Raw genomic sequence first — 115,343 nt, 5'->3', positions numbered from 1 at the left:
GCTAGTGGACTAGCGGAAGAGAGATTCCGGGAACGGGTGGAATATGCCGATCCCGATCCAAGATCTATAGCGGGTGCCATCGAACGTGCTGGAGAGCGTGAAAGCGTTGAGCAACTCCAATTGTTCATCTCAGAATTTGATTGGAAACGGATAGCGGAGGATTATGCGGATGCGCTCAAAAGCATAAAATAGGTCGCCAGCAACACCTGAATATATGCGCGATATCGTTTTAGTAACAGTTGACTCGTTACGCGCCGATCACGTCGGCTGGCACGGCTACGATCGGAATACAACGCCAAATCTTGACCAGCGCGCGGCATCAGCCCAGACGTTCACGTCCGCCTTTTCCCATGCATGTTCAACACGACCTTCGTTTCCGTCTATTATGACTTCGTCGTACGCTCTTGAGTACGGAGGATTCGAACGACTCTCCTCGAAACGAACCACAATTGCCGAACTTTTAGAAGAGGCCGGGTACGAGACTGCTGGCTTCCACTCGAACCTCTATCTCTCTGCTGATTTTGGCTACGATAGAGGATTCAATCGGTTCTTTGATTCGAAATCGGACCCAGGGACACTCGCTAAACTTCGACAGGAGGTCAAAACACACCTTGACTCCGATGGCCATCTCTACGGTTTTCTTCAGCAGGCGTTCAACGCAACGGAGAAACGAGCAGGTATTGAACTCGGTTCTGCCTACATCGACGCTGAGGAAATCACCGATCGTGCGCTCTCTTGGGCGTCTTCAACGAGTAGCAATCCCCGCTTCCTTTGGGTGCACTACATGGATGTCCACCATCCGTACGTCCCACCAGCGGAGCATCAGCGGCGATTCCGCGATGAACCGGTCAACGACCGTGACGCTGTTCAGCTTCGGAGGAAAATGTTGGAATCACCGGAGAAGATAACTGATCAGGAGTTTAACACGCTCATTGATCTTTATGACTCCGAAATATCCTATGTCGACGCACAGGTTGAACGCCTAATAGAAACACTTCAGGCAGAATGGGACAATAATCCCGTAATCGCATTCACCGCCGATCACGGAGAGGAGTTCCTCGATCACGGTGGGTTCAGTCACAGTGCTACCTTCTACGACGAAGTAATTCATGTGCCGCTGTTCGTTGACACTGGAGAAGATGAGACAGTAGAAAACGACAATCTCGTTGGCTTGATGGATCTAGCACCCACTCTCGCTGATAAAGCGGATGTCGATCGACCGGAGACCTATCGGGGTCAACCGCTGAGTCAGGTCGAGGACCAGTGGAACCGGTCAGAAGTCATCGCCGAATGGGCCGACACCGACACAGATGATCGTCGGTTTGCCGTTCGGACCACGAACTGGAAGTATATCCGCGAGGAAAACGGAGCTGAGCAACTTTACGACCTTACCGCTGATCCGGAGGAGATGAACGATCTTGCTACTGGGAATCCCAACGTATTATCGGACCTCCGCGAAACGCTTGAGGATCATCTGGCGACGTTAGACGAAAGCCGCGAGGACCTCGGTGATGTCGAGATGGACGAGGAGGTGCGCCAGCGACTTCGCGACCTCGGATATCAGGAGTAGCGCAGGTTCGACCGCTGACTATGTATCGAGTACTCGTTCCCAGACATCGACGTGACCAGCGGCGCACTCCTCGTTGTACGTTGCCATCTTCTTACCGCTTTGGGTCGCGAGTGACTCGCGGTGGTCGTCGTCGGTGATGAGGCGTTCGAGTGCATCGCGGATGCCGCCAGGTGTCGGGGGACAGACCTCACCGGCGTCCCCGACGGCTTCCGGAACTCCCATGGCGTCACCGCCGATAACGGGGAGGCCGGCGGCCTGTGCTTCCAGTACTACGGTCCCGTAAGAGTCGAGAAAGCTCACGTAGACGAATGCGTTGGCGCTGGCGAACTCGCCTTCGACGGCCTCGACGAACCCGAGGACGGTCACGCGGTCGGCGTATTCGTAGTCACCGAGATACTTGCGGAGCGCATCCAGATACTGTCCGCCGCCGGCGACTCTGTATTGGAGTGTCGGATACTCTTCGAACAGCGGTTGGAGGGCGCGCAACACAGTCAGGACGCCATCGTACTTCTCTTCATAGCGCAGGTTCGTGACGGTGAGGAGGTCGAACGTCTCTCGGTCACTTGCCCGGCCGGTACCGTACCGGTCGGTGTCGACGGGCCGGCCAATGACAGAGTACTGGGTAACTGGATACTGCTCGCGAAATGTCTCACTAGTGGTGTCGCTGATGAATATCACCTCAGACGTCTGGTGGAGGGCGAGACGGGTTCGGGCGCGAATGCTGGCGTCCTTGAGCCAGCCGTACTGTCCATGGGCGTTCGTGTAGTCGGCCCATCCGCGAATCGCGACAACGAGCGGGATGTCGTAGATCACCGACGCACCGGCAGCGAGCATTCCGTTGGCTATCAGCTCGTCCGTTTGAATGACGTCGTACTCGCGCGCGAGGATGGCCCGAAGGCGTTCCGGAACAGGGACGCGAGAGACGACGTCGACATCATAAGACGGATACTCGGTCGAGACATAGTCAGTACCTCACAAAGCATCCTCGGCTAGCTGTTTCTGCGGCCTGAGTTCTGTGTCGAAGCGGTTGTACTGACGGTCTCGACGAGAGAATTACGGACGGATCGACGGAGAGCTGTCGCTGTCGGCGGCGGTCAGCCGCCGACGCGACAGCGTCGCCACTCACTCCGCTGGCTTGCTCGGTCGGTGGTTAGCGGTGGAATCGGTCGTCAGGTGGCCGATTCGCGGGGACGGCCCGACGCACCGCGAGGGCCGTCCACGCAGCTCGTCGAATCATATTGACGAACTCCTTGTACGGCCACCACCAGAGGCGACGCCCGCCTCGGCGGGGCGTCGCCACATACTCGTAGTGAAGGTACCGCCAGACGTTCTGTAAGAGGAGACTCACCACCACGTACAGCAGCCGTACCGTTGGATCTCGTGTTGTCGTTGTCGCTATCGCTTGCTCAAACAAGCGATAGCTTGACTCGATACCGAAGCGTTTCGAGTAGTGGTATCGAGCGTCCCGTGGTGAGTCGATGAACGGCGCGTCAGCGGCGTAGCCGTGACGCGCCACACCGTTCTCGTCATACTTCCCATTTAGGTACGTACAGTCGATGTAGACGGGAAAATCGACGGTCCAGCTGTGACCGTCGAGTTTCCCCGTCAGATCATGCTGAATGACGCGACTCCATCCTTCCGAGAGCTCTTGCTGAATCGCCTCACCCCACCGGATGATCGGGATCACGTACGCGTAATTGTGCGCCTGAAGCAGCGTGAGACACTTACTGTCGTAGAATCCGCGATCAAGGTAGACGGCCTTGACCCCGGCGTCAAGGCCGTCGAGGACACCGAAGAACTCAGCGAGGACACTACTTGCGGTATCGCCGTCTTTGAGACGGCGTACCGCCAGCGTGTAGCGTTTGTTCTTCACACGCGCGTAGAGTGTGGCATAGGCGTGGAACGCAGTGGTTCCACGCTTCGCTACCGAGTGATAGAGGCCGTCTGTGTCGTCTTCGTCACCGTAGTAGGGCCGCAGGTGGAGGTCTGCGCAGACCTCCACCTGTTCGGGGAGCAATTCATCGAGATCCTTTCGCAGGAGCGTGTTAGCGACTCGTTCGAGCCGTTCCGGCTCGAACTTCGTCCGAAGATGGTAGAGGACCGTGTTCCCAGCGGGTGAGTTCTGGCTCGACGCACAGAGCGTAGAGACAGAGGTCCCGTCGGCGCAAGCGCCGACGAGGACCTCATAGATGTCTTCAGCAGTGATTTCAGCGTTATTGGCTAACGAGAGCGAAACTTCCTCGTCAAGGCGGTTGACGAGAAAGTTAAGAAGCTGGTCCTCGTGGATCTCACCGTCTGCTTGTTTGGTTTTAGACACACCTTCAGCAAGCAGACGTTCTAACTAAGCGGCTTTGTGAAGTACTGAGTATGCATAAACGGGTGAGGGACCTTATTCAGTGGACAGGGGTTGACAGGTCAGTGTCTCCTGTAATTGGTGTCATTTTAGTTGTCGCACTAACACTAATTATCGCTGCAGCTATTGGTGCGAGTGCGTTTGGGCTGGCCGGTTCATTATCTGAGAGCCCACCACAAGCGACTATCGACGCCGAGCACGAAGATCGAATAATAAATGATGGCGAGGGACATTCGGCGGAGATGACCATTGTCACACTCACCCATGAGGGCGGTGATAATATTGATAAAGATAATATAAATGTGACAATCAACTGCGAGCCAGCATGGGCAACACCTGATCCCCCCGAAGAATACTACGAGTGGGAAGCATATGATTACAATCACATTGTTAATCCGTGGGAAACTACGGAATCAGATCAAATCTCCTCAGGTGATCAAACAGTTATCGCCATCAAGACTAACGAAATAGTGGAGAGTAATAACCCTACTATCGATAGAACGACTTTCAGTTTCGATGATGGCGGAATTAATCTTTGGGAGCCAATCCCGACAGTCACTTACGATCTAAATAAGGTTGAACTGGAGTCGGGCGATACTGTCCGCATGATCTGGGAGTCGGGCGATACGTCGACACCACTAGTTGAGTACGAGATAAAGTAGCGGAGCACGTGTTCGGTCAGTGCGTCGATCTTATATCTAAAATCGTCAGCGCCGAATCCCGGAATCGAACCGTCATTTCACCGCGCCAGACTTCAACATCACTCACGTCACCACTGTTCAGAGACTGGCTCATCGAACTTTGGACTTCTTATATAGACTCCAAAGTTAAGTGGGTCCGGACGGACTATAGTATATAAAGAGTACTCCATCAAATGGCTCAGAATATAGATTCCAAAGTTCGAGCAAAGGTATGGCTCACACTTGACCAAGTCGACGCACTCCGGTCGGCGTGCTACTCAACCGGTGCCGACTACCTGCAGCAGCGTAACGAGGCGATCATCGCGCTCATGTACGATACCGGGCTCCGGGTCGGCGAGTTGGTGGCCATCGACGTCGATATGCTCAGGGAGGGCAACACGGCTCTCTACCTACCGACAGAGATCCAGAAGGACTACCCCAACGACAACGAGCCCGCACCGGCGACGTTGGAGCTCGCCTCAGATGTGACACGGCTGCTGTCGTCGTATCTCAACAGCCGCTGGAAAGACTCACCCGCACTGTTCCCTTCGCGGTCGAGCGACCGGATCACCACTCAGGGCGTCCGGAACGCGGTCTCGAAGGTCGCCGAAGAGGCAGGCGTCGAGCCATACCTTCTCGACGGCACTCGCGGCGAGCCGGGCGACGTGACGCCCCATGCACTCCGCCACAGTGTTGCCTATCGCATGATGAACGCCGAGGATGGTAACACGTTGTACGACGTGAGGAATCGTCTTCGGCACCGCAGCATCCAGACAACTGAGCAAGTGTACGATCACATGATCCGAGTATGACCGACGAGAGCGAAGATATCGACCCAGAGTACCCACGTCCAGCTGGCCATTACCCCCGGTTTTGAGACAATGAATGGCACTACGTCCCCGACGAGCTCGCCCAAACGATCTCGCTTGGTCCTGGTGGTGACGGGGAGGACGGCCAAGATTGGATACTCACGTACACGCCAGAGAAACGTGATCCAGACGACCGCGAAAAGGTGCTCGTCCGGCTGACGCCCCGTGCGCTCCATGAGCTCTATATCGAAGTGAAAGACCTTGACGTCGAGACTCGGCAGATGGGTCATCGCGCTGAGTGTGATCTCTGCGGAGAGATGGTCGATATGGACCGTGCAATCCCGAACCAGCGTGGCGAACCGTGCCACAAGCACTGTTGGGCGGAGTACACAGGTGCGCCTGACTGGTTTTGCCGATCACGTATAGCGGGGCAAGACTTGAGTCGATAGGCTGCATACACCCGTATGCAAATGTCGAAAAGTATCCGGCTCTCTGACGAAGCTTACGAACGCCTGAAAGCCCACAAAGAGGAGGAAGAGACGTTCACAGATGTCGTTCTCCGGCTCGCAGGAGAGCACTCACTCCTCGAATTGGCCGGTATTCTCGATGACGAGGAAGCTGCTAGTATGAAAGATGCTATCGCGGAGCGACGGGAACGTCGCCACAGCGAATTAGAAGGGGTTGCCGACGAGATGCAGGGTGTGTAGAGTGTTGTTAGATACGTCTTTTCTGATCGACCTGATGAATAGCGATGAGGGAGCGATCTCGAAAGCCCGTGAGCTCGAAGAGAACCTCATCCAGCAACGGCTGTCCTCGATGACACTGTTTGAACTCTTTTACGGGATTGCGCGGTCGAACCAGTCGGATGCAGAACGTGAGAAAGTCGAGACTGTGCTTTCCTCAAAACCCGTTCACCCAGCCGATACCGCAGTTATGCGGAAGGCCGGTCGACTGTCGGGACAACTCGTAAATGAAGGGAATACCGTCGATGACGGTGACGTGATCATTGCTGCAACAGCTGACGTAGTTGACGAGCCTGTACTGACCCGTAATCTGAAGGATTTCGAACGGCTAGATGTTGAGACAGAAACCTACTAGAGCGATCAGCTGGGATTGTCTGTGGAATCTAATCGTATTATCGTATAACTCGATTACGGCCCGACATCAATTCGTCTCAACTCCGCCGGTCTGGTCGGGAGCAAACCCCTACTTTGTTTCAGTCCTGTATTGGGTTTTCTGGCCGTCTCGACAACTCAGCAGCTTGCTACCGCCGACGGGTCACAACGTTTCAATTCCATCGTGGATTTTCTGGTTGTCTCGACAACCGGCGGCCGGGCTCGCACACCTTCACCTCGTGGTTTCAATTCCGTCGTGGATTTTCTGGCTGTCTCGACCGAACGCGCGGTTAACGAACTGACCAGCGGGAGTGGGATTCAATTCCGTTGTAGATTTTTTGGGTGCCTCGACAAACTTGACTGGCTCCGCGGTCGGCGGTCTGCTTGTTTTAATCCCATGCTGGGTTTTCTGGTCGCCTCGACGGCCCGCCGGACCGCCTCGACGCTCTCGAATCGATCGTTTCAATCCCGTGCTGGGTTTTCTGAGTGTCTCGACTTCACCGAGCGTTTGGACTAGCTCCGCTGTATTCCGGTTTCAATCCCGTGCTGGGTTTTCTGAGTGTCTCGACGTCCGCGGTCGTCGTCCCACAGCGGCTCGGGCGTCCGTTTCAATCCCGTGCTGGGTTTTCTGAGTGTCTCGACGCCATGACCGCCGAGTTCGATGTGGCGGTGCATGGCGTTTCAATCCCGTGCTGGGTTTTCTGAGTGTCTCGACTTCTGCGTTCGCGTTCAGTCGTCATTGATTATGTCGTGGTTTCAATCCCGTGCTGGGTTTTCTGAGTGTCTCGACTTCACCGAGCGTTTGGACTAGCTCCGCTGTATTCCGGTTTCAATCCCGTGCTGGGTTTTCTGAGTGTCTCGACGTCCGCGGTCGTCGTCCCACAGCGGCTCGGGCGTCCGTTTCAATCCCGTGCTGGGTTTTCTGAGTGTCTCGACGCCATGACCGCCGAGTTCGATGTGGCGGTGCATGGCGTTTCAATCCCGTGCTGGGTTTTCTGAGTGTCTCGACTTCTGCGTTCGCGTTCAGTCGTCATTGATTATGTCGTGGTTTCAATCCCGTGCTGGGTTTTCTGAGTGTCTCGACGTCATACTCGACAGTGACCGCGGCGACGAGATCCCGTTTCAATCCCGTGCTGGGTTTTCTGAGTGTCTCGACCACTCTCTTGGTATTTGTCTTCCCGTTTGACGGAATGTTTCAATCCCGTGCTGGGTTTTCTGAGTGTCTCGACCAGCACCACTGGCTGTAATGACACACACACTTATGTGTTTCAATCCCGTGCTGGGTTTTCTGAGTGTCTCGACCGGTCGGCAGCGCGTCGCTCACGCTCTCGGGGATGGTTTCAATCCCGTGCTGGGTTTTCTGAGTGTCTCGACCCAAGAGTTATCCCCTGTAACAAGCGAACTCCAGGTGTTTCAATCCCGTGCTGGGTTTTCTGAGTGTCTCGACGACAAGCATGGGACACTGGTGCGGATACGTCCGCGTTTCAATCCCGTGCTGGGTTTTCTGAGTGTCTCGACCAGTCTCTCGATCTGGGGCTCGGAAGGTCCCTTGGAGTTTCAATCCCGTGCTGGGTTTTCTGAGTGTCTCGACTTAATGAGAACAGGGCAATCAGCCTATACGAGAACAGTTTCAATCCCGTGCTGGGTTTTCTGAGTGTCTCGACGCACTGCCATAGGTATCCCAGACGCCGACGTCCACGTGTTTCAATCCCGTGCTGGGTTTTCTGAGTGTCTCGACGACTGACGTCCTACGACGGCGGGACAGAGTACTAGTTTCAATCCCGTGCTGGGTTTTCTGAGTGTCTCGACCCGCCCGCTACTCTTGTATCGTATTCGAAAGAACGTTTCAATCCCGTGCTGGGTTTTCTGAGTGTCTCGACGACTGACGTCCTACGACGGCGGGACAGAGTACTAGTTTCAATCCCGTGCTGGGTTTTCTGAGTGTCTCGACGAACACGGGTTGATCTCGCCAGAGTTAGAGATCAGTTTCAATCCCGTGCTGGGTTTTCTGAGTGTCTCGACACAACGCGATCCTCGCAGCGCGGAACCTCGTCATCCCAGGTTTCAATCCCGTGCTGGGTTTTCTGAGTGTCTCGACGTCAACAGCGCTGACGTATCTGAGGTCGAGTACCTCGTTTCAATCCCGTGCTGGGTTTTCTGAGTGTCTCGACCGTGATGAGCGCCTACGGCTACGAGGCCGACGAAATGTTTCAATCCCGTGCTGGGTTTTCTGAGTGTCTCGACACACTGACCGCGACTGTCTCGAACCACAACCAGACCAGTTTCAATCCCGTGCTGGGTTTTCTGAGTGTCTCGACAGACGCTGACCGCAGCCGATGGATGACACAGGACCGAGTTTCAATCCCGTGCTGGGTTTTCTGAGTGTCTCGACGCGGAGTTCGTGTACATCCTGGTCGGTGAATATTGGTTTCAATCCCGTGCTGGGTTTTCTGAGTGTCTCGACCCAAAGAATATTCTACTCGCTGGACCTCAAAAGGTGTTTCAATCCCGTGCTGGGTTTTCTGAGTGTCTCGACATCACAGTATGCTGGCTCGCCCGTCCAAAACGGACAGTTTCAATCCCGTGCTGGGTTTTCTGAGTGTCTCGACCCGCCGGTCGGGTCAGGGGCAAGCCCCTGCTTCGTTTCAATCCCGTGCTGGGTTTTCTGAGTGTCTCGACCGTGAATCCTTCTTGTATCCGGTGACCTGTGCGATATGTTTCAATCCCGTGCTGGGTTTTCTGAGTGTCTCGACATCGCGGTACTTCGGGTTCGTAGCCGATGAGCAGCGGTTTCAATCCCGTGCTGGGTTTTCTGAGTGTCTCGACACCGCTTCGATCCGGATTACGCGGACAAACAGTAGTTTCAATCCCGTGCTGGGTTTTCTGAGTGTCTCGACTTCATCGAACAGTATTCGATTCTCTCCGGCTACAACACGTTTCAATCCCGTGCTGGGTTTTCTGAGTGTCTCGACCGGCGATCAAAGTGGGGGAGTGGCCGCCTACAGTGGTTTCAATCCCGTGCTGGGTTTTCTGAGTGTCTCGACATGACGCTCGGACTCTACAAACTCGTTGAATCGCTGTTTCAATCCCGTGCTGGGTTTTCTGAGTGTCTCGACACCGCAATGTGAATGTGAAGGTAGCCGTTGTTCGGTTTCAATCCCGTGCTGGGTTTTCTGAGTGTCTCGACGTGCGTTCTTGGCGACGAGTGGTCGACGACGATGAAGTTTCAATCCCGTGCTGGGTTTTCTGAGTGTCTCGACATTAGTATCAACAGGCATTTTGATGGTGACGGGCTGTTTCAATCCCGTGCTGGGTTTTCTGAGTGTCTCGACCTGACAGTGTCCGCACTCGTATCGCCCGGCCTTCAGGTTTCAATCCCGTGCTGGGTTTTCTGAGTGTCTCGACCGACTGTGCTAAAACACGACTGTGACCCTTTCTTGGTTTCAATCCCGTGCTGGGTTTTCTGAGTGTCTCGACACAGCGAACCGCTACTTACCGTTCTGTTCCGATCTGGTTTCAATCCCGTGCTGGGTTTTCTGAGTGTCTCGACGCGCTTGAACACCGCGGTCGAGTTCGAACAATTGTTTCAATCCCGTGCTGGGTTTTCTGAGTGTCTCGACGGGGGGTATCCCTTTGAGGGTCCGGATCTGTGGATGTTTCAATCCCGTGCTGGGTTTTCTGAGTGTCTCGACACCTCGAAGCCGTCGAGGGCGACCTCAGCGACTTTGTTTCAATCCCGTGCTGGGTTTTCTGAGTGTCTCGACCGTTCGCCTGTTTCGACGTCCCCGACGCGCGGTTCTGTTTCAATCCCGTGCTGGGTTTTCTGAGTGTCTCGACCACAGGTACAACACCGGGGGTTAACACCGTGGATGTCGTTTCAATCCCGTGCTGGGTTTTCTGAGTGTCTCGACCAGGTATCGAACACCCCGGAGAGGAAACCCCCGACGGAAGTTTCAATCCCGTGCTGGGTTTTCTGAGTGTCTCGACAACAGTGCAGCACAGCACATAGTACCTTGAGGGTAAGTTTCAATCCCGTGCTGGGTTTTCTGAGTGTCTCGACATCTCTTCAATGGTGAGACAATCTGTGTCTGCAAGTTTCAATCCCGTGCTGGGTTTTCTGAGTGTCTCGACCCGCTACTTACTCTTCGTCAACGTGTCGGGTTGCTTGTTTCAATCCCGTGCTGGGTTTTCTGAGTGTCTCGACGTCGTTTAGCGGCGAGACGGGGGTCACGCTGCCCGTTTCAATCCCGTGCTGGGTTTTCTGAGTGTCTCGACCGGGTTCGTGTTCCGCGTAGACGATCCCCTTTGGCGTTTCAATCCCGTGCTGGGTTTTCTGAGTGTCTCGACACCAAAACCACCAACATCGCAGCCCCCTGTGTTAGGTTTCAATCCCGTGCTGGGTTTTCTGAGTGTCTCGACCTGGATAACCCCATTCGGCACTCCCGAAGATTGGTTTCAATCCCGTGCTGGGTTTTCTGAGTGTCTCGACTTTTTTTTGGCTTGTCACCACCCACCCTGTAGCTGCGTTTCAATCCCGTGCTGGGTTTTCTGAGTGTCTCGACCTAACTAACCTATTCCTATAGGTATCCAAAACTGATGTTTCAATCCCGTGCTGGGTTTTCTGAGTGTCTCGACACTTGGACGAGCTCGGTGACTTCGGAACCACGCTGTTTCAATCCCGTGCTGGGTTTTCTGAGTGTCTCGACGTGAGGTTGGCCCCCACTGTCTCACCCTCATGGTTTCAATCCCGTGCTGGGTTTTCTGAGTGTCTCGACGGATTGTTTTAGAAGTGGTTCGGCACTTCAAGCAGGTTTCAATCCCGTGCTGGGTTTTCTGAGTGTCTCGACATCCCAACCGATTCGGCGCAATACATCGACAATATGTTTCAATCCCGTGCTGGGTTTTCTGAGTGTCTCGACACAGCGAACCGCTACTTACCGTTCTGTTCCGATCTGGTTTCAATCCCGTGCTGGGTTTTCTGAGTGTCTCGACAATATCTCCGAGCTCGACGTTCGAGAGGTCGACACGGTTTCAATCCCGTGCTGGGTTTTCTGAGTGTCTCGACGACACTCCCACTCCCGTCACGGAGTCCATCGGACGGTTTCAATCCCGTGCTGGGTTTTCTGAGTGTCTCGACCTCCGAGATCGGTGGGATGGTCTTCGTCCCGGTTTCAATCCCGTGCTGGGTTTTCTGAGTGTCTCGACCTGACAGTGTCCGCACTCGTATCGCCCGGCCTTCAGGTTTCAATCCCGTGCTGGGTTTTCTGAGTGTCTCGACCGACTGTGCTAAAACACGACTGTGACCCTTTCTTGGTTTCAATCCCGTGCTGGGTTTTCTGAGTGTCTCGACACAGCGAACCGCTACTTACCGTTCTGTTCCGATCTGGTTTCAATCCCGTGCTGGGTTTTCTGAGTGTCTCGACGCGCTTGAACACCGCGGTCGAGTTCGAACAATTGTTTCAATCCCGTGCTGGGTTTTCTGAGTGTCTCGACGGGGGGTATCCCTTTGAGGGTCCGGATCTGTGGATGTTTCAATCCCGTGCTGGGTTTTCTGAGTGTCTCGACACCTCGAAGCCGTCGAGGGCGACCTCAGCGACTTTGTTTCAATCCCGTGCTGGGTTTTCTGAGTGTCTCGACCGTTCGCCTGTTTCGACGTCCCCGACGCGCGGTTCTGTTTCAATCCCGTGCTGGGTTTTCTGAGTGTCTCGACCACAGGTACAACACCGGGGGTTAACACCGTGGATGTCGTTTCAATCCCGTGCTGGGTTTTCTGAGTGTCTCGACAACAGTGCAGCACAGCACATAGTACCTTGAGGGTAAGTTTCAATCCCGTGCTGGGTTTTCTGAGTGTCTCGACAGGGGGTGAATATACGGTTATAGGGGTCAAAAGCCTTTCTCAGTGCTCAAAATCTAACCCCCGCTACGTCGACTGGGGCTGTACAGAGACTTAATAAGGGTCGACGTAACCCTGTTCAGAGAACGTTCGATTGTTCGCCGGGGGGATCGGACCCGAGATCGGTTGTATTGTCTTGGCAGGACTGACAGAGCCGATAAATACGAATTCGATCACCGTCCGATGGCTCGATGTGAGATTCGAGTTCATCTTCAAGCTCAACGCGATCTGTCTTAGTCACGTCGACCTCGAAGACACTGTACTGCCGCCATGCCCCATACCTCTGGAGCGTTCGATATACTTGCCTGCGGTTCGAATCCTCACTCACATCGTAGGCTATTGCCAAGCGCATGGTCATTTTGAAAAAGTTAGCGCATGATATTCATCCAACTCGCCAGTGATTGCTTTCCGTAAGAGAATCGCCTGCTGTCGCACTGCCTTACGCCGAGTCACAGTGTACTCAAAGTACGGATGGGTGAACTCCTCTTGCATGAACTCGTCGAACTTTGAGCAGTAGGTCTGAAATGCATCGTCGGCCAAATGATTGTCCTGAGTGAACTCATCGTGGGTGATGACACCGCGATTAACCAACCGTGTCACGAACGCATCACAGAAGATCGGTCTGAACTCCTCCTGGAGATCGAGTGCCAGCGAGGGTCGGCCATGCCGATCCGCATGTAGCACACCCAAGAATGGATCAAGATTGTACTGCCGTAACGCGCTCAGCACTTCGTTTTTCATAAACACGTAGGTCAGTGATAGCAATGAGTTAATGTGGTCCTCTGGCGGTCGCTTGGTCCGCTTCTCGAAGGTCCAGCCATCGGTGAGTGTCTCATCGAGACGGTTGAAGTAGCGCTCGGCGGCTTCTCCTTCAACACCACGGAGGCCGTCCTTCGTAGCTACTGTCGTCGCCCGCACACCGAGATCCTTGAGCAGCTCCGTCCCGTGGACGCCCTTCCGCGAGAGCAGCGTCCGAGCGTTTCGGATCTTGGCGGCGATCATATCTGCCGCGATGTCGATCTCCGCAGTCTCGTCGAGGTCATACTGGGCTCGCCGGACCTCCGCGATGGTGTTCTTTTCAGGTACGAAGCTCCCCCGATACTTTCCATTCTGGGTGAAGTAGTTCAGAATGATCCCGTGACGGTTGGCCTCGGCGACGAACGGTGTCGAGAAGTTCACCCCGCCGAAGACGTTGATCGTATCGAGCTTCTCGGTCGGGAACGAGGCTAACTCACCCTCGTCGCCGTCGACATCCCAGACGGTGATTCGACCGCCCTCGGTGCCAACCTGGCTTCCTTGCTTGGTGACGTAGACCACTGACTCGTCGAACATCCCTTCGGTGGCTTTCATACCTCGCCCTCCCAGCCCGTACCCTGGGCTTTCTCGGGCTCCAGGATGGCTGTCTCCTCGGGCATGCAATACTCCCGTGCTGAGCAGGCTTCACACTTCTTTGGGTTGTCCGTGAGTGGAGGGATTGAGTCGACTGACATTGATCGGATTTTATCGATGATCTTGTGTACCGTTTCTCGATGGCTCTCTGTGATTTGGATCGCGTACCGCTCATCAGTTTCATACAAATAAATATAGCCGACATTAACTGGCTCCTCGATTGCGGCTTCAAGTAACATACAGTAGCCCGCAAGCTGCACCTCGTCACTTGGGAAATACTGTCCGCTTTCGGCACGCTTCCGCTCTACTGGTGTGAGTACATCCCCACCCGATTCGATCAAATCAATTTTTCCGTGGAGATCGAGTTCGGTTGCTCTGAAATATCTCTCGGTGATCCATCCCCCTCTTTGAGACTGCTTTTCGTGTTTTGATCGCCCATCTATAAGCTCGTATGGTGTTCCCATCTCGTCGTGGTAGTGCTGATAATAAAATCGGCGTGGACAGTAGACAAACTCGTTTAATGCGCTCACAGGTACGAGTGTATCACGCTGTCCGATTGTCTGTGGTGTGCTCAAAAATCAAGCACCTCATCAATCGTATTTGATTCGGCCTCGATCCGATCTTGGACGCGACAGTGTAAATACAGGGCATCGTGGCTGAATGCTACTGCTGCATCTCCTTCCGTGTAATACAGTGGATAAATAAATCCAAACGGACCGAGCGAATACTGGTTTTGTATCTGGGAGACGTGGCCCTCCAACGGATAACAAAGAACTTCAGTATCCGAGAGGCCCCCCTTTAGTAAATCGAGACCGCTGACGCTCGGCTCTGTCTCGATTTCGAGTCCAGTGCAGACTTTCGGTGTTCGAATATCCCGTGAGACATCACTTAATAACGAATACAGTTCACCAGTTGCTTTGTAGGTAACCAACCGTCCAGTCAACTGCTCTTCGTCCGTAGTATCTGTTTCGTCTTCATACCCTCCCTGATAGAGACAGTAGCCACTACTGTATGGTTCCAGCCGTGATACCTGGTTATGCAACTGCTCTGGAAGGATAGAAAGAAACTCGTCTTTCGAATGGAACGAGACATCCCCATGACGGAGCAGATGTGGGATACTGTATGTCTGAAGCGTCTGTGACTGGTTGTTATAAACTACTGTCTGTATGCTGTCACCGCGATAAGTTTGGAGCGAATCCAAAAGTGGCGTACCTGCAACACCATATAATCGTTTCAGATCAGCCTCAGTAAGTTCCTTCTCGTGGTTGTGGAAGAAGTGACGTTCAATGCGTTTCCAGCCTGTCTCCCGTATTGCTGGCTGATCATCTGATGGTGCACTCTTTGCTCGTTTTTCGACGTGATCGTAGGCTTCGACAGCCGAGTATCGCCAGTCGAATGATCCGGGTGTCGACGCGTCAATGTATCCCGAACTAACATACTCTTCAAATGTTGCTCTGTCAATCCATTGGCCAGTATATTTGTTGGCCATCGAGTTGAGCGCGTCAAGGAGATACGGTGGGACATATGCATACGCTGCAGACCGGTTCGGGCGAGTTCTGAGTCGACCAAGGCGTTGGAAGAAACTCGCCGCATCGTGACCTGAGAAGATGATTTGCTCTGTATCGAAGTCGACACCGACCTCAACCGCAGAATTACTCACTAACGTCTCGAACGTATCGAGTTTCTCACGCACGTTTTCCCGGTGAAACCCATCGATTCGAACGGCCCCATTGAGGTCTGATTGAGCCAACGAATTATATACTTGATCAACCTCGTGAACCCCATCAAGCATCATCACTGTCCTGCCGTCCCGCAATCGATCATGCAACACGTCTTCCGAGTCAAGGATCGCTGTTGCAGCCTCAAAGGTCGGTGCTGGTGTGATTGTCAGATCAACTGGTGGCAGGACTGCCCGATAGTTCGATGGGAGTTCATTAGGAGCGAATGCAATCACAGACTCCTCAGTATCAGGAACTTCGGGTAGTGGCGTCTCTCGCCAGTTTACTTCACTGACTCGATAATACGGCACACCCATTGCCTCCTCAAACTGGCGTTCGAGTTCTTTCTCAGGAGTTGCACTGAGAAATACGAGATGATTAAGTCGACAGATCGCTTCATTAGTCTCGTACATCTCATCGAGCAGAAAGAGCATCGTGTTTCGCTCTTTTCGTGTTGCTCGATGGAACTCATCAACAACAGCCACCTCAAACCGAGAGATCGCATCGATTCTCTCCCGATAGATTTCTCGACGAAGCAGGACAAATATGTCTGGGTTCGTGAGAAGGATAACCGTCTCACGGCTGTCGAATGCTACTTTGAGGAGGTCTCGAAGCCGTTCACCGTTTGTGTTAGCCGATGGGAACTGCTCGGCGTGTTCGTTCTGGAGCGTTTCACTAGTCACAGCAAGGAGACGGACATTATTTCCTCCCTCAACATCTTCGAGTTTCTCGTCGATATTCCGGACCTGATCTTCAATAAGCGCGTTCGTCGGGTATACTGCTACTGTCTGGAGTCCCTCGGAGACGACGGGAGCGAGCCATGCCAGCGTTTTACCGGCTCCTGTCGGCGCATCGTCTACAAACAGTCCTGGAAGACGGTCTGTGAGTGCATCATGCAGTGCCCACTGATGTTTATGAGGGATAACCTCATCCACAGGGTACTCTCCGGGGTACATTCGCAGACCAAGCCCTGCAAGCTGAAACGAAACTGGATCGTGCTCAGACATCGTTCCGTTTTGTGGCTAAGAATTTTGCATCAGCAGGATAACAGACGCGTGATTGATTTCGGAACGGCGGTTCAATCGCATAATACTCCGTATCGAACTCGGCTTCGAACCAGACTGGCGTCGGCTGCATCTGCTTCATTACAACACCGCCGGTAGGTGTCGTTTCGTGATCGTAGACACTGAGTGGATGTCCTAGCGTGAACTCTCCGGAACGACGCGCTCCGTCGACGATCCGGTAGCGAACATGTCCTTTCCCGCGCTTTTTCCCCAAGCGAATATACGACGGAAGCTGCGATACGACTTCGGTTGCGTCCCGACCATACGGGAACACATAGAACCGAAACACGTTTTCAGGGGCGAGTGCCCGCTCTCGTTCGAACGTGGGAAGATTCTTTTTTGATTTTCCAGTCGGATCATCCGCTGCGGGGTAATTTGGTGTCGCGTACGTGTCACTCCGAGCATTCCGATTCGTCGTGATGTACTCCGTTTTTATCGACTCATTTCGCTCGATACGAGCAGGTGCCGCAGGGCTGACGTATACGTCATTTACTATCTCAGCAGTGTCTTCGATGTATGTTGGCTGATGACTGACGTCGACGTAGCGACCACCAGCAAGATCGAGTGCGTAGTGGAGCGCCGTATTCAGGATACAGGAGTCCGTATCCGTCATTCGGCCGACTTCACGCGAGGCGAAGCCGACTTTCCCGTGTGTGGTAAGCGTTGCTTCGATGACTTGCATGAGGATTATTTAGTTTCCGTCAGTATCGATTGCACCATCGATGAACGCCTCTGAACGTGGCTGTTGTGTTTCGAGAACTGCCTGTAGCTCATCGTCAGCCGCCAGCGACAGCAGTTCGCTGACCGTCTCTTCATCGACTGGCTCTTGTGCAATCTCGTTCTCGCAGGCTGCATCGTAGGCATTTTTGACGTACTCACAGGCGTGCGCAACGTCAAGTGCTGGTGCCTGAACCACATCACTGAGCGTCTGTTCGCCGTCCGCGGCAAACGATGTGATAACGTTGGCCGTCAGTTCTCGGTTTGATGGCCCTTCCTCAGAGCCGGTGTACACTCCGAGAATGTGGTTTTTCACACGGCCAAGTCGCGTTGTTGCGGCTCCGTAGCGCTTGTTTCGTTTCGTGATAGCGGCGACAAACGCGACTTCAGCCGGAGTCGCATCTCGAAGGGTGATTGCACACGGGAACAGCGTTCCAGGTTCGAAGAAGTCCGGCTCACGGATCGTTGAACGTGATCCTTTCGCATACCCCTCACCGGGCGCGTTCTGGAACTTCTCGTCGATACACGCACTAGCATCTCGAACGGTGAACGCCGTATCATACATCACCCGAGAGGTGACGCCAATGTCGACATCGTCGTCACCGCTGGCTGCACTCCCGTAGAGTGCTGATTCAACCGATTTGGGGTTCATATCGTTGACCTCCATCGAATCCGGACGGTCGTACTTCAGTAACTCTCGCTGGATTGCTTTCCCCATCCGCCGGTCGCTTCCGGTCTGTTTCCGCATAAACATGAGTCCCGGCGAGTACTCGATACTCGAATCATCACCAACGACGGATAGCGACGCAATATCCGCGTCCTGTCCGTTCGTCGTAAACACTGCGTGGCTCTCCAATTCACGGAGAACGAGGATCGTTGTATAATTGGTTCCAGGGGTGTTCGTCATTTCGTCCATCGAAACTGTGCCGTCTTCTAGTGCTGCGGTGAGTGTGTCTGAGATCATTGATTGCTCCTATTGTCGTCTGCATCGTCGTCTTGGCTTTCCTCGTCACGTGCGTCGTAGTACTCCGACTCTGCACGGAGTGTCGCACCGAAAAAGCCGTCAGAAAGGTTATTTTCGAGCCGTTTCAGCTGTGATGGTCGACCGTTGGCTATCCCATAGAGTATCTCATCTACGAAGAAGCCAGCATACTCCTCGATACGGTCCTGAAGTGATGTGCCAGCGTTTGAGTCTTCTGCACTCACTGGATACACCGAATCTCCGGCTTGTCTGTCGAGCATTTTCTGGAGTCGTCCCGAGACGAGCATCACGTAATCGTCTCGACTCAACTGGTCGCCTGTTTTCGAGACCGCCTTGATACTCTCACGGAACACGCGTTCGACGCGGTGGGGTTTGCGCCCATGTCCACTTGCGGGACGAATAGCGTCGTATGCGAGGTCTGCGAGCTGTGTAATGCGGCTGTGTGGTGTGTCACTCATGTTTGATCCGAACTGTTTGATACCGGCCTGTTCGTCGAGCGTGACTGCGTACCTCATCAGGGCGGGAATATACGGCCCCTCACTTGAGGACTGGGCAGCACGCTTGAGCAGGTGCGACCCCGGAAGCAGCTCGTTTCGCGTCACCCGAAGGTACTTTGCGAACAGTGAGTCGTTCCGAGAACTACCCTGCAGGGCATGGCCTAACTTGATCAGCGATGCCGCTGCTTGGAGTCGACCCTGTAGTTCTGACAGTGGCACAGTCTCGCCGTAGAAGTTCGAGACCTGTGTGAATCCACTGTCGATCTTTGCGAACTCTTGGAAGTCTCGTGAACGCATCTCCGGAATAGGTGATGCACTCATCGACACACGCATCCCAGTATACGCACTGATAGTCAACGCCAGAAAGCCACCGAAGAACTGGAACTCCGTATCGTTATCCGGATTCTTGAAGTAGCTGACTGTCTGGGCACCGAACTGTTTGTTTTGATCGAATTCTTGTGAAAGTGATTCAATCATTGTCCGTCCATTGCCTTCGGGCTGCGTGAGCTCGTCCATCACCGAGGCAAACTCAGCTGGCGATTCAAGATCATAGATCGCCTCAGCAAGCCGACTAATTCGAACACGGTTCTCACCAGTAAACCGGTTGATAAGCCGTGAGTAGAGCTGCCATGAGAATGGTGTATAAAAATAGTCCGGGACGAGATGGAAAAAAAGCCGTCCATCGCTTCGGCGACGAGCTGCCGTTTCACGAAGTGAGAACTCGATACGGCAGGTCGAACACAAGAGCAAGTTATCACGTTTCGTCCCACCAATCATCTCTCGGTTTGAGAAACCACTCTGCAACGTAGTCAGTGACTTTGATGATTTCATTGGCCCTAAGTTGCCACCCGCAGCAACGCCGCGACTACAGAGTGTGCAGGTTTTCCCTCGGGATTTCTTTACGTATTCGTCGAACGTGTCGACCGTTGATGCTGTCATGGCAATCTCACCAGCACCGACCCGAAGGTTTTCGCCAACAAACGCCTGAACCTCCTGTTTGATCGTTCCTGCGTGCTCGTCTCTGACTACCTGCCACCAGTCGGACTCGTCACCAGCGAGCATTGCTAATTTTGATTCGAGCATCGCAACGATCTCGTCTTCAGCAGCAGGTATCGCGGGACCTGTACCGTACTCCTCCAAGAGTCCATCTGCAATTGCGTACGAGTACTCCCATTTGCCACCGCTTGTAAGCTCCGCCGAAACTTCTTCCGGCAGGTTTGTGAGTTTCTCACCGAGTGTTTCAGGAAGTCCAAACACGTCGACTGTGGCTTGAATCAGGTCTTCAGCTGTCGAATTATTATCGAGAATCGGTTTAACAAAGTCACCTTTTACAGTATTCACGAACCGTGCGAGCCCATACTGTTGCTCAGTCTTGTTGAATGACTGACTAAGAGCAGATTCTAACTGCTCCATTGATTCAAGTGCAGTATCGCTCGGATAACTGTTGGAATCGCCATCAGCAATACCCTTCCTGACAACTGCTCGGAGCATCTTCGTTGCACCAACATAAAAGAAATCTGGTGGATTGAGACTGTACAGTCCTTGAGCACCTACAATTGAGAAATTCGATTGAAGTTGGTCAAGATCTTTGTATGATGGGTGCGATTCGCTAATATTCTTACTGACGCCATCAGTAATGTCCGCAATGAACTCGTCTGTGAGTTCCGGCTGGCTTCCGTCGGTTGGAGCAATATAGACACAGCCGTCTTGATAGATCGTGAGTAGTGTGTATCCGAACTCTTCTTTGAGATAGTCACTCACGGCTGCATTGAGTAGATTCGTGAAGATGCCGCTTACGTGGTCTGTTCTATGATATGTGAGTTCAACATCAACAGCAGGGAAGCACTTACTGAACTGTTCTTGTGCCCGCGAATTGGCCGCCATTTCAGGCGTTGTCGACGACGCCATGCCATCTGCGAGACGGATGAGTGGACGGTAGTCTTTCCATTTGAGGGTGACGTTTGTCGACTTCGCATTATCAGTTGCATGGTGATCAACGGTACACGACCGAAAATCACGTATCGTTAGCTCTGAGTCTTCAACAGACGGTTCTTCACTGAACTCCTGAAGACCGATCTCATCAATGAAAGGCTCCAGTTCTATGAGCGTAATATCAAACCTCTTTACCCTGTTTTCATCTTCCTCTCGGAGTTTGTGATAATCGTGAATAACTGCGAGTGCAATCAAATCACGCAGTTCGTTCGGTGAGATTGGTGGTAGTCCTGCTGTTTCGGCCTGCGTTGCCAAGCGATGAAGGAAGAATACGAGATTCCGCGTGTGGTTGAGCATCGACTGGTCGACTTTCCCGTATTCGATACTCTTGTTCGGCAGGAACAGCCAACCCGCCTCAACAAGTTTACCGTCTATCTCTGATAAATATTCTTTAAATACTTCATTGAGTGCAGCTTGGTCATCTGTCTCAGTTTCATCAGGGGCGAATGCTCCGTCTGGATCTTCAAAGAGTTCCGGCGAGAACGATTCAACGCCTGCTGTCGACTCACTATTCGACTCATTCGTTCCTGTCTCCGCTGATCCGCCACCGAACTCAGTAAGATCCTGCTGTTGATCGTTGTCTTGCTTACTCATTCATTGGTCACCTCTACGTTTACATTCCCGCACCCACGTGCCACTGCACTCCCGACACCCGAATACTCTGCAAACAGCGCAAGCGCGGTCACGGCGTTCTGGACGCTGTCGCTGGCGTTTTTAAATTCGAATGTACAGCTCCCCGAAAACCCTTGTTTAAAAATGGGTTGTTGGTTCCCGTCAGAACTGTCGACCCGATTTATTAGGACACTATGTGTTTGATAACTTCTGGCGTCAGGTTTCTCAATCACTGACGCCGCCAGTGTCTCGCGGTCAACATCCAGTTCCAGTTCGTGAGGAGCTGTATTGTTCCACTTCCCGAGTAGACTCGAAAACACAGCCGTTCGCGTCGGGAACATCGTCGTCACGGAGCCTGCTTCTTCGATGCAGGTCGACGTTCGGAACTCTATCTCAATGGATGGATTATCGAACGTCGACGCCTGCGAGAGCAGTTCCTCGTGTCCAGTATTCTCGCTCTCGAAGGAATCGAGATGGAGGGTGCCGTGAGTCAGTTCGAGTGACTCGTCAGCGAGGACCAGCGAGGAGACGAGAGCCTCAAAGATGGCTTCGTCCTCGGGATCGGTGATTCCTAGTGAGACAGAATATTCGGTGTTCGGCGTGACGAGCTTGTGGTGTGATCGGTCAGAGTTACCGAAGGGACCACGCAGCCCGCTGTTGTGGAGACTGCCAATATTCGAGTCGTGGACACGGGCACTCGTGGTTTCGTCCGACGACTGCAGGAGGGCTAGCAGGGCGCTATAGACCGAGTAACCATCGGACAGCGGCACGGCAAACCGGTGGTCAGCTCGGAGAGACAGCTCAATCTGCCGGAGTCGGGAGTCCGTTTTCGGTTGGGTTTCCATACAGTCGTCACTCTAACTGTTCAAGCAGCCAGTATAAATCCAGCGACCTATCGAATACGGAACAATTCAATGATGATTGCAGAATCGTGCAACACTATACGTAGGCAGTATGTAGCGGTTGGCAGTGCAGACCTATATCTCACCAATCGGATTTAACACGACCAGTGTAACACGAGCACTGATTACTCACGGAATCGGTAGCGATGATGCAGTTGTGCTAGTACGACCAGCTAAGGAGACAGATAACGACCGAGCAGCTGAAGCAGTTGCAGATGTGGAACAACTATTCCAAGAGATCGAGCCGACGATTTCGGTCAGTGTGCAGCGAATTCCACATAATGACTTCGAGACAGCCGTAATGGGATGCAGTGAGTGTATTCAGACTGCGAAGGGCTCAGTTGTGGTGAGTCTCAGCGGTGGTGCCCGAGATGTCTTGCTGCCGCTGACGGTTGCGACAATGGCCCACGATCAAATAATTGGTCGTGTTGCAAAGCGGTCTAGACTTTGCCGCTGGTACTCTCAATTGAGAGGTCACAGTTGATTGCTGTTTTGGTCGAACGTTGGAGCAGTTCGTCGAGGAACGCTTGGTAGTACTCGGGGTCGGCGTACTTCACCAACCGAAGTTGGAGTATCGCTTCCAATCCCTCTGCTGTCCAGCGCATCCACTGGTTCTTGCACCGCTTGCTGACCTCGCCCATCAGTCGTTCGACGGGGTTCGAGGTCCACGGAACCTCGAACCCCTCGACAGCGTGCTCGGCGAACGTCACAATCGACGGCAGCCACCGCCGAAGATACCCTGCAGCCTTTGCTGACCCGAACTGCTCCAGTTGCCACGCTGTCTTCTCTAATCGCTCTCTCGTTCGCGCGATCCGCGAGCGGATCGCCGCGAACTCCTCCGCTGGACGATGCTTCGCCACAGAGTTCTTCAGATGGAACACCTCGTCGATCACCTCCGAAACGATCTCCTTCCGACGGTCCAAGGAGAAGACGCCATCGTCCCAGAGGGTGTAACCCAGCGTTCGGCCGACGTGGACGAGATCGAGCTGGTGGTCACGGTTTTCGTCGGTAAAGGCTGTGACGATGCCGCTATCAGCGTCACTGACGACCGTCGCGTCGTCAGTGACTGCGCCGATATCATCGAGTTCGGCGGCAGTTTCGTCCCAGTCAGCGTTGACCGACAGATCCAGCAGGGAGCGTGACTCTTCGGCGGTGTCTTCGCCGAGCGTTGCTTGGACGGAGTGGGACGAGCGGTCGTCGTCTTGGCTGTGGCACTTTGTCCCGTCAGGAATGACGGCGTCAGCGTCTGTGCCAGCGACACAGTCTGGAAGGAACTGTTTGAGCTTGTGGCCGTATTTCTTGGCACGGCGGTTGATGGTGGTCGGCGACGGCATCGAGACGAAGCTGTCGCCGTGATTGGCAGCGTCTCGATAGCTGAGCGAGGTAGCGAGATCGACGCTTTTGGCGGCGATGTCCTGCTGATAGCGGTTCTGCCCGTCGAAGTCGAGAACGTCTTCGACGGGCCGGAAGTAGCTGGATTCGTCTGGGGAAGCGGCTGTATCTTCGACGTAGTGGAGAGAGAACTCGTGTTCTCCGGCAGTTGTGACAGCTGTGCGGGTGTCGGTGCCGGCGCGTTGGAAGCGCTGGTCACCGTTGCCATGTGCGTGTTTCTCACCACAGAGCGCCTCGACGCTGGCGGCGTCGAGGCTCTCGACCAGCGATTCGAGAAGGACTGCTTCGAGGTTCTGGTCAGTGACGGCCTCGGCAAGCGTGGCGAGCGGTAGCGTTTTGTCGTCGTCGATACTCAGTTCGAACCGCACGTCGATTGTGGCGTGCATGGGGTACCTCGGTTTGGACACCAGAGGCAACCCCGCCTTCACGGGAGTCAGTTACTACTGAACTCTAGAGGACTTTGCGACACGACCAATTTTTTAAATATCTCTGTTGCCTCATATCGGAGAATGATGCCACTTGGAAAGGAGCGCAACCGCTCAGAAATGGTGACATCATACAGTGTTTGCTGAGTGCTATGCGCCGTCGCGGATGTGGAGAGCGAGCTCATTTGTAGCCTCTTTGTTCCCTGTTTGTTTTTCGAGATAGGAACGCTAGCAGGCTAGTTCTAATTTCTTATAAGTGTTCCGGGCGTGAAGGTAGAAATACCGTAGACAGGTACTCAGACCCAGAGACTCAACTAATAATTCTCCGATATCGAAAGGTGGGCGTCCACGAAATCAGACACATAATCGGCACCCTGTATATCGCACATTATTTATTCATCTGATAGAAGTGCCACCACAAGCGACGGCTTGATTGGAGAGTTCTTCCCTCTGGTGATTTGTAAGCAAATTATATACATACGTACTGATGATAAACAGCTATGATCACTGACTTTCTCGAATCTCGCTCTGGTCGTCCCTGGAACTACGATCGGGACGGAGACAATTTTGAATTTTACCAAGGAAATGGGTCGAGTGCATTGGAGGTTGTCGTCGTTGATCACGATGAACGACCGACCAAAGGTTTTCTCCAGAAGACGTACACAGATCGGCGTGGTGGGCGAGTAAACCCCGTTCTCGTTGTTGCGCTTTATGACAATTATGCCGGGCTATGCGGTCCCAGCGGGGAAGAGCCGCCCGTCTATCGGGATGTCGACCGGGGACAAGCAGATCGTGTCTGTGATACCGCTCTTGACGAATCAAACCGACACGCGGCCCAACGGTTCCTCACTGAAATGCTTCCCCAGCTCGACGAGGAACTGACTGGACTTCGGAATCAAGGTCTACTCTCAACGCACGAGCTCAAAGTCGGTGTCCCCGAACGCGACGACTGGGAGGACGCAACCAACCGCGCCCAACAAGCAATTGACGATGACCCGCGTGAGATGATCAAAGGGCTCAACTACGAGATCGAGCACCTCACCGATCAGAGCTCTGTCCTGAAGGACACAAGCGATGGCCACGAGCGAGCTGTGGCGATGTTCCTTCAAGAAGACGAGTCGTTTGACCACACGCAAGAACGCTTTGTAGGTCAGTCACCAGTGGCCTATGCGCTCAATGAAGCCGACAAACGCAATCTCGAATACGTCATCGGAAGCAGTGGCGATACGTTACGACTGTACACAACAAATCCCGATGCAGGGTTTGGCTCACGCGGTCGAACAGACACCTACGTCGAGGTGAACACGAGTCTCCTTGCAGACGAGAAGGCTGCATATCTCTGGCTGCTATTCTCCGCCAATGCACTCCGAGAAGACGGCACGCTCCATGACATTATGGAGCGATCGAAAGACTACGCAGCGGCTCTTGGAGAACGACTCCGTGAACGGATTTACGACGATGTTGTGCCAGATCTGGCGGAAGCGATCGCCCGTGCACGTGATATCGACGATCCGACGAAGGAACAGTTGGACGAGACCTATGAGATGACGTTGGTGCTCCTCTACCGGTTGCTGTTCATCGCTTACGCTGAAGACGAAGAGTTCCTCCCGCGACGGCGTAACGAGCGGTACGACCGGAATTCTCTCAAACAGAAGGCGCACGACCTCCACGACTTCATTGAGGACGACGGTGACTTCGACGCCGGATTCTACGACCACTGGGACGACGTGATGCATCTTTCGCGGGCCGTCCACCGCGGACACGACGAGTTAGGACTTCCCGCTTACGAGGGGACCTTACTCTCTGAAGATCCGGATATCTCTCAAGCCGGTGCGAAGCTGGCGGATATTCGACTTGATAATGCCGATTTCGGACCTGTATTGGCGAACCTCCTGATCGACGAAACAGGGGACGGCTATCAGGGGCCTGTCGACTTCAGGAATATCGGTGTCCGAGATTTCGGGGTCGTATACGAGGGTCTGCTGGAGTCTGAGTTGTCGCTGGCCGAACAGCCGCTTACAATTGACAACGAAGGACACTATGTCCCAGTCGATATAGATGGTCAACAGACACTCGGTGATGATCACGAGGACATAGTTGTTGAAGAAGGAGAGGTCTATCTTCATGGTCAGTCCGGAGAGCGAAAAGCGACGGGGACGTACTATACGAAATCTCGGTTCGTTGAGCATCTTCTTGATCACTCACTGGAACCCGCACTGGATGACCATCTCGAACGTATCGACTGGCTCCGTGAGGAAGAGGGCGAACACGCCGCTGCGGATGCGTTCTTCGACCTTCGGGTGTCGGATATTGCGATGGGATCTGGTCACTTCCTTGTCGGGGCTGTCGACCGCATCGAATCTCGACTCTATGCGTATCTGACCGAGAAACCGCTGTCGCCCGTCGAGGACGAACTCGACAACCTCGAAGACGCGGCATTAGATGCCTTCGAAGACGAAGAGTACGCACCACCGGTCGAACGTGGACAGCTCCTGCGTCGTCAAGTTGCCCGTCGCTGTATCTACGGAGTTGACATAAACCCACTTTCGACCGAACTTGCACGGCTATCGATTTGGGTACATACGTTTGTTCCCGGTCTCCCGTTAACGTTCCTTGATTACAATCTCGTGACTGGCGACTCGCTGGCTGGAATCGGAACGCTCGACGAAGTGACGGATATACTTGATATCGAGCAGTCATCATTAGGGATGTTTGCTGGCGGTCAGAGCATAATGAACGATATTCGAGATGATATTGAACAGTTGGGGAGCTTCGCCGATGCCAGTGCTGAACAGGTACAAGAAGCACGCAAAACTCGTGTAGAAATAGAAAAGAACCTTGGCCAAGTTCGAGCGAGATTTGATATCTTAGCTGCGTCCCGTATAGATGACGAGATAAATACCGACCCAGTGTCTGACACTGGCATCGACGTGAGAGATCACGAGAGCTATGAACGAGCAAAGGACGTTCTGGAGTCTACGAATCCTCTCCATTTCCCCGCATCATTTCCAGAAGTCTTCGATGGTGATGACAGCGGATTCGATGTGATCGTTGGAAATCCGCCTTGGGAACAAGCAAAGATCGAACGTGACGAGTTTTGGCGAAGACACTACCCAGGTCTGAGTGGACTGGACAAAAACGAACGTGAAGAGAAGATAACAGAGCTTGAGACTAAAAGACCAGATCTGGCGCTACAACTGGAGGAAGAACGACGAGCACAACGGCAACGAAGCCAGATTTTAACCAACGGTCCGTATCCTGATATGGGTCGTGGGGATCCAGATCTATATCAGGGCTTCAGTTGGCGCTTTTGGAGACTTATCAGTGATTCTGGTTACCTTGGTGTTGTTCTCCCCCGAGCCGCGTTTATCAGCCCTGGTGCGGAGACATTGAGATATGAGATTCTTGAAAAAGGGAATGTCACAGACCTGACTTTCTTGAAAAACGAACGTGAGTGGGTTTTTGACAACGTTGAACCACGATATACGGTAGCTCTGTTTACTCTTCAAAAAGAACAGATTACTGATGGTGAAGTTCCGATACGTGGTCCCTCATCCGTCTTTAGTTAGGAGATGAATCGCTGTACTGCGGTAGCTTATCGAGGCTTCTTTTCGAGAGGAATGAGGAAGTCGAGTCTGTGTACAACCAGACTTCCTCATCTCGAATTATGCGTCGGCTCACTACACTGTTTCCCTCCGAGTTCCTCGAAGAGCACGCCGAGGAACTCGGCGTGGTCGAACGCGACCGCAAGCTCCAGATTCCCGCTTTCATCTGGGCATTCGTGTTCGGCTTCGCCGCAGGCGAAAGCCGAACACTCGCAGGGTTTCGACGCAGCTACAACTCGACAGCTGACGAGTCGATCTCACCGGGTGGGTTCTATCAGCGGTTGACGCCGACGCTCGCGGAGTACCTCCGCGACCTCGTCGAGCATGGTCTCGACGAGGTCGCTGTTCCCGATGCTGTTGACGCTGATATCAACCGATTCAGGGACGTGATAATCGCCGATGGAACGGTGTTGCGGTTACACGAGTTTCTCTCCGAGAAGTACGAAGCCCGCCACGAGGAGCAGGCTGGAGCGAAGCTCCACCTGCTCCACAATGCTACTGACCAAACGATTGAACGGATCGATGTTACCGACGAGAAAACACACGATAGCACGCTGTTCAAGACAGGGTCGTGGCTTGAGAACCGCCTCGTGTTGTTCGACTTAGCGTACTTCAAGTACCGCCGGTTTGCGCGGATTGACGAGAACGGCGGCTACTTCGTGAGCCGACTCAAACAGAACGCAAATCCGGTGATTACGGCTGAATTACGGGAATGGCGCGGGCGCGCCATTCCCTTAGAGGGCAAGCAGCTCCGAGAGGTTCTCGATGACCTCTCGCGGACGTACATCGATGTGGAGGTCGAAGTCGAGTTCAAGCGTGGGCCGTACAACGGGACGCGGTCGCTAGATACGAAGCGGTTCCGCGTCGTCGGCGTCCGCAACGAGGACGCCGACGACTACCATCTGTACGTGACAAATCTGTCGAGAGAGGAGTTCTTTCCGGCAGACTTAGCGCAGATATACCGGTGTCGGTGGGAAGTTGAGTTGCTGTTCCGTGAGTTGAAGACACAGTACGACCTGGACGAGTTCGACACAAGCAACGAGGACGTAGTGAAGATCTTACTGTACGCAGCGTTGCTGTCACTGCTGGTGAGCCGTGAGCTGTTGGAACTGGTCACTGAGCAGGCTGGCGACGAGATCGTGTTTCCGCCGGAGCGCTGGGCGGCGACCTTCCGGTCGCACGCCCAGCTCATCCTCCACGAACTCGGCGAGTATCTCGGCTACTCGCCACCGCCGCTGTTGGAGCGGCTGATCGAAGACGCACAGAAGATTCACCAGCAACGACCGATATTACAAGAGACGCTCGCTACCGCTACGCAACCGAGGTGTGAGTCTTAGCTAAAGACGAATGAACACATACATATATTATAAGTCAAAATACATGATAAGGAATGGGAAAGGACTACCCCTCTGACTGGAATAGTCGCCGTAAGAAAGTATACAAGCGCGACAATTATCGTTGTCAAAAATGTGGATCAAGAGGGGGTTCACGAGGAAACACCGAACTCCACGCTCATCATAAAAAGCCAAAATCGAAGGGGGGATCACATCGATTCAGTAATCTTACCACCGTTTGTAAATCCTGTCATGAAGATATACATGGTCATGGGGTTGGTGGACGCTCTAATTCCTCTTCTACCAACCAAGCTACTGAGGAACTTAGTCCTGAAGAACTAATCGCTGGTCTAGTCGGTCTATCACTGCTTATTGCGGTCATTATCACTGGATCTGCCATCATGCAGGTTATGCCGGAGGGCCAGACAGTTAGCCAGTCTTATGAGTTAGATTATCATTTGAAAAATGATCCAGATAGCGATATGAAATACTCTCTGAACAACGGAAGACCTCTATATATCCAGCATACAATTGATGATAATAAAATCTCTGAGGGAGGATCGACAAAGATCTCCCTCCGGATAGAGAATCCATCAGACCGGCACTTGCGAGGTCGAATTACAATTAATCGACAAGTGGGATGGCGGGGAAATGAAGAGACGCTGCTCACCATTGATTACAACCTACCGCCCGAGACATATCAAGAAGAAACTGTTACTGTCCAAGCAGAGAATCTATATAACCCAGAGAATTCACTCCCCGCGGAATCAGACCTCTCTTATGAGAACGAGATTTGGACAGACGGGTACTACGCTCTCTCCGCCGGTCAACAGGGTATAGGAGGAGACACAATAACTGTCAGAAAGCACCTGTTTGACCGATTTGGGTTCATATGGCTATGTTTCTTGAGTGTTAATGCTATTGTGGGGTTGGGTCTACGACGGTGGCTTCAGTAGCACTGCCTTTTTGGATTTACAGTTCCGCCCGACGCCACATGACATATCATTCAATTAGACTAGGTAGAAATAAATCGAGGATGCTTGCTCACTCCGCCCTCTATATTCAGCAGGCCGTTTCTGACGCCTGTCCGAGAGATAGGCAACTGCTCCGGTAACGCCTTCACCTGTACTGATCGTTAGATGACTCGATCAATATTGTGGACGATACACGTAAGGGGATACACTCGGGGCATCCGTCTTTAGTTAGGAGATGAATCGCTGTACTGCGGTAGCTTATCGAGGCTTCTTTTCGAGAGGAATGAGGAAGTCGAGTCTGTGTACAACCAGACTTCCTCATCTCGAATTATGCGTCGGCTCACTACACTGTTTCCCTCCGAGTTCCTCGAAGAGCACGCCGAGGAACTCGGCGTGGTCGAACGCGACCGCAAGCTCCAGATTCCCGCTTTCATCTGGGCATTCGTGTTCGGCTTCGCCGCAGGCGAAAGCCGAACACTCGCAGGGTTTCGACGCAGCTACAACTCGACAGCTGACGAGTCGATCTCACCGGGTGGGTTCTATCAGCGGTTGACGCCGACGCTCGCGGAGTACCTCCGCGACCTCGTCGAGCATGGTCTCGACGAGGTCGCTGTTCCCGATGCTGTTGACGCTGATATCAACCGATTCAGGGACGTGATAATCGCCGATGGAACGGTGTTGCGGTTACACGAGTTTCTCTCCGAGAAGTACGAAGCCCGCCACGAGGAGCAGGCTGGAGCGAAGCTCCACCTGCTCCACAATGCTACTGACCAAACGATTGAACGGATCGATGTTACCGACGAGAAAACACACGATAGCACGCTGTTCAAGACAGGGTCGTGGCTTGAGAACCGCCTCGTGTTGTTCGACTTAGCGTACTTCAAGTACCGCCGGTTTGCGCGGATTGACGAGAACGGCGGCTACTTCGTGAGCCGACTCAAACAGAACGCAAATCCGGTGATTACGGCTGAATTACGGGAATGGCGCGGGCGCGCCATTCCCTTAGAGGGCAAGCAGCTCCGAGAGGTTCTCGATGACCTCTCGCGGACGTACATCGATGTGGAGGTCGAAGTCGAGTTCAAGCGTGGGCCGTACAACGGGACGCGGTCGCTAGATACGAAGCGGTTCCGCGTCGTCGGCGTCCGCAACGAGGACGCCGACGACTACCATCTGTACGTGACAAATCTGTCGAGAGAGGAGTTCTTTCCGGCAGACTTAGCGCAGATATACCGGTGTCGGTGGGAAGTTGAGTTGCTGTTCCGTGAGTTGAAGACACAGTACGACCTGGACGAGTTCGACACAAGCAACGAGGACGTAGTGAAGATCTTACTGTACGCAGCGTTGCTGTCACTGCTGGTGAGCCGTGAGCTGTTGGAACTGGTCACTGAGCAGGCTGGCGACGAGATCGTGTTTCCGCCGGAGCGCTGGGCGGCGACCTTCCGGTCGCACGCCCAGCTCATCCTCCACGAACTCGGCGAGTATCTCGGCTACTCGCCACCGCCGCTGTTGGAGCGGCTGATCGAAGACGCACAGAAGATTCACCAGCAACGACCGATATTACAAGAGACGCTCGCTACCGCTACGCAACCGAGGTGTGAGTCTTAGCTAAAGACGAATGGCCGTCAACCCAAACTCGCTCAGAGCCGCCCATCATAGCGTCATCTCACCAGCGGTGGCTCCCGGTGCTGGGTTGAGTTCCTCGGTGAACACCCAGCGGTCCACGCCAAAATTTTGGACCACCTTCATCGTCTTTTGGTGGTGCGACTCTTCCTCTTCTTCAACGTCAACAACAATTTCGTCAAGAGCATCTTCAATTTCTTCACCAGTGGAGATGTCGCTCATAGTGATGTCGCTATTCCACACCGTTTTGTCGTCAGAATCGTTAGATTTGGACTGAGTCATCTACTTTGAGTGGCAGGCAACGGTGTTTAAATCGTTCCGAGGGTTGAGTCTCGAAACCACTAGACTGAGTCGCCACGTACATCCTAACATGTGGCACATTGCTACTTAAACCGTGACTTGAACGATACGTCCCACCAGTGACTACGGCAGGGAACTCGTCAGTCAGTGGCTATTCTGCAGTAGAAACAGCGGGGTGATCTGAGTCCATCCGTTTCAAATACATCTCCCGGTTCTTGCGCACGATTTTTCCTACTCCACTTTTTGAGATTACCTTGACTTTATCCGAGATGTCTCGGTACGACAGCCCCTCTTCCCGTAGGGTGAATACACGCTCAACGGTCGGCCACTCGTCCATGTCCTTGACCAGATACTCACCGTTAGCGTCGAATCTGAGTCCGAACGGTGGGGATCCGTGATGATACCCCTGCTCCCGTCGATGCTCTACCGCTGCCTTTGATTTCTGGATTTCCTTAGCTTTCGTTTCCGTTTCTACGATCCTCTGAATTCTGAACGTGAGTCGATCATCCGGGACATCAGAGACGAATTGGAATTCGCAGTCACCTTGGAGCGCGGCGTACTGAATCACGGAATAGAATTCATCTCGTGCGATTCTGGTATCGTCGTGTGCGATCAGGTAATCCCATTGCCCGGCGCGCAACCCTTCAATCATCTTCTGCACCTCAGGGTGAGAATCCAGACGCTCATCTCCTGGGTCTTTTCTAAACAGGCTAAAGCCCGAGTGATTATTCAGATCTACTGTGTCGATCAAGTCCGCGTCGAGATTCTCAGCCAGCGCCCGTGTTTTTTCCCGCTGCTGCTGGAGTGAGATACTGTCCTCGGTGCCTTGACTTTGCCTGATGACGCGCACCACGTCAGTCATCGTCCACCCGGGTAATTTTGAGAGATTTTCCTGAGTCGACCGACCACTCTACTTTTTCGCCTGCAAGTGACATTGCGTCACCAAGCGATTTGGGGATCCGGATTCTGTAGTACCCATCACTGTCCTGAACGACTGTTGTCTTCGTGGTTTCTGGCATGGTTTCCAATGGGAACAACTCTGTACCCATACTTGGATCTGTTGGGGGTGGCCCCGTGGTGGAGGCCCCGTGGACACATCACCGACTCGCGAACGGCAGATAGTCGGAGATCACGTCACGGTATCACGCAGCACCCAATTCCTAATCCGACCTCAGAACGTATGCGATCACATGACTGACACAGACGAGATCAAGGGCACCGCAACCTTCCAAGCAGTTCTCGACGCCGATCGAGACGACATCCAAGTATTCCGCCGAGAACACGGCGACGACAAGCTCGCGGAAGCTCTCGAAGTGACAATTGATTTTTTGAACGCGGAGATGACGAGGAGAATGGCCGAGACAGAACTCAGAGTAAGCAATTACGCGGGAATCACGATAACAAACGAGATCGAAGAGGTCGTCCGAGAAATGCACGGAGGGGATCCGTGGCTCGATCGGCAGCTCAGGGATGATGTCTTCGAGTGACGCACACTGAAAACATGGGGTGTACCCCCTCCCGGAAACAATACACAGAGCCTCTGAATCGCGGGTTTACACTCGCAAGATGGAGGTCCTTTTAAGACTCAGACCTCGGAAACCCCCGAGTCTGTTGGCAGCCACTACCAACACACGAATATCACTCCACAACGGCTCTGTTGAGATCCTCAGCTGCTGATAGCTTTTTCAGGCCGTGCTGAATAGAGCGCGCGCATCCATCAGTTGACTCTTTTTGTTTCTAACCGTCATATACAGATAGTTAGCCAATATGATGTTAGTATCAGTACCTCACAAAGCATCCTCGGCTAGCTGTTTCTGCGGCCTGAGTTCTGTGTCGAAGCGGTTGTACTGACGGTCTCGACGAGAGAATTACGGACGGATCGACGGAGAGCTGTCGCTGTCGGCGGCGGTCAGCCGCCGACGCGACAGCGTCGCCACTCACTCCGCTGGCTTGCTCGGTCGGTGGTTAGCGGTGGAATCGGTCGTCAGGTGGCCGATTCGCGGGGACGGCCCGACGCACCGCGAGGGCCGTCCACGCAGCTCGTCGAATCATATTGACGAACTCCTTGTACGGCCACCACCAGAGGCGACGCCCGCCTCGGCGGGGCGTCGCCACATACTCGTAGTGAAGGTACCGCCAGACGTTCTGTAAGAGGAGACTCACCACCACGTACAGCAGCCGTACCGTTGGATCTCGTGTTGTCGTTGTCGCTATCGCTTGCTCAAACAAGCGATAGCTTGACTCGATACCGAAGCGTTTCGAGTAGTGGTATCGAGCGTCCCGTGGTGAGTCGATGAACGGCGCGTCAGCGGCGTAGCCGTGACGCGCCACACCGTTCTCGTCATACTTCCCATTTAGGTACGTACAGTCGATGTAGACGGGAAAATCGACGGTCCAGCTGTGACCGTCGAGTTTCCCCGTCAGATCATGCTGAATGACGCGACTCCATCCTTCCGAGAGCTCTTGCTGAATCGCCTCACCCCACCGGATGATCGGGATCACGTACGCGTAATTGTGCGCCTGAAGCAGCGTGAGACACTTACTGTCGTAGAATCCGCGATCAAGGTAGACGGCCTTGACCCCGGCGTCAAGGCCGTCAAGGACACCGAAGAACTCAGCGAGGACACTACTTGCGGTATCGCCGTCTTTGAGACGGCGTACCGCCAGCGTGTAGCGTTTGTTCTTCACACGCGCGTAGAGTGTGGCATAGGCGTGGAACGCAGTGGTTCCACGCTTCGCTACCGAGTGATAGAGGCCGTCTGTGTCGTCTTCGTCACCGTAGTAGGGCCGCAGGTGGAGGTCTGCGCAGACCTCCACCTGTTCGGGGAGCAATTCATCGAGATCCTTTCGCAGGAGCGTGTTAGCGACTCGTTCGAGCCGTTCCGGCTCGAACTTCGTCCGAAGATGGTAGAGGACCGTGTTCCCAGCGGGTGAGTTCTGGCTCGACGCACAGAGCGTAGAGACAGAGGTCCCGTCGGCGCAAGCGCCGACGAGGACCTCATAGATGTCTTCAGCAGTGATTTCAGCGTTATTGGCTAACGAGAGCGAAACTTCCTCGTCAAGGCGGTTGACGAGAAAGTTAAGAAGCTGGTCCTCGTGGATCTCACCGTCTGCTTGTTTGGTTTTAGACACACCTTCAGCAAGCAGACGTTCTAACTAAGCGGCTTTGTGAAGTACTGAGGATACGTTCGGCACCTGCGTCCTCGACGTAGCCTAGGATGCGTCCTTCGAGGGCGTCACACCGCATCTTGGGCGTCATGTGCGCGAAGGAGCTACGATCATCGTCCGCCGCCTCGTTGTACGCCTCGACGTAGTCGTCGGCCTCGTCTTCGGTGATCTGTCGGTACTGGAACCGAATTGTCACCGTCTGCTCGTCAGCGTCCGTCGAAACCGGGTCGCCACGGCCGAGCACAAAGTATCGGCTGTCCCCCTTAACGTTGTCCTGCGGCACATCCGCTTCCTCTAAACGGAACTCGACGGTCCACTCGTTGGCCTCGAACCGGTAATCGGTGAAGTGCTCGCCCGTTTTGACGTAGTACTGGTCGTTGTTCGCCCAGTGGAAGTACGTCTCCTCTCCGTTGTACGGGACGTAGTACTTCGAGTCCTTCGAGGAGATACGGCGCTTGGTGTGAAAGTCTCCGTCCTCGTAGTACCGAGAGAAGAACCGGTATAAGTCGTTGAAGATACGGGATTCCGTCTCCTCAGCGACGGCGACATCTTCCCGCGTCTCATAGAGGTCCTGGTACTCTTCGAGGTCTTTCTGTCCGAGGTTTGTGTACTGGTCCTTCAGCGACCCATCGGGATTGAAGATATCGTCATCCCAGTCCTGACGCAGTTCTGGGGCTTTCTCTTCGAGCTCCTCTTCGATCTCCGCGCGCTTCGCGTCGGCCAGAGACTCGAGACTCTCATCGACGGAGTCGAGGAGATCTTCTTCGATGAACTGTTCAATACGGTCTCGACGCTGGTTCAATATGCGGTAGATACCAAAGTCGAGATCGGCAGCGTCGAACTGGAAGAGATCCCGTAGCAATTCCTGAAGCTGTTCTCGATTTCCGTCTCGTGTAGTTTGCGTAGACATGATTAGGTTCGTGACTGGAGGGATTGATCAAACTGCCATGCATCGAGGACCGCAATCCCACTGTTCTTGTTGGATGGCCGTGCGTCAAATCCGTCTTCCGTATCATATTTGACCATCCGCATGAGGCTATGTCGCGGTCTTTCTGGCCAGCCGTTGTAAAAATTCCCGTTCAGTTCTGGGATGGTCCATCTCATGGTTAGCAGATGAGGAGGAACAGCCAGTAAGGAATGTAACAGAGGTCGACGCCATCCCGTTCCACAACGAGTGACCCGGTTCGAGTCACTTCCTTTGGAAGGCTATCAGCAATGATGAACCGGTAGGGAGCTTCGTAATCGAGATCGAGAAGCTCCTCTTCCCCGGGTACTGGATGCTTCCCGACAGTGGGATCGAATTCTACTGCGATTTCATCGGCATTCCCTGCGTGTGGATGATAGGAGAGAACGAACGGGACAACTACCCCATCCTCATTGTGGAGGATGTAGTCGACTGTCCCCGCCTCAGTCTCGAAGTATTCAACCTGGGGATCCTCATCACCTGAGCCGCCAACCCTCCATGCCAGTCGCTTAGCATGGTCGAACGCGACGGTTCGAGCTAACTTGTACTCGAACTCGTGATTGAGCGATCGCGTCTTCTCGTATGTCTCGAACCCGTGGTGTTCCTGACGTTGGGACAGAAGTACAACGTGGCGCGGATTCCGGAGATAGAGTCGAGTACGGCGGTGGCGTTGAAGTGAGAAGTCGTGGGATTCCGAAACGGAGAGTCCGTCATCCAGCACGGACAGGTACGAATCGACAGTCCGCCGATCGACTTCCAGCTGGTCGCTGATGTCGGTATATCGAAGCTCATTCCCAGCTTGGCTCGCAGCTAATGAAGCGATTCGATGGAGATTCTCAGGTCGTTGAATCGATTCATACTCTGCGAGTTCCTTGTAGAGATACAGGAGGAGATGAGATCGAATGAGTTCGTTTTTGACCGGGGTTTCCGTAGCACGTAGGAAGATTCCCCCTTTCTGCAGGTACTCACGAGCGGCCTCATACAGGCCATCTCGCTCAACGTCGGAGAAGGCTTCAAAGTAAAGCTGATTCAACGACGCGACCGCGTCATCCAAGTTTTCCGATTCAGACAAATTACTCCGGACATCCTTTATCAGGGCCTCACCGTCCATACTCCTCGTTTGATCGGACTCCACACGAAGAGCAAAATCAGGGTCTGTCTCGAGTAACGCAGAGTCATCATATGCCCCTTGCTTGATGGTGTCGATGAACTTCATCGGTAGCATCGCACGAGGATACTTGATTTTGGGCTCGCTCGAAGCCGAGATCCCACTCAAGTCGACCTGGGATTCTACAATTCCGGTCAGCAGTAGATAGGTATCATCATCGACCAAGTCTAGAAGAGCACTCTGTTCATCTTCATCGAGTCGCAGAGCCCCGATATTGTCGAGGATGATGTACTTACGACCTCGACGTGGAGCGACGTGAGAGCGGAAATAGTCGATAACGTTTTCGAGTTTTTCCACAGCACTGCTTGAAGGTTCGAGATGGTAGAGAGAATCCTCAAGAGGGACATAGAGGATCTGGCGTGAATCAACGGAGCCGACGATATCTAAATCACGATGGCTGGGAGAGAAGTCAACGGTGTCTGAATCAAGGATTGCAGCGATGAATTGCTGAAGAAGCGTTGTTTTGCCGATTCCGGTCGGTCCGTAAATGGGATACACGAGACACTCAGTACCGTCTTCTCGCTCGTCATCAATGGACTGCAGTACTTTGAGTAAGTCTGATCTGGGGTCTAGAGAAGCGGTTTGCTCTAACTCAGATAGCGAACCATTGCCTGTATCCCACCATTCGTTATGCCATTCAGCGTCTGCGATGAAATCAGAACCGTCAGATGGGTCTGTCATAGAGGAACTTGACCCCGGCATAGTATAAATATGTAGCATCCTGATGAAGCAAATTTCGGTTTTAGCGTAGCACCAACGTTCTTGTAGGTGGACTGTGAGGACCCTCAATATGATATGTCCCCGATTGCCTAGATTCGTTTTCGACTTACCCTACAAATCAGCAGCAGGCTCTCAGACAAGGAGATACTGGGCCAGCCTCCGATCCACAAAGGAACAACTGGTGGCTGCGGGGGACGATAAGTGTGTCTGAGGTCCAGCATTTCGACGGGACGCTCATTACGGTTCCATTCGGCACTGGAGAGCCCAGGTCAACAGCAACTGAGCAGTATCAGGCCCTTCTCAAGGAATATAATCCAGAAGACATCCTCGTCATCACTGGGTCTCCGACGAGCATGGAGACGTTTCGAGAGGAACTCAAAGACATAGCACCCGGATCAGCTGTCCCACGTGTCACGTCCCTGGTCGTGCAAGCGACCGATGTCGTGAACCAGACCGATAACCGAGCGATTCTCTCAGACGCGATGCGGCGCGAGCTCGTCCATCGGTTCCTCGAAGAGCAAGAGTGGGACAGTGAGCATTTCCAGCGTGCAGCCGAACAACCCTCCTTCCTGAGTGATATCGCCCAGCTCATGGAAACTGCCACGTGGCAGGATGTTTCCTTCGAGAAGACGCCAGAGCTAGTTGAAGTTGCGGAACTCGTCGAAGCGTTCCACGAATGGCTCGACGGCCATAACCACCTAGAACGGGGCCAGCTAATCACTGAGGCGAATGCGGCGCTGTCGGAGACCGAGAAACGAGATGACGTAGTCGATGTCGAGGCAGTCCTCGCCGTCGAGTTTGAGGAGTTCCTGCCGCTTGACCGTCGCTATCTTGCTACCGTGGCGGATGGGTTGGAGCTCGTATGTGTAGCAGAAGAGAACGCGAGTGTTCGGCGGACATGGATCGAGCCGGGACCAATTACTGACTACGTCTCATTTTCGAGGACAGAGTCTACTGCAAGGACAGTACCCCCATCCCGACCGGCTGCGACGGGTGCGTACTTGGCGACTGAAACCGTTCACGAAGATCCCGAAGCGGGGGAGGTGAACGTCATCCCGACAGAGAGCGCCGACGAACAGATCAAGAATGTCGCTGATGAAATCGAGCGGCTTCGAGATAGAGAGAACTGGCTCTGTTGAAATCCTCATCAAGTGACATATTCCGACCCAGTCTCGGTCCGTACAACGCGCTCAACTACTCTCTCATATCAAAACGCAAACGTTCTAACGAAACTAAAATACGAAGCAGAAAGTAGCATATTAGTAATGTAGCTAGAATGATAAGACTCACGGTAGTTCCCAAAGGGACAGCTATCGATATCGCCATCCAAACGGGGACAGCTAACAAAATATGAACTGGTTTGATCCTCATATTGCCTGCTATTTTCTTCGATTTAATGGACATATTATCGATGTAGCATCCTATTCACTTGTACTTTAATGCGAAGATTTGTTGAAATATTCAGCAAGTGATTCATTCTGGGCCGGTCGCGGTCAGTACGGGAAACTCACGCCTCAATCAACACGCAGCTCTCAGCGACCGGCTATTTCAGACGAGAACATATCTGAAGAATAGGATTTCAACAGAGCCTGTAATTTCAAAATCGTTTTGACACCAAAATCATCAGTTATCTATAATATGTCTAAATATCATGGTTCTTCCATGCGGAACTAAATATTAACTTTCAATGCTGGTTCGGGTGCCAGTTCACGCTCACAAATATCACAATCTCGGAGGATAAGATTGATGCGTGCCTTATATTTACTCACCACCCTCATGAATAGATCAGGGCCGTTTCAATTCACAGTATATACCACTCGATAGCACTCCATAGCGGTTTGAAGTAACGACTATACTGGTGCCTCCCGCATAACGAGTTGTGACTCAACACAGCGAACAGTCGGGCCATCGGATCGCCTTCGTCTGCGTCCAGAACGCGGGACGGAGCCAGATGGCCGCCGCGTTTGCCGAGCAGGAACGCGACCGACGCGGCGTGGGTGACCGGATCGAGATCGTCACCGGCGGGACACAGCCCGCGGATCACGTCCACGACATCGTCGTTGAGGCGATGGCAGAAGTGGACATCGACATCAGCGACCGGACGCCCCGAGAGGTGACCCCCGATGAGCTACAAGCGATCGACCTCGTCGTCACCATGGGCTGTTCGGCCTCGGACGTGTGCCCAGCGACGTGGAACGGCGAGAACCGTGACTGGGGGCTCGACGATCCACATGGACGTCCGATCGAGGAGGTCCGCGCTATCCGCGACGAAATTGCGGAACGCGTCGATGCGGTGTTCGATGACGCTGTCCCGGAATCGGTATCCATGGAATGACACCACCGTGAACACACTCAGTCGCCGCCCGGCCGATGACCGTCGCCACTGGGTTCGATCAGTAGCGATCGCCACCGTTTCAGTAGCCGTCTGCTCAACACGTGTGGGAGAGATGAAACACCGTCTCACTAACGAAGTACAGGTAGCGTTCGAGATATATGACTGAGACAGAACATGGTGACAGTCGAACGGACCTCAACGGACTCTCCGTCGAACAGGCAGTAGACATCGTGGTCGACGACAAGGACGATTCCGGAACGGTGCGGGAGACACTCGCGATCGTTTCTCAGGACGGAGTCGTCCGCCGAACGAGTGTCGACGACGCACTTGCCAACGCGTCAAAAGTGGTGACGACCGCGGAGACGCGGGTCGAGCTCGCGGAGAAGAAGCTGGACGACGTGCGCGAGGTGTCCGCATCCGTGCCCGATTTGGATCTTGTTTCAGCCCGTATCGACGATTTTGTGGAACGGCGCGACGTCGTTGAAACCCGATCAGACGAACTCGGGCAGACGGTCCAAGAGATACTCGAAATGAGAGATCACGGTGATCTCTATGAGATCGCACAACGGATCAGACAGCTCACAAACGCTGCTACTGAGGTCCAGCGTGCCGCTGACGACTTACAGTTTGAGCTCGATTCGTTCGAGGCGTGGCTCACCGACGCTGACCGGCGCACCGAAGAGCTCACCACCGATGTCGATGCGGTAGCAGAGTCGGTGGGTGAACTCGATGACGTTGTCGACCGCATCAAGGTCGATGACGGAGCCGCCGAGAATGACGCGGCGCGTACGTGGGCTGCGGCAACCGTTCGCCACCGCGTCGTGTCGCTGATGATCACGGATCTGCGATCCGAGCTGGCGACGCTTCGAACGTGGGCCGAACGCGAAGGTGACACGCCGCCGTCTAACGTCGAGTCCCGGCTCGGCGAGATACGAAACAGACACGAGGCCGTCGGAGGGCGACTTACTGCGCGTGCCGAGCGGGAATGGAGAACACAGTACGGCGATCAGTTGACGGCAGTCGACGAAGTGCTCGAAGAGATGGAACCGCCGGTCTCATGGGCCGAAGTCGAAGCAGCCGTTGAGGAACATCGTCCTAAGGAGTGAAGGGACCTCCCCAACGCTCTCGAATATCGCCGACATCCGCGCATTCAGACCTCGATATTTTCGTCACGAAGTACGGCCATCGCCGCAACATCGGCCATTCTGTGACCGCAACCAGCCACTTGCCGGAAGCTGGAGAGCGTATTTGCTAGGGCAGCCGATGTCGATGTCGATTCGGTCACGTTCCCGTCGTATAACCGACTTTCAACCGCGCTAATAGTCTCTGTTGCACTATCACACCGATTCCTCGCTTGCTGTACGTTCGTCATATCTCCGCTGAGGACGGCGATAGCCGCGTTATCGACTGAGCAGGCGACATCATCCGCTACGGAACAGATGTCCGTGGTCACCCCATTAGCGAGCGGCCCGGACAGTTTCTTCCCGATACTCGAGATCTCGACTGCCCGATCGGTGACCGTTTTGAGGCGAGATGCGATCACGTAGCAGGCGAACAGTTCGGCCCGAGACATGTCTAGCGCGTCGAGTTCAGCGTGTGAGATGAGCGACCGTGAGAAGTGTCGCGTGACCATTTCTGCGGATCGTCGTGCTTCGTCAGCTCGGTCGTGAATTCGCTCATGCGTATCGACGGCATCGACGAAGGCATCGGTCGCGTCGCGGAGGAGGGAAGCAACCGCGTACTGGAGTTGAACGATCGACTGGCGGATCGAGATAGACGACGTGTCTAAGAGGTATTTGATCGTGATCTCCGTGTCAGTCTCGGTAAGAATGTTCGCTCCGATGAGATCTCGAACTGTCGACCGGACCGCCTTCACCATAGGGTCTGAGAACGTCTCTGATTGACGTAGCACTATTGTTTCGAACCCGATCGCGTGAGCCGTGTGAACCGCACGACGGACGGCTTCAGGACCTTCACCAGCAGCTTCGATCGTTGCCTCGTCCAAACAGTTGATGTCTGTATCCGAAGATCGGACGAGAATCGACCCATCACGATGGGTGTACAGCTGTAGTTCCATGCCGACCTCAAAGCCGTTGTTTTCCGCCCATGCTCTCGGAATCGACACCGTGAATGTTCCGCCGCCGACTTCTTGTAGTTTCCTCGTCTCCATACTCAGTAGATCAGTTTGCGATCGCTGTCGTTCGCGTACAGTGTGCGGGCAGCGATATTGACGGCGTGGTCACCGATTCGTTCCAGATCTCGGACCGTGAGTAGCAACCGAGACACATCATCGAGCAGTTGCTCAATTTCCCAGCGATCAGGCTCGCTGGCGACAAGGTCGCGAACGATAGCTTCGCTGGCGGTCTGACACGACGCGTCGAGCTCGTCGTCACGGTCGCTGATTACTCGACACGCCTCGGAATCCGCGTGCATATAGGCCTCGATGGCCATCTGAAGCTGACTGTACGCGGTCTCGCCGATATTTTCGATCCGGATTTTCGAGAAGATCTCTGAACTGCCAGAGAGGGCGTATCTGGCGAGGTTCGTTGCGAGGTCACCGATCCGCTCCAGATCGGTGAGTATCTTGAACGACGCGACGATGAATCGGAGATCTGAGGCGACGGGCTGTTGGAGCGCGATCAGATCGACACAGTCGCCCTCAAGATTGAGGTACTGCTGATTGATGCGGTCGTCGCCGTCGATCACCTCCCGGGCCAGTTCATGGTCATCGCGTTCGAGAGCGTCAAGCGCGCACAGGAGCTGATCCAGGACGTCCTCCGACATCGACTCGATGTCGCTCCGCAACGCATCAAGCGACTCGCGATAGTCCTCCCGAGGCACGGTGATCACCCGAACTTCCCGCTGATGTAATCCTCCACGCGCTGGCTTTCGGGGTTCTCGAATATCTTCTCCGTGTCGTCGTACTCGACGAGCTCGCCGCCGGTCAGGAAGACGGCGGTCTGGTCGGAGACCCTGGCGGCCTGTTGCATGCTATGAGTGACGACGACGACGGTGTAGTCCTGCGCGAGATCTTCGATGAGATCCTCGATCTTCGAGGTGGCGATCGGATCGAGCGCCGAGGCCGGCTCGTCCATGAGGATGACCTCCGGGTCGACGGCCAAACAGCGAGCGATACAGAGTCGCTGTTGTTGACCGCCGGACAGTCCGAGCGCGTTGTCGTCCAGCCGGTTGTTCACCTCCCCCCACAGCGCGGCCCGTTCGAGCGAGCGCTCAACGAGTGCCTCTTCGCGGTCGGGCTCTGCGCGCCCGGTCAAGCGTGCGAGCAGACCCGTCTGGATATCGCCGTGTTTCCGTGGTCCGTACGAGACGTTCTCGCGGATCGACTTGGGGAAGGGGTTGGGACTCTGAAACACCATCCCGACCCGCTTCCGAAGCTCGACGAGATCGACGCCGTCCTGATAGATATCCTCGCCGTCGAGCTCGACCATTCCGTCAACGTTGGCGGCTCGGATACGGTCGTTCATCCGATTGAGACACCGGAGGAACGTCGACTTTCCACAGCCAGACGGGCCGATGAGCGCCGTCACACTCTCTTCAGGGATGTCTATCGAGACACCCTTCAGCGCATGGTCGTCGCCGTAGTGAACGTCGAGGTCCTCGACGGCGAGTTTCGTCTCGCCGCCGGCCTCGTAGTCTGTCCACTCGGAACGTGTCTCCTCGACGGTCTCGCCGGCGGTCGTGGAGACCTCCTGGCCGTCGGTGCGGTTCGCCGTCGTCTCTGCGGTGTCTGTCTGACTCATTGGTGGAGTTTCCGTCTGAAGTAGTAGCGCGTCGTGATACCGATCGCGTAGAAGATCAACACAACGAGCAGCAGCGTCAGTGCCAGCCCCCACGCGTACTCTTGTGGGTTCTGGATGTTTCCACTCAGCCCCGCTGTGATGAGTGCGTACAACTGATACGGTAGCGCACTCGTCGCCTCCAATAGCGCGGGGTTACTAACGAACGGCGGCGACCCGCTCAGCTGGAAGCTACCCAACACGTTGGGGGCAGCCGATTTCGCCGGGAGGACGCCACCGCCCATTGTCAGTAGGATGGGGGCGGTCTCACCGGCGATGCGGCCGACACCGAGGATCACGCCCGTGGTGACTCCCGGAATCGCCGCGGGGAGGACGACGCTTCGGATCGTCTGCCACTTCGAGACGCCGAGTGCCGCGCTGGCGTCGCGGTAATCGTCGGGTACTGAGAGGATCGCTTCCCGGCTCGTGATCAACACCAACGGCAGCAGCATGAACCCGAGCGTCAACATCCCGGCTATCAGCGATTTCTGATTGCCGAAGCGAGGGATCAGGAAGGCGGCGCCGAACAGCCCGAACACGATGCTCGGCGTGCTCCAGAGGCCGTTAGTCGCCACTTCGACGGCTCCCGTGAACCGGCCCTGTTCGGCGTATTCGCTGAGGAACACGGCGGCGCCAACGCCGGTCGGCACGGCGAAGAGGACGGCACCGATGACCAACCAGACCGTCCCGACGAGTGCGGGGAACACACCGGCGATATCGGCCAACAGCCCGGCACCGTTGGTCAGGAACGGCCAGCTGACGAGAGTTGCGCCCCCGACTCCGAACCCGTTGAACAGCCCGGGGAGCCCTTTCACTGTGACGAAAGCGACGAGCCCGATGAGCACGGCCAGTATCGAGCAGACGACGAGATAGATGAGCACGTATGCACCGACGTTACGCCCGCGGGCACCGAACCCGCCGTACGCTTTCGCGGCGCTCCAGCCGCTCACCAGCGAGGCGAACAACACGACCAGAGGAACGACGGTGTCGCCGAACAGCGTCGCATTGTACCCGACGAGCACCTGCTTCCATCCGGGGCCGACGACGCCGGTGATGAGCGAGAGCCCACAGAGGCCGGCGACGGCCCCTGCGGGCACCGTCGATCCGATATCTTCGCGAGGGAGCGCGGTCGTCGCGAACGCGATCCCCCCGAGGACTATCCCGACTCCGAGCCGGCCGCCCGTTCCGAGCCCAACTGCCCCGGACACAATTGCGCCCACGATGAACCAGATCCCCGTGAACGCGGCCGCGGCGACGATCCCCGCGCTGGGCTGGGGTGCCGCGTCAACGTACCCGAATCGTGAGGCGGCCCCGAAGCCCGCTACCGACGTCCCGAGGGCGAGTAGCAGTGCACCGAACACCACCGACAACTCGAGACCAGCAACGGGGGCGTCGATCGCCACAAGGCCCAGCAGCGCCGCCAAGCCGACAGCGAACGTGACTCCGGAGAGTCCGACCGCAGTCCCGGCGGCAGCCTCGTACACCGTGCGGTCGTCCTGGATGAGGGCGGTCTGAGTGGCGCGGCTCATTCGACACCCCCGAGGCGGCGACGCATACGCGCCTCGATGTACTGCGAGCCGAGACTCAGACACAACACGGTCACGAACAGGACGACGCCGGCGGCGAACAGTGCGCTCTCGTGAACGCCGTTTGCGCTACCGTAGCCGCGAGCGATGAGCGAGGTGAGCGTCTCGTAGCCGTAGAAGACGTTCACGAGCGGCTCGCTGATCCGCGGAACGCCGGCCAGCATCACCGTCGCGGCCATCGTCTCACCGATGGCGCGTCCGACACCGAGGAGCACGGCCGCCGAGACGCCCGAGAAGGCCGCGGGAAGCGTAATGGAGGTCATCGACTGCCAGTCGGTCGCCCCGAGGGCGAGCGACCCGTCTTTCATCACGCTCGGGACGCTCGTGAGCGCGTCCTCAGCGACGGAGACGACGGTCGGCAACGCCATTAGCCCGACAACGATGCCAACGAACAGATACGTCGACCCGCCATTGAGTGCGAACGCGCCGCCCGCCCACGGGTTGATCACGGTGAAGCCGATGAAACCGTAAACGATCGAGGGGATGCCCGCCAACACCTCGATCCCCGGCTTGACGAGCTCGCGAACCCGCGGCGGGGCGATCTCGGCGATGAACAGCGCCGCGGCGACGCCGAGCGGGGCCGCCACAAGCGTCGCGATGGTGGTCACCATCACCGTCCCATGGATCATCGGGAGCAGCGAGTAGCGAACGGGCTCCGAGACGGCGTCCCAACGGGCCTGTGTAAACATCCCGAGTCCCGGAACAGAGACGCCGAACACGCTCGCCGTCTCGTACTGAAACGCCGGGATCGATTCGGCGAAGATGAAGACGACGATGAGCCCGAGCGTCACGAGCGTCACCGTCGTCATCGCGAAGGTGACCGCGCGGGCGACGAGCGCCTGATGGCGCGCCCAGCCGTAGCCGGTGGCGATCAGAAATGTCCCGAGCGGGACAGCCGTCCACGGCGACGCCAGCAGGAACCCGACGAAGGCGGCCAGTAGCGACCCCATCGACACGAGGACCACTGCCAGCGCCTCCGGGTCGGTGTCGTCGATGAACTTCTGTGTTCTGGTCAGCCGTCGCTCGATGCTAGCGCGCCAATCGGTTTGGGGGGTAAGTGACATATAATGGGGTCGGGCCGCGAAGCGAGCGTCCGCGCGACCGAAGAATTACGCCTGGTCGGGGAGCTTCTCGCGTTCGGCCTCGATGTCGGAGGTGGGCAGCGTGATGTAGTTGACGTCCTCGACGAACGTCTGCTGGCCGAACTCGGTCAGGAACATGTTGAGGAAGGCGGCCTCACGCATGTCTGTCCCCTCGGGCGTATCCTCGTTGATCCGGGTGTACATGTGGAGGTCCCGGTTCAGCGGGTACTCCGAGTCGAAGATGGTGTTCTCGGCGTCGGCATCCGGCTCGAACAACGTCCCCTCAAACTCGATGCCGATCGCCTGAATCCCCGACCCGGAGAACGCTAGCGCCATGTAGCCGATGGCGTTGTCGTTGTCTTGGAGGACCTGCTGGACCTGCTGGTTCTGTCCGAAGCGACTGTCGACATCCATCGGCGCGTCGGCGTCGCCGAGCATGTTCAGTCGGAACGAGGTGTCCGTACCCGATCCCTCTGCGCGGCCGACAACGAAGATTTCCCGATCCGGGCCGCCGACCTCGCTCCAGTTGGTGATGTCGCCTTGGTAGATTCCGCGGATCTGCTCACCAGTGAGCTGTTCGACGCCGGCGTCGTAGATTGCCTGACTGACGAACACCGGCTGACCGTCGCGGCCGACGACGTGGTCGACGTAGTTCTCGTCGCGCTGCTCTTCGCTGATGTCGAGTTCTGCGGTTATCGGTCCCGAGGAGTTCCCGATGTCGACGAGGCCGTCTCGGACCGCCTCGCAGCCGGTCCCTGAGTGGCTCAGTGCGACGCGAGTGGCGAACGGCGGGTTCGACCGTTCACCGGTCGTTTCGAAGCCGTAGAGGCTCGCGAAGTAGTCGGCGATGTTCTGGTCGGTCTCGATCTGGTCCCAGCCGGCGACCGACGACTCGTCGTTCGAGCCCCAGTACTCGCCGTCGCTCGCCGGCGAGTTCGAGTTCCAGTAGGAACTCCCCCTGTTCGAGATAGGGTACACCGTCGAGGATCCCTCGGCGGTCACCGTCGAAGGCCCCGAGGAGCCAGATTCGATAGAGTTACTGCCCTCGTCGCCTCCGCTGTCGCTTCCGGTGCCTCCGCTATCGCTGTCGCTACACCCGGCAAGGCCCGCCGTCCCGATGGCGGCCGACGTCAGCAGATACTTTCGACGTGATACCGCGCTCGCCTGACGCCCTGAGTCGCGTGACATCAGGTGTGGATACCTCGAAATGGATTAAAGTGGTTTATAATAGGTTGATATATCCGTATATCTAGATACTGGGCCAGCGGTATACCGCAGTGCTGATATTGTGGATATTGATTACTATATAAGATATTGTGGCTCTGTTGAACGTGTTTTTCGTGAGGTAAAACGCAGAACTGCCAGTTTCTAAACTGTTTCAGCAACGCCAAAGCAGAACTTGCAAACGAGTGGCTCAGATCGTTCGCTTTCGAATGGAATCTGCATATCTGAACACTACCTCTCGAGGGGCCGCTACAGCTTTGTGTTCGCTGTATCTCCGGTGGGCCCGCCACGTACTGGACGCATGCCCTCAAGGAACGGCTCATTGACGAGTGACGCTCGACCGAGTGAGGCTCACATCGTACACACAAAAACGGCTAAGTGTGTTGGCTCACAATGTACACATCATGAGCACCGATAAGAAGCGCGTGCAGTTTCGGGCCCCCAATCGGCTCATCGGCCGGGCTGACGCACTGGCCGCAGTCCTCGGGGAGGACCGAACAGACGTCCTCGTGACCGCACTTCGGGAGTACCTCCAAAACGCCGCTCACGACGACGCACTCACTCAGGAGATCGCCGCCGCCTATTACGACGAGGAGATCACCTTCGAGCAGCTCAAAGCGCTCGTCGGGGCCGAGGAGGCGGCAAACCTCCGAGTGTTGAAACAGCAGTTGGACGAGGACTTCGTCGACGAGGTCGCCGACGCATAGATGTCGCGGCTTATCGCAGACGCCTCCGCCCTCGTGAGTCTCGGAATCGTTGCTGACGACAACCCCGACCCACTCGCACTTTGTCTATCCCGGTACGAGGTCGTCGTCCCAACAGCGGTCATCGATGAACTGCGAGAGATTGCCTCGTACGATGATGCCCATGGGCACGCTGCGTCCGCCGTACTCGACCAAGCAAAGTCATTCATGACACAGTCGGTCGACCTCGATGCCGAGTTTCCACTCGATGACGGTGAAAACGCGGCGGTCACGCTCGCGAACGATCTCGATGCTGCGCTCTTCCTCTGTGACGAGTTCAATCAACTTGGTTTGATCCACGCCTCACTCGCTGATACCCGACTCGTCACGACACCGACACTGCTTTCTGTTCTCGTTCGAACTGAGCACCTATCAGCTGCCGATGCGCGGTTGCTCCTCGATGAGATTAGCGACGCCCGTAGCTGGGGCGCGAACAGTTACGTACAGCGAGCTCGCTCCTTGCTCGAAGAGCCCTGACACCGAGGCTGTCGCCGCTCGATCTCGGTCATCTCTGTAAACTACCCTACCCTACTCCCTCGGCATCGAGAGCATTCTCTGGGTTGTTAGCGCCGCGTTTGCCATCTCCACGCTACCGTTTCTCCTGTTTACATCCTACATCTTGCGGCTCGCAACGCTCGCCAGACAGACTCTCTCGATGGGGCCGCCCAAGCTTAGCTAACCAACTACAGATTCAAATTCGTACCACGCAGGCCGCCCACGTCGTCCGTGAAGGGGCTGTCCCAAGGGTTCGACACCGCATCGACAGCATCATCTCGTCATCCTGGTTCGATCGGTCAACACCCCCGCGCTCGAAATCGCGGAGTGGTGGGTGCCGGCACGCACTGGTTATCCTGAATCCGACGAGTGGAACGGTAGATCACGTCGACGACGTTCGCCAGTTCGCGGATGAACGAGAGTATCCGGATCCGCAGTCGCTCACTGTCTGCGTGGGACCAACGTACGGGGGCACGAACCCAGAGTAGTCGCTCTCAGAGCGGGGCGTCGTACAAACGTTAATTCGCCTAGCGGTCGTACGAGACGTATGGCCGAGCTTCCAGACGAACGACAGCTCGTACTCGGAGCGCGTTCCCAGTTGGACCGGTGGACGAAGAGTGCTCGGAGAGAGGCGTACGTTGAACTGTTCGACGGCGACGATCCCGTTCTCTCCCCCGAAGAGATGCAACTGCTCGATGCGCTCGACTCGGAACTGGAGCGACAGGGCGGCGATGGTGTCTGGGGGACCGATCAGTACGGAATTCACACGACGGGGACCTCGAGTTCGAATACCTCACTCGGGGTGGTCTGCGTCTACCATCCACAGATCACCACAGATTCCGTCCTCCGCGGAGGGGACGACCTCGACGACGAGACCGAAGAGCGGCTCAACGCCGCGCTCTGGAAATACAGCGAGCACGTCGCGACACTCATCGAAACACAACTCAACGAGTTCGTTCATCAAAACTAGCGGTACCCCCGATCAGATCGCTTTCAGTGATCGAACGAATCTATCTATCGTAGCGGTCTCTTCGGTGACAGGTGTCACGTGCCTAGAGGTTTTGTTCTCATATTCTTCCGGGGTTAGCACTCTGAACATCAGCGGTACTTTATGATGGGTTCCATCCAATTATTACTGTGTCCCAAGGCGACTACGAAGAAGAATTGACAGCTGATCGAGAAGAGATCGCATCCGTACTAAGCGGTGTGGCAGACGGCATTCGAACAGGCGCCATTCGATTAGGTGATAACACGGATGCTGTGACTGTCGAAACGCCCGACGAACTCACGCTAGAAATCGAGCTTGAAACCGAAGACGGCGAGATGAGTCTCGAACTGGAACTGGAGTGGGCCGTCTCGGGTGAAGCGACTCCTGTTTCGTCCCTCGACATCACTCCCGAAAATGAGGACGAAGAAATCCCGCTTGCGGGAGCCGCTGATGCAGCACAATCACTAGCTCGGTTCGAAGTCTATCAGGCCCGAGATGAGGAATGGCGCTGGCGACTTCGCCACCGCAACGGAAACATCATTGCGACAAGTGGCGAGGGATACACACGAAAACACAACGCCTTGAAAGGACTCCGGAGTGTAATGACGAATTCAGCAAACGCGGAAATAACTGGTGAGTTCACAAACTGATACTCAACCAGTAGCGAAACCACTTCCCGGTGCGCCGCCTTACAGTACCTTATGGACCATTCCGACTCCTACCGGCGTGAGGTCACTGCGAAGGTCGAAACAGGATGGCGGATCGAGGAGGAAACCCAGGATCGAGTCACGCTTGTGCAGCGTGAGTTCGGTGACCCGGGAATTCACCTCCTCATCGCCATCCTGACGATTTGGTGGGCGATGGGCGTTCCGAACCTACTATACGCCGCATACCGCTACTTCACCAGCAGCCAGCGAACCGTCATCTGGAAAGATCGGCCCGAAGCCGACGTGGACGAGCCGGCGACGAGCGCGGAGTGACTCATTCGCCCCCTCCGTACCGGGATACGATGCTCTGTGTGACGCGGCTGTGTATGCGTCTCATCGCTACAAGGAACCGACGGCGAGGGTTAGTTAGCCACAGCGTATCTAACAGACCGGCGGTCAGAAGTGCCAGCACGTCCTGGCGTCGCCGTTCGAGATCCTGACCGAAACCGCTCTCGCAGTCGATTCACAGAACAGATCATGACACACTGGAGGATCATCATCGGTACAGACTACGTCTGCGATCTCAACGAAGGCGTATAACACCCCGAGCGAGGCAAAATAGCACCCCTCAGTGCCCAATAGGCCCCAAATTACTGTCCGGTCGCCTGTTCTGGATCACACATGAACATCTCGGAAATACTCTCGCCGAAGTTCACCGAGTTCGATATCGGAACCCCGCTTTCCAAAGTCGCCGGGGCGTTCGAAAATCAGGAACTCGACGCTGTCGTGGTGACAGACGGTGACGAGTATCGCGGCGTCGTTAGCCGCCGACAGTTGGCCTCGTCGTCCAACCAGCCGTCGGCGAAAGTTGGATCACGGGTACAGCACGTCCCGACGGTTAATCGGACTGCAGACGTCCGAGAGGTCGCCCGGCTCATGATCGGCAGCGGCGCCAAAACGCTTCCCGTGTTGGACGATGATCGCGTCGTCGGTATCGTCACGGGTGACAGCATCCTTGAGGCGGTTCAATCCTTCCTCAGCGCCGTAACGGTCGCGGATGCATACACGGAGAAGCTGATCAGCGCGGCCCCCGACACGACGATCGGTAAAGCCCTCAACACACTTCGAGAAGGTCGGATCGCACACCTCCCGGTCGTCGACGACGGCGAAGCAGTTGGGATGGTGAGCCTGTACGACATCGTCGATTTCACGACGCGGGGCGGGACCAAGAGCCAGGGCGGCTCACCGGGAAACTTTGGGGGCCGTCACGGCGGTGAGCGACACGGTGGCCTCGGAGCGCGTGAGGGAGATTCCGATCGCATGCTCGATCTACCGGTGCGGAACCTGATGTCCGACGTCGTCGTCACGGTTCGACGAAGTGCCCCACTTGACGAGGTCGTCGAAACGATGTTCGAGCGAGAGATCTCCTCGTTGGTGGTTCTCGGAGATCAGAGTAGTGAACCCATTGGCGTAGTCACGAAAACAGACGTCCTCGAGGCGCTCACCTGGGAACAGGAAGACCGGAATGCAGTGCAGGTGTTCGGACTGGACCTGCTGGATGGAATGGACTATGATGGTGTCTCTGCGCTGATCGAAAACATGACCTCAAAGTATGGAGACATGAGTGTGATCAAAGCCAGCATCGAGCTCCATGAACACAAAGAACAGTCTCGAGGTATGCCGCTGGTGCTCGCACGGATTCGGCTGGTGACTGACCGCGGCTATTTCACAGCCGATGGGGAGGGATACGGTGCCTCGCACGCTCTCAGACTGGCCGCGAACAAAGTCGAGCGGCAAATACTCAAGGGGAAAACATACCGGCGGTCGAAAAAGCGTCCTGACAGCCGAGAGCAAGAGACCCTCTATGGGTGGTGGCTCACGGGTGATAGTTTCGATTTTCCGGAAGGAAATGAGTGATTCCAAACCGCGTGCAGATACGGTCTTCAACATCGAGCGAGCCGTGAAAACGTGAAATAACGCCTGCTGGCGATTCACCAACGCCAACGATCGTATTACGAAATACCAGATGTGTCATAACGAAACACCCATTTTTTCGGGACATCCATTCCCGGTATGGCGGTTCCATTTTGGAATTCATCTACGCTTCCCCCAACGAACGTTCTGAAATATTATCTCTACAAATCGACCAAGGCCGTCGAGTTTTACCGCCCAATTATGTATCTCTTTTTTCTCGCACAGGGGCTCACTTTTACGCAGATCGCTATTCTCGAGGCGATATACAATCTGACGACGCTAGTCGGTGAGATCCCGACAGGCTACATCGGCGACCGTGTCGGTCGGCGCAACAGTCTCCTCGTCGGCACGACCCTCATCTCGTTCACACTCGTTGGCATCGGCCTCTCCAGTTCGTTCCAAGCGCTCGCGGTGCTGTACGTCTGCTGGTCAGCAGGGTACAATTTCCGCTCTGGAAGCGAAGACGCGTGGCTGTACGACACCCTCACAGACGGCCGCTCCGAGGACGCATTCGCGAACGTCCGTGGGCGGGGAGAGTCCATCGCACTGGCAATCGGCGCCGCGGCGGCTATCACCGGAGGGTATCTCGGAAGCATCGACCTCTCGTATCCGTGGTTCGTCGCTTCCGCGATGACGGCGGTCGGCGTGCTCGTCCTCCTGACGGTAGATGAGTCGGAGACCTACGAGCGAACCGACACCGATGATTTGAGCCTCCGACGGACGATCTTGATCGTCCGACAGACGCTCTCACAGCGCAACATTCGGGCGTTCGTGCTGTATTATTACGTCCTCTACGCGGCAGTGACATACCTCGTGTTCGTGTTCCTGCAGCCGATCTTCGAGACGGTCGTGCTCGACCTCGGGGTGTCGCAGTCACGCGTGAAATCCCTCCTCGGATGGTTCTACGCAACGTACAGTCTCTTCGGTGCGGGACTGAGCTACTACACTGGTGCGATTCGGGCTCGTCTCGGGCTTCGAACGTGGTTTCTGTGGCTCCCCTTCATCGTCGGCGGCGCGCTGATAGGGATGTATTTCGTTCCGGTGCTCGCGCTTCCGACGTTCCTACTGATTCGGGGACTTTCGGACGTGACGCGGTCGTTCGCCGGACAGTACATCAACGACCGAATCGGGACGATGGGGCGCGCGACCGTACTCAGCGCGATGGCGATGGTGAGTGGTCTCGCCGTCGTTCCGTTTCAACTCGGGAGCGGGATCCTCTCCGACGTCGCTTCGCCACTGTTCGCGCTCGCTGTGGCTGGTGGTGTGCTCGTCGTTGGTGCAACAGGGGTGCTGCTTTGGGAGGCACCGATCGAGCGGTGACGATCGGTACCCCTCAATCCGAGAGAGCGCACACTCGCAACTCTTGTATGAGCCCCCACGAATGCACACGGATGCGAACAAGTTTCAGTATTCCAGATCCGACCGTCGAAGAGTTCGATCAGGTGTGGCAAGACCAGGGACTCGACAATCGGTCGCGGGCAGTTCGCGAAGCAATGCAGGAGTATATCGAGTCCCATTCACGGCTTGAAGAGCTCACTGCAGACGTTGTCGCGCTCGTTGCCTTCGACTATCGTCATCACGAGGTGATCGGGGAGCTCCACGGCGTCCAGCACGAGTACCAGGACGTGATTCTCAACACGAGTCACACGCACCAGGGAGAATGGTGTCTCGAATCCGTATACTGTCAGGGAGGCGGCGAGCGCGTTCGAGAATTAACGTACCGACTCCGTAACTTCGACGGCGTGAACCGGGTCAAAGTCATGATCATCCGAGACAACTGACGCCCCACGCGGTTTCATCGCGGGAATCGGTGAGCTGCGGCGCGGGGGAGAGACAACAGTCAGGAATCTCGTTCGAGAGCGTCTTTGCGCTGTTCGTACTCCTCATCAGTGATGTCACCCCGGGCATATGCGAGTCGGAGTTCCTCAAGGGCTCGATCTGCGTCGCCGGTTCCTGTGATCGCACGGTAGAGCAGGTAAACGGCGGCGACGGCGGCAACGAGGAACAACAGCTGCACCGCCAGTCCGGCGGCGAGCATCCACCACGGCGCTGTTCCACCGCCCCACGCCTGAGAACCCCACATTCCACCCATCATCGGACCGGAGCCGAGCATGCCGAAGCTCATGAACAGTATCGGCACGGCGATCACGGTCGCGAGGACGAGAAGGACGATCGTGACGAGTTGATTGTCGGCTGGATTTGTTGTCATCTGCCCGTCTGCATGTTCGTTCTCCGACGTAATGGCAGTTTTCATTTATAAGTGGGTCGGAGGCTCGGGCGGTATTCCTTCCAGAAGCGCTATTTTGGCCCACCCGGAGACGTGACCGAGAGTCCGGTGAAGTCCTCAAGGATCCGCCCCAGCGTCGCCTGCGAGGCCCCAGTGGCCGCAGCGAGGCTCCGGCGTGTGTGTGACTCGGTGGCCAGCAGTCGCAACACCGCGACCCGGTTCTGCGACCGGGCGAGAAACTCAATCTCCTCAAGCGGGGCCTCCATGCGAGGATGGAGTGGCCGCCCTGATAAACCCGCTTCGTTCCTTCGTTTCGTTAAAGAATTGTTTCGGTACGGAATTTCACGCCGTGATCGATTTCATACCGTGATCGATTTCATACCGTGATCGATTTCATACCGTGATCGATTTCATACCGTGATCGTGTCTCACCGCATACGTCTGTTTCTCTCCACGGAATATTTTACGAATTCCGTTATCCGTCTTCGGGAACTATGCGAATATATGTCTGCTATTTCGGAGAGAATCACGCAAGCGGTCGGATCTGTTTCTGAGGTGTTGCCGTAGCGTGTTCTCGCAGCGAACCGGCGCGTTGTTTCTCGTTTCGGCGGTTCTGTTCGGTGGGACCTTCATCGCAGCGAAGGCCGGATTGGCGTACTTTCCGCCGCTGTTTTTCGTCGCCGTTCGCTTCGACATCGGAGCGGTCGTCCTGGCGGCGTTCGCAGCGACCAGCCTTTCTCGGTCGGAGTTACGGCCGCGGACCGTCGGCGACATCATCGGCATCCTCGCAACGGGCGTGCTCGTCATCGGGCTAACGAACGCGCTGTTGTTCGTCGGTCAACAGGACGTGACCAGCGGTGTGGCCGCGGTCGTCTTCAGCCTGAACCCGATTCTGACGCCGGTGTTCGCCGCCGTCTTGCTTTCGGAAGATCGGCTTTCGGTTCGCGGCTCGGCGGGGATGGTGCTGGGGCTGCTCGGCGTCGGGCTGGTCGCGAATCCCGATTCGACGGCGCTGCTTGGTGGCGGGATCGGGATTCCGCTGCTGTTCGGCGCCGCCGTGACGAGCGCGCTCGGTGCCGTGGTGATTCGTCGCGCTGAGTCGACGATGTCGAGCACGGCGCGGACCGTCTGGGGCGTCCCGCTGGCGGCCGTTCTCTCGCACGGTCTCAGCCTCTCGGCCGGTGAATCCGTCACCGGGCTCTCGGTGCCCCCAGTCGCGCTCGCAGCGCTGCTCTACGTCGGCGTCTTTTCGGGAGCGATCGCGTATCTCGCTTACTTTGCGCTCATCGACGAGACAGATGCGACGCAAGCGAATCTCCTGTTTTATTTCGTCCCGATCGTCTCGGCGGTCGGGGGCTGGGTCCTGCTTGGAGAGACGCTGTCGCTCGTCTCACTGGTCGGGTTTGGAGTCATCTTCGTCGGTTTCCTGCTCGTCAGTGGTCTCCCAACCGGCGTTTCGGGAGTACTCAGGCGTGCCGTCGACGGTCAGTTCGTCGGCAGTAGTTCCTAAAAGCTCCCCAGCAGTGAGGGTAGTTCATCGCGACAGTCAGAGTCGTTCATCGGCCCGCTTAGACTGCAGCCGTCACGCCGCCCGGAGACACTCGATGTTGAAGCGGTGACAGAACTCAACATCATCGGTATCGCCGCCTGCAACGAGTCCAGTAGCTAAGACACAAGCCTGAGATGCAGATCTAAGATGAATATCTATGATATAGACCTAAGACCAAGATCGAAGGTGGAACCTCACGACTTCAGCCGAGATCACTGGCGATCCGAGGAGATCGAGTGACACGAACTGACTCGAGACAGTCGGCACCACACATCTCGCTCCATGACACACCCCTCTATCGATGTGTTCACTCCAGATCAGTGGATCCAATTAGAGACACACACCCCTCTATCGATGTGTTCGACCGATTGGCGTCGACCGGACAACAGTCAGAGGACGGCGACTTGTTGTCGGGTACTCGTGGGTATCAGCCGAGAAGGCGACGTTATACGGTGAATTAAGGGTGAATAGCGTCGAATAGCGCCGAATAGCGCTGAATAATGTAGGTAGAATTTTGGCGCTATCACACCAACAGAATTTGGCGTTAACGAACACATCGAACACATCGATAGAGGGGTGTGTGTGTGTTGTTTGTTGTTAGAAAAGAAGAAGAAGAAGAAGAAGAGGAAGACAGAGAAACGAGGAGGTTCTATCAGACGATGTCTTGCGTGATCTAAGTGGTTTCTCGGCATCTCCCGACGATCCACCCGACCGAGTGGCTCGACTCACCCCCCACCCACCGAAGACATCGAACACATCGATAGAGGGGTGTGTGTGTTTGACCGTGTGTCGGCTAAACACATCGCCGGCGGTTACGTATTTCCATCATTTATTTGCTGACACCGGCTTCACAAAAGCGAACGAGATTCTAAAACGGGAGATCACACTTCGATAGGGGTGGGGAACCTTTTTACTACTAGCCTGTATCGGTCGTTCCATGGGTACTGACGACTCCGATGACCCCTCTACTGAATCGGGGTCTCCGGAGGATGAGACGGGGGCTCAAACCGATCTTTCGAGTGCGACGAAATCTCATACATCACAACACGACTCACCGCCGCACGTGACCGCTACCGACCAATCGTCTGCGAGGGATGCCGAGAGCTCCTCACAGTCGATCGAGGACATGCTCCTTGAGTTTGACGAACAGAAAGGTCTCATCCGAGACCGATCGCTTCTCGATCCAAATTTTGTGGTCGAAGAGGACCGCATCGTGGGACGCGATGCGCAACTTCAAGAGGTCACGAAGATGCTTCGCGTTGCCCTCGGGGACAACCGGCCGCCGAATCTGTTCCTCTATGGACCGTCTGGAACCGGTAAATCCCTCATCACGAAAGCGGTTTGTAACAACATCAGTCGCATCTGTGACTCCCGAGATATCCGGTTCGGCACTATCGAGGTGAATTGCCAGGACTTGGACACGCTCGGCGTTGCGGTGTACGAACTCGCTCAACAAGCCGCGGATGAGGCCGGCGTCGACGTTCAGGTTCCGAAACACGGGGTTGCGACCAAAGAGAAGTGGGACGAACTCTACCGAATCGTGAACCAGCACTTCGACTCGGTCGTGTTCGTCCTCGATGAGTTGGACATGCTCGTTGGACGGCGGGATAAACAGGACCCCGCATTCTCGCGACTCCTGTATCAGCTCTCGCGAGCCGGTGCGAACGACGAACTGAACGCGTACATCTCGGTCGTCGCCATCTCGAACGACACGAAAATGATGGACGCGGTCGGGAGTCGAGCGGTTAGTTCGTTCACCCCCGAAGACGTCCACTTTGACGATTACGACGCGAACCAGCTTCAGGCGATCCTCCGACGGCGCCAAGACGCGTTCCACGACGATGTCGTCGACGACGATGTGATCCCGCTTGCAGCGGCGTTTGCAGCGCAGACGCACGGTGACGCACGCAAAGCGATCGATCTCATGCGAGTCGCTGGAGAGCTTGCTGAACGCGAAGGTGACGCTCGCGTTTGCGAGGGCCACGTTCGAGCCGCACAGGCGAAAGTCGAGAAGAACCGGGTGTTAGAGGTGGTTCGTGGGATCAGCACCCAAAAGAAACTTTGTCTGTACGCAACAGCGGCGGTCGCTTCACAAACGGCTGACGGGACGGCTCGGAGTACGACTGGGTACCGAGTGTATCAGTACCTAACCGATGCGATCGACGCCGATCAGTATCACCAAGAAACGTACGTTAACAAGATGAAAGAGCTCACGACGTACTCGCTTGTCGATTTCGAACGGCGGAGTCACGGCCCCAGCTCTGGTATGTTTCTCGAATTTCAGTTCGGAGAACGGCCTGAAACGATTCTCGAAACACTCCGTGAGGACTCTCGCATCGAGATGGTTTCCGAGAGTGAGGTTCAATCCGTCGTCAAAGCACAGATCCGAAACCAAACGTAGCTGGACCAAAGCTCCGTCCGGAATACGACTCTCCAGCAGACACCCCTCTATCGATGTGTACAGTCAGTCTGTTATCAGCCCATAAATGGTGATTCTGTTATTTTTCTCATCTAACCTGTCTCATCCAAACGAGGAATCTTGACACCCCTCTATCGATGTGTAGAAACCGTCTAGAAGGCTCGAGGTGCCATAATTTGGACGCTATCTCCTCTGGATGTACTTATCCTCGAAATTCCGGACCGATCTCAGCCAACGGATCCCCTACCAGAGACCCCTCTATCGATGTGTTTGAGGGTGTACTCGCACACACCCCTCTATCGATGTGTAACCGAGGACAGTTGCCCTGGGCTCACCCGTTACGGCGACCAGATCCTCCTCAGTCTGCCAGCAATAGAGCCGTTCCTCCTGGTCAAATAGTTCGAAGACACCGTCCTGCATCCAGCCAAACGGGTGCTCCTCGCCCTCATACTCTCGCTTGAGGACGTGAGTTTTCGCGAAGTACTCGGTCGTGCCGACGAGCAATCCCTGTTCGACGAGGAAGTCACTTGGCTCCGTCTCGGCGACACCAACGAGGTACGTCACGATATCGGCGATCAGGCAGAATTTCTGGATGCTGTTGTCCCATTCACCACGGATATCGACCATCCGAAAGGCGTAGGCGTCTTGCCGGCGGTTGAGTCGGTCGACCACTAAGTTCAGCCGTCGGATCGGCTCCCGGTCGTAGTTCCCCAACACGAAATACGATCGGTCGTTCTCGTAGACCGGAGTCAACTCACTCAAGGCATGGAGGATCTCCTCGTTGTCGGCCAGCGTTATTTCTTCCTCGTCAAGTTGGTCTTCCGACCAGTTCCCGTCGATGTACGAACTCGAGGAACTCAATCCCAGCGTGAGCGCAGCCACCGTCTACAAACATATTCGGCTTTGTTGAAATCCTATTGAACTAACACTTTTAGCAGTGACACAGCTGCTACGTAGATGTGGGAATTGGCTGTTTCTTGAGCGATTACTCACTTACAACCCGTTTTTTATAGACTAGATATGCTAATGGAAGCATTAGAACATAGATGACGGTAGTCATGGCTAAAAATAGCTCACTAGAATCTACTGCTAAACTGTAGAATAGACCGAGTCCAACGAGACCATATGCTACAGCAAGTGTCCAAATTACTTTTGACATACATAATGGGTTAATGCCTGATGAGATAACGATTGTGGGACCTTTGCTCTGTACTGATCTTAGAGGGCTCGGTCGATATTGTGGACAAGACATCTAAGAACGAGTTCACGGAACTGTTTCCACCATTGTCGGGAGCGAACGAAGGCACCGTACTTTCGTTTGAGCGTTGAGTTGACCGTCTCTGATTGACTTCTCTGTCCGTAGAGATCAGCGTCTAAGCGTGCGTTCCATGCCTTGTGGAGAGATGTGAACTCACGATGCTTAATCAGTGGCCGAACCTCGTGGTGACGGGCAAGTCGTCTGATCTTCTGGTCGTCGTAGCCTTTGTCACCGAGCAGAATGTCGATGGTCTCGGGGTTGCGTTTGATCAACGATGGAGCGATCTGACTATCGTGTTTTCGTGTCGTCGTCACGTGCAGATCGAGAATTGCGTTCACTTTCGTATCTACCAACAGCGTCACTTTGAGCTGCTGAATCGTGAGTTCAGCCCGTTTCGTGTAATGTTTTGAGGCGTGACTGCGGTCGAACCCTGACGCATCAACTCCAACGATTCCACTCGTCGGAAGTAGCGTCGCTGAGAGAGTCAATACAACACGCCATACAGCCATATCAAGCCGATTGAACGCCTTACAGAGCGTTGATGGCGTAGGTAGTTCAGTTAATCCAAGAGCTTGACGAATGCGTGGCATCTCGATCAGTTCGTCAAGCAGACCACGATAGGTCGTGTTCTTCCGAACTTTGAGACACAGTAGAACAACGTGCTGCGGGAGTGTATAGCGGTGTTTAGAAAACTTCGAGGAGTATCGAGAGACTGCTCGGCGTGCTAGGTGGATCGCCTTCTCAGTAAAACGGAGAATCTGCGACTTCGGGAGGGTCTTCATCTCATGGAATTACACGACAAACATGTAAATCTTCAAGGATTTCAACAGAGCCGTTCAGTCGTAAACCGCTTGATGACCTCGCCCACGGAGTCGGCGTGGAACGTGGTGTAAGTAGTGTGTCCAGTCGACATGACCTGGAACAGCGTTCGACCCTCCTCACCCCGAATCTCACCCATGACAATATAGTCGGGCCGCTGACGGAGTGCAGCCTCCAGCAGGTCGAACTCGTCGACGTCGCCGGTGTCATCCTGTCCGAAGGAGGGACGAGTGACGCTGGCGACCCAGTTTCGCTGGGGCAGTTCGACCTCGCGGGTGTCCTCGATTGAGACGATTTTAGCGTTCGAAGGTATGAACAGAGAGATAGCGTTCAGGCTGGTCGTCTTCCCGGACGCCGTCCCGCCGGCGAAGATGAGCGACTTGTGGTTCTCGATACAGAGCCAGAGGAAAGCCATCTCGTCGAGATTGAACGTGTTCCAGTTGATGAGGTCGATTGGGGTGAAGGGAACGTCCTTGAACTGACGGATGGTGTAATTAGTCCCGTGGTCGGAGACTTCCCGGCCGAGTGTGAGCTGGGCACGCGATCCGTCCGGGAGCGTCGCGTCTACCTGCGGCTGGCGTTTCGAAATGCCCTTGCCGGAGCGTTGCGCGAGTTTGACGACAAAGTCGTCCAGATCCTTCTCGCCGTGCGTGACGTTCGAAATTATCTGTTCGTAGTCTGTATGGTAGACGAACACGCGGCTGTTGTACCCGTCACAGGAGATGTCCTCGACGTTGATATCGTGTTTGACCGGGTCGATGTTGGCGTAACCGATGAAGTTTCGCTTGAGCAGATAGAGGAGTTTCTCGACCTGGTACTCGGTGAGTGTGTCGGGGTCCTCTTCGAGTATAATCGGTTCGGGACGGACTTCGATACCGTCGACTCCGCTCTCTTCGACCTCCGGTTGGACATCGTCCATTCCGAGCATCTCCTTGAGCGAGCCCATCATGCCGCCGCTCTCGGCGGACCCAGTGTCGTCTGTTATCGTCCCGTCGTAGAGTCCATAGCGCTGCAAAAGCCGTTCGGCCTCGCGCTGAATGACCTCTGCGCGGTCGTTCTCGTCGCCCTGGACGATGACGTCGTCTTCGGAGTATTTGATAGCGGTTTTGAGCTTCCGGGAGAGGAAATCCTTCAGTTCGTTCTCGATGTCGTTGAGGTGCGGTTCGATAACGTAGTATTTGCGCTCATTTTCTTTTCGGGAGTGAAAGATGATGACACAGGCGTAGGGCTTGTTCACCCAGTAGCGGTTCTCTTCGACGAAGTGGGTCTTCTTCTCCAACGGAACAGACTTTTCGAGATCGTACCGATTGACGACTGTCGTGTTGCCGTAACGGTCCGAGAAGAATGCGTCCTCGTCGAGTTCCTCGGCGACGTTGACTGTCCGTTCGTCAACGAGATTCTCGAGGTCTGACGTGATCGACTGGGCGTGGCTTAATCGGTCATCGGTTTCGTCGGGGTCGAAGCCGAGATACTGTGCTGCTTCGAACGGTTCTTTTTCCCCGTCGCTCGACCGAGGCGCGTTCCCGTTCTTGTCGTAGTAGTACTCCCGTTTGAAGTGTTCCCAGGAGTACGTGTCCTTTACGACAGGGGTGCGTTCAGGGTCACAGAACTCCTCGAACTGTTCTTGAAGTGTCTTGCCGGCGCTCGCGCCGGCTTCGAGCTTCCGAGGGAGGTCTCTCGGGTCGAAGCCGAGATACGCCGTCCGGTCGAACTGTCCCCCATCGTGTTCTTCACGGCGAAAATCACTCCAGGAGTAGTCCCCGACAGTAGTGGCCGGATCCCTACCAACTCCACCCCCGGAATCAGCCTGTTCATTGCCTCCCCCTGTGTCATCGATTGCCATTACAATTCATCTGCCCTTAGGCGTGAAAAAGCTTTACGCCAGAAACACCGCCGACGGCATACAGTAGCAGATCTGAATTCACGGTCGCCGAACGTCTGGATGGCCAAACACCGGGACAGCAATGGTCAGACGACGAACCGCTCGATACGGGCCATTGCCTCTTTCAACTCGTCGAGTCCCGTCGCGTACGAGACACGTAGTTGGCCCTCGCCGCCCTCTCCGAAGGCCGTGCCGGGTACGACAGCGACCCCCTCTTCGTGGAGGAGGGCTTCGGCGAACTCGCTGGCATCGTCCCATGGACACTCCGGGAAAGCGTAGAACGCACCGCTGGCCCGGAAACAATCGATACCCATGTCCGCGAACCGCGAGAGGACGAACTTCCGGCGACGGTCGTACTGGGCTTTCATGTCTGCAACGACGTCATCGCACGATTCGAGGGCCTCGATAGCAGCGTACTGGGCCGTCGTCGGTGCAGACAACATCGTGTACTGATGGATGCGGTTCATTGCTGCCGTCGCCTCTGGCGGAGCCATCGCATACCCCAGGCGCATTCCCGTCATTGCGTAGGCCTTCGAGAAGCCATTAAACACGACAGTACGTTCGCGCATTCCCGGCAGCGTCGCGATAGATGTATGCTCGTGTTCGTACGTCAGGTCGGCGTAGATTTCGTCCGAGAACACCGTCATGTCGTGTTCGCGGGCGAAGTCGGCGACCGGTCGGAGTTCTTCGCCGGTCATCGTCGCGCCGGTTGGATTGTTCGGGTAACAGAGCACGAGGACGTCTGCGTCGGCTGCACCGGACGACTCCAGTACCTCCCGCGTTAGTTTGAACTCGTCCTCGCGGCGGGTCTCGACCGAGAGCACGTTACCGCCGGTGAAGATGACGCCGGGAACGTAGGAGACGTAGCACGGTTGCACGACGGCGACTGTGTCGTCGGGGTCGACCAGCGCCCGGTAGGCGAGGTCGATCCCTTCGCTCGCGCCCGCGGTGACGAGAATTTCGTCTTCGGCAGCGTAATCGAGGTCGTACCGATCGTCGACGTGGTCAGAGATCTTCTCTCGAAGATCTCGTCGACCGCGGTTCGCGGTGTACGAGGTTTTACCCTGTTCCAGTGAGGCGATTGCAGCATCTCGTGCCGCCCACGGTGCCGAAAAGTCCGGCTCTCCAACCCCGAGCGAGATGATATCGTCCATCTCTTCGGCCAACTCGAAGAAGCGTCGGATACCCGACGGTGGCACCGCGTCGACCCGGTCTGCAATGTCGAACGTCATGGTGAGACGGAGAGTCTGTCGTCGTCGTCGCCGTCACCGAACTCGATGCCGTGTTCCTTGTACGACTCCATGACGTAGTGGGTCACTGTCTGGGTGATTTCTGGAACGGGCGCGACCTTCTCGCTGATGAAGTGGGACACTTCGCGCATCGAGTCGCCCTCGACTTCCATCATGAAGTCGTAATCCCCGCTAACGAGGTGGAGCGACTCGACCATCGGGAACTTGGCGATACGCTCGGCGACGTCGTTGTAACTGGTCTCGCGGTCGAGTGTGAGATTGAGTTCGACCGCCGCGCGCACGGTCTCCTGTTCGAGTTTATCCCAGTCGACGACAGCGCGATACCCTCTCAGGACACCCTCAGATTCGAGGTCGAGGATGATTTTCTCGACTGTCTCGGCGTCTGCGTCGGTTTGGCGGGCGATATCCTCGACGGAGTAGCGGGCGTTCTCACGGAGTAGCTCTAGAACCACGTCGCGACTGCTCATACCGATAAACCGCCGTGCGACCGTATAAAGACTTGCTACACGTGGTCGTTCACGACTGTCCTGAACTGCAAGTTTAGCAACAGAGCTAATTCAAGATTTTATGATGAGCGACGCCGTATACCCCATGAATGCGCTCAGACCCCCCCAAAACTGGTTGGGAACTCGTCGCACAGCGAGACGAAGCAGCTGCACTGTTTCGTGCAGCGGTAACGTTAGATGCTGGCGCGGAGTACACCCGCTCAGAGATCGCCGATGCCGCCGATATACCGTTAAAGACGCTCTATCTCGCGGACGCGATGGACGAATTCGTGGATATCGGCCTTCTCAACCGAGTCGACAGCGACGAGGAAGATTCTGAAGCCTACTTTTCGGTAAATCCCGACAGCGACGTTCTCGCTGCAGCCCGCGATTTCGATACCGCCGTTGCTAACACGTACGAGAGAACGCCGCAGACGTAACCTCTTCCGAGATATTCGGAAACCGTGAAAAACCTGCTGTGAGTGGTTAGCCCACAGTATTCGTGCCCCAACTGAGAGTAGATCGTAGTATCATCCTCTCGCACCGAGATATGACCAGCAACGAGCGTTGAATCCTACCAGAGAATCCTGCATACAACATACCATATTTCATTAATATAAATATATCCAATATAATTTCGCATATCGATATTTCAAACTTTAAAAGTAATACACTGATGGTGTAGGATATTTCTATTAATTTCGAGTATATATTTATACATTCTAAGTTATATCCGAAATTTAAAACCTATTAAAATTATTGTGTGAAATAGGTGCAAGATGTTCGCCTATAGAATACATCGACTCTTTGCTGATTAGACTTCACATGGCTCTTTCAGTGGAAGGTTCCAAATTATAATCTTCGTGGTAGAATTCGGTTTATATATCTTTTCTATTATTTATTGGTGGAGTTAAATTGACACCGTCTTCGCACTCCCCATTACAACAATATGTCTGTAATTTTTTTCAGTTGTAAGTATAGCAATCTTACAGGCATTCAGTGGATAGATGGTACGTAAGTAAGCACGACCTCGAGTATCCACCTTCCTACTTTGTGGGACCGTTATAGCGGCACATTTTCGGCAGAAGCGAGTATCTGGTCTGGGACTGGCCATACTGGACGTCTCTCCCCTCTATCCGAGTATGCAAGATTTATCATGGGTGGTCTTCTACGTGTGAGTATGAATGACAGCGTAAAAACGCGGGCGAAAACGACGGAAACATCGCTTGAGATAGTCGACACGCTGCGACAAGTAGATGGAGCAGACCTGGAAGAGCTATCCGAGTACCTCGGAATAGCGACGAGCACCGTCCACAGACATCTTGTAACACTGCAAGAGCGTGGATACGTCGTACAGGAAGACGGGGAGTACAGGATCGGGCTCATGTTTCTCACCGTCGGTGGGTACGCACAGCGAAACTGGGACGCATATCCAAGTATCAAAAGTACTGTCGACGATCTGGCCACTGATACGGGTGAACGAACGCAGTTCATCGTCAACGAGAACGGCGAACGAGTGTACCTGTACACCTCGGTCGGACAGAGTGCCGTCGAAACGGGTGCACAGAATGGGAAACGCGGTCCTCTCCACTGCAGCGCTGCTGGGAAGGCGATTCTGGCGGCCTACCCCGAAAAGCGCGTTCACGAAATCCTCGACCGCAAAGGACTGCCAAAAACAGGCAAAAACACGATAACAGACGAATCCGAATTATTCGGACGGCTCGAAGAGATCAGAGAACGCGGGTACGCGTTTAACAGACAGGAGACGACGAACGGCGTCCACGCCGTGGGCGCAGCCGTAACCGACTCTGACGACCACGTACTCGGTGGGCTGAGCGTCTCTGGCCCCGCGCATCGTCTGAAAGGGGACGTACTAATGGAAGAGTTGCCACAACAACTTCTCGGAGCGGTGAACGAACTCGAATTGCATATCCAGCATTCGGTCAGGTGATGGCAACCTATTAGTACGCTGTCTGTAGAAGTCGTTTCAAGATGCAGGCCAGCGATAGACAGATAACCAGTTTCACGACGCTCGGTCACGCACTGTTTCACACGTACGAGTTGTCGATTCCGCTCTTCATCGGGCTGTGGATAACCGAATTCGGTCTCTCTGCAGCACTGACCGGCCTCGTAGTTGGGGCAGGATACGCGCTTATTGGAATTGGAGCACCAGTCAGTGGCGTCCTCTCAGATTATTTCGGGTCTCGGCGGCTGATACTTCTATCCGTGCTCGGAATGGGTGGTGGCTTCGCCCTGCTTGGAGCAGCACAGGGGCCCCTGTCGCTGGCAGCCTGTGTCGTACTCTGGGGAGCATTTGCAAGTTTGTACCATCCTGCAGGACTCTCGTTGATTAGCCGGGGGGCCTCCGAACGAGGAACGGTGTTTGCCTATCACGGTGCTGGCGGCAATATCGGGACGGCAGCTGGACCGCTCTGTACAGCTCTCCTGCTATCGGTGTTTCACTGGCGCATAGCGGCGGTAGTTCTATTCGTCCCAGCGGCTGTCGCCGCCTTCGTCGGAATGCGGATCTCGTTCGACGATATCAAATCGAAGGACGGCGATAACCCGGACTCGATGCGAGGTGCGTTCACAGAGACACTTGTCGATTCACGTCGGCTGTTCACAGTCGGATTCAGCATCGCATTCATCACTGTACTGCTGTACGGAACCTACTACCGTGGTCTCCTGACGTTCTTGCCGGACATACTGGGTAATTCCTCGCTGGACGACCTGACAATTCTGAGCTACTCGTTGGGACCCGCGGAGTATATCTACACCAGCATGTTGACCTTCGGAATCGCGGGACAGTACGCCGGCGGAAAACTCACCGACCGTATCCCGAGTCGGACGGCGTTTCTCGGTGCGTTGAGTTCGCTCGTTGTGCTTGCCCTCCTCTTTATTCTCGTCCAAGGACAGGGCTTCGTGCCGCTGGTTCTGGTCAGTCTGGCGCTCGGATTTTTCGTCTACGCGACGGCACCCATCTATCAGGTCGTCATCGCCGAGCACGTTCCGAGCGAGAGTCACGGCCTCTCCTATGGCTTCACCTACCTGGCCATGTTCGGCATCGGGGCCCTCGGGGCAACGATTGCCGGCACGCTGCTGACGTACGCGACGACAACGATACTGTTCGTCGCACTGGCTATGCTGGCGGCGACCGGATGTCTCTGCCTCCTTGTCCTCCGGTGGCTCTGAATCTAAGGGGCTAGTATTGTCTCGCTTTATATTGCAATTTTGTTTGAGAGAGTTGAGGATGCTATGGGAAAAGCTTATTTGGCCACTTCGTCGATTTCTCTGTGTGACCCTCTCATGAGCGAAGACAAGCGGATACTCGACGGTATAAAGGTACTAGATTTGACAACTTTTGTCACCGGGGGGTTTGCGACACTAATGCTCGCAAATCAGGGTGCAGAAGTCGTCAAGATAGAACGGCCGGGCGTCGGCGACGACAACCGCTACTCGGGACCGCCGTTTGTCCAGGTCGACGACGACGAGTTACCGGGACGCTCCGCAGCCGAAGAAGGGGAATCGCCGTACTTCTGGACAATTAACTACGGGAAAGAGAGCGTGGAACTCGACCTCAAATCCAGCGAAGGGAAGGAGATACTGTACGAACTGGCCGCTGAGGCCGACGTCTTCGTCGAAAACTTCCGGCCGGGGACAGCAGCGAAGCTCGGTGTCGATTACGAGACCATCAAAGAGTACAACGACTCGATAATCTACTGCTCGATCTCCGCCTTCGGTGAAACCGGGCCCTGGAGCGACCGTCCCGGTTACGACCTCCTGGCACAGGGGATGGGCGGACTGATGGACGTGACGGGCTACCCGGACGGGGACCCCGCAAAAGTGGGCATCCCGCAGACGGACCTTATTACCGCGATGTGGGCCGCCTTCGGTATCGTCAGTAGCCTCTTCAGTCGGGAGTTGACAGGCGAAGGTGACCGAGTCGAACTCGGGATGCTCGACGCGACGCTCCCGTGGCTGACCAAGCAGGCAGGAAAATCGTTCGTAGGCGAAGAGCCAAAGCGGATGGGAACGAAAGACCCGGTTCTTGCGCCGTACCAGATGTACTCCACGAAAGACAGCTACCTCAACGTCGCCTGTGGAAATCAGCGTCTCTGGGAACAACTCTGTGACGCCATCGACCGTCCAGAGCTGAAATCGGACGAGCGGTTCGCGTCGAACAGCAAGCGAGTGGAGCACATGGACGAACTGGAGGAAGAGCTCACCGCTACCTTCGAGACCCAGACGACCGACGAGTGGGTGGAACTGCTGGCCGAAGAGCACGAACTGCCGGTCGGTCCCGTCTTCGATGTCGGGGAGGCCCTGACGAACGAGCAGGTCGAAGCTCGGGGTGCCGTGACGACACTGGAACATCCGGCCGCCGGCGAGATTCAGGTACTCGAACACCCCCTCAACTTCGAAAACTCGGAGTCCGGGTTCCGAGAGGCACCACCGTTGCTGGGCGAAGATACGGAGGCAAAACTCCGGGACCTGGGATACGACGACGCGGAAATCGAGCGATTACGAGCAGAGGGAGTTGTTCCCTCCGAATAGGCTTACGACTGCGTGTCGATAACGACCTTTCCGAGCGTCCCCGACGACTGGAGGTAAGCGTGGGCCTCCGACAGTTCGTTGAGGCCGAATGTACGGTCGATCTCGACGGTGAAGGTCCCGTCTGCGAGAAGTTCTCCGACGCGACGCAGAATCGGAGCCTGGTCTTCGGCTGACGCCACAATCGACATGAATCGGAGATCGGCGTCAGCTTGTTTTGCCGTCATCGACGTACCGCTGTCGATAGCAATCGGTGATTCCTCGCCGATGATGACGATACGCCCACCGCGTTCGAGGCGGGTGAGGTCCGCCTCCAGGTTCGAATCCGCGTGGGGTTCGAAGACGACATCGAGTGGGCGGCCGTCCGTCGCTTCGGCCAGTTCACCTGCCAGGTCTTCTGATCGGTAGTCGACCACCGCATCCGCCCCGAGCGAGCGGACTAGCGAAGCGGGGTCACCATCTCGGGCCGTCCCGACGACGTGGCTACCTGCCGCTGCTGCAATCTGTGTAGCTGCGTGGCCGACGCCGCCGGACGCGCCGTGGACCAGACACGCATCCCCGAGCGAGAGTTCGCCTCGGTCGATGAGTGCGCGCCAGGCCGTCGCAAACGCCATCGCAGCTGCAGCGCCAGTCTGAAACGACACCGAGTCCGGAAGCGGCGCGAGCATGTCCGCTGGTGCGACAGTGTATTCAGCGTACGTTCCCGGAGAGAAGACACCGAGTCCCGTTGCAAAGACACGGTCACCGGCAGCAAAGTCTCCCACATCGCTGCCGACAGACTCGATGACGCCAGCCATGTCGGACCCACCGACGTGCGGCAGGCCGCCGGCAGGTTCGACGTTTCCTTCGCGAACGTACGTGTCGATAGGGTTCACGCTTGCTGCTTCGACGCGGACAAGAACCTCGTCATCACTCGGGGTCGGTTCCGGAACGTCCTCTTCGGCAGTCAGTACACTCTCGTCTCCGTATTCGTGGTATCGTGCAGCTCGCATGCCTCACCATTGGGATGAGGGGTATTAAAACACCGTCCAAATCGTATGGTCGCGTTAAGTTAGAGGATGAGGCGGACGAGTTCTGAGTGTCTATGGCAGAATTCGACCGCCTCAGCGAAGGTATCGCGTGGATTGACTTGTCGTTTGTGGAGCGAGATCGAACGCCGCGCTGGGCGATTGAAGTAGGGATCCGCTGTCACTTAGCCGGTATGTCACTGAGAGAGGTAAGTAAGCATCTCGAAAGATTTGGGGTTGATCGGAGTCATGTCGCTATTCACAACTGGGTTCATAAAGCCGATCTACAACCGATCTCGACGGTTTCTGCGGATCAACTCGCGGTTGATGAAAAGATGATCCGCCTCCACGGCCAGCAGTTCTGGCTGTACGGCGCGGTTGATCCATATACCAACGAAATCCTTCATGTGAGCCTCTATCCGACCACAACGAAACAGACGACGCGATGGTTTCTGACCGATCTACACCAGCGATACAGGCTCAATGACGTGGAATTTCTCGTCGATGACGCAGACTATCTTGGACCAGTCCTCGCTGAAGATGGCTATCGATTCCGAGTGATTCGGCATGGAAATCGGAATGCTATCGAACGTGTCTTTTGGGAAATAGAACGTCGAACATCATCGTTTGCGAATAGTTTCAGCAATGTCGCGCTTGAGACAGCTCAAAATTGGCTCGAAGCCTTCGCCGTCTACCACAATTCACGCCAAACTTAACGCGACCAATCGTATGGAGTGGTACATAATACAATACGTTGAGCTACTGTGACCAACGGTATCAAGGGGAAAATTGAACTGAGATGCAAACTTTTATCCTTCCCCGCTAAATCTTGTTTGAACAAGTCCGGAGAGTTGCTCTTCGGGCGTGATGACACATGGCAAATGATATGAACCGCAGCAGACGTTCCTTTCTTAAAGGCGCATCAGTCGCAGGTGTTCTTGGACTCGCAGGCTGTCTCGACCAGTCAGCCGGCGGCGACGGCGACGGCGGGGCCTGGACACTTGGCACTTCTTCCGAGGGGTCCTCATCGTTCGCAATTGGATCAAACTGGACGGAGTACGCCAGTCAAAACGACGCACTCGACTTCGAAGTCGACGCGGTGATCACCGAGGGGACCGGTGCATCGTATCGACGTATGGACAGAGGCGACTTCGAACTGAGCGGGACGACGACGCAACTGCTCGCAGCGTCCCCCGACACTGGCCCGTACGAAGACGAGCCGCTCCAGGACTTCGATAACATCCGTCAGATTCGAGGCTACATGGGCTTCTACAACTTCGGCCTGTACAACGCAGACGAGGTCGACGGCTGGGACGACCTCGAGGGGAGCTCAGTTGCTATTTCCTCGGCAGGGTCCGGGACGCGACCACCGGTCGAATGGCTTGTCGACCAGGAAGTTGGTATGGACAACATCGACGCCCGATACATGGCTTTCGCCGACATGCCGGCCGCGATGCGGTCCGGTCAGATAGACGCGATGTTTACCTGGACAGTCAACAAGACGAACCCGCAGGGCGCATTCCAGGAGGTCGACGCAACAGTCAACTGGGAACCGCTCCCGATCTCCGAAGCAACCCGGGACAAGCTTCAGAACGACCTGGCCTACTTGACGTACGTCCAGCTGGACGAGGATACGGTCGCACAGAACACCGAGAACTACAGTGAACCGCTCGACACGTTCACGCTCACGTATCTGTACGTGGCGAAGGCCGACCGCGACGACGACCGCATCTACGACATCACGAAGTTCACCTACGAGAATGGCGACGAGTTGGTCGACCGAGATTCCGTAATGGGCTATTTCCCGGACCCAGATCAGTTCATGGGTCAGCTACACCCTGACATCCCGGTCCACAAGGGTGCCTACGACTACTACACCGAGGAAGGTCTCTGGGAGGACTACGACCTCACCCCACCACCGGAAGCCTGAAATAGCTGGTTACGGCACATTTATTCATGAGTTCAGAGACAGATAAACACAAACAAAGCGAGCGCACACTCGCGGACATCGAGCGGACTATTGATGAGAAGTTCCGCGATACCTATACGGAGGCCATCTGGCAAAAAAGCCCTGTGGAGTTGCTTCTGTATGGTGTAACAGTAATTTTCTTCTTCTATCACCTCTGGTACTCTCTGACGTTCGCGATTCCGGGCTCTCGTCACGGAATCATTCACCTTGCGATGGTGCTCGGACTATGGGGCATCTTCCAGATGCTCAAGAGTGACTGGAACACCCGTAAGGGTAAAGCCAAAACCGTCGCGTACGCGCTATACAGCGTTATATCGGTCATACCGCTGTACATATTCCAGCGTGATTATCAGAGTATCGTCCAGGCTGCGGGTATCTACAGCGACCAGCAGGCGTACCTCGGAGTCCTCGTCATCGTATTGGTCTTCATCGCACTGCTGCACATCTCCCGTCTCATCAGCGGTATCGTAGTGTTTGGACTCGTCTACTCGTATTTCGGGTCCTACATGCCGGGAATTCTGGCCCATCGCGGGCTGACCCCCCGTCGTATCATTACGATGAACACGGTCGAGATGCAGGGACTGTTCGGAACCCTCTTGCAGATATCTGCGACGTGGGTCGTCATCTTCCTGCTGCTGGCTGGGTTGATGGAGAAGTACGGCGGTATGGCGTCGTTCATCAAGGGGATGACGCGTATCGCTGCTCGGAGTAAGCGCGTCCAGATTGGACAGGTTGCAGTCGCCGCGAGTATGTTTATGGGGTCGATAAACGGGTCGACCGCAGCGAACACCGCGACGACTGGTGCGTTCACCATTCCGCTGATGAAAGAGAACGGTTACAGGGCGAAAATCGCCGCCTCCATCGAGGCAGTCGCCTCGTGTGGTGGACAGGTCCTTCCGCCTATCATGGGCGCCGGGGCCTTCCTCATGGCCGAACTCATCGAGCCAAACTACGCTGAGATTGTCATTGGTGCGGCCGCACCCGCAATCCTGTTTTTCCTCACCGTTGCTGTCGCCATCTCGCTGATTACGAGTAAGGACGTCTCGATGGAGATCCAGGTCAACTCCACATCCGAAGGCTGGTGGAGCCGGATCAAAGGAGTCGCAGGCGCCTTCGAGTATATCGGGATGTTCGCCGTCTTGCTGTACTGGCTCATCCCTGTCGGCGCCGACCCGATGGTCGCTGGCTTCTACGCCATCGTCACGCTCGTCGGCCTCCGCCTGGTGCAGGTCGTACGAGGTATTGCCCTGCAAGGAAAAGACATGCAGTCGGAGTTCAGGCTGTACCTGCGCGAGAGTCTCGAAGGTATCCGCCGCGGTGCAGAAGCGACCCTTGATATCACGATACTACTCGCCAGTCTCGGCATCGTCATCAGAGCGCTCATCGTCACTGGATTCGCTCAGCAGGTGTCGTCGTATCTGGTGTCGGTTGCTGGTGGCTCGGTCATCATCATGCTGTTCCTGGCGATGGCAGCGTCGATCGCCTTCGGAATGGGGATGTCGACGACCGCAGCGTACATGATCGTGGCCGTGCTCGTCGCCCCGTCGCTCGTCAACATCGGCGTGCAGGCGTACACGGCACACATGTTCGTGTTCTACTTTGCCATCGTCTCGAACATCACGCCGCCGATCGCACTGTCGGTGATCATCGCTCAGGGGATATCCGGCTCGGAGTTCTGGGAAACGGCCTTCGAGTCGCTTCGCATCGGGTTCCCGATGTTCCTGCTCCCCTTCTCGTTCTTCTACAACGAGGCCCTGCTGTACCCGAGCGCGATGACGCCAGTGATGTTCGTCGTCGTCTTCGCCGGGTTCGTCGCGGTGAGTATCGGTCTCATCGGACGCATCTCGGAGGACATTCCCACGGTGCTCCGGCCAGTGTTCATCGGACTCGGACTCGGTGCAATCTTCCTCCCGACGATCATCGGACAGGCGCTACTCGGAGTCGCCATCTTCGCAGCCTTGGTCTACTTTGTCCGTCCCACTACGTTCGGGCTCGGACAACCGGCCGAGTAACGCAGCACATCTTTCTCTCTCCCGTTTCGACGTAAGCAGGGGATTTATCTTCATTCTCGACAAGAGGTCAGTATGTCTGATGGATGGCAGCGATATCAGTTAGACGAGTCTGAGACACGGGACGACAAACCAGGCCGTCGGTGGGAACTCTCACCGAAACTCGACATCGATGCGTTCAACCTCAACGTCGCAATCCTGGAACCCGGTGAACGACTCTCACAGAACCACTTTCACTACCACGAGAACCAAGAAGAGCTTATCCACGTTACGGCAGGCCGGTGTCGCGTCGAAGTTGTCGACGACCGTTTCGTCGCCGAACAGGGGGATACGGTCCAGTTCGACGCCGGCGAGCCTGGCACACACCTCGTCCACAACCCGTTCGACGAGACGTGCCGGCTCATGGCCATCGGCTGGCCACCAGAGGGACGATACCCGGTCGAACAGGTACAGACCTTCGAGGAGTTGCTCGCAGAGCGCGAATAGCCGAGCAGTTCCCGGGCTTATAAGACCCAGCAGAGAGTACTCTATTGTATGTCAGGAATAGTCGTTCCAGTCAGTCGTAAGGAGAGTCAGACGAAGCGGCTCGTCGACGGCATTATCGATTTCCCGCAGATCGGCACCGACACTCGGATTACAATTGTCAACGTCTTTGAAGAGTTCGACCCAGACGAGCAGTTCATGACGAAGGGTATCGATATCGATTCGGAGGCGCTGTTCGAGGAAGAGCAGGTCCCGGAGACAGTGACGATGGCCACGGAAACCCTCACTGAGGCGGGCTACACGGTCGATATCAGACGCGAACACGGCGACATCACCGAATCCATTTTGGACTGTGTAGCGGATATCGACGCAGACGGAATCGCCATGACCGGTCGCCAGCGAAGTCCGGTTGGAAAGGTATTACTGGGAAGTGTGACGCAGAGTATACTGCTTTCCGCCGAGTGTCCGGTTGTCGTCATCCCGAAATCCGACGAGTAGAACTGTCGCCAATACTCTCGACAGGAGGCCATCGAGTATCGACAACAGCAAGACTTACAACCGTTCCCGGAGACCTCCCTATAGAGCAATGAGTAACCAAGTCGCCATTATCGGTGGCTCTATGACGAAGTTCGGGGAGCGCGACGCCTGGGTCCGCGAGTTACTCGCGGAGGCGGGCGAAGCGTGCCTCGACGACGCCGGAGTTACCCCCGACGACGTGGAACACGTGTACGTATCGAACATGGCAAGCGGTGAGTTCGAGGGACAGACGGGCATCATGAACGCCCTCGCCCACGACCTCGGACTCATGCCCGCCTACAGCCAGCGAATCGACCAGACCAGTTCCAGTGGCGCGGCGGGTATCTACGGTGCCTGGCAGTCGGTCGCTTCGGGCGCCAGCGACATGACGCTACTCGTGGGCGGCGAGAAGATGACCCACAAGGACACCGCCGGGTCGACGGAGGTTATCGCGTCGATTACGCATCCTGAAGAGTACAAGCACGGTGTCACTCTCCCCTCCTTTGCCGGGATGACAGCGCGGCTGTATCTCGACAAGTACGATGCACCACGCGAGAGTCTCGCAAAAGTCGCTATCAAGAACCACAAAAACGGCGTCGACAATCCGAAGGCACAGTTCCAGAAGGAGATTGACATTGAGACGGCGATGGAGAGCCCGATTATCGCAGACCCGCTTCGGCTGTACGACTTCTGTCCCGTCACGGACGGTAGCGCAGCGCTCATGTTCTGCCCGGTCGATGTCGCCGAAGAGTACGCAGACGACTACGTTGTCGTCTCTGGCGTCGGCGGCGCGACGGACACGCACGTCGTCCACGAGCGCGACGACCCCACAACGATGGGCGGTGTCGTCGAGTCCGGCCAGGAAGCATACGAGATGGCGGGTCTGGGACCGGACGACATCGACGTGGCCGAACTCCACGATATGTTCACCATCCTCGAGTTCCTCCAGATGGAGGGACTTGACTTCGCCGACGAGGGCGAGGCGTGGAAACACATCGAGGACGGCCGAACGGAGAAGGACGGCGAGTTGCCGATCAACACGTCCGGCGGACTGAAATCAAAGGGCCACCCACTGGGCGCATCTGGCGTCGCTCAAGGATACGAGATTTACGAACAACTCATGGGCGAAGCCGGTCCACGGCAGGTCGACGCTGATACCGGACTGGCCTGTAACGTTGGTGGTTTCGGCAACTGTGTGATTACGACTATCATGGAGGCGAACTAACAATGGGATTCGACGCATACCGCTGTGAGAACGGACACGCTACGTTCCCAGGACATCCGCTCTGTCCGGAGTGTGGCGAACCGCAGGAGGAGGCAATCGACCTGAGCGAGCGAACCGCCGAGGTCGTCACGTGGACGAAGAGTACGGCGACGCCACCTGGCGTCCGCCAGCCGAATATGCTCGCCATCGTCGAGTTCGACGTCGACGGCGAAGCCGTCCGCGCACTCGGAGGAGTGACGACAGAGGATATCGAGATTGGCGATACCGTCGAACCAGTCTACGTCGAGGAAGTGCGTGAACCCGGTGCCGGCATCAAGCCGGAAGACGTCGACCAGGAGTGGGACGGCTACCGGTTCGAACCCGTCTCGTAAAGAGATCACACACCGGTTCGAAATCTCCATCGAGTTGTACGTGGTCCGACATTCCAACCCGAGGATGTAGCGGAGGTCTTATTTTCAGTCGTCGAGAGGCAGCGGGCGCACAAGAGACGTAAGAACAGATTCGTGAAGTCCCTCGGCGGCAACCGCAGCGGTGAGCTGCTGGACTACGTAGAAGGCGACCACCGCCACGACAGCTCCCTTGACTGGCAACGTCGTCGCGACCGCGACACCGATACCGAGGTTTCGGAGCCCTGTTGCGAAGAAAAGCGAGATAGCACGCTCCCGGCCGACGAGCGAGACACAGCCGACCGCGAGCAGCGCGGTAAAGGCGAGGAAACCGATGGCCGTCAACCCGACGACGATGAGCGACTCGCGCAGTTCCACACAACGACGGAGGAACGCACATCCATCGTGGACGAGTTTAAGCGACCGGGCGAGTCTCCACTGATGCTCGTGGTGTGCGATATGTTGTTGACGGGTTTCGACGCACCTATTCTGCGGACGATGTACCTTGACCGCCCTATTCAGAACCACAACCTCCTGCAGGCGATTGCGCGAACAAACCGAACACAGGAGGGAAAGGAGTTTGGTGAAATCATCGACTACACGGGCATCACTCGTGACATCGATGGGATGTTTGAGTACGCCGAGGACGAGATGGACGCCTACCTTGACGAGGACAAGGACGAGTTCATCGAGCAGTACGAGGCACTCATCAACGACATCTTCGCGATGTTCGACGGTCTCGACCGCGACGACCGCGAGGGAACCGCCGTGTTCAACAAGTGGTACGACTGCCTCGATACCGAGCCCAAGTTGGAGAAATTCCTTCAGAAGTGGCGGAAACTGAAGCGGCTCCGCGCGAACATAGCGCCGGACGAACGTCTGCTGAAGGACGGTGAACGGCTCGAAGACGACTACCGCTGGATACAGGCGCTCGCCCAAGCGGTTGATACGTCGCAACCGCCGCCACAGGATGATTTCAGGAGTCGCACGCTTGAACTGGTGGACGAGTACGTTGAGGTGTACAAGGAGTCTGAGGGAGGCGAACACGTGCGGACAATTAATGGTGCAGACATCGAAGCGGCTCCCGTCCGCATCGCCCGCAAGAAGGATGACCTGCTCGACACGCTGGATGCGCTCGAACAGATGTCGCCCAAGTACAAGATGCTGAGTGAGAAGGTCCAAGAAATCGCGGTCCGGTGGAATGATAACTCCCTGACCAGTGAGGAGGCGTTGGAGCGGCTTCGTGAGCTTGAGGTCGAAGTCGAACAGGCGGAGCAGGAGTTAGCGGGTTCGACGCGTGAAGAACGGGCTCGTGAGGCAATCAACGCGCTGTTGGATGAGGAGTACGGCGATGCGTTGTCCGCCGATGAGTCTACAGAGTCGGTGGCAGAGTTGGTTCTGTCGGTGTACCAGCAGACCGAGGAACAGATGCGGGGCGCGTTCGAGGAGAAGCTCCGCGAGCGGCATATCAGAAACCTCCGAACCGCGCTGGCCAAAGATGACCCCGAACCCAAGGAGATGGGGCTGGCGATGAGCGACGAGTTCCTCGAAGACGCCGTGTACTATCTCGATGAAACGGTTAATACGCGAATTCGGGCGCTCTAATACTGGCTGTTAGAAGTCGCCCAGCGTGGTGTTTTCCCGAGCTTCTGCGACTCCGGGGAGGTCCACAACATCGGAGTCTGCCTCCTGTCTCGCCTCTCGCCCGACGAGGACGGACGTGAGTTCTCCGGCTCCCTCTTCTCGCATCTGTAGCATCAGGTCAATTGACTCCTTGAGTTCATCTAACCTGTCTCCCATCTCCAGCGTCTCCAACACGGCTTTGTCAAGTTCGTCCCGCTCGGCTTCGGTATCCTCGCGGGTCGGTTCTTCGTGGGAGAGTTCGGCGTCCATCAGGTCATCGAACGCCGACTTGATTGCCTCCTTTTTTTCGTCCTCAAATTCGCGGGGGTTCGGCACCGTCCACAGTTCCGTCTCGTACACCTTTGTCTGCAGGCGAGTCATCCCCTGCCCGCCAGCACGTCGTCCCTTCAACTCGTTAGAGAGCCACACGACGCGGGAGTTAAGCAGACCGCCGAGAAGCTTCTGGTCAACGTCGCCGTGTGGGGCCACGTAGTAGAATCGGTCTCCCGTCGGGGCATCGGCATCGTTCCAAAAGACACGATGTGTCGTCCACGTGAACATGGTGGAGAGAATCTTGGGTCGCGAGAGGTTGCCAAGGTCGAACCAGATGTCCCGTGTTCGGGTCGTGGGGCGGTCATGATACCCTTGTTCCTCCCCTGATTCGATGTATTCGAGGAGGGCTCGATGGTCGTTTTCAGCCAGCCACTCCTTTACCTGTTGTTCGTCTGTAGTGCCGAAGTCCGCATCGTCGCCAGTCGCCTCCTCTACGTAGGGGTGCGAGTCGATGATGCTCCATTCGCTGGCGTCCTCGTTGGTTACCCGGATTCTATCCACCTACCCAGTCGCCTTCAACGCATGGGTCGAGTAGGGTTCCAACCCAAGTTCGTCAAACTCGTCGGTGTGACCGAAGAAGAACGGGTTCGCCCCAGTCGTGATACCGCGACTGACGCCTGCGATGTCGCCCAGTTCAACGACGGCAGGATGGGCGTCGAGGTCGAAGTATAGCGGGGGTGCGAAGAAGAAGACGTTCCACTTCTTCTCGTGGTGAAGCGCCGCCTGTTTGCGCGTGACCAGCCGATAATCATCGTTCGTGACGAGCTTGTTCGGCTCGGCTTCCTCCTCAACGATGGCCGCGATGTCATCGATGCTGAGTTCCTGCTTCAGTCGGAGAAATTTGGCGACGTTCGAATCGCGCTCGCTCTTGTCGCTCTGCCGACGAAGGATGACGACGCTTGAATCCACCAACGCGTCATCGAACACCTGTCGGTCGAACTTGATTATCGCTCGTATTTCGTAGTTATCGAGCAGGAACTGTTGAACGTCCTCGCCATATTGGGTGTCAAGCCAGCGGTCACTTGTTATGAACCCGAAGTCGACGCCGTCCGCAAGGAACTCGGTTCCGTGGGTGATGAAGTACGCGTAGATGTCTGAGTAGCTGGACATATCTTCAGCGTCGATTTCGTCGCTGGAGAGGTGGTTTCGAACCTTGTCCTTGTCGTCGATGTTCTCCTGTCGAATGTACGGCGGGTTCCCAACAACGGCGTCGTAGCCGCCGCGTTGGTCTCCGAGTCCCTCTTCAGTTTCTGTGCCTCCCGCCCCTGCCATCTCTCGCCCGCCGAGCTTCTGGTACTTCTTCACGTCGAAGAAATCCTTAATTTCTACGTCAACCCACTCAGTGTAGGCCGAGAGGTCTTGAATGGCGAGATTAATGGCGGTCAGGTGCGCGGGAAAGCGGTTAATCTCCACGCCGGAGAGGTGGCTGAGGATGTGTTCGTGACCTCCAGCGGGTTCAGGAAGTTTGTCGTGTAATCGATGGTATGCACTCACGAGGAAGCCCCCACTTCCACACGCCGGGTCAAGCACCGTGTCGTCTGAGGACTGGACCGTCAACCGCGTGATGAGGTCGCAGATGGCTGGCGGCGTGTAGTACTCCCCCATCGCACGGCGGCGGTCGGCGGGGATGACTCCTTCGTAGATGCGGCCAATCACGTCGCTGTTGAACTGGCTGAGGTCGTAGTCGTCCAGTTCGAGGATGAAGGCGCGGAGCTTCCCCTCCACGGCGTCAAGCGGTATCTCGCTGTAGATGTTGTCGTGTTCGTAGATGGCTTCGAAGTCCACCTCATCCACCAGATGCGAAAAGTACTCTTCGAGGTCTTCCTGCACGTGCGACGGACGCGGAACTAACGGGTCGATGTCTTTTGAATACGTCGGTGAAGACTCCAGAATCTTGTAGAAGATTACCTTGTTGATTATCAGGTACGCGGCCTGCTGTGCGAATTCACGTTGAACCTCTTCCCGTTCGTCCTCGTCGTCGCGGTCGTACTCGATGCCCTGTGCGGCAGTCCACTGCTCAAAATCTGACTGGAAATCCTCGTCTTCGTTGAGGTGGTTTTCGAGTTCGGTTTCAACTCGGGGCGACATATACTCATGGAGAGTGTTGACTCGCTCGATGAACACGTCATCCACCGCGTCCCAGTTCTTGTCGCCCTCCATGAGGTCTGCCACCTCGTCAAGAAGCGTGTCCGCGAACTCTTCTGGGTCAGAGATAATGTACGACTTCTGCGACCGTTCTAAGAGCGGGACACCCTTCTCAAAGGCGTCGAACACCACGAGCCGTTTCTCGTTGTACGTGCAGAAGAAAGGCGCACCGAGGTCTCCGGCGTAGCCGAATGCCTGTCGGATAACATCGGCGGAATACGGGTCGGTCTCGCGAGAGCCGTCACCATCAGGTCGCTTCGCCTCAACGATGAACACAGGGGCGCCGTCGTCGTCAAAGACCACGATGTCAGCCCGACCCGACAACCCGTCGGTGTACTCGGCTCGTACGTCACCGTAGGTGACCGAGCCTCTGTCTGGCCGTTCGCTGATGGCGGCCTTGAGGTACGCGAAGAAGTCGAAGTGGATGTCTGCTTCACTCATAGTCCCAGAATATTACGACCATATAGCTCCCCTTAGTAGTACTTTTCTGAACCATTTGTCCGAAAGAAGTCCACGCTGATGGACTCAACACCAGCATCGACACGGACGAGACGCGTATCACCATCGATGCCGAAGAGGTGGTGGCCTGACTCCACGACTTCGAGGGAGAGTTACCATCCGCTGATTTGGAGACTACAACGGCGAACCACGAGGACTGGGACGACTACACGATGACAGATGCGGGAGAGTCGCTATTTGGCGGAGATTGAATGGTGTTCATTCTGGTATGAATTCGTCTGAGAAGGCGTTTTCTTGAATTCGAGCGCAATAGCCTGTGAGGAACACCTTACGAGCCTGATGGTTTGTCAAAATCCATCCTCCGACTTATTGCTGTCTTCAGCTTCCCGACTTTGATATAGCGAATTATGGTTTATGCGTATAGCGCCGTTATATCTCGATATTGCCATAGTTCGCTTGTCCCAGAGAGACAAGCGATTAGGGAAAAGTGTTATATTATAGTACGATAGTCTCTCTGTACAGAATATGAGTGTCTTAGAATTACCCTTGATCACAGCGAGAGGCCTTCTATGAGCGGATATCGGTATAGTTGGAACCGCAAGTCACTCGACGAATTGGTGGCGTTTTATAACGATACCATCGCCCCGAAGATGGTTGCTGACGGTCTCGAACCCAGGAAAGAATCTCCACCATACGAATGGCTGCTCGACAACGGCTTTTCAGGGCTTGCCGATACGCTCCGGAAGAACCACGAACTCACCCTCACTGAGTTTTACACCGACGTTGTCGGAGTGGGCGAAGACGAGGGTGACGCATACGACTGGGGGATCAGCTCTGAAAGCATGATCAGCGTGTTCGAGAAGTACCTCGAAGGCCGCAGAAGCAGGGGGAATCTTGCTGAGAGAACCATCCGCAGCCGTCGATCTCGACTCGCCCAGTTTGCACGCATCTATGAATCGCTGCACGGTCATTCCGATCTCGAAAGACACCTCGACGATGAGTACGATCGCCCAGAAGAGATCGACCGCTGTCTCGCTGTCTTCGATGTATTCAACCAAGAGTTAGCCAATGACGAGACAAAACTCAAGTACTACAGTGAGATTCGGCAGTTCTATGAGTACCTTGCTAACTTCAGGAGAGCTCGATACAACCCCATCAACCCCGTAGCCAACCAATATGATTGGGAAAGGAGCAAGCCCGACAACCCGACAGTCGACAGGGAGGGAATGCGTCGAATCTTCCACGAAGCAGATAACCCCGCTGACCAGCTGCTGGTACTGGGCCTTGGTGCGTGGGGTCTACGGCCTGATGAGGTGGCTTCGCTGCACGTCTCCCAGTTCGTCTTCGATACTGAGAATGATGACGGTAGTTACAGCGACGACTACATTGAGTTCGAGGAGCGCAAGAATGGACCGGGCACCGTCAACCTGATGTTCGGTGTCGACGCTGTTCAAGACCGCATTGCAGATCTCGAAGGTCCTGGATGGAACGGTTACCTGTTCCCCTCGAGTCAATCGTCGAGTGGGCATCGAACCGGGGAGACGATCAATAATCGGTTCAAGAGACTCGCTACAGCCGTTGATGTGACTGTTGACGGTGAGACACCGACGGCTAAGATGGGAAGGAGACTCTGGTACACGATGTATAAGAATGCGGTGACCGAACTGGCTGAGGAGTTGGAGGAGGTCGCTGCTGATCAGGGGTCCTCGAGTGCAGAGATTATTGTCTCGAATTACATCTCCGAATCAGAACGTCGCAAGTACCGGAGAGAGGTTTTTGGCGAAGAATTGGAAGCTGTATTCGGCAACGTCTGACTCTGTTATTGCTGATTTCGACGTTTTAGACTGGCTGTAAACTATATGCTGATATATTGTCTGCTTCGGTTATTCTGCCCTCTACTGAAGGGCAAATTGAACGTACCATTAGCCCCTGAAAAGTGGCTCAAACCCTCTCATCGGGAGAAAAGTCCTATATGGGCCCTCCAGAACGCCGAGGGAATGTAACTCGGCAGTCGGCAACCGGAGATTGGCAGTTGGCGTTCGGGAAGAGTCGACCGGTGACCAGGGAACGTCGACCGGTGACCGGGAAGCGACGATCATCGAACGGGTCTCATAGGATGGGAAAGACCGTTCGACAGTCGACGAACGGAAATAGTCAACCAACGATTGGGAAACGGCGTCAAGCGACCGGAAAACAGCGATCGCCGAACGGTTCTCATAGAGTGGGAGGAGCTGTTCGGCAGTCGACGAACGGAGATCAGCAGCCAACGAGCGAGAAGCATTAACTAAATGGAGGAATCCTCGCGTTTTAGCGCGGGGAGGATGTCAATTATTCAGTGCTATCGGATGTGTCTTGACTGCCAAGAGGTTCCTCGGGGAAGCGTGACTCAACAAACTCACTAACTGCCGATTCCAGCCTTTCTCTTTCGTCTTCTGTGAGATCAGACGCCTCGATCTCGCTTTCGAAGATGTCGTGTACCTGATTGAGCTTTCGCTCGTAAGGGGACATATCCAATTTTTCCAGGTTGAGATCCCTATCTTCGTTTTCCACAATCCGAACCCATTTCTGGACTTCCTCAGCTGTCAATTTCCATCCGTCGTCTAACGATTGTATATACACAGCGGCGAATCCCTGTGCCCGACGTCGGGCTACACCAGGATCAGTCGCGTGTGCAAGGATCGCGAGGGCTAACTGTTGGGAACCTGCACCAGTATAACTCCACGAACAACCACCCGATTGCCCATGTTCTTCGATATCGGTGCGAGGATCGAGTGGTTCCCCATCGGCTATCGGGGCGATGGAATCAGCAGTCTCGTCATTACTGTAGACTGTCTCGGAATCGGCCCACTCAACACCGTCTAACATCAGTACGGCGTCTTCAAACAAATCGGGCTGTCGGTGTTGTAGCAACCTCAGATCATCTAACAGCTCTTCCATTCGGCGGCGAACACTGCTCCGAACATTCGGTACTTCCCAACCGGTTTGAGAGCTGTAGCTGAAACGTAACTGTCATCAAGAAGATGTCTGGTTGAGTGAATGTGTTCACAATTCCTCAGCCAGACGGGCATCTTTCAGCCACAGACGTGAAAGAACTAGCGGAAGATATCGTTGAACAGCTCCCGCTGCCGGGAATCGAGGGCTCGCCCCTCGATTCCGGCGAGATCTGGGCCGTCGTTACCCTTGCAGCAGTCAACCAGACTTCTGTCTGGGAAACCTGCAAAGACAACGACAACGCTCCCTGTGACGATACTGTCATGGACTGGCTCCATACTCTCAACCGAGAGTGGCTAGAGCGGATTGCTAACGACCTACTGAAGGAGATGGCAATGACGATCCTCGACCCCGACCGGTCGAGGATAGTCTCCATTGATTTCGTCGATAACCCCTACCACGGGACGTACGCCGATGAGAGCGGCGAACTCTGTCGGATGGCTGCTAAAGACGGTACAACAACGTGTCACCGCTACTGCTCAGCATACCTCGTTTCAAACGGGAAGCCGGTGACGCTGGCTATGACGTACGTGCGGAGTGATGAGAGTGAGGCTGACGCGGTCGAGCGTGTCCTCGACCGCGTCGAGGCCTATCCCTTCGATATAGACCTTTTGTTGGCTGATCGCGGCTTCTACAACGAACGTATCCTACGTCGGTCACATGACATCGCTGCGACTGTCGTTCCCGTCCAAAAGAAGGGTAAACGCATGAAGAAGAAGCTAGACACGCATTGTTCGTACATGACGACCTATCGGATGTACAAAGACTGCAAGCGGGAACTGAAATTCCCACTTGCAGTCGCTGTCTCCTACCAAGCCGGAGATCGTGGCAAGAGCGGAGAGGTCGTTAGAGGGTATGTGGCGTGCGATCTGGCTGATCGCACGCCGAAGCGGGTCGAACAACTCTATCGGAAACGCTCAGCGATTGAGACCAGCTATCGCGTATTCCGCCAAGCACGGGTGGTAACGACGACTCAGGATTCAATCGTCCGCTTTGGGTTCGTCTTGGTTGGGTTCTTGCTGGAGAACCTCTGGCTCGTGCTTCGGTGGGCGGTCGTCGCCCGCCCACGGCGGGGCGGGCGCGACCTACCCGAAGAGTTCACGTTCAAGACCTTCTCTGACTGGATCAGACACGCATTAGAGGAGGAACTTGAGCGGAGTTGGGAGATCAAAATGAACGGCGTCGGTGTGCCGGAAGCGTACGCAGCGGCCGCGGGCTGAGCCAGCCCGCGGCCTCAGGTAAGCGTCTACTGAGCTACAGCACTCGTCTCTGACGGCTACATGAGTTCTCTCCGCTCGGTTCTGTTGATCTGTGAAACCTATTCCATTCTTCACAGAGTAACCACGCAGCGTTTGATCCAATGGAGCGTGACTCAGCACAGTTCACAAAGCAGCGTTCGGGAAGTACCGATAATAGATATAGCCGGTGACCGACTGAGTCATGATCTTGAACCTCTCGGATTGGTGTGAGCTCTATTGTTCGAAATATCTCCAATATTTCTAACGTTCTCTATAGTAGAGCCATTGGAGAGATAGCCAACAGTTCTTACAATGATAAAGGAGCAGATCGGGGCAGGGTTGTCTTAGGTGATTTCTATAGATTCTATCGTTCCCATTGTTTCTAACGTATTCAACAGCTCCAATAGTTCTGATGTTATGAGGATCAATAACATACACAATGGAACGGCTGAAGATCGTGTTTGAATCTCTCATTACTTCTAATAGCTCTACTATTTCTAATGCTTCCAACGGTAGAAATATGCTCAACGTATTTCGGGTTGATCAATCCAGACTGATGGAATAGATTTTAGCACTTCATACAGCCATGTGCGCGTGATTCAATCACTAATCAAGATGCCACTCGACCAACGTTCAGAATGTTTCTAATATTCCCAACCCCTCAGTTTCTAACGTTTCTGACGCTTCCAACACCCCATTTTCATCAGTTTCTAACGTTTCTAATGTTCAGAACGTTTAACGTCTGACTAAGCCTTATTACGTAAGAAACATCTCTAACCTACATGGCATCAGAAACGAGCGCGGTTGAAACAAGCCCAGAAACAATCGCAGTTTCATTCCAAAAAGGGGGGACAGGCAAAACATTCAATTCGCTAATGATTTCAGGAGGACTCAACGCACGGAATCTCGAGGTTCTGTTGATCGATCTCGATCCACAGGGATCATTGACTGCGAATGTAGGCAAACGTGAGGTCTTCGAGGACGCCGATAGGCTCTCCCTCGATGAAGTACTAATGGATGTTGAGAAGTGGAGTCAGATCGACGACGTCGTGCTGACGGATCACGAAGAATTCGATTTCATCCCCGCAAACACCACATTCAAAGGTAACAAGACGCCTTTAGATACAGCTTCGGCTTCCGAAAAGCGTCTAGGAAAGGCCCTTGAACAACTGAGTAAAGATTACCACTATATTGTCTGCGACTGCCCACCGGATCTCTCCGCGTACACGAAGAATGCGATCACTGTGAGTGGGAATGTCGTAGTCCCAATGAAACCCGAATCGGAGACGATCTTCTCGGTGCGAGATCAATGGCAAGCTCTGCAAGTCCTCGGTATGATGCACGACTTCGAGGTTAACTACCTCGCATACCCACTGACATACATCTCGAACAAGCTAACAACGGAGAACAAAGAAGTAATATCCTGGTGTGAGGAGAATACCAGCCCACTCGTCAAGATCGATGACAGAGCATCGTTCGACCGTGCAAAGTGGGGTCAGAATTCGATCTACAATTACGAAGAATCCCTACGGAACGATCAACTGCCAGTCTACGATGAAGTGGTTCAGCTGGTTCTCGATGGGACCAACCCTCCATCGTATGGAGTCGACATCAGTGCTGCTAGAGACATGACACCCGAAGATATTCGAGCCGAAGCAGGAGTGAATTAGAATGGGAGATGGAGACGGTGACGGAGACGGAGGGGGTCTCCGTGATGAGATGGATAAAACTGCAGAATTAGCCGAGCAGTTTGGCATCTCTGGTGACGACGGAGACCCTGAAGACGAGGAGGTACTAGAAACATCTGCCGAGGTGGAATCATCAGAACCGCCAGAAACGTTAGAAACGCAAGAAGCGTCTACAACATCAGAACCGCCAGGTGGTGATGATGATGGTTCGTCAGAGCCACAAGAACAAGATAACGTCCAAGAGGTCGGCGGGGTTATGGAGCGTGAATATCCCAACCCAGACAAGGAGGTAGGGGCAATTACAGATCTCTATGACAATATCAATGTATTCGTCCCTCCTGAAGTGAAGGAAGAGATTCACACACTATACAAGGAGCTTGAGTACAAGTACAGAAGAGAACACGGGGAAGAGATCGACAAACACTGGGATTTCTATACTGCTCTCTTTCGTACGGTCCTCCGTGACGATGATCTTCTGCGTGAAGAACTGGGATTGACCAGCGAAGAAGAGTAAGGCAAAGACACCTCAGACTGGTTACTCACCCCCTGTGAACAGGCTCCCAAAGTTGCTGTTCATATGTTTGGATAGGATAGAATTGTCCGTTCGCACCAAGCCATATGTTGGTGCATTACGTAACAACAGCATGACCGAAACAAAAGGAGCCGACAATGAAGCCCAGTGAAAACCGGTACGCGGTCCCAGTATTCGATTTCGGCTGGGGAGAGAACTACGTTGTGCCGCAGATGGCTGACGAAGACGCAAGGACATACATCCAAGTGAAGTGCCAGGAGTGGAGTCAGGGTGACCCAGAAGTTAGTGTAAAATACGTCGACGGCGAGACCATCAACAGGTACAGATTCAGAGTAACCGACCAAGATCGTCAAGAGTGCAGCTACAAGGGTGAGGACCCAAACGAACTACCAGTCGAGGTTCAACATGCAGTCTATTCGTTCGGGTACAGTATACGCGATTTGGAGTCGATTACCCAGTGGATGTTCAGACTCGTCGAGGCGAAAGAGATTCTTGAGAGACTTCGGCAGCTTGAGGATGAATACGAAGATTTGCCACTAATTCACTTCCTGCTCCGCGATACAATAAGCGTCTTCGATACGCTCACTGGGTTTCTTGCTGCTAGAGCCATTCTTCCCGATCGCGAATACGAGTCGTTGTGGGTAGATGTTATGCTCTCAGGATCAGAACAGAACGGAGGCCGTATGATTGCGAATTTCCAAGCAAATGCAAAGGAGCAGATTCGTGAGATCGACACTGAAGGAATAGGATTTGAGGGCGATACGTTGGTTGTCGAGGAAGGCATTGAGTTGACCGAAAAAGAAACTGAGCAGGGACACACACTCTTGGTCGACTACACAACGCCCTTCGGGATCACTCGCTGTCGATTCCTTGAGGCCGGTGAGGATAGGTATGTCTGCCAGTACCCGGATGGTAGTTACCTACCTCCAGAGATGATTAGGATGCTCGAAGAGCGGGGCAAGAAAGTCACTAACCGCGAAAGTATTGAACATAAGGAGACTCCCTTGGAGGTCGTCGAGCACGCGTCCCTGTTCGCCGAGGAGCTGCAAGACTACCCGATGGCCCCGGACACTACGATCCTATCACAGGGAGAGTCGTACGTTCCGATTAACTTGGCAACGGCAGTGTTCGAACGTGCAAATTCCACTGCCACGTCACTGGTCCCGTTCGATCTGAACGAGAATGTTTCACGAACCCTGCATCAGAAAGTCTGTGAGCAAGTCGGGATCGACTCAGCAGACCAGCTGACAGAATCAACTCACGATAAAGTACTGGCCACCGTCCATGATAACTTAACGAGGGAGTTGGCAGTAGAGTGGCGCGAGTACATGGAAACTAACGAGGCATACAGTCCACCAGACCAAGAAGAATAGTTAGTGATTGGCTCTATCGAGGCCCTCGATCATGATTTCGGGTTCAGCCATCAGTCGATGAAGTAAGAAAGCACCTTCACGACCCTCGGAGGCGTGTTCTATCTCAGTCAATTCCAAGAAAGCCTGTTCTTTCAGATGTCTTCGGGCACGATTAAGTGAGAGAGGGTCAGATCCTTCCTTCTTGCAGATTTGCTTGTAGAAGTCATATATTTCGGAGGTCTTGAATTGATTCTTCTCCTGCTCGTGGTTTTTTGTCAGAAGTGCCAGTGACCTTAGCAAGTACCTTCCATGTGTAGGGTGACCAGAAACCAGTTTTTGCATCCGCTTTATTTCTGCCTCCTCTATTGCTTCATCGACGTGTCTCTCATTCACCTGATCAGCATTTTTTGCTTCTGCAGAACGTCCAGCCTCATATAGCGTATCTACTGCTTTTCGAGCATCGCCATGATCTCGCCCAGCCAGTGCAGCTATCTTCGGAATGACGCTCTCCGAGAGAGCTCCGTCGACGAAGGCTTCTTCTCTGCTGTACAGAATATCTCGTAGGCGATTCGCATCGTACGGATCGAATACGATCTCTTGATCTCGGAAGCTGGAATCAGTCCGTGGGTCGAGTTGTTCTCGGTAATTGAGCTTGTTGCTAATTCCAATCAGGCTTACGTATCCATCCGTTTTACCGCTTTCTTCGGCTCGGGAGAGGCTACGAATCAGGTTTTCATCTTTCAGCATGTCGATCTCGTCCAGGATCACGACAAACGAGTCAATGTCGTAATCGAACATCATCTCCCAAACCATATCCCGATAATCCGAAGCCGATAGCCCTGCCCGGGGGATATTAAGATCGGGGTCACCGATCGACCTCTTGATCTCGCGAGCGATTTGCCTACTCGCTTTAGTCTCCGTTCGATACTCGGAGCAGTCGATATATGAGTATTCGAAGTTGTAGCCGTTCTCTGCAGCTCTCTGCTTTGCCTCTCGAGTAACTGCACGAGCCACGAGAGACTTGCCGCATCCTGTCTTCCCATAGATTAGTAGTGTGTCGGGAGAGTCGCCAACAGTAGCAGATCCGATCGATTGGCCTACACTCTGTATTTGCTCTTCTCGGCCAACAATTTGGTCAAGACCAGGAACATAACCAACTTTTAGAAGATCTCGATTTTCGAAGATGTCCGAATTGGTAGCGAAAATATCCCGGCCGCCATTATCGCTGCCACCGTCACCGTCTTGATTCATATCCAAGTCATGAAACACGTTGGACTTAAGCCTTTTCCACCACCCGCAGGGTGGAAACATCTATATTATCGGTTTATGGAGTTCGAGCGTTGTGATTTCATTCGCTGAAAGTCGATTTAGACACCCCTCCCGCAGGGTGGAACTGACCTATTGTTCTGATCTGTCGAGGACACCCCTCCCGCAGAGTGGAACTGACCAGCTATCTTGGTCTGTTGGGGACACCCCTCCCGCAGGGTGGAATTTTTCATAGGTTCTGACATATAGGGACACCCCTCCCGCAGGGTGGAACCATTTGATCTATCCGATATGTTGGGCAAATACCCCAAGCGCAGGGTGGAACACAGTATTCTGTATTATGATATATTACAAACAGACACCCCTCCCGCAGGGTGGAACTATTCGGCCAATCCGATATGTCGGGGAGACACCCCTTCCGCAGAGTGGAACGAGGTGACCGTCCCACTGTGGCGTAGAGGACCCCTCACGCAGGGTGGAAAACTTAGTTGCCGGTCGGCATCGAGAGTGTCTATGGACTCACTGGCTCAATACGCCGGCGTTTGGTCGACCGGGGTCTGCACGGCGAATGATCTCGTGATCGGGGGAGACACACCCCTCCCGCAGGGTGGAACTTGCCGAAGCGGTCGGGGGGTCGCTAGAGAAGAAGACGTCTGTAGACCAGCTGTGTAGCTTGTTAGTACCTGTGTTCTCTTTCTGTACTAACTAACTAACTAGTTGGTTCTAGACTAGCTAGTAGTAACGTGTTTGTTATGCCTTTCTATATGAGTGCAAGTAATGCTGGTGCGTCTTGCGTTTTTGCTTTCCTATATACTCTATTTTTGGTTTGTTTATATAGTGCATCATCGTAATCAGCTCACCCATACACACTTGATCGACTCTCCACCCTGCGGGAGGGGTGTGTCTGTTTGGAGTCGAGAAGGTAAGTCGACTTCGAGATTCCGGTGGCAGGTCGCGATGGACAAGAGGTACGTCAGCATATCTCAGTTCCACTCTGCGGGAGGGGTGTGTCTGTTCTATACCTATTGCAGACGCGTCTTAGTCGTACCCCCCCACCCCACTGTTTCCGCTGTTAAAATCGTATACGACTACACCACCCCCATGTCAGGGGGTGCTTTGTCGTATGGTGTTAACGTCCTACGGACTCGTTTCCACCATAACTACATATATCTATCTTCAATAGATATACATTAACACGGCAATACGCCGACCGACCGCTAGTTGTTTGCTAGTCTAACAGCGGAACTGGTGGGGTGGGTGAGGTGGATAGTCGACAGCTGCTTGCACGGTTCAGAACTAACAGCGGAACTAGTGGGGTGGGTCTGCCTCACTGTTCTTCTTGTCGTGTAGCAAAGGACCGTGATATACTCGCGTTTACTTTGCAACCTGACGATGATCGTTGAATCGAGATCTGGGAAACCGACAGCCATCTCGACACCGTATACACTGTCTATCTAACAGCGGAACTAGTGGGGGTATGACCCACGAGAATGTATCAAGCTAACAGCGGAACTGGTGGGGTGAGTATGGTACACCCACGAGTTATTACACTCTAACAGCGGAACTGATGGGGTAACGCTATTCGAGAATATGTCTGGCTAACAGCGGAAATAGTGGGGTAGTCTGATCACTGCTCGCGATATAATACTCTAACAGCGGAAATAGTGGGGTAGTATAATCAGTATCGATGAATGTGTCTGGCTAACAGCGGAAATAGTGGGGTGTACTACAAATCTGCAGTCAGCGATTCCGTCAACGCGCCTTGGATCTCCGAAACACTCCTTCTTAATTGATGTTTCTTGTACTTGCCACCATCTTTGCCATCATTGAATGTCTCTGAAGACGTGATCCCCAGAACCTCTAGTTCACTAAGGTAGTCTCGAACAGCACGATTGGAGACTGGTTCACAGACTTCTTTCTCACAGATTTTCACATACCGCTTGTGGATCGAACGCGACCTACAAGGCGTTTTTTTGTCTTCTGCCAGAGTGATCAGCGCCAAAAGGGTCAGCTTGCCGTGAGTCGAATAATTCTTGACGCCCTCTAGAAGTTGATCTGTCTCTAGTCGATCTTTCGCTTGTTCTACGTGTTCTATTTCCACTGTATCACTGTCGCTGGACCGAGCAATATCACCGCTCTCAAGAAGTAGATCGAGTGCTTTCCGAGCGTCCCCGGAGTTACGCGCCCCATATGCAGCGCACAGTGAAATTACATCCTGGCCGACTGCATCTTCGTGAAACGCTACTTGTGTGCGCTGGGATAGGACCTCAACCAGCTCATCTGCATCGTATGCACTGAAGGAGACTACTTTTTCACACAAACTAGACTGGACCTTCGAACTCAAGTTCTCACGATATCGAAGATCGTTCGAGATGCCAACTACTCCAAAGAACGTGTCTATTATATCTCCATCTTCGTGAGCTCGGGATAGCTTATACAGCAGACTATCGTCCTTGATGTGGTCGACTTCATCCAGTATCAATATGAGCGTACCGTCAACATTGTTGATCTCATCGAACATCAGTACTTCACAAAGCCGCTTAGTTAGAACGTCTGCTTGCTGAAGGTGTGTCTAAAACCAAACAAGCAGACGGTGAGATCCACGAGGACCAGCTTCTTAACTTTCTCGTCAACCGCCTTGACGAGGAAGTTTCGCTCTCGTTAGCCAATAACGCTGAAATCACTGCTGAAGACATCTATGAGGTCCTCGTCGGCGCTTGCGCCGACGGGACCTCTGTCTCTACGCTCTGTGCGTCGAGCCAGAACTCACCCGCTGGGAACACGGTCCTCTACCATCTTCGGACGAAGTTCGAGCCGGAACGGCTCGAACGAGTCGCTAACACGCTCCTGCGAAAGGATCTCGATGAATTGCTCCCCGAACAGGTGGAGGTCTGCGCAGACCTCCACCTGCGGCCCTACTACGGTGACGAAGACGACACAGACGGCCTCTATCACTCGGTAGCGAAGCGTGGAACCACTGCGTTCCACGCCTATGCCACACTCTACGCGCGTGTGAAGAACAAACGCTACACGCTGGCGGTACGCCGTCTCAAAGACGGCGATACCGCAAGTAGTGTCCTCGCTGAGTTCTTCGGTGTCCTCGACGGCCTTGACGCCGGGGTCAAGGCCGTCTACCTTGATCGCGGATTCTACGACAGTAAGTGTCTCACGCTGCTTCAGGCGCACAATTACGCGTACGTGATCCCGATCATCCGGTGGGGTGAGGCGATTCAGCAAGAGCTCTCGGAAGGATGGAGTCGCGTCATTCAGCATGATCTGACGGGGAAACTCGACGGTCACAGCTGGACCGTCGATTTTCCCGTCTACATCGACTGTACGTACCTAAATGGGAAGTATGACGAGAACGGTGTGGCGCGTCACGGCTACGCCGCTGACGCGCCGTTCATCGACTCACCACGGGACGCTCGATACCACTACTCGAAACGCTTCGGTATCGAGTCAAGCTATCGCTTGTTTGAGCAAGCGATAGCGACAACGACAACACGAGATCCAACGGTACGGCTGCTGTACGTGGTGGTGAGTCTCCTCTTACAGAACGTCTGGCGGTACCTTCACTACGAGTATGTGGCGACGCCCCGCCGAGGCGGGCGTCGCCTCTGGTGGTGGCCGTACAAGGAGTTCGTCAATATGATTCGACGAGCTGCGTGGACGGCCCTCGCGGTGCGTCGGGCCGTCCCCGCGAATCGGCCACCTGACGACCGATTCCACCGCTAACCACCGACCGAGCAAGCCAGCGGAGTGAGTGGCGACGCTGTCGCGTCGGCGGCTGACCGCCGCCGACAGCGACAGCTCTCCGTCGATCCGTCCGTAATTCTCTCGTCGAGACCGTCAGTACAACCGCTTCGACACAGAACTCAGGCCGCAGAAACAGCTAGCCGAGGATGCTTTGTGAGGTACTGATACTAACATCATATTGGCTAACTATCTGTATATGACGGTTAGAAACAAAAAGAGTCAACTGATGGATGCGCGCGCTCTATTCAGCACGGCCTGAAAAAGCTATCAGCAGCTGAGGATCTCAACAGAGCCGTTGTGGAGTGATATTCGTGTGTTGGTAGTGGCTGCCAACAGACTCGGGGGTTTCCGAGGTCTGAGTCTTAAAAGGACCTCCATCTTGCGAGTGTAAACCCGCGATTCAGAGGCTCTGTGTATTGTTTCCGGGAGGGGGTACACCCCATGTTTTCAGTGTGCGTCACTCGAAGACATCATCCCTGAGCTGCCGATCGAGCCACGGATCCCCTCCGTGCATTTCTCGGACGACCTCTTCGATCTCGTTTGTTATCGTGATTCCCGCGTAATTGCTTACTCTGAGTTCTGTCTCGGCCATTCTCCTCGTCATCTCCGCGTTCAAAAAATCAATTGTCACTTCGAGAGCTTCCGCGAGCTTGTCGTCGCCGTGTTCTCGGCGGAATACTTGGATGTCGTCTCGATCGGCGTCGAGAACTGCTTGGAAGGTTGCGGTGCCCTTGATCTCGTCTGTGTCAGTCATGTGATCGCATACGTTCTGAGGTCGGATTAGGAATTGGGTGCTGCGTGATACCGTGACGTGATCTCCGACTATCTGCCGTTCGCGAGTCGGTGATGTGTCCACGGGGCCTCCACCACGGGGCCACCCCCAACAGATCCAAGTATGGGTACAGAGTTGTTCCCATTGGAAACCATGCCAGAAACCACGAAGACAACAGTCGTTCAGGACAGTGATGGGTACTACAGAATCCGGATCCCCAAATCGCTTGGTGACGCAATGTCACTTGCAGGCGAAAAAGTAGAGTGGTCGGTCGACTCAGGAAAATCTCTCAAAATTACCCGGGTGGACGATGACTGACGTGGTGCGCGTCATCAGGCAAAGTCAAGGCACCGAGGACAGTATCTCACTCCAGCAGCAGCGGGAAAAAACACGGGCGCTGGCTGAGAATCTCGACGCGGACTTGATCGACACAGTAGATCTGAATAATCACTCGGGCTTTAGCCTGTTTAGAAAAGACCCAGGAGATGAGCGTCTGGATTCTCACCCTGAGGTGCAGAAGATGATTGAAGGGTTGCGCGCCGGGCAATGGGATTACCTGATCGCACACGACGATACCAGAATCGCACGAGATGAATTCTATTCCGTGATTCAGTACGCCGCGCTCCAAGGTGACTGCGAATTCCAATTCGTCTCTGATGTCCCGGATGATCGACTCACGTTCAGAATTCAGAGGATCGTAGAAACGGAAACGAAAGCTAAGGAAATCCAGAAATCAAAGGCAGCGGTAGAGCATCGACGGGAGCAGGGGTATCATCACGGATCCCCACCGTTCGGACTCAGATTCGACGCTAACGGTGAGTATCTGGTCAAGGACATGGACGAGTGGCCGACCGTTGAGCGTGTATTCACCCTACGGGAAGAGGGGCTGTCGTACCGAGACATCTCGGATAAAGTCAAGGTAATCTCAAAAAGTGGAGTAGGAAAAATCGTGCGCAAGAACCGGGAGATGTATTTGAAACGGATGGACTCAGATCACCCCGCTGTTTCTACTGCAGAATAGCCACTGACTGACGAGTTCCCTGCCGTAGTCACTGGTGGGACGTATCGTTCAAGTCACGGTTTAAGTAGCAATGTGCCACATGTTAGGATGTACGTGGCGACTCAGTCTAGTGGTTTCGAGACTCAACCCTCGGAACGATTTAAACACCGTTGCCTGCCACTCAAAGTAGATGACTCAGTCCAAATCTAACGATTCTGACGACAAAACGGTGTGGAATAGCGACATCACTATGAGCGACATCTCCACTGGTGAAGAAATTGAAGATGCTCTTGACGAAATTGTTGTTGACGTTGAAGAAGAGGAAGAGTCGCACCACCAAAAGACGATGAAGGTGGTCCAAAATTTTGGCGTGGACCGCTGGGTGTTCACCGAGGAACTCAACCCAGCACCGGGAGCCACCGCTGGTGAGATGACGCTATGATGGGCGGCTCTGAGCGAGTTTGGGTTGACGGCATCCCGACCGATGTCTTCAACAAGTACAATGGAGTCATGGTCGGGACTGGATGGTACGGTCGTCGTCATGGCCTGTGTGTCAAGCTTGAGCCTGAGTACTACCGTGAGGTTGTCGGCATGCGAGCTGAGGCCGACACGCTCCTCGAACTTGCGCTGGACCGTATGAGTGAACAGACCGGGATAGAGCGAACGGAAGAGTCAACAGTTAGAGTCGATCGCACAGCTTTGGCGACGCTGGCCGACAACGGGGCTCGGAGTGTCAAGAAGATTCAGGAAGATGGTAAGTGGCGAAAAGATGTGTCCGACCCTGTCCATGAGGCGAGGGAGGTACTTGAGAAATAACGGGCTCTGCTGAAATTCTATTCTTCAGACATATATCGCCTGAAGCGGCTGGTCGATGAGGCCTGCTTATTGAGTAATAGTTTGAGTGGTCATCGTTTTCAGCCTATACTTCCCTCCCCCCTCAACAGTGTGTCGAACAATTACGTCCTTCGGAGGGTGTGTAAACTCGACTTCCGCGTTGTACGCTATTTGCCCCTCGCACTCAGGAACATCTGTGTTCTCGTGCGAATCGGAAGGGCCAAAATCGATGTGAACCGTCATATCTGCGTTGTCTCGATCGCTTTCTCCGACGCCATTCTGAGTTTGTACGTATAATCTATCAGCGATCCGTGGGACTGCGATGCTCCCCTCGACCTCTATTCGTGTCCCGTCATCTGAATTACTTGCTATCGTTGCTGATTCATTCGGGGTATCACTACAGCTCCGATTTTGGGCCTCAATACTGCTCGATACAATTTCAGGCGTGGTCATCGTCGAGAAATCAGCTAAACAGCCTGCCAAGCTACCAATACCTACGGTCCCGAGTAGCGAGAGGAGGGCTCTTCGACGCATGTTACAGCGTTACTCTTGGACTGATAAATACATTCTCTTGATGTCAGATGCCTATACTGAGCGATTTGTGAGACCTCTCTTGACCAAATCAGTGAGTTAGAAGACAGGTGTGCTAACCGTTCTATAACTCCCTATGAATTAATCAAGAGAGTCCGACGCAATTTCGCCAGCAACTACCTTCTTTCCGCGTTCAGTAATTCGATACGCAGGTTCAGTTTCGTGGCGCTTAGCCAATCCGTGTTCAACAAACACTTTACAACGCTGACCGGTCCACTGGTGGCTGAAGCCCGTATTGATTGAAAGATTTTTCGCGGTCTGCCACCCGTCGTACGAAGACAACTCCTCTAGAATATAGGGGTCAGCGGGAACAGCCCACGAAATCTCACGATACATTCTGCTGCTCTCTCCGCTCTCTCTGGGTAATACGGTTCCTATCGTGTATTCTACCATCTGATCAGTGATCGTGTGGTCTATCAAATCCCTGTACTGAGCGATTCGTGATCCTCTGTTTTCTTAGATGGATCTGGCTCGTGGGAAGATGCTCGGGGCACTAATCTGGACACAGAAACTCAATCAGAGATCTACCTGCCCCATGATACCAACATCGATTATTGGTCTTAAATCCAAGTAGAAACTAACTGGGAATGAGTTCGCGAAAGTCTGCAATCAGAATCAGTTAGTCAGACTGAATTCTGCCGTAATGACTGTGTTGTGTCTGTTATTCCTGATTTCGACCCTACCGTTCTCAATGCTAAGGGAATGAACTCCCCTTCCACATAGGCTCTCATCAATTGCGCGCTGAAGGACATCAACTGCGAACTCTTGGTCATCATCGATAAGATCGTAGTCACGATGCTCTTCGATGTCAACATCAGACAATTCAAATTGCGATCCCACATCACGGACAGTCCAGTTTGCTTCAGACCTGCTCCAAGCACTCTGCCGATCGACACAGTTTGCGTAGATGTAGGTTTCAGTTGAGAGATCGCACAGAATCTGAGTGTGAGTGTCATCAAGGCGATTTCGATCGCTGACAGCGTGCAGCTGGCAATCTCTCAACGGAAACGCACCTCGGGATACAAGATCGGGATTAATCTCATCACCAGGAGAGACGTCGCTCATAGTGATGTCGCTATTCCACACGATTCCGTCGTCAACATGCTTAGATTTTGATTTGTTCATCGCAATCTGGATTGGCAGGTAACGGGTTTTAAACTCAGTCGGGGTAGCAAACCTCAAAACCCGCAGACTGAGTCGCCCTGCGCATCCCAAAATATGGCATATTGCTACTTAAACCGTGACTTGAACGATACGTCCCAGTGACTGTGGTGGGACCTCTACTACCCGGGAAAACTGAGTCTGAGCTGCTGCGAGTTGGCACCGATCAGTGACTGTCTTTTTTAGACAGCACACGCTTCTGAACCGGGGAGTGACTACGACAAAAACAGTGACTCATGGAAGGCCGACGAACTACTCCGAAGGCGATTCTGTCGGATAATACGCTCCAAGATCTGCATCGAATTCCTTAACGGTGTAATCGTTCAGCGTCGCGACCAAGCGCCGAGTTTCGAGCAGTCCCGGAATTCGTTCTGTATTCTTGTTGGCAGCTGCTTCGATTTCATCAAGACGTTCGTTGATGTCGGTCAGTCGGCGCTCCACGCGCTGAAGCCGATCTTCTGGAGAACGGATGTTCGTTGAATCAGGGTCGAGATCCCATTCCTTCGCTTTCTGCACGCCGTCGTCGGTCAGTGTCGCGCGCTTCGGTGGAATGGGTGTATCCGCTCGATCGTCGACGTCGATGTCGGCGAGTCCGGCGTCGCCGAGTTTCACGATTCGGCGACGCGCACGATCGTTACTCTCGATACCGAGGAGTGTACGGAGTTCCGAAGTGTTGAGTCGGTGATCATCCTGTCGATGCAGTGCATCTATTGCTCGCAGGGAATCGCCGTCCAGAGTTACGCCATTGTAATCCATGTTACAGCTGTGGCGCGGACGTATTATTTATAACAGTTGCGCGGGGGAGTCACTCACACCGAGCTGCGAATACTCGCTCACCAAAGCAACGCGCAACGGTAACGCGCTACGATTCAGCCGTAGATCACGGCGTGCAACCCATACCCTACAGGTCATGAGTCAACGATCGTAACGAGTCAGAATCGCTCGCATACTAAGGCGGGTTATGACAGTAAGGTGGCGATGAGAGAAGATTTATTGCGAGAGTAAAGGATGAGGAAGAGAATACGGATTTGGAGCAGGGAACTGAGGAGGTGATTTGGAATGAGGAAGTTCAGAGACATAATGGGTTCAGATGAATTAGAGACATGATACCATCAGACGATCCATCGGGATAATCCACGGAGATAATCGATTCGGATGATTCATGGAGATAATCGATTCGGATGATTCATGGAGATAATCGATTCGGATGATTCATGGAGATAATCGATTCGGATGATTCATGGAGATAATCGATTCGGATGATTCATGGAGATAATCGATTCGGATGATTCATGGAGATAATCGATTCGGATGATTCATGGAGATAATCGATTCGGATGATTCATGGAGATAATCGATTCGGATGATTCATGGAGATAATCGATTCGGATGATTCATGGAGATAAATCAGGGAGATGAATCACTGCCAGTGACTTCGAGCAGGAATCGGAAAAGCAGGTGCTGTAGCTGTCATTGCTGAATGCTATATTGCCGTAGCGACCGTGGGGAGCGTCCGAGTCCCGTGGACATTGGCACGGACGGCGTCGAACCCCGTTGTGTGCGCGGCACCTAGACACCCCAAGCACGGTCATGCAATCAATCGTGTTCTCCACGGTGGTGCAGCTGGTTCAGTGACCCTGGAACGTCGACGACGGGTGGGAGGAAAAGTCACTGCACCCGTGTGCGCCGCCCAACATCTATTCTACCCGTTCTACCTATTACGCCTACTCCACCTGTTCTACCTATTACGTCTATTATAACCGGGTTTTGAACGCATCCATACAATAATCCGGCAGATTTTATATTAATCAAATACATGAACAAGCGCACCGCGCAGAAAGAAAGGTCATTGATCGTAATAGGTGGAGTCCCAAGAGAAATCGGGGTTGCTGGCCGCTCAGTGAACAACTGGCCACGTGATCTGAGGCCTCCGATTCTCCCGGATTCAAACGTCTCACCCGGGATCTGGATCTTGCTTTTGACTGAGAGTCACTGTCCATGTTATTGAACACGGGCACGCACACGTGAGGACGGCCAGTGACTCACGTCGCCCCACACCGCACCGCAGACACCACTCACAGCATCCTAATCAGACTCACCAGCAACACCTCGTGAACAGAAAGACAGCTCCACCAAGACCTATTCAGGGAGATACGACTGCATGATCTCCATATCATCAAAATGCGGTGCCGCACGACCCCGACCCAGATCCTCCCGCATCGACCCAGTCAATCGCGTGGACACCGACGCAGCCGCGTGCGGAGTCTCGAAATGCATCTCCGCTATCTCGACGGGCAGCCCACCCCAGACACGTGGCACACACGAGTCCTCCGAGAGGTGGCAGTCATCAGCCACTGCTGCGAAGTCCACGGGATCCGAATCATAAATCACCTCTTGACGGACGTGAGCAGAGATGTCGCCCGGGCGGATATGATCATCCAGAGGATGAGGCTTGAGCCGGGGCGTGCTTTTCCCCGTTCGAATCTCGAAGTCCCCATTCTCTCGCATCACACAGAACCACTGCTTGTACACTCCCTCACGCGGGTCGATCGACCCGGGATACACGATACAATCACTCGGTAACTGGTAAAATCCAGACTCACTTATCATGTCTACTGTTACCGGATCACGTGGTATAAGACTTCCATCCAAATCCGAGAGACGCTAACGGAAACACGGAATACAGACCCAGTCACGCCACCAAAATCCACATACCCCACACGTCAGTGACTGTGTGAGTGTCGCATCAGTGAACGAGTCACTGCTCTCGCGCGCGCTCCGAGAGACGATCGCGTCACTGAAGTTCAGTGACTCGCGGAACACACCCCGGATAACTCCTCGATTCCCGTGTTTTCACGGGTTGCACGCCCTCAATCTCTTGGTTTTCGGTTCTGACGGGTGGCATCTGTCGGTGGGAAATGTCGGTTCTCAACTCGGTGACGGTAACGCGGTTGTACCTCGGTTTGTACAACTCCGTTCTGCTTGTTATGTCGGTCTACACGCCCTCTTTCTCGTGTTTCACTTTTTGACGGTGGCGATTTGTACAACCCCACCTTTGTTTGTTGACGGCTGTGAGGCTGGGCGGTGGTGGCGCGGTCGGCGTCGGTGGACGGGCCGTGCCGTCCACCTACTTTGCAGAAAAGGCGGCTTACGGAATATTAAGGCACATGGATATATAAACCTTTTTGTAATAAGTATTATTTATTCTTATTACAAAGGGAGTATAGTTGTGGGGGAGCGTCACTCCCGCCTACTCTCACACGACTCAACAAACAAAGGTGGGGTTGTACAATTCTGGGTTTCGGGAGCGACCAGATCGGGGTAGAGGGCGTGAGCGTCCTCTCAATCTGCGTATTGAGGTTGTACAATGCTGTGTGTCTGGGGCGAGTCACTGGAGTCGGGGAGCGACTTCCCGTCGTGATCTCACGATTCCGCCTGTAGGATTGACGACGGGTTTGGGGGTGTAGGGGTGCGCGCGAGAACTGGGTGGGTGCGTGTGAGGTTATGTTTCGGGAGAGGTCAGTGAGAGTGTGGTGGGGTGGGGGCGTCAGCCTCGCCTACTCTCACAGCCGTCAACAAACGAAGGTGGGGTTGTACAATTCCGGGTTTCAGGAGCGACTCAATCGAGATAGGGGGCGTGAACCTTCATTCAGACGGTGTATTGGTGTTGTACAATGCTGTGTGTCTGGGGCGAGTCACTGGGTGGTGGTGGGGATTCAGTTGTGTGGGATGGTTGATCAGTTCGCTCTTGGTTTTTGTTTGATCTTTCTGAGTTTGGTACAATTTTGGTATCATTCTATGAAAGGTATATAAGTGGATATGAAATAAACACGAATATGACGGATAAACAAGTCAGGTTTGAAGCTGATGAAGAACTGGTCAACAACTTTGATTCGATCATCGACTCGTCGCGCTCTGGGGCGCTCCGTAACTGTATGGAGGCGTCTGTGGCTCACGGCAAGCTGATCACCGAGGTCGACGTATCTGGCCCAGATGAGTCGGGAGAATCCGGTGTGACTAACCACGACCTGCTGGTTGCGATCCAAAATTCCGGCAGTACCCGGTCTCATAATCACGGCGGCTCCACGTCCAGCGACGAATCGGAGTTCAGTGCAGTCACGGAGGGCGTGACTGATGAGATGGCTATGATTTCATCGAATTACGATGCGGATGCAGACGAACTACCGGACGCAATGACGCCTGATGGCCGCGATGATGTACTGTCCCGCGAGGCGCTGAAGCAGTGGGCGGAGTGGGCCGACCACAGCGCCCGTTTCGTGCCGAAACTAAACCCGGATCACGTTGACTCGGATCATCGCCCACAAGGGATGACACACGCGGTTGCGCTCACGAGGGGTGTACTGGCGTATCGGGAGATGGGTGCAGTAAAGGGTAGTCAGCTGGTGGATGTGGTGGCTGATGATCTCGGTTGGACGCGCAACTACATGGAATCTAATGGATTCTCCACCGAAATTGAGGAGGCTGTGGTACAGCATCCGTTTGACGATTCGAAGTACATCGGGGACAGAGACACGGCAATGGACGCTTTTACGGCGGTCGGCACGAGGATTAACTCAAAAATAGACACGATTGAGTCCGCGAGTTCGCTCTCTACGATTGATTCTGCTTATACGGATGCTGTCGGTTATGCATATTATCTGGATGAGAATGGCAGTATAGATTATATCGGTGACAGATTCTCAGAGATGGATGGGGATTTCTCTCCGTATCTTGCTAATCTGAAGCAGAAACGGGAGCAGGAGGTGTCGGAGTCGACGGTGGAGTCTGCGAGGCTTCGCGTGGATGAGCTGCGGCGGATGTTCAGCGAGTTTGATGATGTGGATGGGTTGCACGAGATCCGTAAGGTTATGAATCGGATCTCGGACACGGCGGATGATGTTCGGGATGATCTGGCTGAGAACACGCTGGAAGACACGGATGTCAGCGACATCCTGTCTGAGATCGATGTAGTTGTGTCTGAGGCCGGGGTAGTTGCGGGCGAGGCAGCGGCTGATGAGTTACGGGTGATGACATCGGTTGTCGGCGACGCAGATGATGTAGAGGGTGTTGAGGAGTCCCTGTCCGAGATTGTGGATGGTGGGGAGAAAGCGAAGAAGATGGTTGATTCGTATGTAGATGACATGGCTGACGTAGATGTTGGCGATGTCATGTCTGAGATTGATGCGGCGGTGTCGGACGCGGCAGTGACTGCGGGTGAGGCAGTGACTGCGGAGATGCGGGAGATGAACACCGCGTTCAATGGGCAAAAGTCTGTGGCGGAGAACGAGGATGTTCTCGATCAGATTGAGGAGCTTGGAGAAACCGCACGGCGTCTCGTAGAGGAGAACACGACGTATGACACGGATGTCCGCGAGGTCATGGCCGGGATTGATGATGCGGTATCCACGGCTGAAGAACGGCACAGTGAAGCATTAGAGGTAGCTGTCGAGCGCGAGGTGCCGATCGCTGAAGAGAAGGAGGAAACGTGGGCACAGCGAACGATGCGCGTTTTGGAGGTCGCTGAGATGGATGACTCTCCGATGTATCGGGACAGCGTCAACGCGATTGTTGATGATTATAAGGAATTCGTCTCTGATCTTCCAGATGCGGTGAAGGAGGAAGCGAGCGATATTTCGCTACCCGTTAGCGAGTTCCACTCTCGACGGAAAGATCTGCCAACGGCAAGCGGTGTGAGTACAGCCGTAAAGAGGGCTAAGTACTCTATGTCGATAGTTGAGATTGTTGAGCGACTGGATCTGGATGAGATTGAGGACCGCGATGAAGCCTACGCTGCGGTGTCTGAGATGTCTCTGGATGTGGTGCCTGATTATTACCAGGATGGGGGCACCATCTATAAGGCAGCGTTAGAGCAGGCAATTAGTCGGTATTCGAAGTATAGTGCTGGTAATGTGAACTGGATGTGTTCTCACAGTGATTTAGTTGATGATGCTGAGTCGATTCGTGAGAGGGTTGCGAGGGCGGTGTATGAGTATGAGTCGGCAGTGAATGACGAAGATGGGGAGTGGGTTATCGTTGAGGAGACGAAGAAATCACAACGTGATCCGGTTCCCGGTGTGCTGCGCGTGGATATGCGTGAGTACACCGAGTTTGATGAGAGTCTGGATCAGCGTTACTGGTCGGATGAAACTGATTGGGAGTCGCGTCTTCCGGACGAGTCGGAATCGGAGTCGGTGTCTGCGGAGTAGACCGAGGCGGTCAGTGACTCTGGGAGCGTCGACAGCGTTCTGTTTTCAGGTGCGGTGTTGATTCGTGAGTCACTGGCCAGTGACTCTGGGAGGGTTAGTTGAATTGGTCGGCGTGTTTGAGGGTGGCGTCCCGGTCGTCACTGACGTATGACCGGGTGGTGTCCAATGATTTGTGCCCTGCGAGCTGCTCATGGTGGAGAGTCACTGGAATCGGTGTGATTGTCAAAATAGTCGTATAAATGGAGTAGGCGAAACAGGTGGACTCGGTGAAGAAGGAAGAATAGGTGGAATTGGGAGATAATGAAGTCGAATGATGAACCCGGATAAGGTGTGGAGATGGGCGATGCGGATGATGAATTCGGATAGTGGATGGGGATAATGAGGACGGGAATTGAATCTCCTAAAGATGCTGGGCTGAAATTGCCGTATCGCTGTTATGCGAAACCGTAGGAAGCGCCCTCCTGAGAGACACAAGACACGCGCTACGTTGACGTCGCCTGTTCCGAGTCACTGACGCAGGGTGTTATTCGGCGCACACGCATACACACGTCATAACCGACGAGGAGTGGAGCCGCCGCGAAGAAGTCCGAAGGCTCGCCGAAGAACACACCCACGAGGAACTTGAGCAGCTACGCCGCGACATCACCGACGAGATCCCAGACGCCATCGAACGGGAGAAGTCGCTACTGAGGTACAGACGCGAATTGGTGGCAGACGCAATCGCAAAAAAGAAGATCAGGCTTTGTTGGAATCCTCAGTAACTGATGGTTTAGCGGGCTATGCTGAATACAGAGCGCCTGTAGTGAACAGTCACTTCCAATCTCACAAAGAATTTTCATATACCACGAGCGTTCTATCGAGTAGAGTGAGAAAAGACATATTGCGTCTACTCCAGATTTCAGTACTCCCATCTGCATACATCGGTAGGCAGTCGGAAATTGAAGCCGCAGGAGTCTCGGAGCATGTATACTGGATACCAGCCGACATCATGCGTGCTCCGGCGAAAGCCACAGTGTTCAACACCATCAGATTAAACGAGAATCTTACTGAGCGATACCCACAAGACGTTGTAGAGTACATCTTTCTCCATGAGCGGGGACACGCAGCTCGGAGTCGAATAAATCTGGTGTGGTTCCTTCTCGGGACAACGTTGACCTTCTTAGCTGCTGGGGTGAGTGTTGGATTCGTAGTTGTGTTCGGCTTGTTTGCGGCAACGAACCCCATACCACAAGTGATTGGACTGCTGGTTCTCTCGCTGTGTTTGTCAACCGTCTTTTCGTGGTTGTTCTGTCGGGTGAAATTCAAAGAGGAACTCCGTGCGGAACGATATGCACTCAACCAACTCGGCGAGGATGAGTTTCGACGCCGAAGCGAGACGTATGAGGAAATCGTCGATCGGAGTCGGTATGATCGACTCAAGCGGCGATTATTCTACCCATCAGTCGATACCGTGATTTTGGAACGCGAAGACGGCTAGCGTGGACAGTGTGGGTGAAAGTTGCCGGGTTAGATCAGGCAAGTCAATTATAGATAGATTAGACTTGCCGTGTGTAATCCCCCCCGTCACTGGCTGCAAATGCTGACGAAACTGAATTTCAACAGGATTCGTATAGAATCTTCTCAGATGGATATGAGCGGTCTTGAAAGATGCTCGTGCCACTTATCCGGGGCTACAGAACCCCAACCAGGGATCTACCACCCCGTGTTATTGAGGTCAACTGCTGATCTTAAACCTGGGGAAGAAACCCGATTACTGCGCTGTTGAAACTGAATAGAGCCATGGTCCCATGTTAGTTATTTTCTATCGAGGATTTAAGTTACAAGATCGTGGATCAATATATGATGACATCACAAATTGAAGCCCAAATCCCACCACTCGTACAGATCAAGGACGCAGTCACTGCAGGATACGCTGCAAGCCTGTACATCGCCGAACGAGACAAAGGACCCCACGGAAAACGTCTCGCGGTCTTAGAGATCGATCCGGACTACCGAGTCGAGTGCGTGCTCGATCTCCAAGATTTCGGGTTCCAAGAGCAAACGATGGAAGCGATGTACACTGTGCCGATAGAGGGCACCCCGCTAATGGTTGACTTGGGAGAAATTGAGCCAGAGTCTGCACTCCGAGAGTTACTCTCGTGTCTCGATATCTGTGAGAACAGCAGAAAGGCCGAATGAGGTTTTGCGAGACTGCTACCAGAAAACGACTGGCTACTACCGTTTCAATGACTCAGGCAATTCACAGCGACTTCAGCTCTGCGCTACTCCGAACCCATTCTTCAACCTTCTTGACACCCTCCTCACGTGAAACAGGTTGCTTGACACTATCTTCAATACCTTTCCCACTCACTTCCGTCAGTTCAACTGTGGTGTAGAGGGAAATTCGCCCAAGATCCTGCGGACCGTCAGGATCGACTATCACATCGAAGCTGAACTGGGCATCATCAATCTCTACCGCATCAATTTCTTCTACAGCAGCCTCCAATTTTTCTTCCGTTGACGTGGTGTTCACGACGAACAGAAGACTGGAAAAGTCTTCATAGAGGGCGATCTGATCGGGATCTACTGCATCAACGAGCAGGTCGGTGAATTCCGTTAGCGTGACGGAATTGCGAGTGTCGTCAAGGAGATCAGTGATCAGATCATCAACCGAATCCTGATCGTTGTGACACTTCTGAAGCCGCTGAGTGGTTTCTTGTGAGAGTTCTACTTTAATTCGGTCAATGATGTTGATAATCACAACTAATCAAACTGCACACTCCCTTATAAACCGTAGCAGCGACGATACCTGCCGACGCAGAGAAATAATCGATGAGATTCAGTGTTCGTCGAGACAGCGGTGCTCTTCACGGACTTCCTCGACTGGGCGTGACTTACCAGCAACGAATTCGCCATCTTTGACGATCTGTGCATCACAGCGGTTGCATCCCACGTGGGTCGCTGCAGGCGGTCTTGAATCCCTGGGGACGTAGCTCACATTCTTATGGCTCTTGTTCGGAAACCTCACAGTTTCAAATTTTAACCATTCGTGCCAGAAATTCTTGGATCCGCACTTTGGGCAGCGATAGTCAATTTCATCTTCCCAATTAGCTGCTTTCTCCGAAATGTTACCCATTGCAAATAGAGCCGAGGCCGTTCCGTGTTTAGTGGTTGCGCGCTTACTCCGAATTGTCGGTCAATATGGAGTCACTGGATTGGATGGGGCCACTGGATCCAGTGGTTGTTGGGTGTTTTGCCGGAGGCATCATGTCTCGAACATAGCCAGACGTCTAATAGGAAAATAAATCGTTTCGGTGCTAGCATCAAATCAGCCACTGGCTCCGCTTCCAGTGACTGCGTGTGGCCCCGCTGCAGTTAGCTCTTAGTCAACATAGCCAATCCGATCAGTGCCAGAAATGGGAGATGGAGTTAAGATACACAATACCCGTGAGCAAGTCTCAGTACCTCACAAAGCATCCTCGGCTAGCTGTTTCTGCGGCCTGAGTTCTGTGTCGAAGCGGTTGTACTGACGGTCTCGACGAGAGAATTACGGACGGATCGACGGAGAGCTGTCGCGTCGGCGGCTGACCGCCGCCGACGCGACAGAGGTCCCGTCGGCGCAAGCGCCGACGAGGACCTCTGTCTCTACGCTCTGTGCGTCGAGCCAGAACTCACCCGCTGGGAACACGGTCCTCTACCATCTTCGGACGAAGTTCGAGCCGGAACGGCTCGAACGAGTCGCTAACACGCTCCTGCGAAAGTATCTCGATGAATTGCTCCCCGAACAGGTGGAGGTCTGCGCAGACCTCCACCTGCGGCCCTACTACGGTGACGAAGACGACACAGACGGCCTCTATCACTCGGTAGCGAAGCGTGGAACCACTGCGTTCCACGCCTATGCCACACTCTACGCGCGTGTGAAGAACAAACGCTACACGCTGGCGGTACGCCGTCTCAAAGACGGCGATACCGCAAGTAGTGTCCTCGCTGAGTTCTTCGGTGTCCTCGACGGCCTTGACGCCGGGGTCAAGGCCGTCTACCTTGATCGCGGATTCTACGACAGTAAGTGTCTCACGCTGCTTCAGGCGCACAATTACGCGTACGTGATCCCGATCATCCGGTGGGGTGAGGCGATTCAGCAAGAGCTCTCGGAAGGATGGAGTCGCGTCATTCAGCATGATCTGACGGGGAAACTCGACGGTCACAGCTGGACCGTCGATTTTCCCGTCTACATCGACTGTACGTACCTAAATGGGAAGTATGACGAGAACGGTGTGGCGCGTCACGGCTACGCCGCTGACGCGCCGTTCATCGACTCACCACGGGACGCTCGATACCACTACTCGAAACGCTTCGGTATCGAGTCAAGCTATCGCTTGTTTGAGCAAGCGATAGCGACAACGACAACACGAGATCCAACGGTACGGCTGCTGTACGTGGTGGTGAGTCTCCTCTTACAGAACGTCTGGCGGTACCTTCACTACGAGTATGTGGCGACGCCCCGCCGAGGCGGGCGTCGCCTCTGGTGGTGGCCGTACAAGGAGTTCGTCAATATGATTCGACGAGCTGCGTGGACGGCCCTCGCGGTGCGTCGGGCCGTCCCCGCGAATCGGCCACCTGACGACCGATTCCACCGCTAACCACCGACCGAGCAAGCCAGCGGAGTGAGTGGCGACGCTGTCGCGTCGGCGGCTGACCGCCGCCGACAGCGACAGCTCTCCGTCGATCCGTCCGTAATTCTCTCGTCGAGACCGTCAGTACAACCGCTTCGACACAGAACTCAGGCCGCAGAAACAGCTAGCCGAGGATGCTTTGTGAGGTACTGATCATTGTGTGCTCGTTCGCTGGGTGCACGATGCTCCCCCCCATTGCGGACGCCGTCGAAGTCCGGTACGGAGTGCCAACGCCCACGGACGCGAGGTCATCGTGGGTCGTAAGTCCTCCTTTCCGTCGACGGTGGCGTCCCCTGGTTTGCATCGTCGGATTCGGCGTGGTTGTAGCGACGGGATACGACACGACGACATCATTTACGTCGCCTATTCTCCTGTATAGTCGACGGACGGTCGGACGGCGGGTCCGCGACGGTAATCAGGTATCTTAGCAACCATCTTTGTTAGACTCCTCTTAACCGCAGGAAACGGTATCTTATTGTCGGAAAAAACCGTGAACTGTCCTGAACGGTCTTCTCGTTGTCGTTCCGGCTAGAATCGATCGAAGTCACCCGATTCCGACTCTGATAATGATACTCTACCGTGGCCGTTCTCCCCTTACCTGTGCTCGTGTAAGTCACAGATCGACGACGGGTCGGCGACCATGAACTCGTCGTTCTCCAGGTGATTCGAGTTGCTTGGTAACACCATGCATTGCTCGTTCGCTTCACCCACGGTGATGACGTTGAGCGGCTGGAGGTCGTACCCGAGGTCCTCGTTCGGCTTCGGATTGGAGGCAACGGCGTCCCACACCTCACCCGTTGCCTCGCTCACGTGCGACCACCCTCGTTCCCACGTGAGTAAGGTCCATATACGGTCTCGGTCCCGTTGGAAATCACGTTGAGCGCTCGATCCGCATCCACCCAGTTACCTGCCATACTGAGAAACACCTTCCTACCGGCATTAATGGTATTGCCGAGTTAGTGACCAGATGATATAGGTCAGTCATCGATAGGGACGGGTTTGGTACTAGTTGTCGCCGTATCGTTCTCGGGGTTTGGTACTCGGTACCGTGTAAAATCCCTCTCGTGAGTGTCTACGTCCTGTAACAACTCGCCGATAACACGGACTATTACGACGGTCTTACCCACGTCTCTCTGGATCGAGCGTACTCCAGTCCCGCGAATCCACGATCGTCGACTCGACACCGACCGAGCCGTCCGGAACCGTCGGCGCGCGCCACAGACCAGTGTCGGGTCGGGAAGTCGCACCATAACAAACCCTCGACTACCCGTTCCTTCGACCGATGGACCCCACGCTGGCACGCGGCGCCGACCCCGGACCGCTCCTGGACAGCCAAGTACTCGTCACCGGCGGTGCTGGCTTCATTGGCAGTCACCTGGTCGACGCGCTCGCGCCCGTGGCCGACGTCCACGTACTCGACGACTGTTCGACAGGACGCCAGACCGCCGTCCACGGCGACGCCACCCTCACGGTAGGCGACATTACCGACCACGAAACCCTCGCCGACGCCGTCGCCGGAACCGACTACGTCTTCCACCTCGCCGCGATCTCGAGCGTCCCGGGCGCCATGGCTGACCCACCGCGCGCGCTCGACGTCAACGTCAGTGCGACCGCCGACCTCCTCGACCTCGCAACGGACGCCGGCGCGCGCGTCGTCTTCGCGTCCAGCGCGGCCGTGTACGGCGACCCCTCGTCCGTCCCCATCGGCGAGACGGACGCGAAAGACCCGCGGGAACCATACGGCGTCTCCAAACTCGCTGGCGACCACCTCGTTCGCGGCTACGCGGACTGGAAGGACCTCGACACCGTCGCACTCAGACTGTTCAACGTCTACGGTCCCGGACAGACGGGCGGCGTCGTTCCATCGTTCCTCGAGCAAGTCCAGCGCGGCGAACCCCTCGTCGTCCACGGCGACGGGACGCAGACCCGGGATTTCGTTCACGTCGACGACGTCGTCCGCGCGATGGTCGCCGCCGCGCGCACCGACGCCACCGGCGAGTCGTTCAACGTCGGAACCGGGGACGTGACGAGCATCCACGAGCTCGCGACCGTCGTCCGCGACGCCGCACCAGTAACCGTCGACGTCGTCCACGACGACCCACGCCCAGCGGACGTACCCGAGAGCCAGGCGGACACGACCAAGGCACGACGCGACCTCGAGTTCGAAGCCCGGACGACGGTAGAAGACGGCGTCCACGCGCTCGTCGAGCGCGCGATCGGGCCAGCGTGACGCCCCCGATCGGAGCGGCCGTCGTGAAATCGCCTCATAACAAAGCGGGTTTCCGCAATAGTAACGCCCGGGTGGCGACGAAACGTCGCTCCATGGCAATTCCCACCCAGCGTCTACCCGCCACCCGACCGCCAGTCAGTCGTTCACCCCCCCGTCTACCACCCCACGAACGGACGGCGTTTCGAACTCGGTTCCGGGCTCCCACCCCGGACCCCCTTCGACCGACGACCGTCGTGACTCTGATCCGGTCGACCGACGTCTACTGTCCCCTGGACTCGGACGTACTTACCAGTCGTATTCCTGTCGCTACCTGATTGCCGATACGCCGGCGTAGTCTTCGAAAACAATCCGAAACTCGCTTTCTGTTCCGCAAAACTGGCTCCGATTACTTTATTATCTATCAGCCACTCCGTTCGAAGAACTATGGGAATACTGTTGGTGCAGTCAGAGGCAAGCGATGCGGACCGCCGACGGGGGCCTTCGGGGCGGAGCAGTAGCAAGGTGAGTCAGGTTCATGAATGAGGGCGCGGTCGAGGACGTCCGAGCCGTCGAGCGTTCGGGTAAGCACATCGTCGAGTTCGATCCGGTGAACGGGGGAAGCGTCACCACGCAACTCGCGTCCGCGCTCGCGACCGCGAGCGGCCGGGAGGTGACGGAACTCCCGCCGATCGGTGAGTGGGTCGACTGCGACGCCATCGAGCAACTGTTCGACTCGCACGATTCGGAGACCGAGCTCTCGGTCTCCTTCGAGTTCGAGGAGTACCAGGTGTTCCTCTCCTCCATCGGTCGGATCGTCGTGACGTCCGGTTCGAACGAGTTCGGGGTCTGACTCCTTCAACCCCGGTCTTCTGAAACCACGACGACGCCACGCATCGTTTACCAATGGTAATAACCGTATTCGCTTCACAATTCTTCTCCTATCCGTCCCAACGCTTATACTTGTGAAGCTACCACTGCCAATAACCGCCAGCGTTTCTCGGCCGCCACGACAGACTGTCGGAGGGGAAACGCGCTGCTGACCGAGACGGACCCTGGGGGAGCATGACAGAGACACCTGATACGAGAGTGGATTCAGACCGACGTGAACTATCGACGTCGACGGATGGACCGGCCGGACCGGACCCGAGTCGCATCGAGAATCCAGTCGCCAGTCAGCACGAGAACGCACCACTCTCCCTCGAGGACGTGTTCGGGATACTCAGGAACGAACGCCGCCAGCACGTCCTCTCCTACCTCCTGATCACCGACGACGAACCGGTGCAACTCGGCCATCTCGCCGAACACATCGCGGCCATCGAGAACGACAAACCGATCAAGGCGCTCGACTCGCAAGAACGCAAGCGCGTCTACGTCGCCCTCTAACAGTGCCACCTCCCGAAGATGGCGGACGCGAACGTCATCGAGTTCGAAAAGAGCAGGGGCACCATCGAGAGCGGTCCGAACATCGACCAGCTCGAACCGTACCTCGACGTCCCAGGCGGCGACGAACCCACGAGCGTCCCCGTCCACTACCTCGTCCTGGCCGCATCGGGCGTGGTCGCCTACCTCCTCGCAGCGCTGATGACTCCGAGCGGGAGCCTGGCCGGCGGCGCGGTCCTCGCGATGGGGTTCGCGACGTTCGCCCTGATGGCCTCGCGCGCACGCGCGAACTGACCTCGTTTCGGATCGGACACATCTCCCCGTACCGATCGGACACGTCTCGTTCCCGGAGGTACCCAGACTCCCGACCGTGGAGCCGCACTCGACACCCACCTTTATGGAATGCGACGGGACCGCTAGGCTGACCCGAACCGTCCTCCTGTCCAACGGTTTCGTCGCCTCAGGAACTACTTCAGGGCACCGGTACCGGTCATCTACTTGGAATAATCCGTATCTGTGTCACGCAAACTGACTCATAACTATCCGTACACTCGGAGACGTTTCGGTATCGTAACGCACGATAGAAGCTGCGTGAACGAGAGCCAGATCGATGCACCATCCAGCCACACCACGAACCGACGTGCTTGCCGCACGAGTCCGCTCGCACGGGATTCGGTCCGTGCATCCGGACGAAGGCACAACCCCTTCGTGTACGACGACCAGGCCGTCGCGACGACGCCGTGACGACCGACCGTCGTCGTCGAGCGCTCGGGCGCGACGTCGAGCCAGGGCGACGCGCAGAGCTGGGGACGCCCGGGTCCACCGACCCGATCCAGTACGGCGTCGCCGGTCAAGTACAGCCGTCGCCGGTCTCGATTCCGGTCGTTTCGGCCGCGAAGGCGCCGACTCGGGGCCTTCAGGGCCTCTATCGGGGAGGTACGTCAGCATTACTCGCGCTAACTGGAGCGTAACAAAGGACACCACGCTCGTGGTAGGCTATATCAGCAACCAGAGACTGTCGCGGTGAATCCAAGATCGATGTCAGAAACCGAGGGAGGTGAGTTGACGCAGGACACAGTCTTCGAAATCCTCAGCAACTCACGGCGCCGATTCATGCTCTCGTACCTCAACGAGCACGACGGCCCCGTGGACCTCATGGAACTCGCGAACGAGATCGCGGCCTGGGAGAACGAAACGACCGTGGACGAGCTCACGGACAAACAGTCCAAGCGCGTCTACGTGTCGGTCTACCAGACGCACGTCCCGAAGCTGGAAGCAACCGGACTCATCGATTACGACTCCGACTCCGGGCTCATCGAGCTGTCGGAGCGGGCGAGCGAGATCGATCGGTACATGCCCGACGAGGAGTCGGAACGACCGTGGCATCGATACTACGTCGGCCTTGCGATAGCCTCGGCGGTGTTCTACGGTGCTGTCGCTCTCGGCGTTCCGGTCCTGGAGCAACTGACCACGGCTGGTGCGGGCGTCGTCGTGGTCGTGGCGTTCGCGGTCCTTTCGGGGTATCACTACTTCAAGCGGGACAAAAAGGCCAGCATCGTCGAGGAGATGCCAGTGGAGGACAGATCATGACTGCATTCGACTCATCAAATCAAGAAAATCACAGATTCGTCAGGTATCGAGACCGCTTCCGGAGCCATCCATCACGTCGCTCACCGTCGCGCACGTCGAGCATCGATGTAGCGTCCCGGTGTTGTCGCCGAAGACGCGCACGTAACTCGAGGAGACGTGACGCCCACAGTTCTCACACGCACAGTGCTGGGTCGTTCCGTTGGACCGAAGTTCGTCCATGGTACGTTATGACGGACTCAGCTACCGGGCTTTGTTATTCGAGTGCTACGGGGTGGGAGCGATGAGCGACGAGTGGAACGCGATCGGGTTCGTCATCAGTTCAAACTATCGCGTGACCGTTCTCAGGCGGCTCAACGAAGGGCCGGCGACGCCGTCGCAGATCGCGGGCGACGAGGACATCGCCATCACCCACGTCTCGCGCGCGCTCCGGGAGCTCGGGGAGCGAGACCTCGTCGAGCTACTGGTCCCAGAGAACCGCCGGAAGGGGCGCGTCTACGGTATCACCGAGAAGGGCGAACGGATCTGGGAGGAGATGCAGTCCCAGAACCTCGCCGAGTAACTGCCGTCGTCGTCGATCACTGCGCGACGCCCGTCTCCGACCTGTCGTAGTCGTACCGAGAAAGACCGTCTGTTCTCCCCTAGCGATCGCCTGCGTTAGCGCTCGCCAGGAACTGGGCTCGCCGGGCGAGCGCGTTC

The 115,343-nt window shown here is 55.0% G+C and carries 103 protein-coding genes, 5 pseudogenes and 1 CRISPR repeat array (2 of these 109 only partly in view); of the genes and pseudogenes, 59 read left to right on the top strand and 49 right to left on the bottom strand.

Translation table 11 applies throughout. From position 1 onward, the window contains the following. Together HLAC_RS17330 and HLAC_RS17325 are read left to right on the top strand one after the other, a co-directional pair. Positions 1-192, top strand: partial view of a glycosyltransferase gene (locus HLAC_RS17330; RefSeq protein ID WP_012660290.1) — the 3' end only. 807 nt of this gene lie to the left of the window's left edge; the window shows 192 of its 999 coding nt (coding positions 808-999); the start codon falls outside the window, past its left edge; the stop codon is at positions 190-192. A 22-nt stretch (positions 193-214) separates the two neighbouring features. Beyond that, on the top strand, positions 215-1,570 hold the full coding sequence (locus HLAC_RS17325; protein WP_012660289.1) for a sulfatase family protein: 1,356 nt from the start codon (positions 215-217) through the stop codon (positions 1,568-1,570). Between the two features lie 18 nt (positions 1,571-1,588). Here HLAC_RS17325 and HLAC_RS17320 read toward each other — a convergent pair whose 3' ends face one another. Next, positions 1,589-2,434, bottom strand: coding sequence for a glycosyltransferase family 4 protein (locus tag HLAC_RS17320; RefSeq protein ID WP_343122264.1), 846 nt, complete (start codon positions 2,432-2,434; stop codon positions 1,589-1,591). Positions 2,435-2,720: 286 nt separating this feature from the next. Further along, positions 2,721-3,887, bottom strand: a complete 1,167-nt coding sequence (locus HLAC_RS17315; RefSeq protein ID WP_009486633.1) for an ISH3-like element ISHla1 family transposase — start codon at positions 3,885-3,887, stop codon at positions 2,721-2,723. A 50-nt stretch (positions 3,888-3,937) separates the two neighbouring features. On the opposite strand from HLAC_RS17315, the gene HLAC_RS18515 reads away from it, so the two are divergent. The 5 genes and pseudogenes from HLAC_RS18515 to HLAC_RS17295 all read left to right on the top strand — a co-directional run bounded on the left by HLAC_RS18515 (position 3,938) and on the right by HLAC_RS17295 (position 6,510). Then, positions 3,938-4,585 (top strand): type IV pilin domain-containing protein, encoded by a 648-nt coding sequence (locus tag HLAC_RS18515; RefSeq protein ID WP_012660287.1) that lies wholly within the window; start codon positions 3,938-3,940, stop codon positions 4,583-4,585. Between the two features lie 212 nt (positions 4,586-4,797). Further along, on the top strand, positions 4,798-5,415 hold the full coding sequence (locus tag HLAC_RS17310) for a tyrosine-type recombinase/integrase (protein ID WP_012660286.1): 618 nt from the start codon (positions 4,798-4,800) through the stop codon (positions 5,413-5,415). Next, positions 5,412-5,861 (top strand): annotated as a pseudogene (locus tag HLAC_RS19750) (DUF8161 domain-containing protein). Before HLAC_RS17310 ends, HLAC_RS19750 begins: the two are co-directional and overlap by 4 nt. A 15-nt stretch (positions 5,862-5,876) precedes the next feature. Continuing rightward, positions 5,877-6,119: an antitoxin VapB family protein gene (locus tag HLAC_RS17300; protein ID WP_012660284.1), complete on the top strand. Its 243-nt coding sequence runs from the start codon at positions 5,877-5,879 to the stop codon at positions 6,117-6,119. Between the two features lie 34 nt (positions 6,120-6,153). Next, entirely contained in the window at positions 6,154-6,510 is a 357-nt protein-coding gene (locus tag HLAC_RS17295; RefSeq protein WP_241211166.1) for a type II toxin-antitoxin system VapC family toxin, read from the top strand. A gap of 402 nt (positions 6,511-6,912) precedes the next feature. Continuing rightward, positions 6,913-12,384: a CRISPR direct-repeat array (repeat unit 37 nt; unit sequence GTTTCAATCCCGTGCTGGGTTTTCTGAGTGTCTCGAC). A gap of 115 nt (positions 12,385-12,499) precedes the next feature. Here the strand turns inward: HLAC_RS17295 and cas2 are convergent. The 8 genes from cas2 to cas6 are packed head-to-tail and all read right to left on the bottom strand — an operon-like array spanning position 12,500 to position 22,236. Further along, positions 12,500-12,772 (bottom strand): CRISPR-associated endonuclease Cas2, encoded by a 273-nt coding sequence (cas2, locus tag HLAC_RS18505; RefSeq protein ID WP_079892154.1) that lies wholly within the window; start codon positions 12,770-12,772, stop codon positions 12,500-12,502. A gap of 2 nt (positions 12,773-12,774) precedes the next feature. Then, positions 12,775-13,770 carry a CRISPR-associated endonuclease Cas1 gene (gene cas1 / locus HLAC_RS17290; RefSeq protein ID WP_012660277.1) on the bottom strand — a complete coding sequence of 332 codons (996 nt, stop codon included), beginning with the start codon at positions 13,768-13,770 and terminating at the stop codon, positions 12,775-12,777. Beyond that, on the bottom strand, positions 13,767-14,384 hold the full coding sequence (gene cas4, locus HLAC_RS17285; protein WP_241211165.1) for a CRISPR-associated protein Cas4: 618 nt from the start codon (positions 14,382-14,384) through the stop codon (positions 13,767-13,769). The genes cas1 and cas4 overlap by 4 nt, the downstream gene beginning before the upstream one ends. Next, positions 14,381-16,534, bottom strand: a complete 2,154-nt coding sequence (cas3, locus tag HLAC_RS18500; protein ID WP_012660275.1) for a type I-D CRISPR-associated helicase Cas3' — start codon at positions 16,532-16,534, stop codon at positions 14,381-14,383. Before cas3 ends, cas4 begins: the two co-directional genes overlap by 4 nt. After that, entirely contained in the window at positions 16,527-17,273 is a 747-nt protein-coding gene (cas5d, locus tag HLAC_RS18495) for a type I-D CRISPR-associated protein Cas5/Csc1 (RefSeq protein ID WP_012660274.1), read from the bottom strand. Before cas5d ends, cas3 begins: the two co-directional genes overlap by 8 nt. 9 nt (positions 17,274-17,282) lie before the next feature. Next, positions 17,283-18,272 carry a type I-D CRISPR-associated protein Cas7/Csc2 gene (cas7d, locus tag HLAC_RS17275; protein WP_012660273.1) on the bottom strand — a complete coding sequence of 330 codons (990 nt, stop codon included), beginning with the start codon at positions 18,270-18,272 and terminating at the stop codon, positions 17,283-17,285. After that, complete coding sequence (cas10d, locus tag HLAC_RS17270; protein ID WP_012660272.1) at positions 18,269-21,373, bottom strand: type I-D CRISPR-associated protein Cas10d/Csc3; 3,105 nt, start codon at positions 21,371-21,373, stop codon at positions 18,269-18,271. Before cas10d ends, cas7d begins: the two co-directional genes overlap by 4 nt. Next, positions 21,370-22,236 carry a CRISPR system precrRNA processing endoribonuclease RAMP protein Cas6 gene (cas6, locus tag HLAC_RS17265; RefSeq protein WP_012660271.1) on the bottom strand — a complete coding sequence of 289 codons (867 nt, stop codon included), beginning with the start codon at positions 22,234-22,236 and terminating at the stop codon, positions 21,370-21,372. The genes cas10d and cas6 overlap by 4 nt, the downstream gene beginning before the upstream one ends. Positions 22,237-22,360: 124 nt before the next feature. Between cas6 and HLAC_RS20050 the strand changes: the two genes are divergently transcribed. Beyond that, positions 22,361-22,777 carry a hypothetical protein gene (locus HLAC_RS20050; RefSeq protein WP_394296236.1) on the top strand — a complete coding sequence of 139 codons (417 nt, stop codon included), beginning with the start codon at positions 22,361-22,363 and terminating at the stop codon, positions 22,775-22,777. Here the strand turns inward: HLAC_RS20050 and HLAC_RS17260 are convergent. Then, a complete protein-coding gene (locus HLAC_RS17260; protein WP_012659191.1) occupies positions 22,734-24,071 on the bottom strand; it encodes an ISH6-like element ISHla10 family transposase in 1,338 nt (445 codons plus the stop codon). The genes HLAC_RS20050 and HLAC_RS17260 overlap by 44 nt on opposite strands. Positions 24,072-24,610: 539 nt before the next feature. Here HLAC_RS17260 and HLAC_RS17255 point away from each other — a divergent pair. The 4 genes from HLAC_RS17255 (at position 24,611) to HLAC_RS17245 (ending at position 31,628) form a co-directional block, all read left to right on the top strand. Further along, entirely contained in the window at positions 24,611-27,679 is a 3,069-nt protein-coding gene (locus HLAC_RS17255; RefSeq protein ID WP_012660270.1) for an Eco57I restriction-modification methylase domain-containing protein, read from the top strand. A gap of 98 nt (positions 27,680-27,777) precedes the next feature. Then, the gene (locus HLAC_RS17250; protein ID WP_009488137.1) at positions 27,778-29,052 is read left to right on the top strand and encodes an IS4 family transposase; all 1,275 of its coding nucleotides are present in this window, start codon (positions 27,778-27,780) and stop codon (positions 29,050-29,052) included. A 53-nt stretch (positions 29,053-29,105) separates the two neighbouring features. Beyond that, complete coding sequence (locus tag HLAC_RS18485) at positions 29,106-30,005, top strand: HNH endonuclease (protein WP_012660269.1); 900 nt, start codon at positions 29,106-29,108, stop codon at positions 30,003-30,005. A 348-nt stretch (positions 30,006-30,353) separates the two neighbouring features. Further along, positions 30,354-31,628: an IS4 family transposase gene (locus HLAC_RS17245; RefSeq protein ID WP_009488137.1), complete on the top strand. Its 1,275-nt coding sequence runs from the start codon at positions 30,354-30,356 to the stop codon at positions 31,626-31,628. A gap of 45 nt (positions 31,629-31,673) precedes the next feature. Here the strand turns inward: HLAC_RS17245 and HLAC_RS17240 are convergent, their stop codons facing one another. Together HLAC_RS17240 and HLAC_RS17235 are read right to left on the bottom strand one after the other, a co-directional pair. Next, positions 31,674-31,925, bottom strand: coding sequence for a hypothetical protein (locus HLAC_RS17240; RefSeq protein WP_012660215.1), 252 nt, complete (start codon positions 31,923-31,925; stop codon positions 31,674-31,676). Positions 31,926-32,094: 169 nt separating this feature from the next. Then, a complete protein-coding gene (locus HLAC_RS17235; protein WP_012660216.1) occupies positions 32,095-32,805 on the bottom strand; it encodes a recombinase family protein in 711 nt (236 codons plus the stop codon). Between the two features lie 328 nt (positions 32,806-33,133). Here HLAC_RS17235 and HLAC_RS17230 point away from each other — a divergent pair, with 328 nt between their 5' ends. After that, positions 33,134-33,430: a DUF7437 domain-containing protein gene (locus tag HLAC_RS17230; RefSeq protein ID WP_012660218.1), complete on the top strand. Its 297-nt coding sequence runs from the start codon at positions 33,134-33,136 to the stop codon at positions 33,428-33,430. A gap of 478 nt (positions 33,431-33,908) precedes the next feature. Here HLAC_RS17230 and HLAC_RS17225 read toward each other — a convergent pair whose 3' ends face one another. From HLAC_RS17225 to HLAC_RS17215, 3 genes are all read right to left on the bottom strand, one after another. Next, complete coding sequence (locus tag HLAC_RS17225) at positions 33,909-35,075, bottom strand: ISH3-like element ISHla1 family transposase (RefSeq protein ID WP_009486633.1); 1,167 nt, start codon at positions 35,073-35,075, stop codon at positions 33,909-33,911. A 4-nt stretch (positions 35,076-35,079) separates the two neighbouring features. Next, the gene (locus tag HLAC_RS19075) at positions 35,080-36,021 is read right to left on the bottom strand and encodes a hypothetical protein (protein ID WP_012660268.1); all 942 of its coding nucleotides are present in this window, start codon (positions 36,019-36,021) and stop codon (positions 35,080-35,082) included. Positions 36,022-36,217: 196 nt separating this feature from the next. Next, positions 36,218-37,924 (bottom strand): DUF4143 domain-containing protein, encoded by a 1,707-nt coding sequence (locus HLAC_RS17215; RefSeq protein WP_012660267.1) that lies wholly within the window; start codon positions 37,922-37,924, stop codon positions 36,218-36,220. A 242-nt stretch (positions 37,925-38,166) separates the two neighbouring features. Between HLAC_RS17215 and HLAC_RS17210 the strand changes: the two genes are divergently transcribed. From HLAC_RS17210 to HLAC_RS17200, 3 genes are all read left to right on the top strand, one after another. Beyond that, on the top strand, positions 38,167-39,102 hold the full coding sequence (locus HLAC_RS17210) for a hypothetical protein (protein WP_012660266.1): 936 nt from the start codon (positions 38,167-38,169) through the stop codon (positions 39,100-39,102). Positions 39,103-39,914: 812 nt separating this feature from the next. Continuing rightward, positions 39,915-40,298, top strand: a complete 384-nt coding sequence (locus HLAC_RS17205) for an arsenate reductase/protein-tyrosine-phosphatase family protein (protein ID WP_012660265.1) — start codon at positions 39,915-39,917, stop codon at positions 40,296-40,298. Positions 40,299-40,456: 158 nt separating this feature from the next. Beyond that, positions 40,457-41,404 (top strand): halo transducer protein, encoded by a 948-nt coding sequence (locus tag HLAC_RS17200; RefSeq protein ID WP_012660264.1) that lies wholly within the window; start codon positions 40,457-40,459, stop codon positions 41,402-41,404. Positions 41,405-41,448: 44 nt separating this feature from the next. Here the strand turns inward: HLAC_RS17200 and HLAC_RS17195 are convergent, their stop codons facing one another. From HLAC_RS17195 to HLAC_RS17170, 6 genes are read right to left on the bottom strand one after another with little or no spacing between them, the layout of a single operon-like run. Next, entirely contained in the window at positions 41,449-42,468 is a 1,020-nt protein-coding gene (locus HLAC_RS17195; protein ID WP_012660263.1) for an AbrB/MazE/SpoVT family DNA-binding domain-containing protein, read from the bottom strand. Between the two features lie 2 nt (positions 42,469-42,470). Further along, positions 42,471-43,148 (bottom strand): phosphate signaling complex protein PhoU, encoded by a 678-nt coding sequence (phoU, locus tag HLAC_RS17190; protein ID WP_012660262.1) that lies wholly within the window; start codon positions 43,146-43,148, stop codon positions 42,471-42,473. Continuing rightward, positions 43,145-44,059, bottom strand: coding sequence for a phosphate ABC transporter ATP-binding protein PstB (gene pstB / locus HLAC_RS17185; protein ID WP_012660261.1), 915 nt, complete (start codon positions 44,057-44,059; stop codon positions 43,145-43,147). Before pstB ends, phoU begins: the two co-directional genes overlap by 4 nt. After that, entirely contained in the window at positions 44,056-45,624 is a 1,569-nt protein-coding gene (pstA, locus tag HLAC_RS17180) for a phosphate ABC transporter permease PstA (protein WP_012660260.1), read from the bottom strand. Before pstA ends, pstB begins: the two co-directional genes overlap by 4 nt. Next, complete coding sequence (gene pstC, locus HLAC_RS17175) at positions 45,621-46,745, bottom strand: phosphate ABC transporter permease subunit PstC (RefSeq protein ID WP_012660259.1); 1,125 nt, start codon at positions 46,743-46,745, stop codon at positions 45,621-45,623. The genes pstA and pstC overlap by 4 nt, the downstream gene beginning before the upstream one ends. Before the next feature lie 45 nt (positions 46,746-46,790). After that, positions 46,791-47,951 carry a substrate-binding domain-containing protein gene (locus HLAC_RS17170; protein ID WP_012660258.1) on the bottom strand — a complete coding sequence of 387 codons (1,161 nt, stop codon included), beginning with the start codon at positions 47,949-47,951 and terminating at the stop codon, positions 46,791-46,793. A gap of 133 nt (positions 47,952-48,084) precedes the next feature. Here HLAC_RS17170 and HLAC_RS18475 point away from each other — a divergent pair. The 11 genes and pseudogenes from HLAC_RS18475 to HLAC_RS17135 all read left to right on the top strand — a co-directional run. Further along, positions 48,085-48,215: pseudogene (locus tag HLAC_RS18475) on the top strand (IS6 family transposase); the annotation flags it as partial. 42 nt (positions 48,216-48,257) lie between these two features. Next, positions 48,258-48,320, top strand: a complete 63-nt coding sequence (locus tag HLAC_RS20090; RefSeq protein WP_422652238.1) for a hypothetical protein — start codon at positions 48,258-48,260, stop codon at positions 48,318-48,320. A gap of 71 nt (positions 48,321-48,391) precedes the next feature. Then, complete coding sequence (locus HLAC_RS17165; RefSeq protein ID WP_012660257.1) at positions 48,392-48,694, top strand: hypothetical protein; 303 nt, start codon at positions 48,392-48,394, stop codon at positions 48,692-48,694. Continuing rightward, a complete protein-coding gene (locus HLAC_RS17160) occupies positions 48,695-49,207 on the top strand; it encodes a PIN domain-containing protein (RefSeq protein ID WP_012660256.1) in 513 nt (170 codons plus the stop codon). Positions 49,208-49,265: 58 nt separating this feature from the next. After that, positions 49,266-49,409 (top strand): annotated as a pseudogene (locus HLAC_RS20135) (DUF7972 family membrane protein); the annotation flags it as partial. Between the two features lie 363 nt (positions 49,410-49,772). Next, positions 49,773-50,195 carry a DUF7539 family protein gene (locus HLAC_RS17155; protein ID WP_012660255.1) on the top strand — a complete coding sequence of 141 codons (423 nt, stop codon included), beginning with the start codon at positions 49,773-49,775 and terminating at the stop codon, positions 50,193-50,195. A gap of 167 nt (positions 50,196-50,362) precedes the next feature. Beyond that, complete coding sequence (locus HLAC_RS18470; protein WP_012660254.1) at positions 50,363-50,863, top strand: amphi-Trp domain-containing protein; 501 nt, start codon at positions 50,363-50,365, stop codon at positions 50,861-50,863. Positions 50,864-50,914: 51 nt separating this feature from the next. Further along, positions 50,915-51,193 carry a DUF8108 domain-containing protein gene (locus tag HLAC_RS17150; RefSeq protein ID WP_012660253.1) on the top strand — a complete coding sequence of 93 codons (279 nt, stop codon included), beginning with the start codon at positions 50,915-50,917 and terminating at the stop codon, positions 51,191-51,193. A gap of 348 nt (positions 51,194-51,541) precedes the next feature. After that, the gene (locus HLAC_RS17145) at positions 51,542-52,777 is read left to right on the top strand and encodes a CBS domain-containing protein (RefSeq protein WP_012660252.1); all 1,236 of its coding nucleotides are present in this window, start codon (positions 51,542-51,544) and stop codon (positions 52,775-52,777) included. Between the two features lie 258 nt (positions 52,778-53,035). Then, the gene (locus HLAC_RS17140) at positions 53,036-54,154 is read left to right on the top strand and encodes an MFS transporter (protein WP_079892142.1); all 1,119 of its coding nucleotides are present in this window, start codon (positions 53,036-53,038) and stop codon (positions 54,152-54,154) included. A 71-nt stretch (positions 54,155-54,225) separates the two neighbouring features. Continuing rightward, complete coding sequence (locus tag HLAC_RS17135) at positions 54,226-54,615, top strand: CopG family ribbon-helix-helix protein (RefSeq protein WP_012660250.1); 390 nt, start codon at positions 54,226-54,228, stop codon at positions 54,613-54,615. Between the two features lie 59 nt (positions 54,616-54,674). On the opposite strand, the gene HLAC_RS17130 is transcribed toward HLAC_RS17135, so the two are convergent. Continuing rightward, positions 54,675-55,043: an SHOCT domain-containing protein gene (locus HLAC_RS17130; RefSeq protein WP_049933976.1), complete on the bottom strand. Its 369-nt coding sequence runs from the start codon at positions 55,041-55,043 to the stop codon at positions 54,675-54,677. 128 nt (positions 55,044-55,171) lie between these two features. Then, positions 55,172-55,327: pseudogene (locus tag HLAC_RS17125) on the bottom strand (hypothetical protein); the annotation flags it as partial. A gap of 302 nt (positions 55,328-55,629) precedes the next feature. On the opposite strand from HLAC_RS17125, the gene HLAC_RS17120 reads away from it, so the two are divergent. Together HLAC_RS17120 and HLAC_RS17115 are read left to right on the top strand one after the other, a co-directional pair. Continuing rightward, positions 55,630-56,571: a DMT family transporter gene (locus HLAC_RS17120; RefSeq protein ID WP_012660247.1), complete on the top strand. Its 942-nt coding sequence runs from the start codon at positions 55,630-55,632 to the stop codon at positions 56,569-56,571. Positions 56,572-57,547: 976 nt separating this feature from the next. After that, on the top strand, positions 57,548-59,011 hold the full coding sequence (locus HLAC_RS17115; protein WP_012660246.1) for an orc1/cdc6 family replication initiation protein: 1,464 nt from the start codon (positions 57,548-57,550) through the stop codon (positions 59,009-59,011). A gap of 276 nt (positions 59,012-59,287) precedes the next feature. Here HLAC_RS17115 and HLAC_RS17110 read toward each other — a convergent pair whose 3' ends face one another. From HLAC_RS17110 to HLAC_RS17090, 6 genes are all read right to left on the bottom strand, one after another. Next, positions 59,288-59,896: a DUF8170 family protein gene (locus HLAC_RS17110; RefSeq protein ID WP_241211172.1), complete on the bottom strand. Its 609-nt coding sequence runs from the start codon at positions 59,894-59,896 to the stop codon at positions 59,288-59,290. A 118-nt stretch (positions 59,897-60,014) separates the two neighbouring features. Next, a complete protein-coding gene (locus HLAC_RS19060) occupies positions 60,015-60,188 on the bottom strand; it encodes a hypothetical protein (RefSeq protein ID WP_154018586.1) in 174 nt (57 codons plus the stop codon). Positions 60,189-60,247: 59 nt separating this feature from the next. Beyond that, positions 60,248-61,069: an IS5-like element ISHla2 family transposase gene (locus HLAC_RS18465; protein ID WP_012660244.1), complete on the bottom strand. Its 822-nt coding sequence runs from the start codon at positions 61,067-61,069 to the stop codon at positions 60,248-60,250. A gap of 41 nt (positions 61,070-61,110) precedes the next feature. Then, on the bottom strand, positions 61,111-62,949 hold the full coding sequence (locus tag HLAC_RS17100; protein WP_012660243.1) for a type II/IV secretion system ATPase subunit: 1,839 nt from the start codon (positions 62,947-62,949) through the stop codon (positions 61,111-61,113). Positions 62,950-63,074: 125 nt separating this feature from the next. Further along, positions 63,075-64,220: a pyridoxal phosphate-dependent aminotransferase gene (locus HLAC_RS17095; RefSeq protein WP_012660242.1), complete on the bottom strand. Its 1,146-nt coding sequence runs from the start codon at positions 64,218-64,220 to the stop codon at positions 63,075-63,077. Next, a complete protein-coding gene (locus tag HLAC_RS17090) occupies positions 64,217-64,705 on the bottom strand; it encodes an Lrp/AsnC family transcriptional regulator (protein WP_012660241.1) in 489 nt (162 codons plus the stop codon). The genes HLAC_RS17095 and HLAC_RS17090 overlap by 4 nt, the downstream gene beginning before the upstream one ends. Positions 64,706-64,833: 128 nt before the next feature. Here HLAC_RS17090 and HLAC_RS17085 point away from each other — a divergent pair, with 128 nt between their 5' ends. The 4 genes from HLAC_RS17085 (at position 64,834) to HLAC_RS17070 (ending at position 69,277) form a co-directional block, all read left to right on the top strand. Then, positions 64,834-65,163, top strand: coding sequence for a hypothetical protein (locus HLAC_RS17085; RefSeq protein ID WP_012660240.1), 330 nt, complete (start codon positions 64,834-64,836; stop codon positions 65,161-65,163). A 740-nt stretch (positions 65,164-65,903) separates the two neighbouring features. Beyond that, entirely contained in the window at positions 65,904-66,674 is a 771-nt protein-coding gene (locus tag HLAC_RS17080; protein WP_012660239.1) for an IclR family transcriptional regulator, read from the top strand. Between the two features lie 41 nt (positions 66,675-66,715). Next, the gene (locus HLAC_RS17075; protein WP_012660238.1) at positions 66,716-67,915 is read left to right on the top strand and encodes an MFS transporter; all 1,200 of its coding nucleotides are present in this window, start codon (positions 66,716-66,718) and stop codon (positions 67,913-67,915) included. A gap of 114 nt (positions 67,916-68,029) precedes the next feature. Continuing rightward, a complete protein-coding gene (locus tag HLAC_RS17070; protein ID WP_012660237.1) occupies positions 68,030-69,277 on the top strand; it encodes a CaiB/BaiF CoA transferase family protein in 1,248 nt (415 codons plus the stop codon). A gap of 2 nt (positions 69,278-69,279) precedes the next feature. On the opposite strand, the gene HLAC_RS17065 is transcribed toward HLAC_RS17070, so the two are convergent. Beyond that, the gene (locus tag HLAC_RS17065) at positions 69,280-70,266 is read right to left on the bottom strand and encodes an NADPH:quinone reductase (RefSeq protein ID WP_012660236.1); all 987 of its coding nucleotides are present in this window, start codon (positions 70,264-70,266) and stop codon (positions 69,280-69,282) included. 92 nt (positions 70,267-70,358) lie between these two features. On the opposite strand from HLAC_RS17065, the gene HLAC_RS18460 reads away from it, so the two are divergent. The 7 genes from HLAC_RS18460 (at position 70,359) to HLAC_RS17035 (ending at position 76,854) form a co-directional block, all read left to right on the top strand. Continuing rightward, a complete protein-coding gene (locus HLAC_RS18460) occupies positions 70,359-70,997 on the top strand; it encodes an IS6 family transposase (RefSeq protein ID WP_012660235.1) in 639 nt (212 codons plus the stop codon). A 158-nt stretch (positions 70,998-71,155) separates the two neighbouring features. Continuing rightward, a complete protein-coding gene (locus HLAC_RS17060; RefSeq protein ID WP_012660234.1) occupies positions 71,156-72,211 on the top strand; it encodes a substrate-binding domain-containing protein in 1,056 nt (351 codons plus the stop codon). Between the two features lie 26 nt (positions 72,212-72,237). Beyond that, on the top strand, positions 72,238-74,262 hold the full coding sequence (locus HLAC_RS17055) for a TRAP transporter permease (protein WP_012660233.1): 2,025 nt from the start codon (positions 72,238-72,240) through the stop codon (positions 74,260-74,262). 72 nt (positions 74,263-74,334) lie between these two features. Next, positions 74,335-74,745, top strand: coding sequence for a cupin domain-containing protein (locus HLAC_RS17050; protein ID WP_012660232.1), 411 nt, complete (start codon positions 74,335-74,337; stop codon positions 74,743-74,745). Positions 74,746-74,793: 48 nt separating this feature from the next. Continuing rightward, positions 74,794-75,240 (top strand): universal stress protein, encoded by a 447-nt coding sequence (locus HLAC_RS17045; protein ID WP_012660231.1) that lies wholly within the window; start codon positions 74,794-74,796, stop codon positions 75,238-75,240. Positions 75,241-75,328: 88 nt separating this feature from the next. After that, positions 75,329-76,483, top strand: a complete 1,155-nt coding sequence (locus tag HLAC_RS17040) for a thiolase family protein (RefSeq protein ID WP_012660230.1) — start codon at positions 75,329-75,331, stop codon at positions 76,481-76,483. A gap of 2 nt (positions 76,484-76,485) precedes the next feature. Continuing rightward, positions 76,486-76,854 (top strand): Zn-ribbon domain-containing OB-fold protein, encoded by a 369-nt coding sequence (locus HLAC_RS17035; RefSeq protein WP_012660229.1) that lies wholly within the window; start codon positions 76,486-76,488, stop codon positions 76,852-76,854. An 84-nt stretch (positions 76,855-76,938) separates the two neighbouring features. Here HLAC_RS17035 and HLAC_RS19055 read toward each other — a convergent pair whose 3' ends face one another. After that, the gene (locus HLAC_RS19055; protein WP_088901962.1) at positions 76,939-77,247 is read right to left on the bottom strand and encodes a hypothetical protein; all 309 of its coding nucleotides are present in this window, start codon (positions 77,245-77,247) and stop codon (positions 76,939-76,941) included. 27 nt (positions 77,248-77,274) lie between these two features. Between HLAC_RS19055 and HLAC_RS17030 the strand changes: the two genes are divergently transcribed. After that, a complete protein-coding gene (locus HLAC_RS17030; protein ID WP_141104813.1) occupies positions 77,275-78,474 on the top strand; it encodes a type I restriction enzyme subunit R domain-containing protein in 1,200 nt (399 codons plus the stop codon). Positions 78,475-78,483: 9 nt separating this feature from the next. Here the strand turns inward: HLAC_RS17030 and HLAC_RS19745 are convergent, their stop codons facing one another. Together HLAC_RS19745 and HLAC_RS17025 are read right to left on the bottom strand one after the other, a co-directional pair. Next, on the bottom strand, positions 78,484-79,326 hold the full coding sequence (locus tag HLAC_RS19745; protein ID WP_012660228.1) for a hypothetical protein: 843 nt from the start codon (positions 79,324-79,326) through the stop codon (positions 78,484-78,486). Next, entirely contained in the window at positions 79,327-81,411 is a 2,085-nt protein-coding gene (locus HLAC_RS17025) for an N-6 DNA methylase (protein ID WP_012660227.1), read from the bottom strand. 587 nt (positions 81,412-81,998) lie between these two features. On the opposite strand from HLAC_RS17025, the gene HLAC_RS17020 reads away from it, so the two are divergent. Continuing rightward, the gene (locus HLAC_RS17020; protein WP_012660226.1) at positions 81,999-83,243 is read left to right on the top strand and encodes an integrase; all 1,245 of its coding nucleotides are present in this window, start codon (positions 81,999-82,001) and stop codon (positions 83,241-83,243) included. Between the two features lie 514 nt (positions 83,244-83,757). On the opposite strand, the gene HLAC_RS17015 is transcribed toward HLAC_RS17020, so the two are convergent. Continuing rightward, a complete protein-coding gene (locus HLAC_RS17015; RefSeq protein ID WP_012660225.1) occupies positions 83,758-84,366 on the bottom strand; it encodes a DUF6166 domain-containing protein in 609 nt (202 codons plus the stop codon). Positions 84,367-84,467: 101 nt separating this feature from the next. Here HLAC_RS17015 and HLAC_RS17010 point away from each other — a divergent pair, with 101 nt between their 5' ends. The 4 genes from HLAC_RS17010 to HLAC_RS16995 all read left to right on the top strand — a co-directional run bounded on the left by HLAC_RS17010 (position 84,468) and on the right by HLAC_RS16995 (position 89,251). Continuing rightward, positions 84,468-85,640, top strand: a complete 1,173-nt coding sequence (locus HLAC_RS17010) for an ISH3-like element ISHla9 family transposase (RefSeq protein ID WP_012660224.1) — start codon at positions 84,468-84,470, stop codon at positions 85,638-85,640. 800 nt (positions 85,641-86,440) lie between these two features. Beyond that, a complete protein-coding gene (locus HLAC_RS17005) occupies positions 86,441-87,328 on the top strand; it encodes a ParA family protein (RefSeq protein ID WP_012660223.1) in 888 nt (295 codons plus the stop codon). Between the two features lies 1 nt (position 87,329). Continuing rightward, positions 87,330-87,860: a hypothetical protein gene (locus HLAC_RS18455; protein ID WP_012660222.1), complete on the top strand. Its 531-nt coding sequence runs from the start codon at positions 87,330-87,332 to the stop codon at positions 87,858-87,860. Positions 87,861-88,015: 155 nt separating this feature from the next. Continuing rightward, positions 88,016-89,251 (top strand): hypothetical protein, encoded by a 1,236-nt coding sequence (locus HLAC_RS16995; protein ID WP_012660221.1) that lies wholly within the window; start codon positions 88,016-88,018, stop codon positions 89,249-89,251. On the opposite strand, the gene HLAC_RS16990 is transcribed toward HLAC_RS16995, so the two are convergent. Together HLAC_RS16990 and HLAC_RS16985 are read right to left on the bottom strand one after the other, a co-directional pair. Beyond that, positions 89,252-90,481, bottom strand: coding sequence for a Cdc6/Cdc18 family protein (locus HLAC_RS16990; RefSeq protein WP_049933968.1), 1,230 nt, complete (start codon positions 90,479-90,481; stop codon positions 89,252-89,254). It abuts the gene before it with no gap. Positions 90,482-92,222: 1,741 nt separating this feature from the next. Next, complete coding sequence (locus HLAC_RS16985) at positions 92,223-93,017, bottom strand: Cdc6/Cdc18 family protein (protein WP_049933966.1); 795 nt, start codon at positions 93,015-93,017, stop codon at positions 92,223-92,225. 47 nt (positions 93,018-93,064) lie between these two features. On the opposite strand from HLAC_RS16985, the gene HLAC_RS16980 reads away from it, so the two are divergent. Beyond that, positions 93,065-94,231, top strand: coding sequence for an ISH3-like element ISHla1 family transposase (locus tag HLAC_RS16980; RefSeq protein ID WP_009486633.1), 1,167 nt, complete (start codon positions 93,065-93,067; stop codon positions 94,229-94,231). 478 nt (positions 94,232-94,709) lie between these two features. Here HLAC_RS16980 and HLAC_RS16975 read toward each other — a convergent pair whose 3' ends face one another. Further along, on the bottom strand, positions 94,710-95,006 hold the full coding sequence (locus HLAC_RS16975) for a DUF7437 domain-containing protein (RefSeq protein WP_012660218.1): 297 nt from the start codon (positions 95,004-95,006) through the stop codon (positions 94,710-94,712). Between the two features lie 328 nt (positions 95,007-95,334). Between HLAC_RS16975 and HLAC_RS16970 the strand changes: the two genes are divergently transcribed. From HLAC_RS16970 to HLAC_RS16960, 3 genes are all read left to right on the top strand, one after another. Then, positions 95,335-96,045 (top strand): recombinase family protein, encoded by a 711-nt coding sequence (locus HLAC_RS16970; RefSeq protein ID WP_012660216.1) that lies wholly within the window; start codon positions 95,335-95,337, stop codon positions 96,043-96,045. A 169-nt stretch (positions 96,046-96,214) separates the two neighbouring features. Continuing rightward, positions 96,215-96,466, top strand: coding sequence for a hypothetical protein (locus tag HLAC_RS16965; protein WP_012660215.1), 252 nt, complete (start codon positions 96,215-96,217; stop codon positions 96,464-96,466). Continuing rightward, entirely contained in the window at positions 96,463-96,840 is a 378-nt protein-coding gene (locus tag HLAC_RS16960; RefSeq protein ID WP_012660214.1) for a hypothetical protein, read from the top strand. The genes HLAC_RS16965 and HLAC_RS16960 overlap by 4 nt, the downstream gene beginning before the upstream one ends. 66 nt (positions 96,841-96,906) lie before the next feature. Here the strand turns inward: HLAC_RS16960 and HLAC_RS18445 are convergent, their stop codons facing one another. From HLAC_RS18445 to HLAC_RS16945, 5 genes are all read right to left on the bottom strand, one after another. Continuing rightward, positions 96,907-97,392 (bottom strand): translocation/assembly module TamB domain-containing protein, encoded by a 486-nt coding sequence (locus tag HLAC_RS18445; RefSeq protein ID WP_012660213.1) that lies wholly within the window; start codon positions 97,390-97,392, stop codon positions 96,907-96,909. A gap of 138 nt (positions 97,393-97,530) precedes the next feature. Further along, the gene (locus HLAC_RS18440; RefSeq protein ID WP_241211164.1) at positions 97,531-97,842 is read right to left on the bottom strand and encodes a hypothetical protein; all 312 of its coding nucleotides are present in this window, start codon (positions 97,840-97,842) and stop codon (positions 97,531-97,533) included. Positions 97,843-98,064: 222 nt separating this feature from the next. Further along, complete coding sequence (locus HLAC_RS19050) at positions 98,065-98,574, bottom strand: hypothetical protein (RefSeq protein ID WP_154018598.1); 510 nt, start codon at positions 98,572-98,574, stop codon at positions 98,065-98,067. 288 nt (positions 98,575-98,862) lie between these two features. Next, positions 98,863-99,366: a hypothetical protein gene (locus HLAC_RS16950; RefSeq protein ID WP_012660211.1), complete on the bottom strand. Its 504-nt coding sequence runs from the start codon at positions 99,364-99,366 to the stop codon at positions 98,863-98,865. 1,383 nt (positions 99,367-100,749) lie between these two features. After that, positions 100,750-101,220 (bottom strand): hypothetical protein, encoded by a 471-nt coding sequence (locus tag HLAC_RS16945; RefSeq protein WP_012660209.1) that lies wholly within the window; start codon positions 101,218-101,220, stop codon positions 100,750-100,752. A 1,226-nt stretch (positions 101,221-102,446) separates the two neighbouring features. Here HLAC_RS16945 and HLAC_RS16940 point away from each other — a divergent pair. Together HLAC_RS16940 and HLAC_RS16930 are read left to right on the top strand one after the other, a co-directional pair. Then, on the top strand, positions 102,447-104,816 hold the full coding sequence (locus tag HLAC_RS16940) for a hypothetical protein (protein ID WP_012660207.1): 2,370 nt from the start codon (positions 102,447-102,449) through the stop codon (positions 104,814-104,816). Between the two features lie 1,842 nt (positions 104,817-106,658). Then, positions 106,659-106,994 carry a hypothetical protein gene (locus HLAC_RS16930; RefSeq protein WP_232230967.1) on the top strand — a complete coding sequence of 112 codons (336 nt, stop codon included), beginning with the start codon at positions 106,659-106,661 and terminating at the stop codon, positions 106,992-106,994. A 61-nt stretch (positions 106,995-107,055) separates the two neighbouring features. Here HLAC_RS16930 and HLAC_RS16925 read toward each other — a convergent pair whose 3' ends face one another. The 3 genes from HLAC_RS16925 to HLAC_RS19040 all read right to left on the bottom strand — a co-directional run bounded on the left by HLAC_RS16925 (position 107,056) and on the right by HLAC_RS19040 (position 108,483). After that, positions 107,056-107,556, bottom strand: a complete 501-nt coding sequence (locus HLAC_RS16925) for a hypothetical protein (protein WP_009488104.1) — start codon at positions 107,554-107,556, stop codon at positions 107,056-107,058. 78 nt (positions 107,557-107,634) lie between these two features. Continuing rightward, the gene (locus tag HLAC_RS19045; RefSeq protein ID WP_154018597.1) at positions 107,635-107,931 is read right to left on the bottom strand and encodes a hypothetical protein; all 297 of its coding nucleotides are present in this window, start codon (positions 107,929-107,931) and stop codon (positions 107,635-107,637) included. A 411-nt stretch (positions 107,932-108,342) separates the two neighbouring features. After that, on the bottom strand, positions 108,343-108,483 hold the full coding sequence (locus HLAC_RS19040; RefSeq protein ID WP_154018596.1) for a hypothetical protein: 141 nt from the start codon (positions 108,481-108,483) through the stop codon (positions 108,343-108,345). Here HLAC_RS19040 and HLAC_RS16920 point away from each other — a divergent pair. Then, a pseudogene (locus HLAC_RS16920) lies at positions 108,428-109,435 on the top strand (ISH3-like element ISHla1 family transposase); the annotation flags it as partial. The gene HLAC_RS19040 and the pseudogene HLAC_RS16920 overlap by 56 nt on opposite strands. Before the next feature lie 627 nt (positions 109,436-110,062). On the opposite strand, the gene HLAC_RS16915 reads toward HLAC_RS16920, so the two are convergent. Then, the gene (locus tag HLAC_RS16915) at positions 110,063-110,278 is read right to left on the bottom strand and encodes a hypothetical protein (RefSeq protein WP_012660205.1); all 216 of its coding nucleotides are present in this window, start codon (positions 110,276-110,278) and stop codon (positions 110,063-110,065) included. 472 nt (positions 110,279-110,750) lie between these two features. Here HLAC_RS16915 and HLAC_RS16910 point away from each other — a divergent pair, with 472 nt between their 5' ends. The 5 genes from HLAC_RS16910 (at position 110,751) to HLAC_RS16885 (ending at position 114,647) form a co-directional block, all read left to right on the top strand. Beyond that, positions 110,751-111,698: an NAD-dependent epimerase/dehydratase family protein gene (locus tag HLAC_RS16910; protein ID WP_012660204.1), complete on the top strand. Its 948-nt coding sequence runs from the start codon at positions 110,751-110,753 to the stop codon at positions 111,696-111,698. A 514-nt stretch (positions 111,699-112,212) separates the two neighbouring features. Continuing rightward, on the top strand, positions 112,213-112,527 hold the full coding sequence (locus HLAC_RS16905; protein WP_012660203.1) for a HalOD1 output domain-containing protein: 315 nt from the start codon (positions 112,213-112,215) through the stop codon (positions 112,525-112,527). 212 nt (positions 112,528-112,739) lie between these two features. Next, positions 112,740-113,060, top strand: a complete 321-nt coding sequence (locus HLAC_RS16900) for a DUF7344 domain-containing protein (protein ID WP_012660202.1) — start codon at positions 112,740-112,742, stop codon at positions 113,058-113,060. Positions 113,061-113,078: 18 nt separating this feature from the next. Then, positions 113,079-113,351, top strand: coding sequence for a hypothetical protein (locus HLAC_RS16895; RefSeq protein WP_012660201.1), 273 nt, complete (start codon positions 113,079-113,081; stop codon positions 113,349-113,351). Positions 113,352-114,095: 744 nt separating this feature from the next. Beyond that, on the top strand, positions 114,096-114,647 hold the full coding sequence (locus HLAC_RS16885) for a DUF7344 domain-containing protein (RefSeq protein WP_012660200.1): 552 nt from the start codon (positions 114,096-114,098) through the stop codon (positions 114,645-114,647). A gap of 39 nt (positions 114,648-114,686) precedes the next feature. Here the strand turns inward: HLAC_RS16885 and HLAC_RS19740 are convergent, their stop codons facing one another. Then, positions 114,687-114,866, bottom strand: coding sequence for a DUF7563 family protein (locus HLAC_RS19740; RefSeq protein ID WP_012660199.1), 180 nt, complete (start codon positions 114,864-114,866; stop codon positions 114,687-114,689). 61 nt (positions 114,867-114,927) lie between these two features. Here HLAC_RS19740 and HLAC_RS16875 point away from each other — a divergent pair, with 61 nt between their 5' ends. Then, positions 114,928-115,206, top strand: a complete 279-nt coding sequence (locus tag HLAC_RS16875) for a helix-turn-helix domain-containing protein (protein WP_049933960.1) — start codon at positions 114,928-114,930, stop codon at positions 115,204-115,206. A gap of 95 nt (positions 115,207-115,301) precedes the next feature. Here HLAC_RS16875 and HLAC_RS16870 read toward each other — a convergent pair whose 3' ends face one another. Next, positions 115,302-115,343: the 3' portion of a hypothetical protein gene (locus tag HLAC_RS16870; RefSeq protein WP_049933958.1), read on the bottom strand. 150 nt of this gene lie beyond the right edge of the window; the window shows 42 of its 192 coding nt (coding positions 151-192); the start codon falls outside the window, past its right edge — the gene reads right to left on this strand; the stop codon is at positions 115,302-115,304.

Origin of the sequence: Halorubrum lacusprofundi ATCC 49239, from assembly GCF_000022205.1 — an archaeon.
GTDB classification, from domain to species: domain Archaea; phylum Halobacteriota; class Halobacteria; order Halobacteriales; family Haloferacaceae; genus Halorubrum; species Halorubrum lacusprofundi.
This window is presented reverse-complemented; position numbering and strand designations above follow the sequence as displayed.

What these genes read in the sequence shown, in the direction of transcription:
- HLAC_RS17325 (WP_012660289.1), top strand. Translation starts at nt 215, where the DNA reads ATGCGCGATATCGTTTTAGTAACAGTTGACTCGTTACGCGCCGATCAC.
- HLAC_RS18515 (WP_012660287.1), top strand. Translation starts at nt 3,938, where the DNA reads ATGCATAAACGGGTGAGGGACCTTATTCAGTGGACAGGGGTTGACAGG.
- HLAC_RS17310 (WP_012660286.1), top strand. Translation starts at nt 4,798, where the DNA reads ATGGCTCAGAATATAGATTCCAAAGTTCGAGCAAAGGTATGGCTCACA.
- HLAC_RS17300 (WP_012660284.1), top strand. Translation starts at nt 5,877, where the DNA reads ATGCAAATGTCGAAAAGTATCCGGCTCTCTGACGAAGCTTACGAACGC.
- HLAC_RS17295 (WP_241211166.1), top strand. Translation starts at nt 6,154, where the DNA reads ATGAATAGCGATGAGGGAGCGATCTCGAAAGCCCGTGAGCTCGAAGAG.
- cas2 (WP_079892154.1), bottom strand. Translation starts at nt 12,772, where the DNA reads ATGCGCTTGGCAATAGCCTACGATGTGAGTGAGGATTCGAACCGCAGG.
- cas1 (WP_012660277.1), bottom strand. Translation starts at nt 13,770, where the DNA reads ATGAAAGCCACCGAAGGGATGTTCGACGAGTCAGTGGTCTACGTCACC.
- cas3 (WP_012660275.1), bottom strand. Translation starts at nt 16,534, where the DNA reads ATGTCTGAGCACGATCCAGTTTCGTTTCAGCTTGCAGGGCTTGGTCTG.
- cas5d (WP_012660274.1), bottom strand. Translation starts at nt 17,273, where the DNA reads ATGCAAGTCATCGAAGCAACGCTTACCACACACGGGAAAGTCGGCTTC.
- cas7d (WP_012660273.1), bottom strand. Translation starts at nt 18,272, where the DNA reads ATGATCTCAGACACACTCACCGCAGCACTAGAAGACGGCACAGTTTCG.
- cas10d (WP_012660272.1), bottom strand. Translation starts at nt 21,373, where the DNA reads ATGAGTAAGCAAGACAACGATCAACAGCAGGATCTTACTGAGTTCGGT.
- cas6 (WP_012660271.1), bottom strand. Translation starts at nt 22,236, where the DNA reads ATGGAAACCCAACCGAAAACGGACTCCCGACTCCGGCAGATTGAGCTG.
- HLAC_RS17260 (WP_012659191.1), bottom strand. Translation starts at nt 24,071, where the DNA reads ATGCACGCCACAATCGACGTGCGGTTCGAACTGAGTATCGACGACGAC.
- HLAC_RS17255 (WP_012660270.1), top strand. Translation starts at nt 24,611, where the DNA reads ATGATCACTGACTTTCTCGAATCTCGCTCTGGTCGTCCCTGGAACTAC.
- HLAC_RS17250 (WP_009488137.1), top strand. Translation starts at nt 27,778, where the DNA reads ATGCGTCGGCTCACTACACTGTTTCCCTCCGAGTTCCTCGAAGAGCAC.
- HLAC_RS18485 (WP_012660269.1), top strand. Translation starts at nt 29,106, where the DNA reads ATGGGAAAGGACTACCCCTCTGACTGGAATAGTCGCCGTAAGAAAGTA.
- HLAC_RS17245 (WP_009488137.1), top strand. Translation starts at nt 30,354, where the DNA reads ATGCGTCGGCTCACTACACTGTTTCCCTCCGAGTTCCTCGAAGAGCAC.
- HLAC_RS17240 (WP_012660215.1), bottom strand. Translation starts at nt 31,925, where the DNA reads ATGACTCAGTCCAAATCTAACGATTCTGACGACAAAACGGTGTGGAAT.
- HLAC_RS17235 (WP_012660216.1), bottom strand. Translation starts at nt 32,805, where the DNA reads ATGACTGACGTGGTGCGCGTCATCAGGCAAAGTCAAGGCACCGAGGAC.
- HLAC_RS17230 (WP_012660218.1), top strand. Translation starts at nt 33,134, where the DNA reads ATGACTGACACAGACGAGATCAAGGGCACCGCAACCTTCCAAGCAGTT.
- HLAC_RS19075 (WP_012660268.1), bottom strand. Translation starts at nt 36,021, where the DNA reads ATGTCTACGCAAACTACACGAGACGGAAATCGAGAACAGCTTCAGGAA.
- HLAC_RS17215 (WP_012660267.1), bottom strand. Translation starts at nt 37,924, where the DNA reads ATGACAGACCCATCTGACGGTTCTGATTTCATCGCAGACGCTGAATGG.
- HLAC_RS17205 (WP_012660265.1), top strand. Translation starts at nt 39,915, where the DNA reads ATGGCCGCCGCGTTTGCCGAGCAGGAACGCGACCGACGCGGCGTGGGT.
- HLAC_RS17200 (WP_012660264.1), top strand. Translation starts at nt 40,457, where the DNA reads ATGACTGAGACAGAACATGGTGACAGTCGAACGGACCTCAACGGACTC.
- HLAC_RS17195 (WP_012660263.1), bottom strand. Translation starts at nt 42,468, where the DNA reads ATGGAGACGAGGAAACTACAAGAAGTCGGCGGCGGAACATTCACGGTG.
- pstB (WP_012660261.1), bottom strand. Translation starts at nt 44,059, where the DNA reads ATGAGTCAGACAGACACCGCAGAGACGACGGCGAACCGCACCGACGGC.
- pstA (WP_012660260.1), bottom strand. Translation starts at nt 45,624, where the DNA reads ATGAGCCGCGCCACTCAGACCGCCCTCATCCAGGACGACCGCACGGTG.
- pstC (WP_012660259.1), bottom strand. Translation starts at nt 46,745, where the DNA reads ATGTCACTTACCCCCCAAACCGATTGGCGCGCTAGCATCGAGCGACGG.
- HLAC_RS17170 (WP_012660258.1), bottom strand. Translation starts at nt 47,951, where the DNA reads ATGTCACGCGACTCAGGGCGTCAGGCGAGCGCGGTATCACGTCGAAAG.
- HLAC_RS17165 (WP_012660257.1), top strand. Translation starts at nt 48,392, where the DNA reads ATGAGCACCGATAAGAAGCGCGTGCAGTTTCGGGCCCCCAATCGGCTC.
- HLAC_RS17160 (WP_012660256.1), top strand. Translation starts at nt 48,695, where the DNA reads ATGTCGCGGCTTATCGCAGACGCCTCCGCCCTCGTGAGTCTCGGAATC.
- HLAC_RS17155 (WP_012660255.1), top strand. Translation starts at nt 49,773, where the DNA reads ATGGCCGAGCTTCCAGACGAACGACAGCTCGTACTCGGAGCGCGTTCC.
- HLAC_RS17150 (WP_012660253.1), top strand. Translation starts at nt 50,915, where the DNA reads ATGGACCATTCCGACTCCTACCGGCGTGAGGTCACTGCGAAGGTCGAA.
- HLAC_RS17145 (WP_012660252.1), top strand. Translation starts at nt 51,542, where the DNA reads ATGAACATCTCGGAAATACTCTCGCCGAAGTTCACCGAGTTCGATATC.
- HLAC_RS17140 (WP_079892142.1), top strand. Translation starts at nt 53,036, where the DNA reads ATGTATCTCTTTTTTCTCGCACAGGGGCTCACTTTTACGCAGATCGCT.
- HLAC_RS17135 (WP_012660250.1), top strand. Translation starts at nt 54,226, where the DNA reads ATGCGAACAAGTTTCAGTATTCCAGATCCGACCGTCGAAGAGTTCGAT.
- HLAC_RS17130 (WP_049933976.1), bottom strand. Translation starts at nt 55,043, where the DNA reads ATGACAACAAATCCAGCCGACAATCAACTCGTCACGATCGTCCTTCTC.
- HLAC_RS17115 (WP_012660246.1), top strand. Translation starts at nt 57,548, where the DNA reads ATGGGTACTGACGACTCCGATGACCCCTCTACTGAATCGGGGTCTCCG.
- HLAC_RS19060 (WP_154018586.1), bottom strand. Translation starts at nt 60,188, where the DNA reads ATGTCAAAAGTAATTTGGACACTTGCTGTAGCATATGGTCTCGTTGGA.
- HLAC_RS18465 (WP_012660244.1), bottom strand. Translation starts at nt 61,069, where the DNA reads ATGAAGACCCTCCCGAAGTCGCAGATTCTCCGTTTTACTGAGAAGGCG.
- HLAC_RS17100 (WP_012660243.1), bottom strand. Translation starts at nt 62,949, where the DNA reads ATGGCAATCGATGACACAGGGGGAGGCAATGAACAGGCTGATTCCGGG.
- HLAC_RS17095 (WP_012660242.1), bottom strand. Translation starts at nt 64,220, where the DNA reads ATGACGTTCGACATTGCAGACCGGGTCGACGCGGTGCCACCGTCGGGT.
- HLAC_RS17090 (WP_012660241.1), bottom strand. Translation starts at nt 64,705, where the DNA reads ATGAGCAGTCGCGACGTGGTTCTAGAGCTACTCCGTGAGAACGCCCGC.
- HLAC_RS17085 (WP_012660240.1), top strand. Translation starts at nt 64,834, where the DNA reads ATGCGCTCAGACCCCCCCAAAACTGGTTGGGAACTCGTCGCACAGCGA.
- HLAC_RS17080 (WP_012660239.1), top strand. Translation starts at nt 65,904, where the DNA reads ATGAATGACAGCGTAAAAACGCGGGCGAAAACGACGGAAACATCGCTT.
- HLAC_RS17075 (WP_012660238.1), top strand. Translation starts at nt 66,716, where the DNA reads ATGCAGGCCAGCGATAGACAGATAACCAGTTTCACGACGCTCGGTCAC.
- HLAC_RS17070 (WP_012660237.1), top strand. Translation starts at nt 68,030, where the DNA reads ATGAGCGAAGACAAGCGGATACTCGACGGTATAAAGGTACTAGATTTG.
- HLAC_RS17065 (WP_012660236.1), bottom strand. Translation starts at nt 70,266, where the DNA reads ATGCGAGCTGCACGATACCACGAATACGGAGACGAGAGTGTACTGACT.
- HLAC_RS18460 (WP_012660235.1), top strand. Translation starts at nt 70,359, where the DNA reads ATGGCAGAATTCGACCGCCTCAGCGAAGGTATCGCGTGGATTGACTTG.
- HLAC_RS17060 (WP_012660234.1), top strand. Translation starts at nt 71,156, where the DNA reads ATGGCAAATGATATGAACCGCAGCAGACGTTCCTTTCTTAAAGGCGCA.
- HLAC_RS17055 (WP_012660233.1), top strand. Translation starts at nt 72,238, where the DNA reads ATGAGTTCAGAGACAGATAAACACAAACAAAGCGAGCGCACACTCGCG.
- HLAC_RS17050 (WP_012660232.1), top strand. Translation starts at nt 74,335, where the DNA reads ATGTCTGATGGATGGCAGCGATATCAGTTAGACGAGTCTGAGACACGG.
- HLAC_RS17045 (WP_012660231.1), top strand. Translation starts at nt 74,794, where the DNA reads ATGTCAGGAATAGTCGTTCCAGTCAGTCGTAAGGAGAGTCAGACGAAG.
- HLAC_RS17040 (WP_012660230.1), top strand. Translation starts at nt 75,329, where the DNA reads ATGAGTAACCAAGTCGCCATTATCGGTGGCTCTATGACGAAGTTCGGG.
- HLAC_RS17035 (WP_012660229.1), top strand. Translation starts at nt 76,486, where the DNA reads ATGGGATTCGACGCATACCGCTGTGAGAACGGACACGCTACGTTCCCA.
- HLAC_RS17025 (WP_012660227.1), bottom strand. Translation starts at nt 81,411, where the DNA reads ATGAGTGAAGCAGACATCCACTTCGACTTCTTCGCGTACCTCAAGGCC.
- HLAC_RS17020 (WP_012660226.1), top strand. Translation starts at nt 81,999, where the DNA reads ATGAGCGGATATCGGTATAGTTGGAACCGCAAGTCACTCGACGAATTG.
- HLAC_RS17015 (WP_012660225.1), bottom strand. Translation starts at nt 84,366, where the DNA reads ATGGAAGAGCTGTTAGATGATCTGAGGTTGCTACAACACCGACAGCCC.
- HLAC_RS17005 (WP_012660223.1), top strand. Translation starts at nt 86,441, where the DNA reads ATGGCATCAGAAACGAGCGCGGTTGAAACAAGCCCAGAAACAATCGCA.
- HLAC_RS18455 (WP_012660222.1), top strand. Translation starts at nt 87,330, where the DNA reads ATGGGAGATGGAGACGGTGACGGAGACGGAGGGGGTCTCCGTGATGAG.
- HLAC_RS16995 (WP_012660221.1), top strand. Translation starts at nt 88,016, where the DNA reads ATGAAGCCCAGTGAAAACCGGTACGCGGTCCCAGTATTCGATTTCGGC.
- HLAC_RS16990 (WP_049933968.1), bottom strand. Translation starts at nt 90,481, where the DNA reads ATGAATCAAGACGGTGACGGTGGCAGCGATAATGGCGGCCGGGATATT.
- HLAC_RS16985 (WP_049933966.1), bottom strand. Translation starts at nt 93,017, where the DNA reads ATGTTCGATGAGATCAACAATGTTGACGGTACGCTCATATTGATACTG.
- HLAC_RS16975 (WP_012660218.1), bottom strand. Translation starts at nt 95,006, where the DNA reads ATGACTGACACAGACGAGATCAAGGGCACCGCAACCTTCCAAGCAGTT.
- HLAC_RS16970 (WP_012660216.1), top strand. Translation starts at nt 95,335, where the DNA reads ATGACTGACGTGGTGCGCGTCATCAGGCAAAGTCAAGGCACCGAGGAC.
- HLAC_RS16965 (WP_012660215.1), top strand. Translation starts at nt 96,215, where the DNA reads ATGACTCAGTCCAAATCTAACGATTCTGACGACAAAACGGTGTGGAAT.
- HLAC_RS16960 (WP_012660214.1), top strand. Translation starts at nt 96,463, where the DNA reads ATGATGGGCGGCTCTGAGCGAGTTTGGGTTGACGGCATCCCGACCGAT.
- HLAC_RS18445 (WP_012660213.1), bottom strand. Translation starts at nt 97,392, where the DNA reads ATGCGTCGAAGAGCCCTCCTCTCGCTACTCGGGACCGTAGGTATTGGT.
- HLAC_RS18440 (WP_241211164.1), bottom strand. Translation starts at nt 97,842, where the DNA reads ATGGTAGAATACACGATAGGAACCGTATTACCCAGAGAGAGCGGAGAG.
- HLAC_RS19050 (WP_154018598.1), bottom strand. Translation starts at nt 98,574, where the DNA reads ATGAACAAATCAAAATCTAAGCATGTTGACGACGGAATCGTGTGGAAT.
- HLAC_RS16950 (WP_012660211.1), bottom strand. Translation starts at nt 99,366, where the DNA reads ATGGATTACAATGGCGTAACTCTGGACGGCGATTCCCTGCGAGCAATA.
- HLAC_RS16945 (WP_012660209.1), bottom strand. Translation starts at nt 101,220, where the DNA reads ATGATAAGTGAGTCTGGATTTTACCAGTTACCGAGTGATTGTATCGTG.
- HLAC_RS16940 (WP_012660207.1), top strand. Translation starts at nt 102,447, where the DNA reads ATGACGGATAAACAAGTCAGGTTTGAAGCTGATGAAGAACTGGTCAAC.
- HLAC_RS16930 (WP_232230967.1), top strand. Translation starts at nt 106,659, where the DNA reads ATGACATCACAAATTGAAGCCCAAATCCCACCACTCGTACAGATCAAG.
- HLAC_RS19045 (WP_154018597.1), bottom strand. Translation starts at nt 107,931, where the DNA reads ATGGGTAACATTTCGGAGAAAGCAGCTAATTGGGAAGATGAAATTGAC.
- HLAC_RS16910 (WP_012660204.1), top strand. Translation starts at nt 110,751, where the DNA reads ATGGACCCCACGCTGGCACGCGGCGCCGACCCCGGACCGCTCCTGGAC.
- HLAC_RS16905 (WP_012660203.1), top strand. Translation starts at nt 112,213, where the DNA reads ATGAATGAGGGCGCGGTCGAGGACGTCCGAGCCGTCGAGCGTTCGGGT.
- HLAC_RS16900 (WP_012660202.1), top strand. Translation starts at nt 112,740, where the DNA reads ATGACAGAGACACCTGATACGAGAGTGGATTCAGACCGACGTGAACTA.
- HLAC_RS16895 (WP_012660201.1), top strand. Translation starts at nt 113,079, where the DNA reads ATGGCGGACGCGAACGTCATCGAGTTCGAAAAGAGCAGGGGCACCATC.
- HLAC_RS16885 (WP_012660200.1), top strand. Translation starts at nt 114,096, where the DNA reads ATGTCAGAAACCGAGGGAGGTGAGTTGACGCAGGACACAGTCTTCGAA.
- HLAC_RS19740 (WP_012660199.1), bottom strand. Translation starts at nt 114,866, where the DNA reads ATGGACGAACTTCGGTCCAACGGAACGACCCAGCACTGTGCGTGTGAG.
- HLAC_RS16875 (WP_049933960.1), top strand. Translation starts at nt 114,928, where the DNA reads ATGAGCGACGAGTGGAACGCGATCGGGTTCGTCATCAGTTCAAACTAT.